This window comes from Planctomycetia bacterium (assembly GCA_016795155.1).
Taxonomy (GTDB): Bacteria; Planctomycetota; Planctomycetia; order Gemmatales; family HRBIN36; genus JAEUIE01.
Window position 1 is genome coordinate 1 of sequence record JAEUIE010000010.1, and the last position, 104,041, is coordinate 104,041.

At 52.6% G+C, this 104,041-nt stretch carries 87 protein-coding genes and 1 pseudogene; 45 read left to right on the forward strand and 43 right to left on the reverse strand.

Translation table 11 applies throughout. From position 1 onward, the window contains the following. A partial coding sequence (locus JNJ77_04635) for a hypothetical protein (GenBank protein MBL8821853.1) occupies positions 1-470 on the reverse strand: 470 nt, incomplete at its 3' end. Between the two features lie 684 nt (positions 471-1,154). Here JNJ77_04635 and JNJ77_04640 point away from each other — a divergent pair. The 5 genes from JNJ77_04640 (at position 1,155) to JNJ77_04660 (ending at position 6,106) form a co-directional block, all read left to right on the forward strand. Beyond that, positions 1,155-1,676 carry a hypothetical protein gene (locus JNJ77_04640; protein ID MBL8821854.1) on the forward strand — a complete coding sequence of 174 codons (522 nt, stop codon included), beginning with the start codon at positions 1,155-1,157 and terminating at the stop codon, positions 1,674-1,676. Positions 1,677-1,807: 131 nt separating this feature from the next. Then, positions 1,808-1,987, forward strand: a complete 180-nt coding sequence (locus tag JNJ77_04645; GenBank protein ID MBL8821855.1) for a hypothetical protein — start codon at positions 1,808-1,810, stop codon at positions 1,985-1,987. A 786-nt stretch (positions 1,988-2,773) separates the two neighbouring features. Beyond that, on the forward strand, positions 2,774-3,613 hold the full coding sequence (locus tag JNJ77_04650; protein ID MBL8821856.1) for a helix-turn-helix domain-containing protein: 840 nt from the start codon (positions 2,774-2,776) through the stop codon (positions 3,611-3,613). A gap of 403 nt (positions 3,614-4,016) precedes the next feature. After that, complete coding sequence (locus tag JNJ77_04655; GenBank protein MBL8821857.1) at positions 4,017-5,528, forward strand: arylsulfatase; 1,512 nt, start codon at positions 4,017-4,019, stop codon at positions 5,526-5,528. 143 nt (positions 5,529-5,671) lie between these two features. Beyond that, positions 5,672-6,106 carry a hypothetical protein gene (locus JNJ77_04660; protein ID MBL8821858.1) on the forward strand — a complete coding sequence of 145 codons (435 nt, stop codon included), beginning with the start codon at positions 5,672-5,674 and terminating at the stop codon, positions 6,104-6,106. Positions 6,107-6,341: 235 nt separating this feature from the next. Here the strand turns inward: JNJ77_04660 and JNJ77_04665 are convergent, their stop codons facing one another. Beyond that, the gene (locus JNJ77_04665) at positions 6,342-6,953 is read right to left on the reverse strand and encodes a PEP-CTERM sorting domain-containing protein (protein ID MBL8821859.1); all 612 of its coding nucleotides are present in this window, start codon (positions 6,951-6,953) and stop codon (positions 6,342-6,344) included. Between the two features lie 387 nt (positions 6,954-7,340). On the opposite strand from JNJ77_04665, the gene JNJ77_04670 reads away from it, so the two are divergent. After that, positions 7,341-9,320, forward strand: a complete 1,980-nt coding sequence (locus tag JNJ77_04670) for a YXWGXW repeat-containing protein (GenBank protein ID MBL8821860.1) — start codon at positions 7,341-7,343, stop codon at positions 9,318-9,320. Between the two features lie 25 nt (positions 9,321-9,345). Here the strand turns inward: JNJ77_04670 and JNJ77_04675 are convergent, their stop codons facing one another. From JNJ77_04675 to lpxD, 3 genes are all read right to left on the reverse strand, one after another. Further along, entirely contained in the window at positions 9,346-11,523 is a 2,178-nt protein-coding gene (locus tag JNJ77_04675) for a hypothetical protein (GenBank protein MBL8821861.1), read from the reverse strand. A 113-nt stretch (positions 11,524-11,636) separates the two neighbouring features. After that, a complete protein-coding gene (gene lpxI, locus JNJ77_04680) occupies positions 11,637-12,506 on the reverse strand; it encodes a UDP-2,3-diacylglucosamine diphosphatase LpxI (protein ID MBL8821862.1) in 870 nt (289 codons plus the stop codon). Between the two features lie 3 nt (positions 12,507-12,509). Beyond that, positions 12,510-13,544, reverse strand: a complete 1,035-nt coding sequence (gene lpxD, locus JNJ77_04685) for a UDP-3-O-(3-hydroxymyristoyl)glucosamine N-acyltransferase (GenBank protein MBL8821863.1) — start codon at positions 13,542-13,544, stop codon at positions 12,510-12,512. 222 nt (positions 13,545-13,766) lie between these two features. On the opposite strand from lpxD, the pseudogene JNJ77_04690 reads away from it, so the two are divergent. After that, positions 13,767-14,072: pseudogene (locus JNJ77_04690) on the forward strand (transcriptional regulator). Positions 14,073-14,166: 94 nt separating this feature from the next. Here the strand turns inward: JNJ77_04690 and JNJ77_04695 are convergent. After that, positions 14,167-17,694: a hypothetical protein gene (locus tag JNJ77_04695; protein MBL8821864.1), complete on the reverse strand. Its 3,528-nt coding sequence runs from the start codon at positions 17,692-17,694 to the stop codon at positions 14,167-14,169. Positions 17,695-17,929: 235 nt separating this feature from the next. Here JNJ77_04695 and JNJ77_04700 point away from each other — a divergent pair, with 235 nt between their 5' ends. The 3 genes from JNJ77_04700 to JNJ77_04710 are packed head-to-tail and all read left to right on the forward strand — an operon-like array spanning position 17,930 to position 19,944. Further along, positions 17,930-19,111, forward strand: coding sequence for a terpene cyclase/mutase family protein (locus tag JNJ77_04700; GenBank protein ID MBL8821865.1), 1,182 nt, complete (start codon positions 17,930-17,932; stop codon positions 19,109-19,111). Positions 19,112-19,139: 28 nt separating this feature from the next. Beyond that, positions 19,140-19,370 carry a hypothetical protein gene (locus JNJ77_04705; protein ID MBL8821866.1) on the forward strand — a complete coding sequence of 77 codons (231 nt, stop codon included), beginning with the start codon at positions 19,140-19,142 and terminating at the stop codon, positions 19,368-19,370. Further along, positions 19,351-19,944 (forward strand): hypothetical protein, encoded by a 594-nt coding sequence (locus JNJ77_04710; protein ID MBL8821867.1) that lies wholly within the window; start codon positions 19,351-19,353, stop codon positions 19,942-19,944. Before JNJ77_04705 ends, JNJ77_04710 begins: the two co-directional genes overlap by 20 nt. A gap of 197 nt (positions 19,945-20,141) precedes the next feature. On the opposite strand, the gene JNJ77_04715 is transcribed toward JNJ77_04710, so the two are convergent. The 3 genes from JNJ77_04715 to JNJ77_04725 all read right to left on the reverse strand — a co-directional run bounded on the left by JNJ77_04715 (position 20,142) and on the right by JNJ77_04725 (position 23,461). Beyond that, positions 20,142-20,936, reverse strand: coding sequence for a ThuA domain-containing protein (locus JNJ77_04715; protein ID MBL8821868.1), 795 nt, complete (start codon positions 20,934-20,936; stop codon positions 20,142-20,144). Positions 20,937-21,014: 78 nt separating this feature from the next. Further along, positions 21,015-22,553, reverse strand: coding sequence for a serine/threonine-protein kinase (locus tag JNJ77_04720; GenBank protein ID MBL8821869.1), 1,539 nt, complete (start codon positions 22,551-22,553; stop codon positions 21,015-21,017). A gap of 137 nt (positions 22,554-22,690) precedes the next feature. Beyond that, positions 22,691-23,461, reverse strand: coding sequence for a class I SAM-dependent methyltransferase (locus tag JNJ77_04725; protein MBL8821870.1), 771 nt, complete (start codon positions 23,459-23,461; stop codon positions 22,691-22,693). A 310-nt stretch (positions 23,462-23,771) separates the two neighbouring features. Here JNJ77_04725 and glnA point away from each other — a divergent pair, with 310 nt between their 5' ends. Together glnA and JNJ77_04735 are read left to right on the forward strand one after the other, a co-directional pair. Beyond that, positions 23,772-25,196 (forward strand): type I glutamate--ammonia ligase, encoded by a 1,425-nt coding sequence (glnA, locus tag JNJ77_04730; protein MBL8821871.1) that lies wholly within the window; start codon positions 23,772-23,774, stop codon positions 25,194-25,196. Between the two features lie 228 nt (positions 25,197-25,424). After that, positions 25,425-26,765: a hypothetical protein gene (locus JNJ77_04735; GenBank protein ID MBL8821872.1), complete on the forward strand. Its 1,341-nt coding sequence runs from the start codon at positions 25,425-25,427 to the stop codon at positions 26,763-26,765. Between the two features lie 36 nt (positions 26,766-26,801). Here the strand turns inward: JNJ77_04735 and JNJ77_04740 are convergent, their stop codons facing one another. The 3 genes from JNJ77_04740 to dnaN all read right to left on the reverse strand — a co-directional run bounded on the left by JNJ77_04740 (position 26,802) and on the right by dnaN (position 30,623). After that, positions 26,802-29,048, reverse strand: coding sequence for a serine/threonine protein kinase (locus JNJ77_04740; protein MBL8821873.1), 2,247 nt, complete (start codon positions 29,046-29,048; stop codon positions 26,802-26,804). A gap of 49 nt (positions 29,049-29,097) precedes the next feature. Continuing rightward, entirely contained in the window at positions 29,098-29,412 is a 315-nt protein-coding gene (locus tag JNJ77_04745; protein MBL8821874.1) for a DUF721 domain-containing protein, read from the reverse strand. An 89-nt stretch (positions 29,413-29,501) separates the two neighbouring features. Next, on the reverse strand, positions 29,502-30,623 hold the full coding sequence (dnaN, locus tag JNJ77_04750; protein ID MBL8821875.1) for a DNA polymerase III subunit beta: 1,122 nt from the start codon (positions 30,621-30,623) through the stop codon (positions 29,502-29,504). Between the two features lie 498 nt (positions 30,624-31,121). On the opposite strand from dnaN, the gene JNJ77_04755 reads away from it, so the two are divergent. Beyond that, entirely contained in the window at positions 31,122-32,003 is an 882-nt protein-coding gene (locus tag JNJ77_04755) for a sugar phosphate isomerase/epimerase (protein ID MBL8821876.1), read from the forward strand. Here the strand turns inward: JNJ77_04755 and JNJ77_04760 are convergent. Then, positions 31,960-32,529, reverse strand: coding sequence for a GNAT family N-acetyltransferase (locus tag JNJ77_04760; protein ID MBL8821877.1), 570 nt, complete (start codon positions 32,527-32,529; stop codon positions 31,960-31,962). The genes JNJ77_04755 and JNJ77_04760 overlap by 44 nt on opposite strands. A 275-nt stretch (positions 32,530-32,804) precedes the next feature. Between JNJ77_04760 and JNJ77_04765 the strand changes: the two genes are divergently transcribed. The 8 genes from JNJ77_04765 (at position 32,805) to JNJ77_04800 (ending at position 38,552) form a co-directional block, all read left to right on the forward strand. Continuing rightward, positions 32,805-34,244: an HlyD family efflux transporter periplasmic adaptor subunit gene (locus JNJ77_04765; protein ID MBL8821878.1), complete on the forward strand. Its 1,440-nt coding sequence runs from the start codon at positions 32,805-32,807 to the stop codon at positions 34,242-34,244. 62 nt (positions 34,245-34,306) lie between these two features. Next, positions 34,307-35,107, forward strand: coding sequence for an ABC transporter ATP-binding protein (locus JNJ77_04770; protein MBL8821879.1), 801 nt, complete (start codon positions 34,307-34,309; stop codon positions 35,105-35,107). A 16-nt stretch (positions 35,108-35,123) separates the two neighbouring features. Then, complete coding sequence (locus tag JNJ77_04775; protein MBL8821880.1) at positions 35,124-35,357, forward strand: hypothetical protein; 234 nt, start codon at positions 35,124-35,126, stop codon at positions 35,355-35,357. A gap of 6 nt (positions 35,358-35,363) precedes the next feature. Next, positions 35,364-36,590, forward strand: a complete 1,227-nt coding sequence (locus JNJ77_04780; GenBank protein MBL8821881.1) for an ABC transporter permease — start codon at positions 35,364-35,366, stop codon at positions 36,588-36,590. Continuing rightward, on the forward strand, positions 36,583-36,990 hold the full coding sequence (locus JNJ77_04785) for a hypothetical protein (GenBank protein MBL8821882.1): 408 nt from the start codon (positions 36,583-36,585) through the stop codon (positions 36,988-36,990). Before JNJ77_04780 ends, JNJ77_04785 begins: the two co-directional genes overlap by 8 nt. 201 nt (positions 36,991-37,191) lie before the next feature. Continuing rightward, positions 37,192-37,410, forward strand: a complete 219-nt coding sequence (locus JNJ77_04790) for a hypothetical protein (GenBank protein MBL8821883.1) — start codon at positions 37,192-37,194, stop codon at positions 37,408-37,410. 35 nt (positions 37,411-37,445) lie between these two features. Continuing rightward, positions 37,446-37,925, forward strand: coding sequence for a hypothetical protein (locus tag JNJ77_04795; GenBank protein MBL8821884.1), 480 nt, complete (start codon positions 37,446-37,448; stop codon positions 37,923-37,925). Between the two features lie 54 nt (positions 37,926-37,979). Next, entirely contained in the window at positions 37,980-38,552 is a 573-nt protein-coding gene (locus JNJ77_04800) for a hypothetical protein (GenBank protein ID MBL8821885.1), read from the forward strand. 38 nt (positions 38,553-38,590) lie between these two features. On the opposite strand, the gene JNJ77_04805 is transcribed toward JNJ77_04800, so the two are convergent. Continuing rightward, positions 38,591-39,127 (reverse strand): dihydrofolate reductase, encoded by a 537-nt coding sequence (locus JNJ77_04805; GenBank protein MBL8821886.1) that lies wholly within the window; start codon positions 39,125-39,127, stop codon positions 38,591-38,593. Positions 39,128-39,278: 151 nt separating this feature from the next. Here JNJ77_04805 and JNJ77_04810 point away from each other — a divergent pair, with 151 nt between their 5' ends. Then, positions 39,279-40,664, forward strand: a complete 1,386-nt coding sequence (locus JNJ77_04810; protein MBL8821887.1) for an MmgE/PrpD family protein — start codon at positions 39,279-39,281, stop codon at positions 40,662-40,664. A gap of 316 nt (positions 40,665-40,980) precedes the next feature. On the opposite strand, the gene JNJ77_04815 is transcribed toward JNJ77_04810, so the two are convergent. After that, on the reverse strand, positions 40,981-42,012 hold the full coding sequence (locus JNJ77_04815; protein MBL8821888.1) for a hypothetical protein: 1,032 nt from the start codon (positions 42,010-42,012) through the stop codon (positions 40,981-40,983). Between the two features lie 117 nt (positions 42,013-42,129). Here JNJ77_04815 and ybaK point away from each other — a divergent pair, with 117 nt between their 5' ends. Beyond that, positions 42,130-42,609 (forward strand): Cys-tRNA(Pro) deacylase, encoded by a 480-nt coding sequence (gene ybaK, locus JNJ77_04820; GenBank protein ID MBL8821889.1) that lies wholly within the window; start codon positions 42,130-42,132, stop codon positions 42,607-42,609. Here the strand turns inward: ybaK and JNJ77_04825 are convergent. Continuing rightward, positions 42,532-43,968 carry a PAS domain-containing protein gene (locus JNJ77_04825; protein ID MBL8821890.1) on the reverse strand — a complete coding sequence of 479 codons (1,437 nt, stop codon included), beginning with the start codon at positions 43,966-43,968 and terminating at the stop codon, positions 42,532-42,534. The two genes, ybaK and JNJ77_04825, sit on opposite strands and share 78 nt — an antisense overlap. Before the next feature lie 118 nt (positions 43,969-44,086). Between JNJ77_04825 and JNJ77_04830 the strand changes: the two genes are divergently transcribed. From JNJ77_04830 to JNJ77_04840, 3 genes are all read left to right on the forward strand, one after another. Beyond that, positions 44,087-44,455 (forward strand): hypothetical protein, encoded by a 369-nt coding sequence (locus JNJ77_04830; protein MBL8821891.1) that lies wholly within the window; start codon positions 44,087-44,089, stop codon positions 44,453-44,455. A 112-nt stretch (positions 44,456-44,567) separates the two neighbouring features. Further along, positions 44,568-45,275, forward strand: coding sequence for a 1-(5-phosphoribosyl)-5-[(5-phosphoribosylamino)methylideneamino]imidazole-4-carboxamide isomerase (gene hisA, locus JNJ77_04835; GenBank protein ID MBL8821892.1), 708 nt, complete (start codon positions 44,568-44,570; stop codon positions 45,273-45,275). A 5-nt stretch (positions 45,276-45,280) separates the two neighbouring features. Continuing rightward, positions 45,281-47,446, forward strand: a complete 2,166-nt coding sequence (locus tag JNJ77_04840; GenBank protein ID MBL8821893.1) for an elongation factor G — start codon at positions 45,281-45,283, stop codon at positions 47,444-47,446. A 91-nt stretch (positions 47,447-47,537) separates the two neighbouring features. On the opposite strand, the gene JNJ77_04845 is transcribed toward JNJ77_04840, so the two are convergent. Beyond that, a complete protein-coding gene (locus JNJ77_04845) occupies positions 47,538-48,149 on the reverse strand; it encodes a hypothetical protein (GenBank protein ID MBL8821894.1) in 612 nt (203 codons plus the stop codon). A gap of 359 nt (positions 48,150-48,508) precedes the next feature. Between JNJ77_04845 and JNJ77_04850 the strand changes: the two genes are divergently transcribed. Beyond that, a complete protein-coding gene (locus tag JNJ77_04850; GenBank protein MBL8821895.1) occupies positions 48,509-48,964 on the forward strand; it encodes a hypothetical protein in 456 nt (151 codons plus the stop codon). A gap of 6 nt (positions 48,965-48,970) precedes the next feature. Here the strand turns inward: JNJ77_04850 and JNJ77_04855 are convergent, their stop codons facing one another. After that, positions 48,971-49,540 carry a hypothetical protein gene (locus JNJ77_04855; protein MBL8821896.1) on the reverse strand — a complete coding sequence of 190 codons (570 nt, stop codon included), beginning with the start codon at positions 49,538-49,540 and terminating at the stop codon, positions 48,971-48,973. Beyond that, complete coding sequence (locus JNJ77_04860; protein ID MBL8821897.1) at positions 49,533-50,270, reverse strand: helix-turn-helix transcriptional regulator; 738 nt, start codon at positions 50,268-50,270, stop codon at positions 49,533-49,535. The genes JNJ77_04855 and JNJ77_04860 overlap by 8 nt, the downstream gene beginning before the upstream one ends. Before the next feature lie 190 nt (positions 50,271-50,460). Here JNJ77_04860 and tmk point away from each other — a divergent pair, with 190 nt between their 5' ends. Together tmk and JNJ77_04870 are read left to right on the forward strand one after the other, a co-directional pair. After that, entirely contained in the window at positions 50,461-51,111 is a 651-nt protein-coding gene (gene tmk / locus JNJ77_04865) for a dTMP kinase (protein MBL8821898.1), read from the forward strand. Next, positions 51,083-52,126: a DNA polymerase III subunit gene (locus tag JNJ77_04870; protein MBL8821899.1), complete on the forward strand. Its 1,044-nt coding sequence runs from the start codon at positions 51,083-51,085 to the stop codon at positions 52,124-52,126. The genes tmk and JNJ77_04870 overlap by 29 nt, the downstream gene beginning before the upstream one ends. A gap of 40 nt (positions 52,127-52,166) precedes the next feature. Here the strand turns inward: JNJ77_04870 and JNJ77_04875 are convergent, their stop codons facing one another. The 3 genes from JNJ77_04875 to JNJ77_04885 all read right to left on the reverse strand — a co-directional run bounded on the left by JNJ77_04875 (position 52,167) and on the right by JNJ77_04885 (position 56,925). After that, entirely contained in the window at positions 52,167-55,598 is a 3,432-nt protein-coding gene (locus JNJ77_04875; GenBank protein ID MBL8821900.1) for a protein kinase, read from the reverse strand. Positions 55,599-55,824: 226 nt separating this feature from the next. After that, positions 55,825-56,043 carry a hypothetical protein gene (locus tag JNJ77_04880; protein ID MBL8821901.1) on the reverse strand — a complete coding sequence of 73 codons (219 nt, stop codon included), beginning with the start codon at positions 56,041-56,043 and terminating at the stop codon, positions 55,825-55,827. Between the two features lie 156 nt (positions 56,044-56,199). Then, positions 56,200-56,925 carry a hypothetical protein gene (locus tag JNJ77_04885; GenBank protein MBL8821902.1) on the reverse strand — a complete coding sequence of 242 codons (726 nt, stop codon included), beginning with the start codon at positions 56,923-56,925 and terminating at the stop codon, positions 56,200-56,202. A gap of 116 nt (positions 56,926-57,041) precedes the next feature. Here JNJ77_04885 and JNJ77_04890 point away from each other — a divergent pair, with 116 nt between their 5' ends. Then, entirely contained in the window at positions 57,042-57,269 is a 228-nt protein-coding gene (locus JNJ77_04890) for a hypothetical protein (protein MBL8821903.1), read from the forward strand. 158 nt (positions 57,270-57,427) lie between these two features. On the opposite strand, the gene JNJ77_04895 is transcribed toward JNJ77_04890, so the two are convergent. After that, on the reverse strand, positions 57,428-58,024 hold the full coding sequence (locus JNJ77_04895) for a hypothetical protein (GenBank protein ID MBL8821904.1): 597 nt from the start codon (positions 58,022-58,024) through the stop codon (positions 57,428-57,430). Positions 58,025-58,116: 92 nt separating this feature from the next. Continuing rightward, positions 58,117-58,749 carry a hypothetical protein gene (locus JNJ77_04900; protein MBL8821905.1) on the reverse strand — a complete coding sequence of 211 codons (633 nt, stop codon included), beginning with the start codon at positions 58,747-58,749 and terminating at the stop codon, positions 58,117-58,119. Positions 58,750-59,168: 419 nt separating this feature from the next. On the opposite strand from JNJ77_04900, the gene JNJ77_04905 reads away from it, so the two are divergent. From JNJ77_04905 to JNJ77_04930, 6 genes are all read left to right on the forward strand, one after another. Further along, a complete protein-coding gene (locus tag JNJ77_04905) occupies positions 59,169-59,375 on the forward strand; it encodes a hypothetical protein (GenBank protein MBL8821906.1) in 207 nt (68 codons plus the stop codon). Positions 59,376-59,460: 85 nt separating this feature from the next. After that, complete coding sequence (locus tag JNJ77_04910; GenBank protein MBL8821907.1) at positions 59,461-59,790, forward strand: HU family DNA-binding protein; 330 nt, start codon at positions 59,461-59,463, stop codon at positions 59,788-59,790. Positions 59,791-59,857: 67 nt separating this feature from the next. Beyond that, positions 59,858-60,793: an SDR family oxidoreductase gene (locus tag JNJ77_04915; GenBank protein ID MBL8821908.1), complete on the forward strand. Its 936-nt coding sequence runs from the start codon at positions 59,858-59,860 to the stop codon at positions 60,791-60,793. 42 nt (positions 60,794-60,835) lie between these two features. Then, positions 60,836-61,669 carry an esterase gene (locus tag JNJ77_04920; GenBank protein MBL8821909.1) on the forward strand — a complete coding sequence of 278 codons (834 nt, stop codon included), beginning with the start codon at positions 60,836-60,838 and terminating at the stop codon, positions 61,667-61,669. A gap of 110 nt (positions 61,670-61,779) precedes the next feature. Continuing rightward, entirely contained in the window at positions 61,780-62,526 is a 747-nt protein-coding gene (locus JNJ77_04925) for a hypothetical protein (GenBank protein ID MBL8821910.1), read from the forward strand. Continuing rightward, a complete protein-coding gene (locus JNJ77_04930) occupies positions 62,513-63,277 on the forward strand; it encodes a methyltransferase domain-containing protein (protein ID MBL8821911.1) in 765 nt (254 codons plus the stop codon). The genes JNJ77_04925 and JNJ77_04930 overlap by 14 nt, the downstream gene beginning before the upstream one ends. Here JNJ77_04930 and JNJ77_04935 read toward each other — a convergent pair. The 3 genes from JNJ77_04935 to JNJ77_04945 all read right to left on the reverse strand — a co-directional run bounded on the left by JNJ77_04935 (position 63,256) and on the right by JNJ77_04945 (position 66,307). After that, entirely contained in the window at positions 63,256-64,605 is a 1,350-nt protein-coding gene (locus JNJ77_04935) for a DUF58 domain-containing protein (protein MBL8821912.1), read from the reverse strand. The genes JNJ77_04930 and JNJ77_04935 overlap by 22 nt on opposite strands. A gap of 28 nt (positions 64,606-64,633) precedes the next feature. Then, the gene (locus tag JNJ77_04940; GenBank protein ID MBL8821913.1) at positions 64,634-65,566 is read right to left on the reverse strand and encodes a MoxR family ATPase; all 933 of its coding nucleotides are present in this window, start codon (positions 65,564-65,566) and stop codon (positions 64,634-64,636) included. A 117-nt stretch (positions 65,567-65,683) separates the two neighbouring features. Further along, positions 65,684-66,307, reverse strand: coding sequence for a hypothetical protein (locus JNJ77_04945; GenBank protein ID MBL8821914.1), 624 nt, complete (start codon positions 66,305-66,307; stop codon positions 65,684-65,686). A 291-nt stretch (positions 66,308-66,598) separates the two neighbouring features. On the opposite strand from JNJ77_04945, the gene JNJ77_04950 reads away from it, so the two are divergent. The 5 genes from JNJ77_04950 (at position 66,599) to JNJ77_04970 (ending at position 72,133) form a co-directional block, all read left to right on the forward strand. Continuing rightward, positions 66,599-67,933: a metallophosphoesterase family protein gene (locus JNJ77_04950; protein MBL8821915.1), complete on the forward strand. Its 1,335-nt coding sequence runs from the start codon at positions 66,599-66,601 to the stop codon at positions 67,931-67,933. A 194-nt stretch (positions 67,934-68,127) separates the two neighbouring features. Continuing rightward, positions 68,128-68,559 (forward strand): YciI family protein, encoded by a 432-nt coding sequence (locus JNJ77_04955; protein MBL8821916.1) that lies wholly within the window; start codon positions 68,128-68,130, stop codon positions 68,557-68,559. An 84-nt stretch (positions 68,560-68,643) separates the two neighbouring features. After that, the gene (locus JNJ77_04960) at positions 68,644-69,927 is read left to right on the forward strand and encodes an RNA polymerase sigma factor (protein ID MBL8821917.1); all 1,284 of its coding nucleotides are present in this window, start codon (positions 68,644-68,646) and stop codon (positions 69,925-69,927) included. A 63-nt stretch (positions 69,928-69,990) separates the two neighbouring features. Continuing rightward, a complete protein-coding gene (locus JNJ77_04965; GenBank protein MBL8821918.1) occupies positions 69,991-70,587 on the forward strand; it encodes a helix-turn-helix transcriptional regulator in 597 nt (198 codons plus the stop codon). Position 70,588: 1 nt separating this feature from the next. Next, complete coding sequence (locus tag JNJ77_04970) at positions 70,589-72,133, forward strand: retropepsin-like domain-containing protein (protein ID MBL8821919.1); 1,545 nt, start codon at positions 70,589-70,591, stop codon at positions 72,131-72,133. Between the two features lie 131 nt (positions 72,134-72,264). On the opposite strand, the gene JNJ77_04975 is transcribed toward JNJ77_04970, so the two are convergent. Together JNJ77_04975 and JNJ77_04980 are read right to left on the reverse strand one after the other, a co-directional pair. Beyond that, complete coding sequence (locus JNJ77_04975; protein MBL8821920.1) at positions 72,265-73,440, reverse strand: hypothetical protein; 1,176 nt, start codon at positions 73,438-73,440, stop codon at positions 72,265-72,267. 118 nt (positions 73,441-73,558) lie between these two features. Further along, positions 73,559-74,236, reverse strand: a complete 678-nt coding sequence (locus tag JNJ77_04980; GenBank protein MBL8821921.1) for a hypothetical protein — start codon at positions 74,234-74,236, stop codon at positions 73,559-73,561. A gap of 487 nt (positions 74,237-74,723) precedes the next feature. On the opposite strand from JNJ77_04980, the gene JNJ77_04985 reads away from it, so the two are divergent. Together JNJ77_04985 and JNJ77_04990 are read left to right on the forward strand one after the other, a co-directional pair. After that, entirely contained in the window at positions 74,724-76,298 is a 1,575-nt protein-coding gene (locus tag JNJ77_04985) for a transglutaminase domain-containing protein (protein ID MBL8821922.1), read from the forward strand. A 23-nt stretch (positions 76,299-76,321) separates the two neighbouring features. Then, the gene (locus JNJ77_04990) at positions 76,322-78,274 is read left to right on the forward strand and encodes an ABC transporter ATP-binding protein (GenBank protein MBL8821923.1); all 1,953 of its coding nucleotides are present in this window, start codon (positions 76,322-76,324) and stop codon (positions 78,272-78,274) included. A 388-nt stretch (positions 78,275-78,662) separates the two neighbouring features. Here the strand turns inward: JNJ77_04990 and JNJ77_04995 are convergent, their stop codons facing one another. The 12 genes from JNJ77_04995 to JNJ77_05050 form a co-directional block, all read right to left on the reverse strand. Continuing rightward, entirely contained in the window at positions 78,663-78,965 is a 303-nt protein-coding gene (locus JNJ77_04995; protein ID MBL8821924.1) for a hypothetical protein, read from the reverse strand. A 482-nt stretch (positions 78,966-79,447) separates the two neighbouring features. Beyond that, positions 79,448-81,058 carry a hypothetical protein gene (locus JNJ77_05000; GenBank protein ID MBL8821925.1) on the reverse strand — a complete coding sequence of 537 codons (1,611 nt, stop codon included), beginning with the start codon at positions 81,056-81,058 and terminating at the stop codon, positions 79,448-79,450. Positions 81,059-81,106: 48 nt separating this feature from the next. Further along, on the reverse strand, positions 81,107-81,790 hold the full coding sequence (locus JNJ77_05005) for a DotU family type IV/VI secretion system protein (GenBank protein ID MBL8821926.1): 684 nt from the start codon (positions 81,788-81,790) through the stop codon (positions 81,107-81,109). 58 nt (positions 81,791-81,848) lie between these two features. After that, positions 81,849-83,294 carry a type VI secretion system baseplate subunit TssK gene (gene tssK / locus JNJ77_05010; protein MBL8821927.1) on the reverse strand — a complete coding sequence of 482 codons (1,446 nt, stop codon included), beginning with the start codon at positions 83,292-83,294 and terminating at the stop codon, positions 81,849-81,851. Positions 83,295-83,625: 331 nt separating this feature from the next. Further along, a complete protein-coding gene (locus JNJ77_05015) occupies positions 83,626-85,776 on the reverse strand; it encodes a S8 family serine peptidase (GenBank protein MBL8821928.1) in 2,151 nt (716 codons plus the stop codon). A 369-nt stretch (positions 85,777-86,145) separates the two neighbouring features. Further along, positions 86,146-86,616, reverse strand: coding sequence for a type VI secretion system tube protein Hcp (locus tag JNJ77_05020; GenBank protein ID MBL8821929.1), 471 nt, complete (start codon positions 86,614-86,616; stop codon positions 86,146-86,148). Positions 86,617-87,021: 405 nt separating this feature from the next. Then, positions 87,022-87,330 carry a hypothetical protein gene (locus JNJ77_05025; protein ID MBL8821930.1) on the reverse strand — a complete coding sequence of 103 codons (309 nt, stop codon included), beginning with the start codon at positions 87,328-87,330 and terminating at the stop codon, positions 87,022-87,024. After that, positions 87,323-87,607, reverse strand: a complete 285-nt coding sequence (locus JNJ77_05030; GenBank protein ID MBL8821931.1) for a hypothetical protein — start codon at positions 87,605-87,607, stop codon at positions 87,323-87,325. Before JNJ77_05030 ends, JNJ77_05025 begins: the two co-directional genes overlap by 8 nt. A gap of 119 nt (positions 87,608-87,726) precedes the next feature. Further along, on the reverse strand, positions 87,727-90,015 hold the full coding sequence (locus JNJ77_05035) for a serine/threonine protein kinase (GenBank protein ID MBL8821932.1): 2,289 nt from the start codon (positions 90,013-90,015) through the stop codon (positions 87,727-87,729). A gap of 87 nt (positions 90,016-90,102) precedes the next feature. After that, positions 90,103-90,687, reverse strand: a complete 585-nt coding sequence (locus JNJ77_05040; protein ID MBL8821933.1) for a sigma-70 family RNA polymerase sigma factor — start codon at positions 90,685-90,687, stop codon at positions 90,103-90,105. Between the two features lie 83 nt (positions 90,688-90,770). After that, on the reverse strand, positions 90,771-90,944 hold the full coding sequence (locus tag JNJ77_05045) for a hypothetical protein (GenBank protein MBL8821934.1): 174 nt from the start codon (positions 90,942-90,944) through the stop codon (positions 90,771-90,773). Positions 90,945-90,954: 10 nt separating this feature from the next. Then, a complete protein-coding gene (locus JNJ77_05050) occupies positions 90,955-91,572 on the reverse strand; it encodes a DUF1990 domain-containing protein (protein MBL8821935.1) in 618 nt (205 codons plus the stop codon). Positions 91,573-91,683: 111 nt separating this feature from the next. Between JNJ77_05050 and JNJ77_05055 the strand changes: the two genes are divergently transcribed. After that, positions 91,684-92,652 carry an NAD(P)H-binding protein gene (locus JNJ77_05055; protein MBL8821936.1) on the forward strand — a complete coding sequence of 323 codons (969 nt, stop codon included), beginning with the start codon at positions 91,684-91,686 and terminating at the stop codon, positions 92,650-92,652. Between the two features lie 138 nt (positions 92,653-92,790). On the opposite strand, the gene JNJ77_05060 is transcribed toward JNJ77_05055, so the two are convergent. Beyond that, the gene (locus JNJ77_05060) at positions 92,791-95,307 is read right to left on the reverse strand and encodes a TonB-dependent receptor (protein MBL8821937.1); all 2,517 of its coding nucleotides are present in this window, start codon (positions 95,305-95,307) and stop codon (positions 92,791-92,793) included. A 150-nt stretch (positions 95,308-95,457) separates the two neighbouring features. Continuing rightward, complete coding sequence (locus JNJ77_05065; GenBank protein MBL8821938.1) at positions 95,458-100,917, reverse strand: protein kinase; 5,460 nt, start codon at positions 100,915-100,917, stop codon at positions 95,458-95,460. 200 nt (positions 100,918-101,117) lie between these two features. Here JNJ77_05065 and tssH point away from each other — a divergent pair, with 200 nt between their 5' ends. Next, positions 101,118-103,772, forward strand: coding sequence for a type VI secretion system ATPase TssH (gene tssH, locus JNJ77_05070; protein ID MBL8821939.1), 2,655 nt, complete (start codon positions 101,118-101,120; stop codon positions 103,770-103,772). Positions 103,773-104,041: the final 269 nt, after the last annotated feature.

Here is a 104,041-nt window from a genome sequence, read left to right on the forward strand (position 1 = left end):
CCCCACCAGTGCTGCAGACCAATCAGCAATTTTCCCTGGGGCATACCGCCAAATTTTTCCAGGTCCACGAGCGCTTGATACTCTCCACGACCCGTGTAGGCGAAGGCGTCTCCTTGTGCAAAGGGTGGCGGAACCGGTCGATTGATTCCCCCACCAACACCGAAACCAAACTGAGTGATATTACCACCAATGGTGATTCCCTGCTCCTGCAGACGCGGACGCAATCCGTTCCAGTCACCGGTCAATGTCGGGCGATTCCACAGCGAATCGAACCGAGACTGGCAGAAGGAATCACCAACGTTGCTGTTTGCAGGGGTTGGTGCAGCGTCCGAGTTGGGTGCAATCACAATCGATTCAGGTTGAACCGGGATAGAGCTGGCTGAGGCGTTATCCAGCACGCCCTGTGCCTGGGCTGCGGAGAAGCCGGCGGCGATGCAGCTTGAAGCGAGTAACCAACGAAAGGCATGCATTTTCGGGATCCATCCATGGAATCGAAAAAAGTGGGGAAGTTAGCTAATTCATCGTCTGCCCCACGGGATCAACCCTTGCCGTTTTAGGATAAACAGGACGTTACCGTACATTAAGGGACTTTGAACAGTCGATGGAACCGGCACAATTGTTATGCACGGAGGGTACGATGTACTCGCGTAAATCGTTTATTTCCGCATTGGCGATAATGCTAGGATGTGGAGTTCAGGCAGCACCCGCTCTGATAATGTCTTTCCCCTGCTGCCTGGGTGCCATGCTCACCCCCTAGGTGAGCATGGTAAGTGTGGTTGGACACCGTATCCAAATTCACCATGCCCGCCTTGAGGGCGGGCATGGCACTTTAGCGCCTCCGCAGCAGTTACGTTGCGTTCGTCTTCCTGACCGACATCTGATCGGATCATGTCCGCCCTTTTCCAACACGCTCACGACCGATCTCCTGCCTAGCCGCTGTTGGTGATTTGATACCAAGTCCTGCAACCCGATACCGAGGGGCCCACCCTCATCCAAAGGACAGTTACAGACCTACAAAGTGCTGACACACCATGTCGTCTTCGTGAAGCACAGTACTGGCAAACGATGGCGTCCGAGCTTATAATTTACAAATCACGCTGATACATCGTGAGATGACACCGACCTTTTTAAAAGCTTCCTCTTCAGAGCATGTCATGCGGTTTACTCTGTCGTCCTTGGTTTTGATTCTGAGCATAACGGTAGCAACGGCTGACGTATCAGCGGCTGACGAAAAGGTGAATTGTCAAAAGGGCCGGTGTTCGGTCCTTTTCCCTGCCAAACCCAAATTGGAATCATCGAAGAATAACGAGCAGTATGTACTGAGCGAGGACAACGGCAAGAAAGGCTATGTACTGAATGTCAGCATGTTCAATTCCAAGATCAATCTCCAAGACGAAGAAAAAGTGAAGAAGGCTCTCGACACGGCCTATCTGGGAACCAAGGCTTCTCTCGGAGGAACAAAAGCGAGCAAGATGCTCAAGAGTACCATTGGCACAGATAAGCTGCCCACCCGTTATTATGAGTTCACCCTTGATGATGGTGGCATCTACTACACCCGACATGTGCTTCGAGAAGATTGTCTCATTCAGATCACCATCTCGGGTCCGCTCGTTTGGGCCAAGGGGGAACAGGCGCAGGCGTTCATGAAGTCGCTCAGGGTGGAGGCGGGTAAGTAACGAGCAGAAACGGTGTGAGTTCAGGTAGCATGAAACTATGAAAGGAGGTCGATCGGGTACTGAGAGTTCCTGGAGACCGTGGTAGCATCGAGGTAGTTCAAGCCCTCAACCCTCCACACCAGGAGCAACTCATGAAGTACGTCGGCATCGACCTCCACAAGAAGACTAGCGTTATTTGCATCGTCAATAAAGAGCGAAAGGTGCTGCAGCGACACAAATTTCACAACAGCGACATGGCCAGGATCGCCCAGTTCTTCCGCGAGTTGGGGCTGTTCAAGTTCGCTGTCGAAGCGTCGGGCAGTTACGAGTGACTGGTGAAACTACGCGCCGGGTGCCCTGGTTTGGTCGTACTCGACCTGACTAGGACAAAGCCATCATGTTCCCCGGCATCGTTAGTTGCAGTTCCTGCAAACGATGGCACCCGAGCTCCTGCCATCATTCAGCACACCTTGACTGTGGGGACGACGCTCGTCCTGACGGAAAACATCTCGACTTCGATCGGATACGCCTATGGTTTCCCCAATTCGATCTCGGGGTCAGTGGAACAACTCCCCAACGCCCGCGTGGGGATCGATATGGAGAGCCATGCACTGCTCTTCAACCTGCAGATCAAGTTTGGTTGTCCCTGGGCTATGAAGCAGGCCGCTTGTTCGACCTGCACTCCATAAGCCAGTTGCGTATTTGAGGTAAGGTGTGTTTATTCCCATCAAGCGACTCCGTCAGGAGTCGCTTTTTCGGTTATACGCCCAGCAAGATGACGTACCTGTCGGATAGCGCTGAGAGCACCAGGTGTACTGGCTCCTTTGAAGCCAGGTTGAAACCAGACCACCTGCGGAAACGAATATGTTACCCATGTTTCAATTGAAACAGCATACAGCTGAAATAATTTGAGTTCGCAAGAATGCATAGTCTCAACAGAGTTTATTCGAAAGCGCCTGGTCCCTGATGAATCACAATGCATTTTCTCCTTCTGCGTCCTCTGGGGCAATCCATGGCTACCAGGTTATTCCGCTGACTGATTTCGATAAGGCTTACCAGTTTTTCCCCATTTCCATGGTCGATTGGAACAGATCTCCCGTGGTACATTCCAGGGGAGAATGCAATTCGTCCTGGGCAAGACTTCTCGAGTTGTGTTTGCGGATAGCAATCAGCAGGTATTGATGCGGGGAGACGAAGCTTCCGGGTTGATGGCGATTTATCCGGTGCTGGCCCAGAACGCTACCAGCCTCTGGCGCGGGATTAGACTCGTTCCGGGCCAGGTGGTGGTACACGGCCCCGGGACTCATGTCAATCACCTTACGGGCAAGCAATCCAGTAGTTATGGCATCTATTTGCATCCTCAGGAATTGCAGGATATTGCGTGCAAACTCCTCCATACCGAACAGCTTATCTTTCCCCGGGGTTGGTCCGTAGCCTCGGTGAATCCGGCCCATTTCGACAGATTCAACCAGGTCATCAAGCATTGGGTTACCAACGTTGCAGCTTACCCGGGTATCGTTCAGACTATCGAAGGTATGCGTCTCGAAAAAGAACTACTGCGCTCACTCATCAACATGCTTTTTCCAGAAGTTAACTACAGGAAAGATCTCTCTTATTCCAGCAGGATGCAACTTGTCTCCAAGGCGGAAGAGTTCATGAGGGCCAACCTCGGCAAAGCCATCGGCAGCGTTGATCTCTGCAAGGAACTGTCAGTGAGTGGTCGAACTCTGCGACTGGCGTTCCATGAACGCTATGGTCATGGGCATATGGCCTTTTTTAAGGTGTTGCGTCTGAACAAGGTGCGCGACTTGCTTAAACAGGAAGAAACTGCTTCTGTCAGGGATGCTGCGAACACTTTGGGCTTTGTCCATCTTGGTAACTTCGCTGCTGATTACTTCCGTCACTTTGGAGAGTTGCCGAGAAATACCTGGAAACGTAACGACCAGGGTAGCCGCTGACTTTGGTGAAGATGAAGCTATCGTTGAGATTTTGCCAATTTTGGATATTCGGGTATTTAATGATTTACAAGCATCAGTGAGACTATTACGTTAAACTCGTGTCCACATCGTTTTTTGAAGCGTTCGATCTATTAATCGACGGTTGAACTCACTTCGCCATTACACAGTGGGCAAACACTTACAGTTGCACTACGTGGAGGGCTTTATGCTCAGTCGATCGAAGTTTGCGACCTTCGTGCTTTTGGCCGTGGGAGCAGTCCTGGGTTGGGCTGCCGGGGCCGGGCATCTCAGTTTCAATAATCGCGTTCAGGCGGCGTCGGACAACCGCTCCACTATTCCGGCAGTATCACCGTCGGATGACGTTTCATGCTGCAGCCAGGGAACCAGCCCGGCACTCGCGATCATGGCCCACAACAACAAAGTGATGGCCAGGAGCGCTCAGGATGGCAAGAAGCCCAACATCTGCATCATCTGGGGTGACGATATCGGCTGGAACAACCCCAGCGCGTACCACCGTGGAATGATGGGCTACCAGACTCCCAACATTGATCGCGTCGGCAAGGAAGGTGGATTTTTCACTGATTGGTACGGTCAGCAATCCTGCACGGCAGGTCGAGCTGCCTTCATTACCGGCCAAAGCCCCTTCCGCACCGGCTTGCTCAAAGTGGGCCTGCCCGGAGCCAAGGAAGGTCTTTCCGACAAGGACCCCACCATCCCAGCCCTGCTGAAGAATCACGGCTACATGACCGCCCAGTATGGCAAGAATCACCTGGGCGACCGCGATGAGCACCTCCCTACCAACCACGGCTTCGACGAGTTCTACGGCAATCTGTATCACCTCAATGCTGAGCAGGAACCCGAACATCCCGATTACTACAAGAATCCACAACTCAAGAAGATGTTCGGACCACGTGGCGTCATCAAGTCCTTCGCGAATGGGCAGATCACCGACACTGGTCCTCTGACCATCGAACGCATGAAGACCGTTGATGAAGAAGTCACCAAAGGTGCCCTGGATTTCATCGACCGCGCTGTGAAGGCCGAGAAGCCCTTCTTCCTCTGGTGGAATTCCACCCGGATGCACATCTGGACCCACCTGAAGAAAGAGTCTCAGAATGTGACTGGATTGGGTGTTTATCCGGACGGCATGGTCGAACATGATGGACACGTCGGACAGTTGCTTGACAAGCTCGACAAGCTGGGTATCGCCGACAACACGATTGTGATGTACTCCACCGATAACGGTGCCGAATGCTTCTCCTGGCCCGATGGCGGCAGCACCCCATTCCGCAATGAAAAGAACTCCAACTGGGAAGGTGGCTACCGCGTGCCCTGCATGATCCGCTGGCCGGGCGTTATCAAGCCTGGCACGGTGTTTAATGGCATCTGCTCGCACGAAGACATGCTCGTGACCCTGCTGGCGGCAGCTGGTGAACCGGATGTCAAGGAAAAGCTGCTCAAGGGCCACAAGGCGATCGGCCGTGATTACAAGGTCCATCTCGATGGCTACAATCTGATTCCCTACTTCAAAGGCGAAGTCAAGGAATCTCCACGCCGCGAGTTCTTCTACTGGACCGACGACGGCAGCCTGTGCAACCTGCGCTACGACCGCTGGAAGATCGTCTTCATGGAACAGCGGGGCCACGGCCTGGAAGTCTGGCAGGAACCTCTGGTGACCCTCCGATTCCCGAAACTGTTCTGTCTCCGCACTGATCCGTTTGAACGGGCCGACCACGAAGCTGGCGACTACAACCGCTGGCGCGTCGATCACGCCTTCGTACTGCTGCCGGCCGCTGCCTTCGTCAGCCAGCACCTGGAGTCGTTTAAAGCGTTCCCACCACGCCAGAAGCCAGGCAGCTTCAACGTGGATGCCATCCTCAAGAAGTTGCAAGAAGGTGGCGGTGCGGGACATTAAGCGAATCGGAGCGACCGCTCTGTTCCTCTACTGCCTTGGAAGTGAGCGAATAACCATTACGTGGCCCGGTTGCCAACCGGGCCACGTTTGCCATCTATGTCGTACTTCGCAAGTTAGTCCGGTTAAGAGATATGAGGTTGCCAATGAATCCTACCACTCAGCCTCTTCAGTCATTCTTCACGAAGACGGTCAAGCCGTTTTTCCTGTTCACCGGTGCGGGAACCGCTCTGGTGGGGCTCTATGCGTTCGCGCCGGCCTGGACGATGCCCAACATCGGCAAACTCCCCTACCTGCAGGATTACACCATCATCATCCAGCATTGGGGCATCATGGTTTGCCTCATGGGCGTAGCCATGATGGCGGCGGCTGTGGTACCCGCCTGGCGACTGCCCATTTTCTTGTACAGTGCAATCGAGAAGGCGTTCATGGTGTGGCTCGTGGCATCCAACGCATCCGAGCCGTTCGTGAACGGGTTCTGGGTCCCGTTCGCACTCGACTCGACCGTAGTACTTTACACCATCGGCTACTTTGCTGTCTGTGGAATTCGTCCTGCCGAAAGCTCCACACAGAAGAATTGATCTCTCAGACTGGCTCGGGTGCCATTGTCTGCCGGTATGTCCGGCTGACTATGCTGCGGGCATGGAATGACTCAACAGAACAATTGCCTATTGCATTAGCCAAGCACAGATTGGCACTCAGTACCGTTGAGCATGCGACTATCGAGCTACCCCCACCGTGGGACGGGTTCCGATTGATTGGAAGATGCTACCCAACAATCCACGCTGGTAGTACAACTAGACCGCTTTCGCGTGGTCACAGCATAGTCAGGTAGCGGCGATTCTTACTTTTCCAACTCAGTGCCGTCATTCCAGATATGCCTAAGACTATCATTGCCCAGCTAGCGGGTTCCGGTACGACGGCGACCACGCTGATGTTGTCAATCATGTAAGAATGATCGGAGCCGTTTCGTTCAGCCTCAAACGCTATCAGATGACTGGAACTAGTTGCAACGAAATTGACGGTGAAGGGAGTCCAGGTCGCTCCAGGATTACCGAGTTGAAGGAGGGTATTCGAATCGAGCAGAACGCCAAAAGAATTGGCTGGATTGCCGAGAGCAACGTGAATCTGATAGTCACCGGTTACGGTGTACGATTGCCCGATAGACAATCCAGTAATGGTTTGTTCAATCCTGGGATCCGGAAAAAATCCATTCTCATTGAGAGTAAAGCAACCGCCAGGGTTGCCACCCGTGGCAGCCCAGCCACCACTTCCGATGGTCGAACTTGTCCAACTGCCACCCGTACCATTACTGGGCACGCTGTCATTGAACGTCCCATTGACGACAAAGTTTTGAGCAAAGGCGGTAGTCGAAAGCCAACAGGAGAAGAGTAATGTTGGCATGGTAGCTCGGATCAGTCTGAGCATCGTTATCTCCTGCATTTGGTGGTTTGGATTTTTCCCTATGAGAAAGTAAGCGAGGTTTAGCGAAGTTTCCCCCGGAACCGCTTGGAGTTTTTTCAAATCACTGATCCACGATCTGTTCGAGTTTAGACTGCTCGACCATCCTTGTAACTCGGCTCGGGTGGCTCTGTTTTACACCATGGTTGCCGTGTCACGGCTTCACGTACTCGTGAAGCAATGCCACCCATCCGCTCGCGACGGACGCTGGTACAGCAAAAACCACACATTTCCTCTATGCAAACGTAATATTCCGCGTACAGATCAGCGTAGAATACCAATATTCGGCGCAAGTCTTTGGCATCACAACGTCTTCGAGTTAGACTGTAGTAATGCGTGCAGTGGGGGGCATTCATGAAACTTCATCGTAGACTTCTCGTCTTATGCCTGTTCACAGGGGCATCGGTATTACTGGCAGCCAGTGGGCAGGAACCTGCTCCACCGGTGCCACCGGCTAAACCTCCGGTCGATGCCCCGGCGGAATTGCCTAAGGGAATGCAGGTAGAAAACCGTGGGCCGGTGCATGAAGCTTTTGCCAACCCCGGTGCCAGCGTGCGCGGGGCAGCAGATACATCTTTTGCACCGAAAGCACCGCCTCCACCCGTTCCTGAATTGCCGCCTGAGGAAAAACCTTCAGGCGATAATGTTTCCTGGATTGGTGGTTACTGGCAATGGGATGTCGAGAAGAAAGACTTCATCTGGGTCTCCGGTTTCTGGCGTAACACCCCTCCAGGCCGAGTCTGGTCACCGGGTGAATGGAAAGTGGAGAATGGCCAGCACCGCTATATCCCCGGCTACTGGAAACCGAGCAACGAAAACAGTTGGCGAGTTGATTTGCCTGAACCACCCAAGTCGGTGGAAGAAGGTCCGAATGTTCCAGCACCACACGGTGATGCCATCTGGATTCCGGGGCACTGGGTCTTCCGCGATGAAAAGTATGTCTGGCAGCCTGGCTACTGGGGTGAAGTCGAAAACAACATGCTCTGGAACCCCGGGCAGTACAACTACACCGGCAACGGTTATCGCTATGTGCCGGGCTACTGGGATTATTGTTTCGAAGACCGTGGCTTGCTCTATGCTCCTGTTTATTTCACTGAACCACTATGGTTGACACCTGGCTGGCGATTCTGCCCGACCTTCGGCATCAACATTGGCTTCGGCGGCGGATGGGGCTGTGGCTACGGTGGATTCTACAACAACCTCTTCATCGGACCGGGGTATGGCAGTTTCTGGTTTGGCAACTTCGGTGGACCACTCTGGTGGGGCGTCGGCTATCGGCCCTGGTGCTGGACTGGCGGTCGTGGGTATTACAACAACTGTTTCCGGCAATACTGCTGGCTTAACCGAGGTAATCCAGGCTGGCGAAACAATATTCAGCAGAATTTTGCTGCCCGCAGCCTGGGGGTAATTCCCGGCCCAGGCCGACAACTCAACCAGACAGCACTGGGACGCAATGTTGCAGGCAGAACCGGAGTCAACCAAACGACTGTGAATAATGCCACGAATCTGGTTAGCCGGATTGGCGGCGAACGTGCCGGGCAGCAATTCAACGACCGGCTGCAGCGTGGCCGGGCCATTCAGGATGTCAACCAGGCCTTGAAGCAGACCAGCAGCAATACTGTGGTGCAGCCTGCGAAAAATGTGTTGCGGAATCAGGAAGTTGCCCGCAATCTGCCTTCGCCGGATAGTGTTCGGAAAACTCCTGGGGCAGCTTCTGCAAATCGAGCCAACACCACTGGAGATTTAAGCTCCGCCATTCGTTCAGCAGCGCTCAATCGCAATGCAGGCGATATCGCCAGGAACCCGACTACTACTGCACGGCTTCCTTCGAGTCGACCCAGCCTGGCGGGCAATTCTGAATCGGTTTTGCGAAGCCAGATTAACAGTGCTATTCGCAATGCCCCTGCAGATCAACTAAGCCGAGGCAGCGTGAGCCGATCTTCAGATGGTTTACGCTCTACGGGCGATGCGGGCCGTGGTGTGGGAGATACCATCCGACGCTCTTCGTCCAGCTTTGATGGTATTCGTGATTCAGCACGTTCGCTTGACAGCTCCATGTCCCGTTCCTCACGCTCGGTTCCCGATACAGGCCGCTCGATGTTGCCACCAAGTGGAGGCAGCTCCAGCACACGTAACATGCTTCCCTCCACGGGCAGCAGTCGGGGCAGTTTTAATCCCGGATCATCCGGCAGTATTGGCCGCGGCAGCATGGGCGGCAGCAGCATGGGAGGTTCTCGCGGTGGCTTCGGTGGGGGCAGCATGGGTGGCTCGCGAGGCGGCTTCGGCGGCGGTGGTGGCGGCGGAGCACGTGGAGGCGGGGGCGGCAAACGATAACCATTTCCTTTAACCCTCCCGGCATTCAACTACGGGAGGGTTCTTTGTTTCCCTCCAGACTGTCATTCAGGTGCAGGCCAATTTCTGCCAGCTTCATGCGCAGTGCGTTGACTTGCGAAGCATGCACCAGCAAAACACTTGGCCCCAGTCGTTCCAGAATCAGGTTGCGTATCTCGGGCCATTGCATCATACCATCGGCCTGCTGTTCACTTTCCGTTCGAAGAATGAGTACCTGTTCCAGTGGCACCTGATTCGTGCTGCGGTCTGACCAAAGCAGTCGAGCCGAGTGGGGCAGGGGCTGTCCGGTTCGCTGCCCAAACCAGTCGCTCAGAAAACGGAGGCTCAGCCCCTGTGTGCGAGCCTGATCGAGTGTCTGATAGGTAATGCGATAGAGCCTCTGATCATTGACTACTGAAGGCTGGGTGAAGCGAAGCAGTTCGGTTTCGAGCAACAGATCGGCCCGTGCCGGGTCCACCGTCAGCGTCACACCATCTTCTGCAACATTGACACACTGCGTGGGGGGCAGGGTGTAATCGCGTGTGCCCAGTGTGCGAAAATGGCGGTAATCGAGATCATCTTCCTGCTCGATGAGCAGATAACGATCCGCCAGCACCACACCTTGGAAGCCGCGTGCCAGCGCTTCATCGAGATCAGCCTTGGTGAGAAATTCGAGCAGGTTGACACCCTGGTACACGGTCAACCTGTCGCGCTTGGCGGCCCAGGTACGCAATGCCTCCACCACATTTCCCGGCGGTGGATGCACACTATGCTGGTCCAGCAGCGAGCTGATTGATTCAAAGCTGTCGCCTACCTCCATGCCCCGGTGGACACTGTGCTGATCGAGTGTCAGCATGCAGGCGGTGCCCTGCGTTTTCCAGGTAGCAGCCTGGCTGAGCAGGGCAATCATCTTTGGATTCAGACCTTGCCTGTAGGCTACCATCTCCATGTTGGGTTGAATGAGCAACGTCTTGGGGAACTCTTGAACAGCAAGTGGTTCCTTCGTGCTGAGTACTGCTCGCCCTGCCTGTGACAGGCGGACGGCATGTTTGCCTGGTTCCAACTCGCAGCTTTGCACCAGCCGCAGCGGGTAGAGAATGCCCAGCAGTAACGTCTGCACGGCATCAGCCAGTTCAGGCGGATGTTCCAAAGGCGACCAGTAGCAATGATGCTTCACCAGCCAAGCTGCAAGATCAGCCGGAGTTGTCCATTGGCCCGGCTCCAGCCGCTGCAGTAAGCCGAGCACGACGATGAACGCAGACGACCAGGGATGGGCACCCGCAGAGACGCCGCACCAGCCATCTGTCACAGACCAGGAATGCAATTCGCTCCACACGCTTACCATGTGGGTTAATGCGGGTTTCCAGCCCTGCAGCCAACTAACAGGATAACGGGATCGCTTGACCTGAAGATCATCCAGTTCGAGCAGGCCCAGTCCCAGCCCCAGAGCAACCACGGCATGCCCCTGCTGGGGTAAAGTCACTGCTAGATCGGCAACAGACTGATTGAGAAGGGCATCTTCCATCAGGCGATCATGGTCACGTTTGAAGAATGCTCCCTGTTGCGTGAGCCGGGCGGGTGCATCATGCAGACTTTGCCAGGCTGCACCCAGTCGAAGAAACCAGTCCAGCCCATCGGCTTCCCGTGGAGTCCCGGGTGGTGTTGTTGAAAGTGTTGACAGTTCTGGCAGCGATTTCCAATACCCTGCTGCTCGAGACAGAATCTCGGGATCGATCAGGATGCGAAACTGGTGTTTTTCTCCCTGACCGAGCCATTCTTCAAAACTGCTGATGCGGCTACGCTCTGCAGAAGGGGCTGCAATCACCATGCCTTGCAGGAACAGTTCCTCGACAACTTTCAACCCATCGCTGGTTGCCTGTGCTCCATCATCCTTGAGGCAACTGACCAGTTCGAGAAGAGTCCCCATTCGCCAGGTATGACGTTTGCCGAGGTGTAACAGGGACAAAAGGGTACGAGCGCTTTCCGACAGTTCACGTAGGCGACGATCCACCTGAGGCGGATTCTGTGGCCAGGCAATCAGCTTCTGCCTGAGTTCAACGAGTGGCAGTTTCTGGCGCGGCTTGATGGCCTCCGACGCCACCTTGCGGAGCAACGCTTCAGAATAGCCTTCCCAGGCCAGGGCCACTGCAGCAGTGTCCCAGCCTGTGTCACTGGTCAGCAGATCGTTCAGAGGATGACTCCCCAAAAGCTATCAGCTGTCAGCTATCTGCTGTCAGCTATTTGGTAATCAGTTAATGTATGTCCGCAACAGTTGATTTTCTCTACATCCATCAGCTTTATTACCGATAGCTCCCTTTTCTACCCCGCCAGCCGCAGTGCCTGGGCTTCGCGCCAGGCGACAATGCTCACACCATAACGATCTGCCATATCGATGACTGCTTCCCGATCCAGCACAATGGTCTTGCCTGCTTCGATAGCCAGCGTGGTTGCACCGGCTTGAATCACCTGATCAATGGTATAGAGGCCAATGGTGGGAACATCAAAACGCATATCCTGCTGAGGCTTGGCAACTTTCACCACGGTGAAACCACCTGCCGGGCACAAGTCTCCAGCACGTTTGATGCAGGCATCGGTGCCTTCGATGGCTTCAATCGCCAGTACTGCTTTTTCCTTGACACACACGCTTTGACCGATATCCAGGCGGCCCATTTCCTTGGCCATTTCCCAGCCGAAGGAAATGTCTGCCATTTCACGTGCCGTGGGCTGTCGGCGAGTCAACACACCTTCGGGTGCCAGCAGATCGGGATAGAAATCGAGGGCGGAGCCGAACTCCATGCCATCCCGTTTGAATTCAGCGATCATGGCGAGTAACAAGGTATCGTCCTTTCTGTCTCGCAGCGAACGGTTGTACCAGAAACGGATGCAGCGCAGGTCAGGCACCAGGCTGAGTATTCGCCACGGGGCAAAGAGCACCTTGTGCTTGTGAATCTTGCCGCACATGACAATCTTCTTGCACCCGGCCTGCTTGAACAGGCGGATGATGCGGCCCAGCTTGGCTACACCAGCCCAGGCAAAGTCATCGACCTGCTGAGCCAACTGTGGATCTGCTTCATGCTTGATGCCGACGCAGAATACTGGTGTACCCAGGGAGCGTGCCTTTTCCGCCACCACCAGCGGAAAGCGTCCCCAGCCTGCCAGTAATCCTAATGGTGCATTACTGCGTTGCATGACTTACCCCGTCATGCCCAAATGCTGTTTGATTTTGCGGACATCCTGCCGGAGTTCGGGCAGCTTATCCAGGCTGAGCAGAATGACCTTGGCATCTCGCTCGGGCCTTGCTGGTGCACCGAGCACTCGTGTCTTGGCAGGAATATCGCTGGGCACACCGGCCTGGGCGCCGAGAACCGCCTGATCGCCAATGTGAACATGATCCGCCACGCCGACCTGGCCAGCGATCACCACATAGTCGCCGGTAGTGCTGGAGCCGCCGATACCCACCTGGCTGACGAGCAGGTTATGCTTGCCGATGCGACAGTTGTGGCCGATCTGCACCAGGTTATCGATCTTGGTGCCTTGTCCCACACGGGTTGGTTCAAAGGTGCCTCGATCAATCATGCTGCCTGCACCTACTTCCACATCGTCGGCCAGTTCCACACCGGCGAGTTGCGGAATCTTGACATGTTTGCCTTTATCGAGACGGTAGCCAAACCCATCCGCACCAATGACAGCATGCGAGTGAAGGATAACGCGATGCCCCAGTGTGCAGCCATCATACACCACAGCCTGTGGATAGAGGATGCAGTCATCACCCACTTTGCACTGCCTGCCGATGGTGACACCCGGATGGAGTTTGCATCGGTCGCCGATGATGCTCCCTGCACCCACGACGGCATACGGCCCGATGTAACAGCCTTCACCAATCTGGGCAGTGGGATCGATGACCGCACGCGGATCGATGCTGCATTCCAAGGCAGGCAACTCAGGATGGAAGTGCTGGTAGATTTTCAGAAAGGCAGAAAAGGGATCAGCCACTTCGATGACAGGCAGATCGTTGTGCCTGACGCCCGGCTTGGCCAGCAAGGCTGCAGCGCGCGTCTGGGCCAGGTTGCGCTGTTGGCGGTCATCGGCAACAAAAGAGATATCGTGTTCACCAGCATCGAGCAGTGCCCGAGCACCGGTGATAGGCGTTTCCGCCGGGCCGATGAGTGTGCCGCCAACCATCTCGGCAATCTGGCTGATGCGCAGTAAAGGGAGTATCGTCGCCATGGGCACATCCTTTCGCCCTGGTGTGGAAGAAAATGTCGATGAATCGTGCCTTAGCCTAAACCAAGGAGAGAAAAGGGGCAAGGGGAACTGGCTGTACCCTCAACAAAGTGCCCAATAGGTTATGCTTTAAGAGGTGTGTTAGCCCGGATGCACAAACGATCTGAGGGTACACAGCCATGAAACCAAAAAGTGATCAAGACCCAAGCGGAGTACGAAGCTGCGATGGCGCGCGTCGAAGAAATTTTCGATGCCAAGCCAGGCACACCGAAAGGTGATGAACTTGAACTGCTCTTGCTACTGGTGGATAGTTACGAAGAGAAAGCTTTTCCCATCAACCTACCCGATCCTGTTACAGCCATCCGCTTTCGCATGAATCAGCAGAATCTGAAAGCGAAAGATCTCGTTCCGTTTCTGGGCAGCAAGTGCAAGGTCTCGGAAGTGCTGCATGGCCAGCGTGATCTGAGCCTGACTATGATCCGTAAACTGGTAAACGGTCTGGGAATACCGGCTGAAGTGCTGTTGCAGGAAACAGCCGGGAAACTTGAATCAAGGAAGCAAGTGAAGTCAAGCAAATGCCGAGCAACTACGACTGCTCGGCGATGAAGACTTTGCCTTTCAGTGATCACCGCTTCGGCTGATTCCGCTTCTCCGTGAACCGCTGATAGGATGAGGAAAGCTCATCGGGTACATCGGTTGCGGGGTCGATGATCTGCTCGGTGGTGCGACGGCCGCTGGTCAGTGTTTTGCCCGGTCCCTGATCGGATTGCTTGCCAGTACCTCGCACGCGCTGCAGTTGCTGGTTCTGCACCATCTTGAGCGCTTCTTCTTTCGTGAGATTCAGTTCCTTCATCTTGTCCGCCAGTTTGCGGTCGATGTCGCCTCGCTTGAGTTTCTCTGCCAGGCTATCGAGCGCCAGTTCTCGCTTGCGGGCAGCTTCCTGGTCGACTTCCTGCCCTTTCTGATCATCCTTGGCCGCAGCAGGCTTGGCATTGAAGTTCGATTTCTCGGGTGCACGGTTATCCTTGGAAACCTGTTCGAGAATCTTGCTCAGATCACCTTTGTCCTGCGGATCGGTGCCTTGGCCACTGCCAGGCATGCCTTTATCTTTGCTGGTTTTCTCGCTGGGTTTGTCTCCCTGTTTATCGCCCTGTTTTTCGCCAGGCTGTTCAGCGGATTTATCACCTTGCTTTTCGTTCATATCTCCCTTGTCGCCCTTTTCGCTGCCTTGCTTATCGCCAGCCTGTTTATCACCCTTCTCGTTGGCTTGCTTATCTCCCTTTTCACTACCCTGCTTGTCACCCTTTTCGTTCTTGTCCCGAGACTCTTTGTCACCTTTTTCGTTCTTGTCTCCAGACTGTTTCTCTGATGCTTGTTCGCCGGTCTGCTTATCGCCCTTCTCGTTGGCTTGCTTATCTTCCTTTTCATTACCCTGCTTGTCACTCTTTTCGTTCTTGTCCCGAGACTCTTTGTCACCTTTCTCGTTCTTGTCACCAGACTGTTTCTCGGACGATTGTTCGCCGGTCTGCTTGTCACCCTTCTCGTTGGCCTGTTTATCGCCTTTTTCACTGCCTTGCTTGTCACCTTTTTCGTTCTTATCACCAGACTGTTTCTCGGATGATTGTTCGCCACTCTGCTTATCGCCCTTCTCGTTAGCCTGCTTGTCACCCTTTTCACTGCCTTGCTTCTCGCTGGCTTGCTTGTCACCTTTTTCGTTCTTGTTACCGGATTGCTTATCTCCCTTGTCACCCTGCTTTTCGTTCATATCGCCCTTATCACCTGACTGTTTGTCACCTTTTTCGCTCTTGTCGCCAGACTGCTTCTCGGATGACTGTTCGCCACTCTGCTTATCGCCCTTCTCGTTAGCCTGCTTGTCACCCTTTTCACTGCCTTGCTTCTCGCTGGCTTGCTTGTCACCTTTTTCGTTCTTGTTACCGGATTGCTTATCTCCCTTTTCTCCCTGCTTTTCGTTCGAATCACCTTTATCGCCTGACTGCTTGTCAGACTTATCACCGGACTGCTTGTCACCTTTTTCGTTTTTGTTGCCGGATTGCTTATCTCCCTTTTCTCCCTGCTTTTCGTTCGAATCACCCTTATCACCTGACTGTTTGTCACCCTTTTCGCCAGTTTGCTTTTCCGACTTCTCGCCTGATTGCTTCTCGCCCTTCTCGCCAGACTGCTGGTTGCCTTTCTCTCCCGACTGTTTCTCGGATTTCTCACCCTGCTGTTTGTCACCCTTATCACCCTGCTGATCTTCATTCTTCTCCTGCTGATTATTCTCCGGCTGCTGCTGTTCTCTTTCCTTCTTCTGCTGTTCGTGCTGCTGCTTCTGTTTATCAGCCTGCTTCTGCTGCTCGTTGCGTTGTTCCTGGTTGGCTTCACCCTTGAGCTTCAGTCGAATCAACTGCGATACCCCTACCTGGGCCACAGGCTCGGAGGTGTCAGCAGCTTCCACTACCATTTCCACGATGGTGCCCGGCTTGAGCTGGATCGGCTTGGCATTTTCTGACTGGTTGTCGTACGTCAGCTTGCTGAGATCAAGCGTTAACAGGAAAGGAACCGGCGGCGAGGTAAAGCCATTAGCTTTCTGCAGGTTCTTTTCCATGGGAGCCTTTCCCACGAAGTACAGATCGCGGCCATCCGATGTTTTCAATTTGAACGAGACCTGCCCGACAGCTATATCATCATGGGCAATGCCCGAGACAGGCAGCACCGCATTGGCTTCCACTTCAAGCTCGTTCTGATCCTTGGCCAGCGTGGTGTCCTTGATCTTCTGGATTTCCACGCGCGGCGCCAGGTTGCTGGTCACTTCGAGAGGATACTTGGGAGACAATCCCGTCAAATTCTCCGGACTGACCAGTGCAAGCTGGTAAAAGAATTTTTGCTTCTTATCGTCCTTACTGACATAGCCGGGAATCAGTCGCAATGGCTCAGCCAGTGCCAGCCGGTTGTCATCCGATTTGTTAACCGGCCGAACCAGCTTGATCGTCTGTCTGCGGTTGGCAATGATGCGGCCATCATCTGCCATCTGTTCTTCAATCACTTCGAGTTCGCCGGAAGCAGCAGGGCGATCTGCGGTAACTTCCAGGTCGACTACGGTATCCTGAATGGCACGAATAGGACCCATGCCCTGAATCGTTGGCCGTCGTTTGGTGTACGCAGGATAATTCAGCTTCACTTCCAGGTCGCTGACCGATGGTGGCACGCGTGAGACCACCACGAGCTTGAACTTACGAGTCATGCCATCGTTGGCACGGAACCAGAATTCAAAACCATCAACAGGGATATCGCTGCTGGAAAGGGCCACGCGCCACGGCTGGGAACTGTCGCCACTCTTATCCTGTCGAAGCGGCTTGACCATAGGCAGTCTGTCGCCTGCAGCCTGCGATTCCATCACCACTTCTTCGGGTATCTTGCCGTGGGTCAGCACGCGGAATTCTACCGGCTGGCCTCGTTCCACCATTACTTCCCGGATGGGCATGGTGCTGACATCTTCTTCGGGCACCGGTTCCTCTACCGGCTTGAGTACTTCCAAGCGGGTATGGGTGGGGATAATCGTCGATTTGAACGGGAACAGCGCCCGCTTGAACAGGCTGCCGATCTGATCGGGCAGTACGAATGCAACGAAAATGATTGCCAGCAGAATCACGCCCAGAATAATGCCCGTGCGAATCGGCTTACGGGTGGGGATCGCTTCTTCCATATTGGCAGAATCGAGTTCATGTACGGCACGTCGGCTGAGAGAGTCGCGCACGATGGGATTGATCTTTTCATTACGCAGATCAAGCCAGTTGATAATGCCATTTTTGCTGCCCGGCGTCGCTTTTTCGATCATGCGGGCCGTGTAATACGGATTGATATGCTGAAGCAGCGGATAGGCAATCTTCCAGCCGATGAAGGCCAGAGCGCCGATACCTGCCACTGCCCACAAAGCTTGCCTGACGCCATCCTTTAAGTGGAGCCAGTAATCGAGGCCGATAATGATGAGCAGATAAGTGAGCACGCCACCTGCGAGCAGACAGATGGAATAGATGGTGTCTACCGTACGCAGGCGTAGTTGGGCACGTTCCAGTTCACGTTCCACCAGTTGTGGCCGCTGACTGGCAGGCCGGGCTTTGCTGCGGATGCGAGGTAACTGTGCAGACTTGCTCATAACCACCTCAAACGACGGGCATATGGATTATACCTGAATGCTGACGTTTCGTACCGCAAATAGTGTCTTTCATCCCTCTTTTATTGGCTCATTTCACTGCAATGGATGTTCATCCGTACAGAATAGAAGTGAAAAACCGGGGAGAGCCTCCCTCATTATTAGTGTAGCTGGTTACCCTTGTGGCATGGCATCATAGAATCTAATCACACCTTTTTTCTGCGAAAGGACTGTTTGCATGTCCTTATTCATATGGTTTACGACTGCCTGCCTTTTTCTTCCGGTTCAGGATGCTGCACCGGCCAAAGAGGATAAGGAAGACGTTCTCCCCAAGCCCAAGAAAGTGGAAAACCCCGCTTCCTCCGGCGAAATAGACAATGCCATCAAACGCGGCATTGCCTACCTGGTCGATCATCAGAATAAAGATGGCTCCTGGGGCGATGCCCGCAATACCAAAGACCTGAATATCTACGCACCGACGGCAGCTTCGCATCTGGCTTACCGGGGTGGCTGCACGGCTCTCGTAGTCTGTGCCATGTGTGAAACAGCCACCGGCGACCCTGCTGCTGTCAAAGCACTCGAAAAGGGGGAACAGTGGATTTTTGAAAAGCTGCCTCATCTTCGTCGTGATACCCCCGATGTCATCTACAACATCTGGGGCCATGCCTATGGCATCAAGGCATTGGTGCGCATGCACAAGCGATTGCCTAACGACAAGGAACGGCAAAAGAAAATCGAAGCCGCCATCGCTCACCAGATTGATCTGCTGGGACGGTTTGAATCGGTCGATGGAGGCTGGGGGTATTACGACTTCAAGGCAGGTACACAAAAGCCTGCTACCGATGCCACCAGTTTCATCACTGCCACGGTGCTGATTGCTCTCAAGGAAGCGGATGAGCTGGGTGTCAAAACTCCCGAAAAGCTGATTAAGCGTGCCGTTGCTTCGATTGAACGACAACGCAAGAAGGACAACAGCTATCTGTACGGCGAATATTTGAAGTATAAGCCCATGATGCCGATCAATCGACCGGCAGGCAGCCTGGGCCGCTCACAGGCCTGCAACCTGGCATTGAAACTCTGGGGCGATAAAACTATCGACGACACCGTCTTCAAGACTTGGCTCGATCGACTTTATGCTCGCAACCTCTGGCTCGACATTGGCCGCAAGCGACCGGTGCCTCATGAAGCCTACTTCCAGATCGCAGGCTACTTCTTCTACTATGGCCACTACTATGGCGCACTCTGTATAGAAGCCCTGCCCGAAAAAGACCGGCCTTTCTATCAGGAACATCTCGCCAAAGTGATGCTGCCATTGCAGGAAAAGGATGGATCGTGGTGGGATTACCCGCTTTACAATTATCATCAATCGTACGGCACCGCTTACGTTCTGATGTCACTCAAGCGGGCACAGAAGAAGTAGCTTCGAAGAACTGGATGTCGAACCTGTTATGAACCAACAGCAAAAGGACCTTTGGAAAAAGAAACTGCACGGCTGGGAGATGCTGGCCCGTCGCGAGCGGGCCATAGCAGTTGCTCAAACCGCTCATGAGAAGCTGGAAGAAATCTGTTCGCTTCAGGAGTTTGCAAAGGCTTTACCTGTTTCAAGGCAGGAAGAGCGCGAACTAAAGGAAGTTCGACAACGATGGATCAAGATCAAACGTGGCAAAAAAAAGAACTGATGAATCACTGTACGATGCTGTTGCTGCCTTGATTCGCTGGCTGCGATCAGAACATGTTTCCTTCATGATTATTGGTGGATTTGCAGTCAGCTTGCTGAGTCGTCCCCGAGCAACACGAGATGTTGATGCCGTGATGACCATTCCTCATGATCGATGGAAAGCCTTGCTCAAAAGTGGAAAACCTTTCGGCATTGAGCCACGTATGCGTGATTGCCTGGCATTTGCCCAGGAATCCATGGTTTTTCTTCTCAAACACTTACCCTCCAGTACTCCAATTGACCTCTCGATTGGATCATCCGAGTTCGAACAACAGGCACTGGCGCATCGTCACTCAAAACGATTGAAGAGGCTGACTGTACCTTTGCCACGTGTTGAAGATATCATCATCATGAAAGCTGTTGCACGAAGACCTGTAGACTTTGCTGATATCAGCACCATGCTGATGCATCACCATAAGGTGGATAAGCAACACATTCTGCACTGGCTGGATACATTCAGCGAATTGCTTCAGGATGATTCTCTGATTCGTGACTTTGAACAGTGCATGAAGAATGTGATGCGAAAAGGGAGGTAGCAGGTCGCTCATTGATTACAGGCATAATACCTGTCTCATGGAATTTGACATCTGCATGCCTTGTATAGGATCGCGCCAGTACTTAAGGCTGAGAACGAGCAGGGCAGCGGTAAACGTGAAGCCAAAGTCCAAGAAATATCATGACTGCCAACAGCAGGCCGAGACGTATTCCCGGCTGTTGCAGTGGATTAGGCATATTACTTTTTCAGCTCTCCCGGCACCGCGCTTTGCACTTCACCCGTGGCGGCCCATTCGATGCCACGGAGCAGCAAGGCCTGGAATCCCGAGCTGCTCTTCATTGCAGCGACATCATGGCCGAGCACATTCTCACACACCCGACCCTTGCCATACATCGCCACCCAGACCACCGGTTCTTCACGGCCGGAGTTTTTCGGGTCAATCTTCTTGTCTGAGAATGCGGTAGCCAACGTGGTGCTGTCGGGGAACATCTTCGAGTTCTGATACAGTTCATCGTTGCTGTGGGCAAACTCACTGGGCATGCCCCTGGTAATGGGGTGGTCATTCTTGCGGATGGTGACATTGAACTCATGTCGTTTGCCGTGGTTGCCCTGTTTTCTCCATCCGCCAGAGATCATCTTTTCAAACTCGGCATCAAATGCTGCATTGCCCACAAATGCCGAGGAGGCGTGGTGATAAACCACCAGTCCCTTGCCTGATTTGACAGCATCCGTAAAAGCTTGTTTGTTCGCATCGGTCCAGCGCGAAGCGGGTGTGCCATTGCGGGTATCCTTGTAGTTGAGCAGCAGTACATCGAAGCGAGCCAGGTTCTTCTCGGTAAGATCGGTGCTCGGTGTTTCGGTCACTTCCACCTTCATGCCAGCCCCGCTGAGCAAGTCGCGAAGATACGGGGTAGTTTCTTTCCAGGCATGTCCATGATCGCCGGTAATGATAAGCACATGGATGGGCTTGCGGTCTTGTGCATTCAGTGTCAATGGACAAACGACGCACAGCAGTGATAACAATCGCAACATGATCGCTCCAGATGGGAATGCAGAGCAGGTGGGCAGTTCAACATGTAAAGTGTATCAATCTCGATCACGATAGATACCTCAATGGCGCAAGGATGGCACTTCTGGATAGAGCACAATCCTCACTTCCTCCACGCCAGTCAGCCCGCAATAGAGAACCTTTGCCAACTGGTAGAAAATCGTATCCAGGCAGACACCTTGCGGGTAACCACCAGCACCGGTGCCGAGCAGGGGTATTGCCAGCGTAGTAATGCGGTAAGTATCAGCCTGCATGATGATGTGATGAATCAATTCCGTAATCAGGTCTTTACTGAGTTCCCGGTCACTCAAGCCACTGCGATCAAGCACTGCAGCATGGAAGACCAGGCGGGCGGGAAGTTTGCCTGCGGTAGAGACAGCCACCCGCCCGTGACGAATCGGGCTGAGCCGATCCACCATCAGTGCATACTCCGGTCCAGCGGCGCGCTTGATGGCTGCTGACGTGCCACCACCCATTGTCAGGTAATTATCATCGGAACTGACGATGGCCCCTACCTGCTGGTCGATGATATTTCCCGAAACCACCATCAATGCTTTGCCATCGGGAAATTCGTAGCGATCTGGAGTTTGTGCCAGGCTGGCATGATCGCCACTCAGGTAAAACGCCCGGCGAGCCTGGTATGCCTTCATGATCTCCTGCAGCTCAGGTTCATCCTGTTCCCAGGCATTCTGAGTGTTGGATGACTGAAGCTGTGACAGCAGATCCTTAAACGATGCAAATCGCTGATCAGGCGACTTGGCCATGCACCGCTCGATGATTTCATTCATCCGTGCCGAGATTTTCGGATTCAGCGACCGGGGCGAAACGAGCGGATCAAACTTGTGCTTGCACAGAATGGAGAAGACCGATTCACCATCAAAAGGAAACTTGCCGGTGAGTGCTTTGTAAAGGGTGGCGCCGAAGCTGTAGATATCGGCACGGGTATCGACGTGTTTAGGATTCTCCGCCTGCTCCGGCGCCATGAAGTGGGGCGTGCCCATGATGTCACCCGTCATGGACAGGTGGCTGAGATCCATGGTGCCTCGAGCCAGTCCAAAGTCTGCCACCCGTGCGTTGCCCAGCCGGTCGATCAGAATGTTAGCCGGTTTCAGATCACGATGGATGATGCCCAGGTCAGCCGCTTCCGCCATGCCTTGCGCCACCTGACGCATGATGGGCAGCAGTTCCGATTCCTCCATGCCGCCGGGTTTTTCTTTAATTCTTTTGGAGAGATCAGTTCCCTCGATCCAATCCATGACCAGCATGGGGGAACCATCGGCCAGGACATCGAAATCATGAATAGCAACCACATGGGCAGATTTGATTTTGGCCAGCATGCGGGCTTCGCGGAGAAAGCGTTCTGCGGAGTGCCTGCCCTGCGTGATTTTGATGGCTACCAGCTTATCCAGATGCCGATGCCTGGCTTGGTAGACCACACCCATGCCGCCGCGTGCCACCAGTTCAATGACTTCATACCGCTGGTGATTGGGCATATCGACAACGGTGAAAGCCGTGTTCTGCTGATCGAGAGTATCCCCTTGAGAAACCGTCTGTGGTTCTGCAGCAGATGCCGGTATTTTGTTGGCGTTCTCAGGGTGCATCTATTTCTACTCAATAACCACTGACACTATCATGACGTCTGCTGGGGTTTAGTTCAACAAACTAAACGAACTCTGTTCTGGAATATCCTGACTGGTAAGCTTTCGATCAATACACTCGCATGCTCGATTACAACCCGTTAAACCCGTTGATAGATTCCTAACAGGCAGTTTTCAGGGTATCGAAGACAAACCAATCGAAAGCATCTCCAGAATAGTAATTCAAGGTAATTCATCATTCGGAACTTGCTGAACACGGAGAGATCATCCAGCTTGTTGAAGGCAATTTCCTGGAAGCCGTTCATTTCGAACAATTTCTTTAATTGATGCCTGGTATTCATCCGGTACTGAACCGGGAAGGTATCTTCTTCTTCGCCACCCCAGAACATTTTCTTGATGGGGTGATGTAATCTGAAAGGGATCACTCTGGAAAGAAGTGTCAACGGCGACCATTTGTTCACGGTAAAGACTACTGCAATACCTTCGGGCTTAAGCAGCCGGGCCAGGTTTTTTACAAATGCGTCTGGTGTGCTCACATGTTCAACCACCATTCTCATGGTGGCCAGGTTAAACTGCTTTTCCGGCTGATAGTCTTCCAGAAGACTTTGCACTTTTTCATGTACCAATTCGTTCTTGAGAACATTCTCGCTGGGATCGAGTGCCGTTACATGCTGAGCACGCGTGACTAACTCCTTTGACAACCGTGGGTTTTCGGGAAAGATGGCATGTCCCCCTCCTACATCAAGCCAGACTATTCCCTGCGTTACCGCCTGACGGACCGTAGCTTCATAATAATCGGCTGGTGAGTAATGCCCAAATCGGTATCGACGTCGGGGTGCTGGGCCTGTGGTCGCCGGATCGCCATATTTTTGACGAAACAACTCTTCCATTTGCTGAGGTGTTGGCAACATTGTCAATCCTAGTCATCCGGACGATGGATGATCATGGCAGAGAATTTCACTGAAGCCAATAGTTTATTGGAAAACCATACACGGATTCTATCGTAATTCCAGCTTCTTTGTTGCACGTCATACCATCTTCAACATTCCATCACAAAAATCTTGCCGAGCTGACGTTTCTCCCTTAAATTGCTCCAGTCTAGTCAGAACCGTGCTGTCTTTATTCCCTCCCTTCTTGGCAGCAGCGGTCCTCGATCAAACTACCGTTTTTCTTGTCCCTGTTATCCCAGGTCGTGTTCTACGTTTTCAGGAGCTGTCCCCTATGAAACCGAAAGAAGTACTGGCGCTGATTAAAGAAAAGGAGATCAGGGCCGTTGATCTCCGCTTCATGGATTTCCCCGGCATCTGGCAACACTTCACCATCCCTAGTGAAGAAATGGAAGAGAGCATCTTCGAAGAAGGCCTCGGCTTCGATGGGTCGTCCATCCGCGGCTGGCAGGCGATCAATGAATCTGACATGCTCGTTATCCCCCAGGCGGAAACGGCATTTGTCGATCCCTTCTGTGCCACGCCAACGCTCACCATTATCTGTAACATTCAGGACCCGCTCACCCGCGAAGATTACACTCGCGACCCTCGCAACATTGCCCGTAAAGCTGTCAACTACATGAAGAGCCTGGGGCTCGCAGATGTCGCCTACTTCGGCCCTGAGCCGGAGTTTTTTGTTTTTGATACCGTGCGTTTCGATCAGAACCAGCACAGTGGCTACTACTTCCTCGATTCCGAAGAAGGCGCCTGGAACACCGGACGCGAGTTCGAAATCGATGGCCGGCCCAACCTTGGCTACAAGCTCCGGTACAAGGAAGGTTACTTCCCCTGTCCCCCCGCTGACTCTCAGGACGATATGCGTTCTGAAATGATGCTGATCATGAACGCCTGCGGCATGCAGGTGGAACGCCAGCACCACGAAGTCGCCACCGGCGGACAAGCCGAAATCGACATTCGCTTCAACGACCTTGTTACGATGGCAGACAATGTGCTCAAGCTGAAGTACATCGTCAAGAATGTTGCCAAGAAGCATGGCAAGACAGCCACCTTCATGCCCAAGCCACTCTTCGGCGATAATGGTTCCGGCATGCATGTCCACGCCAGCTTGTGGAAGGGTGGCCAGAACCTCTTCGCTGGATCCGGCTACGCAGGCATGTCTGACATTGCGATGTTCGCTATCGGCGGTTTGCTGAAACATGCACCGGCTCTCTGTGGTTTCTGTAACCCGACCACCAACAGCTACAAGCGACTGGTGCCTGGCTACGAAGCTCCGGTCAACCTGGCTTATAGCCGACGTAACCGCTCTGCATCCATCCGCATTCCGGTCTACAGCCCATCACCGAAGCAGAAGCGACTGGAGTTCCGCTGTCCTGATCCTTCATGCAATCCTTACCTCGCCTTTGCAGCGATGTTGATGGCCATGATCGACGGCATCCAGAACAAGATTCACCCCGGCGAGCCGCTGGATAAGGACATTTACGATCTGGAACCGGAAGAGCTCGCCAAGGTACCCAAGGCACCCGGCTCACTCGATGAAGCACTGGCCGCCCTGCGCAGCAACCACCAGTTCCTGCTCAAGGGCGATGTCTTCACTCCCGATGTCATCGACACCTGGATCTGGTACAAGACCGAGAAGGAAGCCGATGCCGTCCGCCTGCGTCCTCATCCGTATGAGTTCATGATGTACTACGATATTTAAGCTGTCAGCCGTCAGCTTTTAGCTATCAGCCAAACGAGAGGCGGAAGCGGTTGCTTCCGCCTTTCTTCATTGATTCCAACTGAGCAACTTCGCTACCTGTATTCCTTGGCGCTCCTTGGCTTCTTGGCGGTTTATCCTTAATTAAACGCCGAGACAATCACATGAATTCAGCAAGACGCAACTGACGCCTGTACTTGTGTGATGCTGTCGGTTATGCTGAACTGCGTAATGAAGAAATGGTTCTTGTTGCTCCAACTGCTGTTGCTGGCCGTCGTTGTCAGCGTCATCTACTGGTGGCCTGCTTCGCCAGTGTGGGAACGGGCGATTGGTCATGGTCGTATTCTCGGTTTTGATGCAACCAGCCAGCGGGTTATGACGATCAGCAGCAGTAACCCCAGCACCCGACTCAGTGATCTCACCATCCATAGATTTGATGTTACCACTGGTAGTGAAGTGGACCGCAAGACGTTTGCAGGCGAGAACAACTGGTGGGTGTGCGACTGCCATCTGATTAACAATCAAACGCAAATCTTTCTCGCGAGAGAGTTCATTGACCCGTCGAAGTATAATCCGGAGCAGGAAGCTGCAGGCAACTGGCCCATCAGGCCAAAGACCTATGAACTACTCGATGCCGCGACGTTTCAACGGATAGCGGGTCCCTTTCCATTCGAGGGTCAACGTTGGCCTGCTTTTTCACCCAATGGTAAATGGATATGGAGTATCTTGTACGGGCGGGGAGATATCACTCCCACAGCGCTGATCGAAGCAGACACTGGCAGGATTGTAAGGGAGTTTCGCCCTTCTTCCGGCTGTAGACCCAGCCATGCCGCCGGCTTCTCGCCCGATGGCAGTGCGATGGCCATACAGTGGATTGACCATACCAACAAACAGTGGAGCATCGAAATCGTCAACCTGCCTGATGGGAAGACCCGGTTTGTCCACACTTTGCCGAATGGTCCTTGGAGCGTGATCAATCACTGGGCAGACAACCGACTGTATCTGGAAACTAATACCTCGGTGGCCCCACAATGTTATCGTATTGGCTGCAGCTCTCTGGAAGTGCAGGCAGGGCGATTGGGCGAGCCTCGAGAAGAACCATCCTTGACAGGTTTCGTGGATTATCGTGTTAACCACCTACCCATTATGAGCAACTGGAAGTTTGTTGGCGACATGCAGATTCAGCTACAACATGGTTCACTGGACAACAAGCCTGACTGGTTCAACGCCACGCTGGAGTGGTTCGACGAGAAGGCTGGCACATCGTTACGGCACCCCAAAAGAGTACCAACGATGGTAAGGCTCAGTGAAAGAAACACCGGAAGACAGATCGCAGAACTACGATCCACTCGTCTGGGTTATCCGTGGATGATTGCGGTCAGCCCCGATTGCAACTATGTCGCGAGTATTCAGCAAGGGTATGAGCCTACGGGCATGGGGCTGCTGCTGTGGAATGCCCAACCAGGATCACGCTGGCCCTGGGCATGGGGGGCGGGCATTGGGTCTGTCATTGTCCTGCGGTTAATTGTAAAACGGCTAATTCGTTCACGTGGTATTGCCGTGAAGGTATAACTGTCTTTTGTCACGATACAATCGTGACCCACGGTTTTACAACTGCGTTCTTTCCATCGTGGCGTTTGCTTCACTTCTCGCTGTCGTCATAGCAGCTTCATGCAACTCGGCAGTGAATACTTGCGTTTCCTGCTGTCGTTGATCCTGTCTATTTTTCCACCAGATGGCTGCGTCGCTTTCTGTCCATGTGCCTTGGAACGCGCACTGGTTCAGCTCTTTCAGTACATCGTTGGCGTTGGCTGGTCTATCAGCCTGCGACTTGGCCAGGCAGCGTAGGATCAGTGATTCTACTTGTGGGGAAATGGATTTGCTGGATCGTTCTGACGGCGTTTCTGGCTTTTCCCGTACATGCTTCATGCAGATTTCGACAACCGATTGGCCGGAGAATACGGTGCTGCCTGTCAGCAGAAAGTACATCACCGCACCCAGTGCATAGACATCCGAGCGGACATCTACCTGGTCAGGCTGGGAAATGCCTTCCGGCGAAAGATAATGAGGCGTGCCGGTTACCGCATTGGTTGAGGTCAGGTGAGCCTGTTCGCTATCGGATACGGTTTTCACCAGTCCGAAGTCAAGCACTTTGACAAAGTCCTGTACGCCACCCCGCTGCGTCAGGAAGATGTTTGCTGGTTTGATGTCGCGATGCACCAGCCCGGCAGCGTGTGCTTCACCCAATGAGCCACATACCTGCCGCAGAATGTATACCAAGCGGGCTTCGGGCAGGGGACCATGTCGCGTCACCAGGTCGTCGAGGTTGATGCCTTCGAGATACTCCATGGCATAGTAGAAGATGCCTTCGGGTGTGCGGCCATAATCGAAGATGGAAACCGTATTGGGATGGGTGAGTGTCGCAGTGATCTGCACTTCACGCTCGAAGCGGGCAATGCTGCTTCCTGAGATTTTGTCGACATCGAGGAGTTTCAGCGCCGTAGGCCGACGGAGCATGGCGTGTCGGGCTTTGTAGACTGTGCCCATGCCGCCTGAACCCAGTTTTTCTTCCAGGGCATACTGGCCCAGTTGTTTAGCCTGGAGCACTGCGGCCTGCAACATTTTCTGCTGCTTGGCCATCAGGAACATGGCAACATAAATCGCCACCGAGGCAATACCCAGCAGAATCATCAAGCCCCAGAACGCCCGGCGAAGGATATAGACCGGAGCGTAGGCTTCTTCCACATCTATTTCCGTGCAGACACCAAAATCATAATCGGTAAGCCAGGTCCAGGCGCCCACCACTGGCACGCCTCGATAATCGCGGTATTCCCACGGCTCGCATCCCGATTTTCCCTGGATGGCATCAGCTACATTGAAGGGCAATGGTTGATCGTTGCGAAGTTGCTCCGGCCTTTCCCCTTTCATCATGTTCACGCCAGGGTTGCGTAACTTCAACGTCAGAATGGATTGCGATTCAGGCAGGTCAGCGAGCAGACCGATGCGCTTCAGATCGTTGTCAAATCGGCTGTTGGAAAGGAGCAGGCCGTCTTTGTCGAAGGCATAGGTCTCGCCCGTCTGCCCAGCTTGAGCCACACGCAGAATCTGGGAAAACTGCATGTCAGGGCGAATACGCAAACCGAGAACGGCATGAACCTTTCCATCCGATTGCTTGAGCGGGGCTGCAGCAAACATGGTTGGCAGATTGGCACGGTACTCGCCTGATTCGTCCTGCAGCAACAGCGGACTTCGGTACGGCTTGGATACTGAGGGTCCAGATTGGAACACGCGATCAAAAAACTCTTTGCGATAGCCACCCATTTGCTTGCCTACCGGGGCATCCTGTTCAGCAGCGATGGTGACACCATTCTCTGCGACGATGAAATAACCCATGTAACCCAGCGATGAGAGGATGGGCTTCAAACGAGTTCTGATTTCTGTTTGGGTTTTGGAGTAAATCAGGGACCGTTCACCCTCCACACCTCCGGTATTACTCTGCAGGAGTTGAGCGATCATGTCCTGTAGTTTTTCATCCCGTGCCACCAGTTCTGCTGTCTGTCCCTGATCTTCCATCCATATTTTCAGTGCTTCCACATCTGCATTGAGGATGGTGTTCAACTCGGCTTCACGTTGCCGGCTCATGGCTTTGTCGACCGACTGCTCCACGAGTAGACCCGTGACACCAAGGATGATGGCAGCCAGGATCGGCCATATCCAGAGTTGTTGCCGGAGGAATTTCCCCGTGGCTTGAACACTCGAACGGCTGGCCAGTCGGCGCATCGCCGGGCCTACCGCTGAGAGTGCAGTGAAGCTGGCACGAGCAAGAGATTTGGAGATGGAATTCTTCGCTGTCACTCAAGCGGTCCTTGTATTTCTGCAATAATCCATTCTGCAAACGTCTTCGTTATCCGACACGCATCCTGATGGTCTGAATCGTGGTACCCAATTGCTTCTGCATATCCTTCATCAGTCTGGACTGCATCATGACCAGGTGTTGATGGGTCAATGCGTCAGTTACTCTGACCTCGAGCATTCCCCTTTTGAACGCAACTACCTGGCTCAAGCCATTCCAGGGCTCACCGACAACTTTGTTCCAGGCAGATTCGAGCCTTGCCTGAGCACTGACCTTGCCCCAGCCCCGATGCAGCATAACCCGTGACAGAACCTCCTTCAATGGTTCCACGCCACGGTCTTCAGGAAATGGGACAAAGGTGGACATACCTTACGAGTGTAAGGGAAATGTCCAGTGAGAAAAAGAGGATTTGAGTGAGACTTCGGGTCAAGGGAGATCCAAGGCTTGTATATCCCTTACTTTCCTTCCCCACGTGTCAACGGTACCACGATGTAGCTGTAATTGCCTGGAGCGGTAAACAGGGCTACTGTGTTGTTCTCGACGAGTTCCAGAGTGATTTCGGTGTCTGGTTCCAGCACGCGGAGCATATCCAGCACCAGCTTTGGATCGAACGTGGTGCTCATCGATTTGCTGTCATATGCCACCGGCAATTGGATTTTGGCCCGGCCTTTTTCTGCAACACGGGCCTGCAACGTCAGTGTTCCTTTCGCAAAGCTGAAATCAACGCCGCGAGTATCTTCATCCGTAAGAATCGCAGCCTGCCTGACGACGGAACTAAGCGGACCAACCATCAGCGGTATTTTGACTGCTGTTTTCTTGGGAAACACTTCGCGGTACGTTGGGTAACGCCCTTCCACCAGTCGGCCATAGATTTCCGATTTGCCTACTTTGAAGAGCACATCGTTGGGGCTGAAGCGCACCAGCACGGGGTCTTCAGTATCAGCCAGGTTCTTATCGAGCAATTGCATCACTTTGGTCGGCACCACTGGAGTCTGGTTGCCGGTGGTATGTCCGCCATGTGCTTCGCCGTTGCCATCCACCACGGCCATGCGTTTGCCATCAGTCGCTACCAGGCGAACCTTGTCTTCGTTCAGTTCCCACATCACACCGGTAAGGGCATAGCGGGCCGATTCGGTAGCTGCTGCAAAAATGGTCCGGTGAATCATTTCCTTAAGTTGTTTCGACGGGATACTGTGATATTTGTCTCCCTCAAAACCCGCTACCGTGGGGTACTGATCTGCATCTTCGCCAGGCAGTTCGAATTCACTGTACTGGCCGCGAAGACAAACGCCTTCACCATCGCCTTCTATTTTCAGTTCCTGATCACTGCATTCGCGCAGGATGGAATTCACCCGACCTGTTGGAAGGAGGATATCGCCCGGTTCCTCAACCTGCACGCCCCGCACTTCCATGCTGATGCCTACCGATTCCAGATCCGTAGCTTTGAGCGTTGCATGTTTCTTGGTGACACTCAATTTGACGTTCTGCAGGATCACCTTGGGCGTGCGTGCCGGAACGACACTGCTGGTGAGTTGAAATGCCTGGGCCAGAGCTTCCCGGTCAAAGACCGCTTTCATGCGTGATGCCTCTTGTTGTTCTGTTATGGAAGATAGCAGGTTTACCCGCGTTGGGTAGCATAGAAATGATTCCCCCAGCGTTCTTTTTTCAGACAGGCTGGCTGGGTCGGTTCAGACTACTCTGTCTTTTCTTTTTAAGAATAAAAGAAGAACAGCAGAAGATACAGTAGGGAGCAGTTGAACTGTTCATAACTATCTGGAATAGGTTCTAAGCATCAGTCCCCCAGATAGATGGAGCAATAAGTAGGCTGTCGATAACCTGTCAATGGTTTGTCGGGATAATTGTTGTCTGTGTGTGATTAAAGTAGAGTTCATGAACAGTCAGAGTTTGTCAAAATTGATGAACAAGTTATGAACAGGCTCATTGACGGAGTTATTGTCACTGGTTACACAATCAACCAACATACTTATGCACTGCCAGTTGTCAGGAAAAATTCTGACAAAGTTTGTATCTGAAGATTGAAGCGGTAGACTCGAAGCCAACCCGAGGAGTTCCACATGCAACATCAGATGTCTCGACGCAGTATTCTAGGGACTAGCCTGGCATCCATGGTGACTTTGCCGATGATGAGCCAGGCAGAAGAGACGAAGCCAAGCGCAGGCAAGCCATTGTTTCAATTAGGTTTGGTGACCTACAACCTGGCAGCGGAATGGGATGTTCCCACCATCTTGAAGAACTGCAAGGAAACGGGAGTGGCAGCGGTAGAACTCAGAACCACGCATAAACATGGAGTAGAGCCTGATATTTCTGTGGAACGTCGCAGGGAAATAAAGCAACAATTTGCCGATGCAGGCATAGTGCTCTGGGGTTTGGGCAGTACCTGCGAGTTTCACAGCCCGGACGCCAGCGTGGTGAAGAATCAGATAGAAACCTGCAAACAGTTTCTTGAACTGGCCCATGACTTGGATGCCCGTGGCGTAAAGGTACGACCCAATGGCTTACCCAAGAATGTGCCGGAAGAAAAGACACTGGAACAGATAGGAAAAGCTCTGACGCAGTGTGGGCAGGAAGCATCCAACCTGGGTTGTGAAATATGGGTTGAAGTACATGGTGGAGGAACGAGCCATCCGCCACGGATGAAAACGATTCTGGAACATGCCAATCATCCCCAGGTGGGAATCACCTGGAACTCCAACCAGAGCGATATCAAGGATGGCTCAGTGAAGTCTTACTTTGAACTGCTCAAACCCTGGCTGAAGTCGTGTCATATCAACGCCCTGTATGGCAGCTATCCCTATCGGGAATTGTTTACCTGCTTGAAAGAAGCCAACTATGATCGCAACACTCTGATCGAGATAGGCGAGAAACTGGACCCTGTCAGTGGTGCACTCTTCCTCAAGTATTACAAGGCGCTGTGGCGGGAACTGGCTGGCGCTTAAGCCGGTACAGCACATGTCGGCAGAGCGGATGCTCTTTCGCCAGCAACGGATGATCAAAATCATCCTCCGGGTTACGCTGCATTCCCAGCGTCTCCATCACCCGGCGGGAACCGATATTTCCCACTGCAGTGAAAGAAACGATTTCTTCAAGGCCCAGTTGATCGAATCCAAACTGCAAAGCCCGGCGTGCTCCTTCGGTGGCGTAGCCTTTGCCCCAATAGAGTGGAGCGAGCCGCCAGCCTATTTCGACACAGGGCGTGAAGTGTGTTTGATAACTAGGATGAGCCAGGCCAATGAACCCTGCAAAGGGGGTGTGCCCTTTGACTTCCACGGCCCACATGCCGAAGCCGTGGCGTACAAAGTGATCTTCAATGCGATCAGCCTGGGCATCACTTTCCTGTCGGGTGAGTACCGAAGGGAAGAACTCCATGACCTTGGGGTCGGCATTGAGAGCTGCAAACGGAACACGATCAGAATCGCGCCACGGCCTGAGAATCAAACGCTCGGTATCGAGAGTCAGCTTCATGAATTCACCACCCCACATCTAACGTCCCAAGTTGCCCAGACTACCCATTCCTCTTTCACGTAAGATTTGAGGTATAAGCTATAAAAAAACCCATGCTTTTAAGACATCCTAGTAGAGAAGGGTTGTAAAATTCTCTAGAATATCAGTCGTCAGATTGAGGCATTGCGCGACACGGATGGTCGTGCCTTTTCATTCAATCAGGAAGATACCAGTTCACCCTGCCCCTGGCCCATTGCCAGACTACTGGATTTCATTGTCCTGCTGAGGATTCCATTGTGAAAAGTCTGTTGTTATTCATACTGCTGGTAGCAGGCGGTGTAGTAGGGTACTTTTACTGGCAGCAAACACGTTATGTGACGTCCACTGAAGAACCAAAGGTGGAAGCGATCCGCAAAGGGAACCTCGAAGAAAAGATCACCGGCAGTGGCAAGCTGGAACTCAAAGGCGGTGTTTACTACGTTGTTGCAGAAACTGCTGGCAAGATTGAAAAAGTAACACCTGAGTTGTCTGTTGGCAAGCACGTCAAAAAAGGTGATGTGCTCATCAATCTCGACAGTTCCATTGCACAGAATAGGGTTTCTGAAGCGGAAGCAGCGGTGAAAACGGCTCAGGCCGATTTGAAACGGGCCGAAGCTAACAAAGTCGAAAAGATAGCTCAGATTAACGCCATTGAAAAGGAACTGGAGTTTGTTCGCGCCGGCGTGAAGCGCATGGAAGAGTTGAAAGATAGTGTCGAAGGTGGCAAACTCAATTTAGCCAAAAAAGAACTTGAAAAAGCTGAAGCATCAGCTCAAGCCAGTTATGCACTCAGAGATGTTGCGGAAGCCAATATCACTCTGGCACTGGCCAATCTTCAGCGTGCCGAAGCGGGATTAACTCTTGCTCGCCGTGGCCTCGAAGCCATGACCATCAACTCCCCTTGTGATGGCATCATTCTCGAAATGAACAAGCTGGTGAAAGATGGCCAGCCGATCAATGCCGGTCCTGTGAACGGATCGGCATTGTTTATAGTTGCACCAGGCATGGATGAGTGGGAAATCAAAGCCCAGATCAGTGAGCAGGATATTGGCAAGTTGCACAGCAAACTGAAAACGTTTACTCCAGAACAATTAAAAGCTGGACAGGGTGTGCCTGTACGTTTCAATGTCGAAGCCTACTCGGCGGAACGCATCAAGTTTACCGGCAAGGTGTTGCGAGTTGATCCGCTGCCTGCAGTCGCTCAACGAACGGGCATGGCAGGTCTGGAAGCCCTGATGGCGATGAGTGGCGGAGGAGTTGCCAATAATTCCGGCCCTGCTTCCTACAACGTGATCATCAGTGTTGATCCACTCGATGCAGCGATGCGGAAAACCCATCCGCTGTTTGTGGGGTATACCGCTTCCGACCTTCAGATCATTGTGGAGAACTTCAGCAACATCGTCACAGTGCCCTCTGCAGCGCTTTCGTTCACGCCGGAAGGGATGAATGAGGCTCAGCAGAAAGAATTGAAGAAGAATGAAGAAGAGGGCTGGAGTGTTGTCTGGTTCTGGAACAAAGGCACTTATGAGCCGAAGTATGTGAAAGCCGGCGCCAGTGAAGAAGGGCAGACCCACATCAAGGAAGTGCTCGGTGGTAAACCGGAAGATCTGCTGGGCAAACAGGCGGTCACTGAAGCTCCCAAGAAACCAGAACCCAGTGGTTTGTTTGGCGGCAAGACATTCCGCATGCCGGGCTAAGGTTCGCCATCAAACATTTCACCACGAGCAATACCCACACTAAAGAATCCTGCATGGCCGCCATCATCCAAATCCAGAACGTTCGCAAGGTCTACGACACCGGTGAGGTGAAAGTAGTGGCGCTGCGTGGTGTCAGTTTCGACATCAATCCGGGTGAATTCGTGGCCATCATGGGCACCAGCGGTTCGGGTAAATCGACGCTGATGAATATCCTCGGCTGCCTGGATCGCCCTACCGAAGGACTCTATCGTCTGGGTGGCCAGGACGTCGGCAAGATGAACCGCTTTCAGCTTGCCAAGCTACGCAATGAAAAGCTCGGCTTTGTGTTCCAGGGTTTCAATCTCCTGAAGAGGTATACCGCACTGGAAAATGTGGAACTGCCGCTGCTCTATGCCGGTCTGGGGCCACGAGAACGACGAAGAAGATCGCAGGCCAAGCTTGAACTGGTGGGCCTGGGGCAGCGCAGCGGACACATGCCCAATCAACTTTCCGGCGGACAGCAACAACGTGTTGCCATTGCCCGGGCATTGGTCAACGATCCGCAGCTACTGCTGGCCGATGAACCGACCGGCAATCTTGACAGCAAAACCTCGGTCGAAATTCTCGCTGAGTTCCAGAGGCTGAACCGCGATCTGGGTCAGACGATCATCATCGTGACTCATGAACCCGATATTGCTCATCATGCCAAGCGCTGCCTGATCGTGAAAGACGGTCTGATTGCAGAAGATTATTACAACGACAGGCCTATTGATGCACGCGATTCGCTGGCAGCCATCAATAATGGTGAGAATGGCAACGGCTCCATGACACGTGGCGTCACCTTGCCTTTGCCCCAGGCACAGCCCCATGCGGCTTCGGCCTGAAGAGAGGAGGCACACGATGAATCATCAGAAGCTTCCCGATTATCCGGAGCACCCCGAACCCACTGAAGCCATCAGCAACTCGGAGTTCGAAAGGGAAACCAGGCCCCGTACTTCGCCTGGCAGTATGGTCTGGATGGGCATCGGTCTTCTGGTCTGCCTGTACGTGCTGGATCGAACGGTGAATTACCTGCAGGAATGGAACAAGGGTAACAACGTGGTTAAGTCTGTCCCTGCGAAACAAGGAAACTAACGGACGATGGGTTTCTTTTCGGCATTACGTGTAGCCCTGGCAGCCTTGTTTGTGAACAAGGGCCGTTCCACGCTGACCAGTCTGGGCATTGTCATCGGCATTGCAGCTGTCATCGCGATGGTGGCAGCAGGTAATGGCGCCAAGGAAAAGCTCGATGACCGGCTCGAAAGCGTCGGCAAGAACATTGTCCTGGTTCGCCCCGGCGGCCGTACCAGCACCGGCATCACCGTGCATAGTACCCCCATCACCAGCGAAGATGCTGCAGCCATCCGGGCTGATGCAGCACTCAAGAAAATGACAATCGGCGTGGCGGAATCGCAGGCTACGCAGGATCAAGTCACCAACGCTACTGGCACATTTCTGACGACTATCTCCGGCATCTGGCCTGACATGTTCCTGGTCCGCAAGTGGACCGTTTCAGCCGGCAGATTGTTTGGCCATGCCGAAAATCGCAGTGCCAGTGCGGTGGGGGTAATTGGTGAATCACTGGCCAAGAAGCTGTTTCCCGGCCGCCGACCTGCCGACATGATTGGCCAGCGTTTGAAACTCTATGGGCAGTCTCTTGAAATTATTGGCGTACTGGCTCCCAAGGGCAAGAATCCTATCGGCCAGGATCAGGACGATCAGGTTTTTGTACCTATCAACACCATTCAGCAGCGTCTGGGACGTGAACCACGCGTTTCCGTCATCACGTGCACCACGCGAAGCAATGAGGACATCGGCCCGACGCAGGAACGCATCACCAAGATACTTCGCGAACGACGCAATCTGAGGGGCAACATGCCCAACGATTTCGATGTTACGAGTGTCGAGGAAATGGCAGCGATCGGTCTGCTGCTCACCAATACGCTGAACATTCTGGTCATTGTCATTGCCAGCATCTCACTCATCGTCGGTGGCATCGGCATCATGAACATCATGCTGGTCTCGGTGACGGAACGTACCCGCGAGATTGGCATCCGCATGGCGGTGGGCGCCACACCCAACGATGTGCGCAACCAGTTCCTGATTGAATCGGTGGTGCTATCATTGGGCGGAGGCTTGATCGGCGTGCTACTGGGGTTGAGCTTTGCCTACATCATCACCGATCTGCTCGAATGGCCACTCAGGCTGTCCCCCATTTATCCAACGGTAGCTTTCGGCGTGGCTGCCAGCGTGGGCGTGTTCTTCGGCTATTACCCTGCCATGAAAGCTTCGCAGCTCGATCCCATTGAAGCGTTGCGATATGAATAACCTTCCCAATTCCTGGCGTGATTCGCTGACAGCGCTGCGAACGGCGCTGCTGCACCTGCATAAATCGCTGCTCGATGCGGAACGGCAAAGTTATGAAACCGAGCATGGCCCCATTCGCAGCAATGGCGAATATCTGCAACTGCTGATCAACCACGAGCGGTTCCAGTGGCTGCAGCCTTACACCAGCCTCGTGGTAGTGTGTGATGAAACCCTGGAATCGAAGGAAGCTATTGCTGCAGAAGCTGTTGAGGCACTCTGGACCAAAGCCCGGGAACTGACCGAAACCATGAAAGCGGATACGAATTCCCGCTATGCGTTGATTCTGAAATCATCGCCCGTGGTTCAGATGACCGATGCCGAAGTCAGCCAGTTGCTCGAAATGCATGGCAGCAAGTCGTAGTCTGGTAAGGTCCGGAAAATCTAACAGGAAAACCATCTAAATCGGCTGTTCTTGTCGTAACAGGTGGATGAATGCTGCCGGAACCTGGCAGAAAATCTGTCGAAAGCTATGGACTTTTCCTTACCCGATGCGTCACAATATGGCATGGTTGGGTAGGACCATGATTCCGCCTCTGTGGTGGAATGACTCAGGGGGCCTGCCATGCGACCACCACGATATCTGCTGATCAGTGCGGGATTGCTGTGTTCAGTCATCGTCGGGTGTCAGTCGCTGAAGGCGCCTTCCTGGTCTTCTGCCCCGCCTCGTCGGTCGGACGATCCGCTGTTGTGCACGGATGCGGAACGGAAGCGCCCGCGTGATCTGTATGCGACCACGTCTGATTCCCGTTACCTCGAGCCTGTCGCTGCTGCAGTCAAGTAATGCAACCAGTGCCGGGCTGATGCAAGGCACTGATCATGGTTCGCACCCGCCATTCTTCCCGCGTTGTCACATTGTTCATTCTCTGCCTGGCTGGCTGCCAGTCTGCGGAGAAAGCCTCACTCACCCCGCTGGCTCCCGATGTGGTTCCCACGTTTGCCGAGCTGATGCAGCGAGGCAAATCGCAGATCAATGCTGCTCACGAATTCTATTACAGTGACCGCTGGAAAGATGTTGAGATGGCTGCAATCGCCATCAAGGAAACGGGTACGTACCTGACCAAGCTTCCATTGCCCAATGCGACCGAAGAACAGAAGGTGAAACTCGCCTCGCTGACCAAAGAGTTCAATGAAGCGGCAGACCAGTTGAAGGTGGCAGGTACCGAGCAGAATGCGACCAAGACCAACCAGATTTTCCAGAAGCTCAATGAAGTCTATCGTCAGCTTCGCGTGCAGCAGGCCGTTGTCGGCCAGATCAGCGAACCGGAAGTGAAGCCGCCAGTACCGCCGGTGAAGTAGTAAAGAGTGAAGAAGTGTTATCTTGCGGAATAGAAGACGTTCGAAAGCCAGACAATGTCATTCGACGAACTGAGTGAGTCGGTCTACGAAGACTTGGATGGGCACATCGTTACAGTCAGCAACGATGGCAAGACATACCGCATCATCTTTGAATGTGACGACTGGTGCGGCCAAGAGCGTCGCCGACGATTCGAGTTAATCTTTCAGGATGTTGCGGAAGCTAACGCTACGCCCTCGACGTGTGAATACTTGCACATCGTTGACGAGCACCCGTTGCTCTGGCAACATAATGACGAGAGCGTCTCGATGTTCTTTTCCTCCGCGTTATCCGAACCACAATCGCTGCTCGGACAGCTTTACGAGGCGCATGAAGCGTTGTTTGGTGGTTGGCGTAAATTGTCGGATTATTGGTACGCCAGTTCAGGCTTGCTTCGGACGGGCTATGGGCTTTTAGCTGAAGGACCGCGCCGAGTCATCGAAGAGTACGCACGAGTTGTTGGAGATAGCTTGCGTTACTCAATTATTCATCGACACAGTCCTCGCGGTAAGTATCGCGTCGTATTACTAAATGACTGCTATGTTGTTTGCAGCAGTGTGTCAGTCAATGAGCAGGAATTGTCCGTGTAACGTGTCACTGCACCCGTGGCGGCGCATCACGGTTTGGGTTATTTGTTAAGTTTCGGTTTCACCTGGTACTGCACGTACACGCAGCCATTCTTGAATGGCTTGCATTTCATGAGTTCCAGTTTAGTCTCGCAATTCATGATGTGATACACGGGGATGCCACTGCCCAGCAGAACGGGATGGATGTTGAAGCCGATCTCATCGATGAGATTGGCTTCAAACAGAGTTTTCGCCAGCGAGCCGCCACCCATCAGGCAAATGTCTTTGCCCTTGCCCGACTTCATCTCCCGCACTACCTCAGCGGCATTCTCACGCACCAGCACCGCATTCTTGTCGGGGAGTGATGTCAGTGTCCGCGAGAAGACGTAACCTGTGATGCCTGGCATGCTGCCTTGCGGCCCTTTACGCAGAGCCACTTCATACGTCTTGCGGCCCATGAGCACGGTATCGATGGTGGACCAGTAATCGCCCATGATCTCCGCAGCTTCATCGCTCCACTGCAGCCAGTCCACGCCATCGTCGAGCCGAGCGAGGTAGTTATCAAGACTGATAGCCCCGCCAAAGGTGATTTTGCGCATGGTACATCCTTCAATTGACAGTGACATCCTAATCGTCGCACTGCGACATCACAAACAGAAAGTAATCTAGACAGATCTTACGCTGGCAGCAGAGCGGCATCGTCCGTATCCTTTCTTCGTCAGCCGCATTTAATTCCAAGGATCATTCTCCATGTCATCGTTACCCCTGGCGCGTCGGTTTGCTCAGTATGCCTGCAAGCTTCAGTATGATCACATCCCTGCTGGCGTACTGCATGAAGCCAAGCGTCGTTTTCTTGACAGTTTTGCTACCGCAGTGGGTGCCATGCCTGCTGATGCATATCACATCGCTAAAAAAGTTGCAGGGCACATGAGCAGTACACCCGGTGCCAGCCTGCTCGGCGGTGGCACCAGCAGCATTGAATGGGCCACCTTCGTCAACGGACTGCTCATTCGTTACCTCGATTTCAACGATACCTACCTGAGCAAGGAACCGGCACACCCCAGCGATAACCTGGCTGCGGTGCTCAGCGTCGGTGAAATGGTCAACGCGACCGGCAAGGAGATGCTGGTTGCAGCAGTGCTGGCGTATGAAATCCAGTGCCGATTGTGCGATGCCAGCAGCTTGCGGAAGTATGGGATCGATCATGTCACGTATGGCGCTATTTCATCGTGCCTGGCTGCCTGCAAACTGCTTAAGCTGGATGAAACCAAGACCACGCATGCGGTAGGTATCGCAGGAGTGTGTAATGCCGCCTTGCGACAAACTCGCGCCGGTGAAATGAGCATGTGGAAAGGCTGTGCCTTTGCCAATGCCGCCAAGCAGGGAGTGTTTGCAGCACTTCTGGCCAACGAAGGCATGACTGGCCCCGCTCCCATCTTTGAAGGCGAACTAGGGTTCATGAAACTGCTGACCCGCGAGACTTTTGAAGTTGCTCCGATGGGCGCAGAAAACGGCCCATCCAAGAACGATGACGACTTCATGATCAGCCACACGTACATCAAGTACTGGCCGGTGGAATATCATGCCCAGTCAGCGGTCGATGCGATCTTGCAACTGCGTCCGCAGGTGGGCGACTGGAAGAACGTCGAAAAGATTGACATTCACACGTTCGATGCTGCGGTCGATATCATCGGCAAAGATCCGGAGAAGTATCGTCCCACCACACGCGAGACGGCAGATCATTCCATGCCTTACTGTGTCGCAGTGGCGTTGATTGAAGGCGATGTGGGTCTGGACAGCTTCGATGATGCTCACCTAAAGAATGCTCCACTGATTGAACTGACCAACAAGGTGAAACTGCATCGCGATGCCTCTGCCAACGCACGTTATCCCAAGAGTATTCCCAACAAGTTGACCGTGACGATGCGCGATGGCAAGACACATGTGCTGGAAGTGGTGAATCCACCCGGACATGCCTTGAACAAAATGACCGATGCCCAGGTGGAAAAGAAGTTCCGAGCCTGTGCACTGGCCAAGTTTGGTGAAACGAAAGTTGCAGCGATCGTGAAGAACACGCTGGCAATGGATACGCTTGGCGCCGGCGCTGCGAAAACGATGATCGGTTGGTTTGCGTAACTCGAGCATAGATATGCCCTTTTGCTCTGAAAGAGCCTTCGGTTTTAGCCAGGCCCGGAAGGGCCTGGTTTCAAGAACGCGATATGGAAAGCTCCAACGGAGCGTTCGAGCCTTGGAGTACTTCTCTTCTCGATACGAGCGCTCCGTTGGAGCTTGAGATAATTTCTCAACTCGCCACCAGGCCCTTCCGGGCCTGGCTAACATCGGTGGCTCCTTTGGAGCCGGGCAGCATGCATGCTTATCCGAGAGCGTCTAAGAAAAGGAAACACTCTCTCACCAGAGGAAAGGAGAGAAAACGAGAATCATTTCCATTTGCTCACACCCCTATGGCATCCGCCAACTTGAGCAGCAATTCATCATGCACGATGACTTGTTCAATCAAGGCTGCGCCCCGTTCGGTGGCTTTCTCCGGTTCCAGGTAATGATCCCCCATTAATTCGGGCAAGGATCGGCTTGGCTTCTCACCCGTCAGATGCAGCAGGTGCCTGACCGTTTCGGTCCACTGAGCGCTGTCTTTGATGATGCCCAGTTGTTCAATGAGGTAGCTCAATGCATAGAGCAGCGGTGCTGGGATAATGATGGGCACATCATCCGCTTCCGGTTCAGGCAACTGATTAAAGGGATTGTTGATGATGGCAGGCGTGAGGTAGCGTTCCCAATCATCCGGCGGGGCAGCTTCCTTATCGAGAACGAAGGCTCCTTCCATCGCACCGAAATAAATGCTGATCCAGCGTACTTCCCGCCGGGCTTCATGCAACCCATCTTCAATATGGGTCAGGTCGAGTTCCAGAATGGTATGATGCAGCGACTTCAAATCCTTCATGAGCCATTTGCGCAGTGCTTTAGCTTCCTTGGCGGGTGAAAGCCAATCAACGGCTTTGAGTTTTTTGGCGAATTTGACAGGCAGCAGATCGTTGCCATCGTGATATCGGCAGGCAATCCAATCCTGCGATTGAATCCAGGCCCAGGCCCGGCCGGTGGCATCAATGGTCCGCTCCCGTGCCAGTTGGGCTACTCCTGCAGGCAATGACCATGCTTGGTACTGTTTGGTCAATGCAGTCCAGAAATCAATAAGCCCCAGGGCGTCTTCTACAATCTTCGATTCGAGTCTGATGCGGGCAAACAGTTTGTCATCCAGATCGAGCTTGCCGTATACTCGAGCCAACCCCTGCAGCATGAACATGGGAGCACGAGTGTTGCTCTGAAAGAGAATCTGAGCAGGGGAAACATCCTGATTCAGGGCATCGGCTTCCTGCAGCAGTTGTTGAAACTGAGCCAGGTGTTTAAGAAACCGGCGGCGGGCATGCGGGCCTTTAATGGCTAAGGTAGTATTTTCGGTACTAGTCATGATGGTACTCACGGATGTAGTGTGTACAGACTACAACAGCAGAATGCCGGTCACAAGATGCTAAATGGAACAGACAGCTACGTTTCCCGGTGGTGCAGCCTCACGATTGGAATCACCATGACCCCTGCGATCAAGTTGCTGGAACAAGCAGGTGTGCCTTTCCAGGTGCTGACCTACGAACATGATGATGCATGCATGGAGTACGGTCTGGAAGCAGCAGGCAAATTGCAGGTTGATCCAGCAAGCATGTTCAAAACGCTGGTCGTCAAAAGCGACACTGGCACCTTGGCGATAGCTTTGCTGAGTGTTCAGGACAAAGTCGATCTGAAAAAGCTGGCCCATGCGTTTGGCACACGGAAAGCTGACTTGGCCGATTCCACGCTGGCGGAGAAGACAACCGGCTATGTCATCGGTGGTATCAGTCCGCTCGGTGGTCGCAAGAAACTGATGACGTTCATCGACGAAGCGGTGATCCTGGTAGAAACAATTTATGTGAGTGCCGGGAAGCGAGGCATGCAGTTAAAACTGGCTGCCGACGATCTGATACGTCTTACTGCCGCCAGCGTGGTTCCGCTCGCGGTCGTCAGCCAGGGGTAACGACACCAGGAAGCTGCTGCCTTGCCCCAACTGGCTCTGCACTTCGATGGTGCCACCCTGGGCTTGCACCAGGTGTTTGACAATGCTGAGCCCTAGTCCGGTGCCGGGGTCTTGGCGGTCGCGGGCACGATCCGCACGGAAGAAACGTTCAAAAATGCGAGGCAGGTCTTTCTCGGCAATGCCGAACCCGTTGTCCTTGATCTCAAACCGGGCGTAGCCTGGCACCTTGGAGGCTTTTAAGGTGATGGTGCCTTCTTCCGGCGTGTACTTGATGGCGTTGTCAACCAGGTTATCGAGAATCTGATCGAGCGCGAGATCATCTGCCAGGGCTTCGACAGGCTGGCTGCCTTCAGCGAGGATGAGTTGCTGGCGACGGGCTTGCGTGCGATGTTCAAACCGCTGGATGCAGGCTTCGAGTGCGGGGATGAGCGGAGTCGCAGTCAATTCAATGCTCTGCTGACCAGTTTCAATGCGGGACAGTTCCAGTAGATCGTTTACCAGTCGATTGAGACGATCTACATTCTCGTTAATACGTGCCAGGAAGTTCACATTGTGCTTGGGGTCATGCAAGGCGCCATCAAGCAGCGTCTCCACGGTGGCCTGCATGGCAGCGAGTGGTGTTTTCAGTTCGTGTGAAACGTTGGAGAAAAAGTCCTGCCGCATCCGTTCCAGGCGGTGCATATCGGTGACATCGTGCAGCACCAGCACCGCGCCGCTGCGCTGATTGCGGGTCAATTTCATCGCCTGCATACGCACCTTGCGGTCGGAAGGCAGATCGAAAACCTGTCCCTGGTTGGGGTCCGGTTCATCTTTCAGGATAGCTTCCGCCGTTTCCACGATGTTTCGTTGTCTGATGACTTCCCACAGTTTGCGTCCGACGACAGCATTGGGTTGCAGCTTAAACAGTTTGCAGGCAGCTTCGTTGATGAACTGCACTTTTTCATCCGGGTTGATGACGATGACGCTTTCGATCATCGAGCGAAGCACGGTGCGTGAGAGGTCACGTTCCTGACCATGCCGGGTCAGGTGTTGTTGCAGTTCATCCTGCAGAGTATCGATCACCTGGGCGAGAGTGCGGATTTCATCGCGGGTGGAAGAGTTGGCAGGCTCCTGAATCTTGGTAAGTGCCTTGGCAGCGGCAGCCAGGCGTACCAGCGGAGCCATCATCATGCGGGCAATGAGATAACTGACCACCAGGGCAATGGCGATAAGGATGCCTGCGAGGAACCAGGGCGATTGCAGCAGAGGCGATTCAGCTTCTGCCAGGGCCTGCTTGAGCGCCGCCGAGGCGAGCAGCAGTGCTGAGAGGAGCAGGCCGTACGACAGGAAGATCTTCAGAAACAGTCGGGAACGGAGCATGAGGGTATTCTAAGTGACGTGTTTTTATCTGCCAGTAAACTTCATGCCTCTTTTAGACAAGTAGAGGTGATATGTTAATATGTGTTTGGAGAGCAGATTACCAGATAGGCATCTAGCCATGCTTCGATATTTGTTTTTGTCGATAATCATAGCAGCAGGCTGTTCCTCTGAAGATCTGACTAAACCTGTCAAGGTACCACCAAAGACCAGGGCGTGGTCTACCCGCCATGCCCCACTTATCCTCAGTAGTATACCAGTCACTCCGTATCTACGTTCGGATTTAGAATCCATGCTAATAGGAAAAACCCCAGAAGAAGTAACAATAAAAATCGGTGAACCACATATCCGAATTGATGATACGTGGGAATACAAACTACCATCAGTTGACAAAGCAAAACAAAAAACGAGTTATTCGTTTACCATTCACTGGATACACGATAGTGAAAACTGGAACTTAGTGAAAGTCGAGAAGCTCAGCTTTGAATAGCAGAGAAGTGGGTACTTCTTCTCCCCAAATCTTCAACTACCTGCTTCACAAGACCATCACAATCGGGTACAAGAGACTTTGCACCATGGAATGACGCAACAGGATTATCCCCTTGATTATCTACCCTGCTATCGATCTCCGTGCAGGCCAGTGTGTTCGGCTCAGGCAAGGCGATTTTCAGCAGGAAACCGTTTACGGCAACGACCCCGGCCAGATGGCCCTGCATTGGCAAAGCCAGGGTGCCAAGGCATTGCACCTGGTTGATCTCGATGGCGCCAAGGCGGGCAAGCCAGCAAATCTGCAGGCACTAGAGTCTATTCGCAAAGCAGTCACAATCCCCTTGCAAGTGGGGGGTGGTTTGCGAACAGAAAATGATCTGAACACCATCTTTGAACTAGGCATCGAACGTGCCATCCTGGGTTCTCAAGCCTGCAAAGACCCGGCCTGGCTGGCACAGATGGCCCGGCGGTATCCTCAGCGCATTCTTCTCGGTATCGATGCCAAAAACGGACTGGTCGCTACCGAAGGCTGGCTCGAAGTTTCCTCGATCAAAGCCATCGAACTGGCGATGGACGTCGCATCATTACCATTGGCTGGCATCATCTACACCGACATCGCCAAAGACGGCATGATGGCCGGCCCCAATATTGAAGCGCTTGCCGAGATGTCGCACGCCACGCCACTGCCGCTGATTGCATCGGGTGGCGTGACGACGGCAGACGATGTCTACCGCCTGCGCAATATGAACCTGGCGGGCTGCATCATCGGCCGGGCACTTTACGAAAAATCCATTACTCTCCCTCAAATCCTCTCGGAGTAATCATCATGGCCAGACATCATATGGAAGACGTTCGCAACATTGCGCTGGTGGGGCATGCCGGTGCGGGAAAGACCACGCTGGCCGACGGCTTGCTCCATCAGGCAAAGGCAGTGGATCGACGTGGTTCGGTAGACGAAGGCACCAGTTTCTCCGATTACGATGAAGAAGCCAAACGCCGCAAGTTCTCCATCGACAGTACCGTGCTCCATTTTGAAGACCTGGGCAAGTTCATCAACATGATCGATACGCCAGGCTACCCCGATTTTGTCGGCCAGGCTTTGTGCGGCCTGCACGCTGTCGAAAACGCCTTGATCGTCATCAATGCCACCCGTGGCGTGGAGCCTAACACCCGCAAGCTCTTCCATGAAGCAGGCAAGCTCGATCTGTGCCGGTTCATTGTCATCAACAAGCTCGATGTGGAAAATGTCGATTTCCAGTCGCTGGTGGATAACATTCGCGAATCGTTCGGCAAAGGGTGCGTGCTGTTCAATGCACCCATCGAAATGGGACCGGCATTCCGTGGTGTAGTGGAAATCCTCGATCCGCATGGCAACAAGGTGGAAGGGTGCCCGATTGATCTCAATAAGGCCCGCACGCAGATTGTTGAAGCCATCATCGATGCTGATGAAGGACTGATGGAAAAGTATCTTGCCGAGGGCGATCTGAAGAATGAAGATGTGCTGCCTGCGTTGCCTAAGGCCATGCATGCCGGCACCATTGTCCCCATGTTCTGCGTGTCTGCCAAGAAGGACATTGGCATGCACGACCTGATGGATGACATTGCCAAGTATGGTGTGAACCCGGCTCAGGGGCCGCATCATCAGATTGAAGATGACGAGGATGAAGAGAAGCCCAAGGCCGGTGTTCATGAGCATGAACTCAAAATTAAGGAAGAAGGCCCGGCTATCGGCCAAATCTTCAAAGTCATCAATGACAAGTATGTTGGTTCACTCAGCTTCATGCGGCTGTTTGCTGGAAAAATAACGACGGATACGCATTTCTACAATGCCCGCACCGGCAAGCAGGTGCGAGGCGGCGGCATGTTTCTCGTCCAGGGCAAAACCACCAAGCCCATGACCGAAGCGGTAGCAGGTGACATTGTCGCTCTGGCCAAAATGGAAGACCTGCATGTGGGTGATACGCTCGGCACCAGTTCCCATGTAGGCAAGATGCCTCATCCACATTTCCCCACGCCCATGTTCAGCCTCGCCGTGGAACCCAAGAACCGGGGCGACGAGCAGAAGATTTCCCAATCGCTGGCCAAGATGACCGAGGAAGACCCGACGTTCAAATCGCATCGCGATCCTGCCACGCATGAACTGGTGGTCAGTGGCATGAGTCCGCTGCATCTGGATGTGATTCAGCATCGGCTCAAGTCTCGGTTCAATCTCGAAATCATCACGCATGAGCCGAAGGTGGCCTACCGCGAAACCGTCACCCGCAATGGCGAGGGCAACCACAAGCACAAGAAACAATCTGGCGGACGCGGCCAGTTTGGCGAAGTGCACCTGCGCGTTTATCCCTTGCCACGAGAAATCACCTCGGAAGAGCAGTGCAAGAAGGAGTTCATGAACAAGGCTAAGTTTCCCCATTACCGGGAAGATCATAGCCGCTACGATCCTGCTCATAACTTTGCCTTCATCGATTCGATTGTGGGTGGCACCATTCCCAACCAGTTCTTGCCGGCTATCTACAAAGGCTGCCAGGAAGTGCTGGAACGTGGCGCCCTGGCAGGGAACCGCATGCAGGATATCGCGGTGGAAATCCATTTCGGCAAAGATCATCCGGTGGACAGTTCCGAAGCTGCCTTCAAGACAGCTGGCCGTATTGCCTTCAAGAATGGCATCCTGAATGCCCATGCGGTGTTGCTCGAACCGATTGTGAGCCTGGAAGTCACGGCGCCGAGCCGGTTTGTCGGCGCTATCCTGGGCGATCTGAACACCAAGCGAGCCCGTGTGGAAGATCAGGATACCTTACCTGGCGACCTGCAGGTCATTCGGGCGAAAGCACCGCTGGCGGAAGTGATGCGTTACGCTGCCCAACTGGGAAGTATCACACAGGGGCAGGGGTCGTACTCGATGGAGTTCAGCCATTACGACCAGGTGCCCGGCAACGTGCAGCAACAGATCGTCGCCAAGGCCGGCAAGATTCATCATGAGGATGATGAATAAAAATCATGCGGGTCGGGTGCCACGGTTTGCGTGTACTCACGCTAACCGTGCCAATTCACCGCACAGTTGCTTTTGCGGGCTTACTTTGATGTCACATCGCCTCCGACATCCGCGGATAGTCTTCACGAGCCCTATAGAGTGCTTGCCGGGCCATCACAAACCGGGGCATGCGGTAAAGGCTGGAGCGGATGCAACCTGCCAGCTCGGCAATCTGTTCATCTGACCAGTCGGGGTGATCTGCCAATGCAGCCAGGACCATCGCTTCCTTGCTGAGTCGTTGACGCTTACTGACTCGTTGCCGGGTGGGAAAAATCACGAGCGCTGGTTTGTTCTTCTCATCAGCCGGTTCTTCCAGCCAGTACATACCCTTGTCATCGGTACGCAGAATGCCATCCTGGCGGATGGCATGGCTGGCAAACGCATCGAGTTCCAGCGGCACCATGCGACTGCCTTGCCGATATTGTTCCACCAGATGCCTGATATGATGCGATTCATCATCAGAGAAAAGGTAATCGCGACCCCACGCTCGCAGATGCCTGCCACAGGGGCTTAAGCGCAAAGGCTGCAAGCGTTCGAGAATGCGCTGAATGTCGTTTTGCAAAAACGGATAATGACAGGCACAAAGCTTGGCGAGTTCAGTAGCCAATTGGTAGGCCCGGGCCTTATCGAGCATGGCGCCAGACCAGCGGCGAACTGCGGACATGGTAAACCTCGTGAGCAATGCCAGCCCCTTATATCCAAATCGATTGGACCTGGCGTGGGAAAGAAGACGCATCGTGCATATCCGGGAGTGTAGCAGATAGGTGTATACTTATATAGTGTACAGGGGAACATTTTCTTGGACGAACAGTAGGATTGAGTTGGATTGCATAAAGCCAGAATCAACTTACGACTTGCATGCTTGTCACGAAGGCTTGGTTTGTCGGAACCAGGGTGGATACCTTGAGATATTGAGCATCTTTTCTCAAAACGATTACAATGACTGCATCTTCTCCAGAGGGTTATCAAACTTCATTCACCCCAGAAGATATTTCGACCTTTGAAGAATAGTGAGGCAAGAACATGCATCATCTACTATTGATGTTCACGCTCATTTCTTTCATTGGACTGGTCATGAGCCTGACAAAGTATTGCTTTTTGCTGGTTGGTTGGGCCGATCCACTTGGTCCATTTTCACGCTGGTTATTTCCCTGGATGCTCGTTGGTGTCTGGATACCAGCAATATTAGCGATGGGATGGTTGACTAAAGAACAAAAAGGGAATTGGCAAGTTGCTCTACGCGGATGCCCAAGTTGGATGCGTTTGCTAATGTACCTGTTCTTTGGATATGCCATATTCAGTTATTTCTTCGTTAAGCCAATAGCGCCACAGCAAGGCCTGCCCCCCGGCGGGAGGCCGCCAGAAGCAGTGTTGGGGCATACGGGCATGATCATGGCATTTTTTGCAATTGCGACTTGCATTCATTACTCGGCATACCGGGTAATTTCAGTTTCAAGAAAAGAGATAGGTTCCGAGTAGTATTCTCTACATCTCTTTCATTACTCGTTCGAGGTTTTCCATCGCATCGTCGCGATACGAATCGCCTTCCGTGTACCAGAGAAACGCACTTTCAAATCGTTCTCGCAACAGGACAGGGTTCAAAGGTTGGCCGCGTATTTCCAGTTCATTCAACAGGTGCCTGATGTCTGCTTGATCCCACGTTCGGAATACTCTTATTTTGGAGATGATCAGATCATATGGATCAAGTCTCCATAGCCGGATAACTTTCCAGTTCCCCTTTATCTCTTCGCTTCTTCCCTGGTATCCGCTCGGAAGTGGTGGAAGGCTGGGGTTTACTGCGTCCAGGTACAATCCCAGTTCCCTGGCATTTCGGGTTTCCTTCCCAAATGCTGCCAGTGCGTTTTGCATCAACGGTGACTTCGGCAAGTCAACGACATCGAAATCCTTAGTGACGCGAAGAGACTCGTAGTGCATTACCAACACAGCCCCACCCAACTGGTATAGATCAAGATGATCACCTGGTTGAATCTGGCCTGCCAGATGATCATCGAGAGCCTGTAGAAAGTCACTGATTACTGCTTTCATTTCAGCCATATCGTCCTGCCTCTCCCAGTGCTTTTGCCCGCTCGATGAAACCTGACAGGGTTGTGGCGTAACTGATTTTCCAGCGCCGATGTACGGCAGGCAATGATGCCGGTTTCTCAGTCGGAAATCCCATGCCGTCCGTGTGCTTGCTGCGTTTGTCCCATGCCTGCTTCCTGATCCATTCAAGTACACTGTCGGATACAGGATCGACTTGATGAGGCAACTTCTCTCGGATGATGAACGCGATATCTATCAACCAGCCAAGACGCACTAGCGCACGCGCATCATACTTCCGGGCATATGCATAGAGCAACCACCGATCCCATTTCCGGTTTACCAGGATAAATGGAACAGCCTCCAGCACTCGTGGATCAACCTCATCGCCACGCAGGGACAAGATCAGAACTTCTTCTGGCGTGCGAAAGGCTCCCGGTACTTTCACTTTACTCGCCAGCAGATCAGATATACCCAACGCACGTAGTTCGAGAGCAATATCCTCTGGAGCATACCCTGGTTGTACTTTCCCGTTGATGAACCACTGTAAGGGAACATCGAGTCGTTCAGCGAAAGCTGCCAATTGATCCAGCGTTGGCTTTCGCTTGCCCAGTTCGATATGCGAAAGATAACTCTGCTTGATCCCACAGGCTTGAGCCAACGCACCTTGGCTTAATCCAAGCGCAATGCGTCGATTCTTGAGATGAACGCTCAGACTCTTCCATTCCACGCGAGTTCTTTGAATTGCAGCGAAAGCGAATCCTCCCCGATGATTATTACCAATGATAATAATATATTACTATTAGTATTACAATATTACTTATAGATATTTTACGTTGGATCTGAAACAAAAGCCTTTTGATCGGTAGGCTTATCAGAAGGGTTAATAATCGCCACATTGCTCCACCCCGCCTGCACCTGTAGAGTGAGGGAACATGGCAACGGAAGTGCATTCCAAGTCTGGTTTCTTCCTCTCCTTCGATGGTGTCGATGGTGCAGGCAAAAGTACGCAGATACAGTTGGTGACGCAATGGCTCCGTGAGCAGAATCATCGGGTGACGAACTGCCGCGATCCGGGGGGAACGCCGGGGGGTGATCGCATTCGGCATCTGCTACTGGATCGGAGCACCGGGCACCTGTCGCCTCTGACTGAAACGTTTCTCTACATGGCCAGCCGGTGCCAACTCGTGTCGGAAATCATCCGGCCTGCACTGGATCGTGGTGACATCGTGGTGTGTGATCGCTTTGTTCTCTCCACGGTGGTGTATCAGGGCTATGCGGGTGAACTCGATCCGGCTTTGTGTTGGGAACTGGGTCGTACAGCTACCAGTAACACGCTGCCTGATCTGACATTGATTTTCGACATGCCAGTGGATGCAGCCCTGGCTCGCAAGTCTGGCCCCGATGACAGGATGGAAGACAAGGGCAGGGCGTATCTCGAAAAAGTGCGTGCCGGGTTTCTCGAAGAAGCCCGTCTCGATCCGGAGCATCATCGCATCATCCAAGCGGATGCCAGTGTGGAAGCAGTACAGCAACAGATACGAAAGGAGATCAGCCATGCCCTGGGCCGGCATCTACGGACATGATGCACAGCGCGACGCTTTGCTGCGCGCTTATCAGCGCGATCGGCTCGGGCACAGCTACCTGTTCACCGGTCCGGAAGGCATTGGCAAGAAACGGTTTGCCCTCACCCTGGCTCAATCGCTGCTGTGCGAAAACCTGGCAAACAGGTTGCGAAATCCAGATGATCAGAACTACGCAACCATGGAACCGTGTGGCGAGTGCCCGGCATGTGTTCAGATTAAGGCAGACACCTATCCCGATCTGCATGTAACCGGCCTGCCGGAAGACAAGCAGGAATTCCCCATTGCGGTGATGCTGGAACTGATCCAGTCGCTGAGCTTGAAGCCCACGCGCGAAGGGAGCAGGCGTATTGCCATCATTGATGATGCGGATGTGTTCAACGAAGAGTCTGCCAACAGTTTTCTGAAGACACTGGAGGAGCCGCCGCCGGAGTCGTTGCTCATTCTGCTGGGCACCGCTCCTGAAAGGCAATTGCCTACGATTCTGTCGCGTTGCCAGGTGATCAGCTTTCAGCCACTTTCCGAGGCTGATTTCCAGGCAGCGGCTCAAGCTGCAGGGATTGTGGAGAAGCCAGCCGAGGCTCAGACACTTTATCGCTTGTCGCAGGGTTCCTTATCGAAAGCTCAACTGCTGAAAGATCCGGAGATGCAGGCGATCACGGGCGAGATTGCCAAGGCATTTCAGTCGCCCAAGTTTGCCAGCGTGGCCCTCGGAATCATGCTGGTGAAGTTTGCCGAGGGTTCCAAGGAAGGCGCTATTAAGAGGCAACGGGCCCACTTTGCCATCGAGTTCATTGTTCAACTGCTGCAAGCAGCATTGCTGCAGGCGGAAACCGGACAAGCCCAGACCGGCCCGCACCAGGCTGCGGTGCAACGTCTGGCGACACTCACCAACATCGAAGCGGTTCCGCAACTTATCGAAGCGTGTCTGGAAGCGGAATACCACATCGATCGCCGATTTCAGTTGGCGTTGCTGCTAGAAGCGTTCGCGGACAAGTTGGGGCGGTATATGCGGTAGGGATTGCATCTACACTTCGTCGGCTGATGATCAACTTCCATTATTTCTTCTGTTTTGATGCTTCAAGTACTGCTTCCGCGAGAAGCCAGTTCTGATGAAAGAGAGCCGCGGGAAGGTTGCCTTCTTTCAAGCACTGACGTATTTGGTTCTCACGCCAATGACGAGCAGCAGAAGAAGAAATCCCGAACAATTCAGGATATTTCTTTGTGAGACGACCATAAAGTGTTTGATATTCGACGCTTGTCAGAGTTTTTTTTCCACCAAGTCTATCAAGGCTATAACCAGAATAAAGAGTTGAAATGTCTATTGCATCAATCGGTAACACATACCAATGGGAAATATCCCAAACTCGTGCATGTAAAGTATAACTTGAAGTTACTAACGACTTTCCATCCGGACTAAAATCTGCATTCATTACTGCACCGGGGTGTTGGAGTGGTGGCGTTCGAGGGAAGCCAGTAGCCACATCCCAAACTCTAGCTGTCTTATCACTGCTTGCAGTAACAACAGACCGACCATCTGCACTAAAGTTAACATGATTTACATCATTTTCGTGTACCATGGGTGGAGTAAGTGGTAGACCTGTGGCATAATCCCATATTCGAGCAGTATGATCATCGCTTGCAGTAACAATAGACTTACCATCTGGACTAAACGCTACGACATTAACAGACTGTGCATGGAAAATTGGGGAATAAACAGGCTGACCCGTCGTTGCATCCCATACCTTCACACTTTTATCCGCGCTAGCGGTGGCAACAAATCGTCCATTCGGACTAAATACCGCATGCCGCACTTGACTGTCGTGTTTCAAAGGTGGTGTACTTGGTTTGCCAGTAGACGAATCCCAAATCTGCGCAGTCCAATCATCACTGCAAGAAATAATGCTACGGCTATCCGGACTTATTGATACGTGATTAACATAACCAGTACTAGCAAACTTCTTACCATGTTTTAATGGTTCGAAACGTGGCTGACCTGTGTAAGCGTCCCAGACTTGAACAGTTTCATCGCGGCTAGCAGTGACTACGAATCTACCATCTGGACTAAATGCTACGCTCCAAACCTCAAGTTTATGTTGTAACACCGGGGTACGCTGCTTTCCCGTAGCGGTATCCCATACTCGTCCTGTTTTATCAAGGCAAGCTGTAGCTATTGCACTTCCATCAGGGCTAAATGCAATTCGATAAACGCTACTATCATGCTGCAGAGGTGGGGTTAGTGCCTCACCAGAAATGGAATCCCATATCCGTGCTGTTTTATCATCACTTGCAGTAGCAATTTTCCGACCATCAGGGCTGAATATTGCATAGTGCACGTTATGATTGTGTCGCAAAAGCTTTGAACTTGACTGAAATGCACCGATGTCCCATGCTCGTACAACCATATCTTTGGTGGTGATGTCTGTGCGGAAACCATCATCATAATAATTCTTGTCGTCACTAATGGTGGTGATGGTTCGACCATTTGGACTGAATGTCGCACGTCGTACTGCACCTTCATGTCGTAATGGAGGGGAACGCAATTGCCCAGTTAATGCATCCCATACTCTAACAGTCTTGTCGCCACTTGAAGTGATCACGAGACGGCTATCAGGACTGATCGAAGCGTGTAAAACCTCTCTTTCGTGGCGTAGTGGTGGAGTTCGTGGTAGTCCTGTCGTTGCATCCCATATTCTAGCAGTCATATCATTACATGCAGTGACAAGTATGTTACAGTCAGGACTGAATGTTGCGCATTTTAACGGACCTCCATGTTTAAGTGGAGGAAAACGTGGCTGACCAGTTTTTGCATTCCATATCCGTGAAGTTTTATCATGGCTGGAAGTTACGATGGATTTGCCGTCTGCGCTGAATTCCGCATGAATTACCACACCATCATGTTGCATAGGAGGGGTACAAGGATCACCGTTGTTAATATCCCATATCCTTGCTGTATTATCATAGCTGGCTGTTACGACGGTTTTGTTGTCGGGACTGAAGGCTGCATGATAAACATCTCTTTCGTGGCGTAGTGGTGGAGTTCGTGGTAGTCCTGTCGTTGCATCCCAGACCTGTGCCGTATTATTTGAACTGGCGGTTACAAGCAATTTACCGTCAGGGCTGAATGCTGCATACCACACATGCCTATCTTCTTTGATTGGCTTAAAGCGTAATTTACCAGTGTCTGCATCTACAATGCGGACCTCTGAGTCTTTCCGAATTAATCGCCAACGACCATCTGGACTGAGTTCGTTCAGGGCAGGCAACTGTTCAATAGCAGCATTTGATAAATGCAATCGCATCCCAGAATGCCGTAAATAGTCTCCCAATCTTTGTAAGTATGGAGCTGCACGGTCTGCTGTCAGTCCTCGTTCTTGTATTAAGGGGCGTGTAAACCAGGGTAGGGCTGCTCCAGGATCTCCGCCATCAGCAATGCGTATGCCCTCTTGGATCGACATGCGGTCAAGGTGACTAAGAGCCTCTTCTGCTTTTTCATTAGCACGTTGAGCCTGCCAGAGTGCCAGTCCCGTGCCCACCAACAAAGCTGCTGCTATTGACATAGAAGAAATCGTGAGAATGCGATGTCGTTTGATCCATTTAATCGCCCGTTCTACACTACTAACCGGTCGAGCGGCAATCGGCTCCCCACGTAAATACCTCCCCAAGTCATCCGCCAACTCTTTCGCACTCCCATACCTCTTCCCCGGCTCTTTCTGCAAACACTTGTGGCAAATCGTTTCCAGATCGATGGGAGTCTTGGCTTGCAGTTGTCGGATGCTGACAGGTTCATCACTGAGCACCTGCAAAATGGTATCCAGCGGGGTGGCGGCTTTGAAGGGTGGGCGGCCTACCAGGCATTCATACAGAATCGCACCGAGAGCATAGATGTCGGTTGCCGGGCCAACGTCTTTTTTGCCTTCAGCTTGCTCAGGCGACATGTAGCTGGGTGTGCCCATGACCTTGCCGGTGGCGGTCAGGTTGCTGCCGCCTGTTTTCGCCAGGCCAAAATCGGTGATCTTCGGTTCGCCCGCCGGAGTAAGCAGAATGTTAGCGGGTTTCAAATCGCGGTGGACGATGCCCAGGTCGTGGGCAGCTTGCAAAGCCTCGGCCAGCTTTTTGACAAGTGCTGCTGCTTCGTTCGGCGGTAAGGGCGATCCAGCCAGTTTCTTATCCAGAGTGCCATCCGGCAGATACTCCATGGCGAAGTAGGGATGTTCGCCATGCGTGCCAAAATCGTAAATCTGCACGATGCCCGGATGATGCAATTTTGCAATGGTCTCAGCTTCGGCAAGGAACCGCAATCGTTCATCGGAACTGGCATGTTCGCCGGAGAGTATCATCTTGAGGGCAACAGGCCTGTTGAGAAGCACCTGCACAGCACGGTACACCACTCCCATGCCACCGCGACCCAGCACAGCTTCTGTTCGATAGTTGGGGATGTTGGGTAATGCGATGGGTTCGTCTGCATCGTTGCCATAGAGGGTCATCACGGAAGTGGGATTCTTCGTAAATGACCTCGTAACGTCTGTATTCTGGATGGTCTTGCGCCTGGCGAGTTGCGTTTTGACTTCCTCCAGCAACTCGGGATGGTCCTGGCAAAGTACTTCGGGGGTGATGTGATTGCCACGTTCCAACTCTGTTTCCCAAAGAGCAATGAGGGAGAGAACTTGAGAGTGGTGATTCGACGACATGAAGACTGCTCACTGCTGAAGGAGTTTATTGAGGCTTTTGTTCCACATCTTTTACAGCACGACGGATAATAGTGCTTTTCAGGTTTTCCCAGAAGCGCCTGGGAAGGCTGTCAGGAGGTGCTTCTTTTCGAGTGATGACAAAACGATTTTTGCAGTAAGCGCATTTCACGGTGACGCCGACAGGAACGGAATCAGGCACGTTGAGAACTTTCATGCATTGGGTACAGCAAACCGTTGATTTCATGGCTTGTTCCTGATGTAACTGTTTGCGAGCGATATCCATTTTTTGATGGTGCTACACACTGGTAAGCACTAATTGGTAAATACTAAACCAGAAAATACGTAAAGTCACGCATTAAAGACAAAGTGCTAATTCAACATATCCAACGTGATCAAGCAGCTACTTGCTACGTTGTATTGCCACGTAAATACGTCCATCATCGATCAATGCATACTCAGGTTCCAGCAGTGGGCCAGTGTGCTGGCTTTCTGCGATGAGTTCAACCGCACCACGGTCGCGTAAGAGCAATAGCCCGTGCTGAAAATCAGGTATGGTGAGTTCGCGGAAGCCTGCCGTTTCCAGTGCATGAAATACTGCAGGCAACTCGATGGGTTCGGCTTGCTTTTCCAATAACAACAGCACTTCGACCTGCCAAGGTTCCAGGGCCTCGGTGAGCGTGGGCAGTTTGCCTTGCTCCAGTCGTCTGAGCACGGCTTCGGTGCGGGTGATCAATGCGGTGAGAGTGGCTCCCTGCTGCTCCAGGAAATTCAATGAGCGTAGTCGAAAGGAGGCAAACTGAGCATCGATCTCAGCAAGCCAGCGAGGCATTGATTGCTGATGATTCCGCAGGAGAGACAACAATTCTTCCAGAGTAGGGCGTGGGTCGAGATGTTCACGGAGAAACGCTTCGCCTCGCGAAGTGAGCCTGACGGTTTCAGCTTTGTTTTCGGTGCGGAGCAGTTCCAGGTAGCCTGCCTGCAGGGCGTATTGTGCCGCCTCACCAGCAGGGCCAGTGCGAGCGCTGAACAGCCCGGGATTCTTGCCCACCTTGTAGAGGGCAATGCCTTCAGGATGTTGCGATGCTTCCTTGCAGGCTGCAATCAGTAGTTCGATCCATCGTTCCATGCACACATCATGCCCCAGACCGCCAGTCCGTCAAGAGGAATACGCGTAGCAGATACAGGCACGGGTGCCCTAGTCTGGTCGTACTCGACCTGACTAGGACGGAACTTTGAAGGTTCATGCTATCCTTTGCTGATCTCCCGGCAAACGAAGCGTCACAGGAAATCCCATGGCAACTCTCTACCGCGTTTAACCTGTGGACAGATGCCAAGATCTGGGACAAGATAGACTATTGCCACGAGAATCCCATTCGCCGCAAGCTCGTCATTCGACCGGAAGATTGGGAATGGTCTAGCTATCGGGATTACCGTGCAGCACAGTCTGTGGGAAGAGAGGCAATCGATTGAAAGACGCTTCCCGATGATATCCGCAGGGAGTACCACTAGACAGACTTCACAAGGTCACACCCTAGTCAGGTCGAATACGACCAGACTAGGGCACCCAATCTCGGCAGACAATGGCACCCGTGCTACATCCTCGAAGACCGGTGGCATTGCAATTGGGGTCAGACTGCACTAAACATCACTCTGGAAACATTTGAAGATTCCAAGGCTTGCTTAATGACATCGGATACTATAACCGCAACTACCCAACCTTTGGGACGAAAAATATGATGCCCCGATACGCGATCCGGGTCGATTATTATTTTGGTAATCATTTCAGGAGAGCCAGCCAGGTCGGGACGAACTTCATTGCCTTCTTCATACCATTGAATCTCAGATTTTTGCGTATCAATGCAGTCAATACACGAAATTGCGTTAATGATCTCGAATTCGTCAGTCTGCGATTCAATTTGAGTCGGAATTCTCTGAACATCAGCATCCGCTATCGATGCTAATAGAGTTGCAGTTTTGATTGTAGCAACCGGCATGTCAAACGCAGCAAAGGTCAAATCCAATGGTTTCCCGACTCTACTTAGGGTTACCTTCAGTGGTTGGCTGACTTCGATAGTCCGGTATTCATGTGCTAACGAGACCCTAAGGGGTGGTCCAATTTCAATGGGTCTTCCATAACTAAAGTATCGAGAATCCAATTCGATACCCGCACCATCATAGAGCCCGTTCAGGTACCATCTACCCTTTACGAAAACATCGTCTTCCATTCTGAAGTATCTACTCATTGTTTTTCTCTTCGCATATTCCTCATCCACCAGTTGCCAAACCAGTATCCCCATAACTCACGATTAGATTTGCCTCAATTTTGAACTCCGACGTTTTCTTTAATCGGGATCAGATCTAACCCCTTCAGGTTTGCATTTGACAGAGCCTTCGCCGCCACTTCACCACAGATCAAAATTGGGTGTTTTTGGTCGCCACTGCCGAATTCCAGATCAGTACGAACAAACTCACGCCCATCAATTTCAGTTCCTGCCTTGAGAAAGACAGGCGTTGCCCCAACAACCGATTCATAGCGTCCGCATTGATTGCAGGGTTGAATAAATCGGGTCTTTCGTCGCTCAGCGTCGAATTCCACGGTCTTCGAAGCTTGAACGGCAAAAAAATCAGCATCATTTGACAGTTGCCGGAATACCAGACCCGAGAGATTATTATCGCTGCAGGCCGATTTGAACTTTTGAGAGATTATTAACACTCCGTCATAGGTAATGGAGATGTCGTATTTGCGTTTCTTAATGACGAGACCCAAAAGAGGTTCTTCCCATTTCGAGGTAAGCTCTCCACATATTTCACAGCGATGAATTCCAGGATGGCTTGCTCCCGAAACGTCAGGGACCAGTTCTTGATGAGTTCGCTGATTCTCTGTCAAGGGTGGATAGTCACGGAAAGCGTAAGTGTCGTTATACTGTAGCGAAGTACGGAAAATTCCCAATGCTGATACTCCTATTTCAAGTGCGGGTGCTGTTTGAAGAAATCACGTGCAGCATCAGGGTACTTACCCATAAACTTTTTGTAGAATTCTGCTAGTGCGTTTAGCAGTTCTTGGCGAGTAAAATTCTGTTGAATATCGGCACGGGTGCCCTAGTCTGGTCGTACTCGACCTGACTAGGACGGAACTTGGAAGGTTCATGCTATCCTTTGCTGATCTCCCGGCAAACGAAGCGTCACAGGAAATCCCATGGCAACTCTCTACCGCGTTTAACCTGTGGACAGATGCCAAGATCTGGGACAAGATAGACTATTGCACGGGTGCCCTAGTCTGGTCGTACTCGACCTGACTAGGACGGAACTTTGAAGGTTCATGCTATCCTTTGCTGATCTCCCGGCAAACGAAACGTCACAGGAAATCCCATGGCAACTCCGCATCGTCGTCGGCTCAAACACTACAACGACGATGGGCACCCAATTTCGGCAGATAATGGCACCCGTGCGATGGTGACGGGCATGGGGAGGTCGTTGCGGAGATCACTGGCGGATTGCTTCTGCCCGATCTCAAATCAACCCGATTTTCGCCGTTCCGAAGCCCAAAAACACCTGTTTTTGGCTGTTTTTTTATGAATATTGTTGACAACACGCTTTCGGAGTCCTAGCGTGTTGACTGTCGAAAGGATTTTTCTGTCTGTAACACCTGAGAGGATTAGAGATGGCCGCAGCAAAAGTGAAAGCAACCTCCAAGTCGAACATGATCAAGAACCTGGCTGAGACCACGGGCGTCAGCAAGAAGGATGTCACCGCAGTGCTCGACGCACTGGGCAACCACATCCGTGAAGACCTCGCCAAGAAGGGCGTAGGCGTTTTCACGCTCCCCGGTCTGGTCAAGTTCAAACTCGATATCAAGAAGGCTGTTCCTGCTGGTGAACGCAAGGACCCGTTCTCAGGTCAGATGAAGTTCTATCCTGCCAAGCCTGCCAAGAAAGTGGTCAAGGCACGCCCTGTCAAGGCACTCAAGGATTTCGCAGCCAGCGTGAAGTAAGGCTCTCTGCGTTCATGTCATCAGCACCGGGAACACGTTCTCGGTGCTGTTTTGTTAAAGGTGTGCCGTGCGAAAAGTGCTAGTTACCGGCGGAGCTGGATTTATCGGTTCCCATCTGACAGAAGGCCTGCTCCAGGCAGGCAATGATGTTGTCGTGCTGGATGATCTTAGCACCGGCAGGGAATCCAACCTGGCTGCTGTCCGTGACCGGATTACGCTGGTCAAGGGTAGCATTACTGACCGGCAGACTGTAGATCAGGCAGTGCGTGGTGTGGAAGTTGTCTTTCACCTGGCTGCTTTGCCTTCCGTGCAGCGGAGCGTGGAAGCCCCACTGTTGTCTCACGAAGCCTGTGCAAGCGGCACACTGAATGTGCTGGAAGCAGCTCGTTTAGCTGGAGCCCGTCGCGTGGTGTATGCTGCCAGCAGCAGTGCCTATGGCGATACTCCCGGTGCCTTGCGTCATGAGACGGATGCCATTGCTCCACTATCCCCCTATGCAGCAGCCAAGCTGGCGGGGGAACACTACTGCAAGGCATTCACTGCCAGTTATGGATTTGAAACAGTCCGACTTCGCTTCTTCAACATCTTTGGCCCCAGGCAGGATCCCAAGAATCCCTACACCGGCGTGATTGCGTTATTCATCGATGCCATGAGCCAGGGCAAGCAGCCCATCATCTTTGGTGATGGTTTGCAATCAAGGGATTTTACTTACGTACTGAATGCCACGCAGGCGGTCATGAAGGCGGCTGATGCTCCACGAGCTGTAGGCAAAGTCTACAACATCGGTGTGGGTGGTAACGTCACGTTGTTGGATTTGATAGCAGGGCTCAATGAACTTCTGGGCAAGAAGCTGGAACCTGTCTTCAAGGAAGCACGTGCCGGCGATGTGCGTCACTCACAGGCCGATATTACTGCAGCACGAGCTGACCTGGGATATGAGCCGACCTATTCCTTTATGCAGGGGTTGAAAGCGACATTGGAGGCTTATCAGGCAGGGATATAATGTGATACTTCGCTCTTGTGCAGATTGTGTGGGAAGCCGGACTTGAGTATTGATTCCAGTCGATTGATCCATCATCGCCACTTTCGTTCGGAACACCTGGGGAACGAGCGTCAGGTTTCGGTCTATTTGCCTCCTGATTATCATCTACAGCATGCAACGCGTTATCCGGTCGTTTATCTGCATGATGGGCAGAATGTTTTTGAACATCATACCTCGGCATTCGGCATAGCCTGGGATGCCGCCAGCACCGCTGATCACCTGACCGAACAGGGGAGACTCCAGCCGATTATTCAGGTTGCGGTGCACAATACCTCGGATCGTCTGCTGGAATACGCTCCGTTTCCCGATCCTAATGTCAATGTGAACGAAGGCCGCAATCACGCTTATGGCCAGTTCTTGCTGGATGAAGTAAAACCGTTTATTGATCTGCATTACCGGACGCATAGTGGTCGAGAGCATACTGCCATTGTCGGTTCCTCCATGGGGGCACTGTCCACCTTGTCCCTGGCCTGGAAAAGGCACCGGGATTTCAGCCTGTGTGGCATTCTGTCTCCATCGCTGTGGTGGGCTCGCAACCGCATTTTGCGAGAGCTGGAAACGGTAGAATCATATCCCTGGCTGCGCACCATGAAATTCTGGCTCGATATGGGCAACAAGGAAGGTGGAGCGCGGGCAGTGGTGCCTCCGGCCTTGCAGCGTACCCGGCGGCTGGTGGAACTTTTTGACCAGGCAGGGCTTCTTCCCGGCTTCGACTATTACTACTGGGAAGTGGCAGGGGGTGAGCATAATGAAGCTCACTGGGCAGCACGATACGACAAAGTTCTACTGTTTTTCTTCGGTAAGCATAGTTATGAGAATGGTGCAATAACTCTGTAGAAAAGAGTCAGTCTCATCTTCGTGAAAACTTCTTTTATTGCGTTGCAATCTCAAGTTGGGTTTTTTATCATTGCCCACTCACATTTCTTTCACCCTGTCAGGAACTCCTCATGTTGCAGTTGGTTAGTCTCTGTTTTCTGCTATGTCTGATGCCTCAAACTGGACATGCCGATCCTCGCGATGATCGCATTAAAGAATTTCTCAAACGATCCAACGTAGAAGCCTGGGAACAATATCTGTGGAACAATCCTCAGCGTAATGTGACGTTAAACGATATCATGCTGATCTACAAGAAACAGTATGGTCTGGATGTTGCCATCAATTACCGTGCATTTGGTAACGAAAAGAAACATGTGCTTCTTGATCGATCGGTGAAGAAAATTGCCAGCCGCGACGAGTTTATTCCCCGTGGGCTGGCGCTGCAGTTTTATCTGGATAGTTTGAACAACGGTGATCTGACTTACCATGTTCAGAATGGAACCATCTGGATCGTGCCAGGCAAAGGCACTCTTTCCGATGAATCGAAGAACAGTGAACTGAGTGAGACGCTCCGCAAGACGAAGCCATCCTACGATGACAAGTTGAACCTGGAAGCATCCAATCGTTCCCGCGTGCCGCCCACGGACCTACTGAAGGCCATCCAATTTTTTGCTGATGAAAGTCAGGGCAACTTCCGCTTTTTCGTTCGCGAACGCGGAATGCCCCGCAACCTGATGCATACCCAGATCAAAGTGCCAGCCTTTGCTGATCTTTCTTACGATGCCATCCTGAAAAATATCCTCGATCAGGTAAATGCGAGCTATATTATTCATGACAATGCAGTGATCATTGTGCCCGGCAAGAATGGTTCACGATAAGACTGATGCCAAAGCCGTATTGACCTTACCAGCCCATCATGAGGCCAGCCTTTCAGGCTGGCCTCGTTTTACACCTGCCGAAGCGCTGGGCCCTCTGGTGCAGGAACAGGTGATTCTGGGTGAACACACTTTTTCGATGTGGAGACCTGCTGAGCCTGACCGCTTGCTGGAACACCCGGCAACAGTTGCAGCGTTTGCCCAGGACGAATACATGCCCTACTGGTGCGATCTGTGGCCAGCCTCACGCATGCTGGCCAAGGCATTGTTACAGCAGGTATTGCCCGCCCATCAGAGCGTACTGGAACTCGGCTGCGGTCTGGGCATGGCGGGGATTGCAGCCCTCGCACGAGGCTGTCACGTTGTCTTCAGCGATTACGATGCCACGGCGTTACGTTTTGCAGCGGCCAATGCACTGCATCATCAGTTCGACCAGTTTGAGTTACTGCCTTTGAACTGGTGTCAGCCGCCTCAACGTACTTTCGATTGGATTATTGCTGCTGATCTGCTCTATGAAGTGCGCAGTGTCGTTCCCGTGGCAGAGTGCCTGGCGAAAATGCTGGCGCCACACGGCGTGGTATGGATTACCGATCAGGATCGCAGCCCGGCACCCGTCTGGAAACAGGCCTTGCAGGAACGGGGCTGGAGCTATCAGATGATACCGATGCATGCTGGCCAGCCGGCTGGGCCAGGGCAGGTAGCACGACGGGTGAAAGGCACACTCTATCAGATTCAGCGGACGGCACAGGCCTGACTGGCGAAGAACCGCTGTAGAGACAATTTGTTGGAGACATCCAGCAATTGCACGGTGCGAGCCAGATTATGCTGCAGGGTTTGAGCCAGTGGGCTGGCATACGGAGCGATCAGGATGATGGTGCCAGGGTCTTGCGACTGATTCTGCAACAATCGCATCAGCGGGGCAGCGTCGGGTGATGGAACAGCAGTAACCTGGGCCAGTCTCTCCATGACGGGAGTCAGTTGCTTGAGTGTTGGCCCGCTTTCCAGCAGGACGGGAAGCGAACTTGCTCCATCTACAATTCCGAGAGATATTGTTGATCCCAGCTTGCGTGTCCAGGTGTGGCACAAGGTGCAAGCCAGACTGACGGCTTGTTCGATATGGTTCAGAGGATCAACGCATGCCTTGAGTTTCTCTTCCCGTTTCAGTTCCGAGGGCAATGGATTTTTTGACTGGAGTTGTGCCTGCCGCAGGGGTAATTCCAGTACCAGCTCATTCCAGTTTTTGCGTAAGGTTTCTTCGGTATCAGGCAGCCAGGCTTCAAGGATAATGGTGATATGTTGTTCGGGTGGTTCTTCAAATTCCCGAACCATGGGTGTGCCCACGCGAGCAGTGGTACGCCAGTGAATCCAGCGGGCACTGTCTCCTGGACGATAGGAACGTATGCCGTAGAAATCAGCAGGCGCTGCGGTGCGGCGGGAGCGGGCACGGGTCTGCAGTGCTGCTGCACGCCGGCTGGCCCGCAGCCATTTCTGGAACTGCTGATGATCCAGCTGTCCCAGGAGCGGAAGAACGAGTGTTTCGCGTTCAACGGTGGGGCAAATGATAGATCGTCGGCAAAGACCAAAGGGATAACCCGTTGCAACTCGAAGCGGTTTCCACTCGTACCAGCCTCGTCGCAAGGGCACGATCTGCCTGGTTAATTCCAGGGTTTGATGGGGATCGAGATGGCTTAAGCCAATAACATTCTGGTGCCCGCTGCCTTCATCGAGCAGATGCAGGCCTGAAACGCGGGATAGTCCGTGGTTTTCAATTTCCAGACTGGAAACAACAGGTGTTCCGACATGTGCGGTGCCGACAAAGCGTCTGCGGGCTTTCAACTGCTTCAACCGGCGCTTGCTGAAGACCGTTACCAGCATGTTCAGCAGCCACATGGAGAGCAAAAACGTAGCAACGAATGTGACGAGATTGAAGCCACGTACCAGACCCTGCACCATGATGATAAAGCTGAGGACAAACCAGAGCGATCCCTCGGCCGAAGGGGCCCAGGCATGGCCAAGAAGCCAGTTGTCCCAGTTCTTCCAGGCGATACCGAGCTTATCTATCTGTGACGTGCGTTGAGACACAGGTTACCGTGGTTGGATGGTGGTTTCACTAAATAGGGACAGGAATTTTCTGCAGAATGCCAGCAATGGCTTCATCGCCTGCATCCACCAGGCCTGAGGATGCCACCTTGGGAACAATGCGATGTCCGAGGACACAGACTGCTGTCTTCTTGACATCGTCGGGAGTGACAAAGTCGCGGCCTTCCATCAAAGCGTGAGCCTGGGAAATGCGATAATGTGTCAAAGCACCGCGTGTGCTTACTCCCAGATGAATATCATCGCGGGCACGGGTGGCTTCGGTAATGGCGAGCAGATAATCGGCAATGGCGTCATCGACGCGGACTTCCCGCACCTTTTTCTGCAGTGCAATTACATCGGTCTTTTCCAGGACCGGCCCGACTCGATCAGCAGGATCGCCTTCGCGGTGCTGAGTCAGAATGGCACGTTCAATTTCTCGTGGCGGATAACCCAGCCTGATGCGGACAGCGAAACGATCCAACTGGTTTTCAGGCAGGGCATAGGTACCCTCAAACTCGTAAGGATTCTGCGTGGCAATCACAATAAATGGCATATCGAGTTGACGGGTTTCGCCATCCACACTGACCGCACCATCGCCCATGGCTTCCAGCAAGGCACTCTGGGTTCTAGGCGTGGCACGGTTGATTTCATCTGCCAGCACCATATTGGCAAAGATAGGCCCGGGGCGGAACTGGAATTCACCCGTAGGCTGGTGAAAGACGCCGGCGCCGGTCAAGTCGCTGGGCAGTAGATCGGGTGTGAACTGCACCCGATGGAAACTGCAGCGTAAGCTCTTGGCGAGCACACGGGCCAGCAGCGTTTTGCCGATGCCCGGCACATCCTCAACCAGGATGTGGCCTTCGGCCAAGATGCTCACCAGCGCCATGCGCACGGAATCGGTTTTGCCCAGAAAAAACGTACCAATATGCTGGGCAAGTTTGTTCAACTGCGAAATATCAGGCATACTACTACTCGTAACAGATGGGACGGAAAAGATATGAATGAAGGATCATTGTAATCAGACTTGCCCCAGTTGCCAGCAGTAAATTGCAGACATAGTCATATACAACTTATTAAGCATTCAAACACGTCCTTCACCACCCGTTGCGGAGAAGTCAGCAGGTTTCACTTGGTCCTGTTCTCGCTTCGATTTTAACCGTAAACTGTGTTTCCATATCAGTGATCGCAAGGTAACGTAGATTAAAACAGCAAAGGCAGAAACCAGAAAACCAAGTATCGTCCATAATGCTGGAGATAATGAGACTCCTTGTTCTTTTAGATTACTTGCATCGCGACATAGACATATTGCACACACCACTCCACAGACAAAAGCATATAGTCGACTGATGTTGGCCCAGTTCTCCAGAAAGGCAATGAGAATTCCTCCAATCATGATGATTGCGACAAGGGATAGCAACGATGCCGTTGAAAGAAGGAATTCTGATTTGTTTTCACTTCCGTTACTAGTTGAAGCACCATTATCATGTCCTCCCATAGGCTGAATAAGCCTATCCATTGCCGATAGACTCAGTTCCTTACCGCAATCACAAAAGCAATTAGTTCCAGCCTGAGTTTCATCGAAAGTTTGAGTTCGACCACAGGGACATGAAACCTGAAAGATAAGTTTTTTTGATTCATCGGAAATTGGCGAAGCTGCGTTACTTAAATTACCCTGCTTCTTTTTCATATGTTCTGGGAGTTTCATCTGAATTGTCCTTTAGCATTGAAGACAAGTCACTTTGCATAAAACCATAATTTTTTCGAAATGCAAGAATTAATCATGATTTTAGATTACTGTCTGTGGTTGTTCGAACTGTTTTCTATGACAGAGACTTGGCACCTTGCTTTCCTGCCTGGGCTAAGCAGGCGACATGCAATGTAGTTTGAACAAAAAGTCAGATTGATTCGGGCGTAGCTAATGAAATGATGAAATCATCTGGCAATGGATTGGCAATTCTCCGAAGATATCTCTCCCGCCGATGGTTGGAGTGTGCTGATGTCTCTCTCGTCCCGCCGTTCGTTTCTGACTGCCTCGCTGGCTGGTGTTGCTGCCTCAGCTTGGGCACAAGGCCGCCGGGTGTATCCCGAAGATCCCCCTTTTCAGCCTGCTACGATCTTCCTCACCTGGCATCGCGACCCTACCACCACCATGGTGGTTCAGTGGATAGGCACCCAGGGGGAAACCAGCGATTATCGCATTTTCTACCGTCCGGTACTCACCCACGGCGCGGTGGCCCAGTGGACTTCTTCCGCAGGCACACCCGGCGGGTTTGGCAGCCTGATCAGTTCTCTGACCGATTGGCGAATTCAGATGCCAGTCAGCAAACCGTACCCGAAAACTGATTTCAAAGTCTTTCGCGCGGAGCTGACTGGCTTGCACCCAGGCACCAATTACGAATTCCGGCTGGGCAAATCGTCGCCCATGTATCGCTTCCGCACCATGCCACGCAAGGCAACCGATGGCTTCATGTTTGTTTCCGGTGGCGACTGTGGCGTCAATCAGCATGCCGTCGAAAACAACCAGCAGGCAGCCCGTCTTTCACCCCAGTTTGTCATCATTGGTGGCGATCTGGGGTACGACAATGGCCGATCGGTTGAAGTCAGCCTGGCGTTTATCCGTAACTACAGCAAACACATGATTGATACAGAAGGCAGACTGATTCCCCTGGTGCCTTGCATCGGCAACCATGAGGTGGATGGCGGGTACGGCAAGCCACGCACCAAGGCTCCATTCTTCTTTGCCCTCTTCGATGGCCTGTTCCCCGAGACCAGTTACAACACACTCGACTTTGGTGATTACCTCAGCCTGGTTTTGCTCGATACCGGACACGTTTCCCCCATCGGTGGTGAACAGGCAGATTGGCTGGAGAAAACACTCAAGGCACGCAAAGACCATCCCAACGTGCTGGCAGTCAATCATGTGCCGGCTTACCCCTCGTTCCGCAACCCCACGAGTACCGTGCCAGGCAAAGCAGGTACTGGTGAAGAGAACCGCAAGTACTGGGTGCCTCTTTTTGATAAGTACCGCGTGCCAGTGGTGCTGGAGCATCACGACCATACTTTCAAACGCACCAAACCTTTGCTCGATCATCGGGCTGATGACAATGGCGTACTCTACCTGGGCGATGGTTCCTGGGGCCGCTTGCGTGCCGCCAAGTCTCCTGATGAACTCAGCTACCTGGCGAAGTCGAGCAGTGATTTTCATCTATCCCTGCATCGCCTGCAGGGGGAGGAACGGTTCCACCTGGCGATGGATTCCCAGGGCCGAGTCATGGATGTTTGCCGAAGTGCTCAGCGAAAAACAGGGATTATCCGTACGACGGAAGGATGAGAAGCATACTAGGTCTCCCCCTTCACAAGGGGGAACTGGAGGGGGTTAGATTTTCGTGACCTTGAACCCCACACGACCTCCCCTTGGTAAGGGAAGGAGAAAAATCAAAAATAAATTTTGCGGATGTTGTCGAAATCACTCCACCTCATTCGATGCGTTGGTAGAAACAGCAATTCCTTACCCGGAGCATACCCATGCGAGTTATGGTGATAGTCAAAGCGACCCCCGAATCGGAAGCAGGCATCATGCCCGGCGAACAGCTACTTACCGATATGGGCAAGTTCAATGAAGAGCTTGTCAAAGCAGGCATCATGTTGGCAGGTGATGGGCTGCATCCCACATCGAAAGCCAAGCGAGTGCATTTCAAGGGTAAAGATCGTACCGTCACCGATGGTCCTTTCGCTGAAACCCGTGAACTCATTGCCGGCTACTGGATCTGGCAAGTCAAGTCGATGGAAGAGGCAGTGGAATGGGTGAAACGTTGCCCCAACCCCATGATGTCAGAATCGGACATCGATATTCGCCCGATCTTCGAGATGGAAGATTTTGCGGATGTGATGACACCGGAACTGATGGAAAAGGAACGTAAACTGGCAGCAGAAATCGAAGCTCGCCAGAAAAAGTAAGAGTGAATGAACCGGGCGGACCGATCTGCCTGTTCCTGAACTTGGCGACAAGTGGTTCCGACATGGCTACTCTAAACAGTAGTCATGTTACCAACACCAACCCATCGCACGATTGATGCTCTCTGGCGAATGGAATCAGGTCGCATCATTGCCGGGGTCGCCCGGCTGGTGCGTGACGTTGGCCTCGCCGAAGAGCTTGCCCACGACGCCCTGGTAGCGGCACTGGAACAATGGCCAACACAAGGTGTGCCTGAACAGCCTGGCGCCTGGCTGATGACCACTGCAAGACGTCGTGCCATTGACTGGCTACGCCGCCGGAAATTGCAACAACGCAAACACGAAGAACTGAGCTATCACTGGGATGAAGCAGATGCTGATACAGAAAACATCTCAGATGAGACGATTGAAGACAGTTTGCTCAGGCTTATTTTCACCACTTGCCATCCGGCACTGCCAACCGATAGCCGGGTGGCATTAACGCTGAAACTGCTGGCAGGTTTGACCACTGGAGAAATTGCCCGGGCTTTTCTCAGCACCGAACCAACCATTGCTCAACGCATCGTTCGGGCCAAGCGGACCCTTGCTGATGAGAACATTCCCTTTGAAGTGCCTCAAGGCGAAGAGCAGCACGAACGGTTGGCTTCCGTGCTGGAAGTCATTTATCTGCTGTTCAATGAAGGCTATGCAGCAACCACGGGAGACGATCTGATCCGTCCCGCGTTGTGCGAGGAAGCACAGAGACTGGGGCGCATCCTGGCGGAACTCATGCCCCGTGAAGCGGAAGTGCAAGGGCTGATCGCTCTTCTGGAACTGCAGGCATCGCGATTGAAGACACGCACCAATGCACAAGGCGAGCCGGTACTACTGATGGATCAGAACCGTGCCCGGTGGGATCAGTTGCTCATTCGTCGTGGCCTGGAGGCTTTGGCGAGAGGGAAAGCATTGCAGCAGTCGCCAGGTATCTATCTGCTGCAAGCCGAGATCGCTGCCTGCCATGCCCGTGCCCGCACACCGGGGGAGACGGACTGGAAACAGATCGCAGCATATTACGACATATTGCTGGAAGTGTATCCATCGCCCATCGTTGCCCTCAATCGAGCAGTGGCCATCGGTATGGCATACGGCCCGCAGGTGGCGTTGCCTCTGGTAGAGGAGTTAGAGAAAGAACCGTTGCTGGCTGGTTTTCATTTAGTGGCCAGCGTCCGAGGCGACCTGCTCGAAAAGCTGCATCGCTTTCCGGAAGCGTCGCTAGCCTATGAGCAGGCGGCCAGCCAGACCCGCAATGAAAAAGAGAGGCAACAACTCCTGCAACGAGCCAAAACCTGTACAAACCGTTTTAATGCTAGTACCGATCAGAAAATATCCTAAAATGATTGACAGAACGTCATCATCGCCTACAATTGAAATTATTAACTTTATTTCAATCGTCATATGAACCACGACGTTGACCTCTACTGGATCAAAGAACCGGCACAGATCAAGGCGCTGACGTCGCCCATGCGCCAGGAAATTGTCGACGCTGTAGCAGCCCTCGGGCCTTGTTCCATGACCGAACTGGCTGAACATCTCGGCCGGGCAGCTGATTCCCTCTACTTCCATGTCCGCAAGCTCGTCAAAGTCAAGCTGCTTCGTGAAGTGGAAAAGCGGAAAGAAGGCCGACACGTCTGGGCCATCTATGCCTTGCCAGCCAGGCAGGTGCGTATGGTCTATTCGCCAGCCATGCTCAAAACCATTCGCAAAGTGGTGGCAGGTGCCATGCGGCTGAGCCTGCGCGAATTCAACCAGGCCCTGCTGCAGAAAAACGGCTCCTTCACCGGGCCTCATCGCAATCTCTGGGGAGGCCGCATGAAAGGCTGGCTCACCCCGGAAGACCTCGTGGAGGTCAACCAGATCATCGAGAGGCTGCTCTTCCTTATGCAGAAACAAGGCCCCGGGCCAGGCCGTACCATCCATTCGCTCGGCTGGGTGCTTTCCCCGGCACGCGTTCGCCAGCGCAATTCTCGCTCTTCCTCTGCCAACGGAGTGTAACATGCTCACGTTTATCACCCTTTGCCTGCTGACCAGCCAGTCATCTGCTGCCACCATCACTGCAGACGAGATCATGCACCAGGTTCGAAAAGCTACAGGCTTCTCGGTGAACAAGTTGCCTGCCACCGGTCTGCAGCTTCTGGGCAAGGGCACCTATGCCGGCATGCCTGCCAAACATGAAGTGCTGTTCAACCGTGATGGGCACTTCATGCAGAGCGTCACTTCCAAAATCAACACGGGCATGGGTTACGATGGCAGCCAAGCCTGGGTGCGCGACCTGGCAGGGGAGCAACGCATTCAGGAACTGACCGACCGGCGCAATACGCTCTTCAATGGCCTGCTCATGACGAACCTCTGGATCGATGCAGTTTCCGGCATGCAGTACACCCTGCCTGCTGATTCGCTCAAAGAAGGCGTGTACTCCCTTTCATTCATACACCAGCCAACCGAGATGAAGGGAACCGTGCGCATTGATGCGAAAACCTGGTTGCCTGTCGATTGCACGGTCACGGTCGAAGGCCGCAAGATGACTACCAAATGGAGCGGCAGTGTCGAATTTCAGGGCATGAAATTCCCACAGCAGATACAGGCATTTTCTTCCAATGAAGGTGTTGAAGCGTTAACGATAGAAACCATCCAGGCTGCACCCACTTTCGTTCGTAACCCCTATGCTGCACTGGATGTGGTGCCCAGCGATACGGTTTTCGATAACACCGTTCCTGCGGAACTTGAAGTCAAACGAGCCAAGACGGGACACCTGCTGGTGAAGCCCAAGGTCAACGGCAAGCACGTAGGCTGGTTCATTTTCGACAGCGGAGCAGGGGCCAATGTGCTGGCCAACAGTGTCATTAAGGAACTGCAACTGGAACAATTCGGTGAACTGCCTGCGGTGGGTATTGGCGGAACGGTCAAAACACATTTCAGCAGGCCGGACTCATTGACCATTGGCCGTGCAACTCTCAAGCAGCCTCTGGTCATCGGCCTTGACATGGCTTTTCTGGATATTCCCATGGGGGAGTACATTTCAGGTATCGTTGGGTACGGCACCTTTCACCGTTGCGTGGTCGAAATGGATATGGACAAGAACATCATTGCCCTGTTTGATCCCAAAGATTACGACCAGAGCCGCGTGAATAACCGCTGGCAGAAACTTTACCAGACCGCACGGGTTTCCTGCGTGGAAGCCGAGTTCGAAGGGCATAAAGGCATCTTTAAGCTCGATACCGGAGCTGCAGGTAGCACCGTGGCTCTGCATGCTCCCATCGTCGAGAAACTGAAATTGCTGGAAAACCGTGAAACGAGTGACTCATATGCAGGCGGCGTTGGTGGCATGGTGAAAGCGAAAAAAGGGAAGCTCAAATACTTCCAGATCGCTGATGAAAAGTTTGAAAATGTGGAAGTGACCTTTGCCACCGCCAGCAAAGGGGCGTTCAACTCTGCCGACACCATGGGCAACATTGGTGGCGAGCTGGTGAAGCCGTTCAAGCTGGTATTCGATTATCAGAACAAGCGGATTGCGTTTGTCAGACGTGCGGGTTCAGAATAATGGAAGCCGTGGGACACGTTTTCAACGTGTCATCGGAAACAGTACGCAGAGATCACGCTCGACGTTGTCACGATACAATCGTGACCCACAAAACTGTGGGACACACGTTTCCAACCAGCAATTCACACAGGTTAGCGCAGCCACTTTCCCAATTCCAGCACCCGGTATTCCTGGCTTGTTGAAGGCTCCTTGCCGGTGCCTGATGCCAGGTGTACTCGCAAGGCTGCTGGCTCAAAGATCATGCTCTGCAGCGTCATATCTTTTTGATTCACCTTGTGCAGGTAAGTCTTCAGTTCACCAACACCGATAGAGTGCTGCCCGGCACAAGATGCATCGAGACTTGCCAGGCGGTCGATGGTGGTGAACATATTCTTCGGCTTCTCCAGTTTCAGATCGCTCGAAATGAAGTGATTGGTACAGCGGCAGGTGCCATGCTCTGCAGTTCGTTTGATGACGTGAGTAGGCGTGTATTCGAGAATGGCTCCGCCATTCTTGTCGCAGACTGCCAGGTGTTGCGAGGTGGTGCGTTTCAGCTTCGAGAGCATCTGGTATGCTTCCTCCACGGTACTGCATTCTTCCAGAATCCTGCGATAGTTGAGCAGAAACGGTACCCCTTCGGGGTCGAAGGCCGGGCCTTTTTCTTTCGGTGAGCCGGTGGTTTCCAGCGATGCAATGGCTAGGCCATCGGCATTGATGCCACTGATGACCCCCAGCGTGCCAGGGTAGCCGATGGAAGCAATCGATTTTTTGCCAGGCTGATGCACAATGGTCACCAGGGTATATTGCTGCAGATAGCCCAGCCCCATGTAATCCATGTTGCGGGCGAAGATGGTTTGCCCGGTGCTGCTGCGTTCCTTCTCCACGATGACTGCAGAACAGCCAAACAGCGACATCAGCAGGTGTTTCTGGTCGAATACGGTGTTGCCAAAGATAAAAGTATTGCGGTCGATGCTACTGTGTTTCAGCAGAGATTCCGCTTCGGCCCGGTAGTCAGCGGGGAAGTTGTCGTAGAGCTTAAGACTGGTTTTCATCAGGCTGGGCATCAGCAATTTGGTACCCGTCGGTGTGGCAAGTTTGTTGAGTAGTTCTTCGGGAAACTTGAGAAGCCTGGCCGATGGGCCAGCCATCAGCTTGGCAGCTTGTTCGCCTAGTTGCTCTGGAGTGCCGGAAAGCGTCAGTACCGGTATACCGTTGTGATATTTCAGACTGCCCGCCTGATAGGTGGCTTCCGGGAAGCGGAACGTATCCTGAGCGTGCAGACTTGAGAGCAGACACAACGAGCATAGTATCGTAAAGCGAGACAGCATGGAGGACTCCAAGGAGATGCCAACAGCATAGCATGAAGCAGTGCAAGTACAACAGGGTGGTGAAATGAAAAAGCCCTGGATTCTCCAGGGCTACGATAGATAACTTGTTCGAAGATTGTTACCACGAAGGGCTTTCTACTTCGTCTTCCACACCTACCATCTGTCTGAGTTCATTCATCTGCTCATAGAACTCATCGCTGGTGCTGTGGATGTGTTCATCTTCGGTGATGATGATCAGATCGTCATTACGCTGAACGCCATGCCGTTGCAGAATGGTTTCAAAAGATTTCAGTTGCGGACCATAGAGATAGAGGAGCTTGTGCTCATCAAAATGGACTTCATAATCCCGGTCAGCATTGAGAACTGCCATGCCGGTGCATCCATCGTTCAGCAGCAGGTTCTCGTAATCGCAGAGAATGCTGGTGAGTACAGGCAGGTCGATATCGGTGCGTTCCCAGGTGGCTGCAATCGGTGGACCGTCTGCTACCTGCTCGAGTTCATGGCTTGATTCCAGGATGAAATCAACCACTTCTCCCAGCGGAGTGAACAGTTCGAAAAGTAAGGGGAACAGCTTATCTGCAGATACTGCCGCGGTGAGAACCGGCATGCGCAGACCCAGTTCGGGGTCTTTGTAGATTTCGATGCGGTACCCTTCGCGGAAGGGAAACAGGGGTTTTCGAGCTGGGCGAATGGCTTGAGTCAGCGTTAAGCGCTGGCCACGCGCAGACGGTTGTCCCTGTGGAAAGGCGACATCCTGCGCCGAGAGTTTCCTCCCTGCCGAGCGCTTCTGATTCACGGCATATTCCTCGTCGGGAAGCCATGCCAGCGGCAGTGAGACCGTCTCACCTGCCGATCAATCGAAGTTTTTCAGGCAACCTGAAAAGCTCCTAAAGTATACGCTGTAACCACAAATAAAGCCAATCACCGGCCCGCAAATCTTAACTCATCGCCACCATCGGAGTGCCTGTTGTGTGGGATGTGAGGGGGAAGGGTACGTAGCAGCAAGGAGTTAGTAGATAGTAGACAGAAACGAATTGTCGCGGAGGCTCTCCATGGCAGCCCGCAGCGCAAGCAAGGGGCGATGTGCAATGATTCTCAGTTATTGCAGGTTTCCCCTCGCTCGCGCGTCGGGCTGCCATACACCGCACATCCGGCACTCTTGGCGTACCCGGTGTAGTTCGACCACCTGACCAGGCTTTACCAGAACATCGGGCTGTTATTGTCTGTCTGTTTTCCCTTATCATAATCAGGGTGTGTCTGGTTGCTTACCAGGAGGGTGTGTGATGCAACGACAGGGAAACTTGGTCGCCTGGCTGCTGCTGGGCCTGATGGCATGTTGGTGTATTCCATCTGATTTACCTGCTCATGCACCGCAGGAAGCGGTACCACCACCTAAATCTACTGCTGAACCCCTGCATGAGTTTTGGGAAGCCATTCATCTGCAAGGTACTCATGTTGGCTATGCCCATGGTGTCTATCGCCCTGTGCCAGGAAATCTGGTGTCCAGTTCTGAAGAACTGCATTTGTCCCTGACACGCTTTGGTCAATTGCTCAAGATGAACTTCAGCTTCAGTATGATCGAGACGAAAGCCGGCCAGGTGCAGCAGTTCACTATCAGGCAATCGCTGGGTCGAGATGAAGAACTAGTCAGGAAAGGCATGGTTGAAAAAGGGCAGGTTCGTATCATCAAAAACCAGGGCAACCAGCCTGCAGTCACCAAGATGGAGCCTTGGAACAATGATGCACTGGGCCTCTATGCCATGGAACAGATTTATGCAGGCAAAGAGCTGAAACCCGGCATGCAGTTTGATTTCAATAGTTTCTCCTCTGATTTCAACACGGTTTTGAGCCATCATGTCACAGTCCATGAAAAGAAGATGACCGAATTGATGGATGGCAGACATCTTCCTTTCTGGCGGGTAACTGTCAAACTACAGAAGATCGGCGACATTCAACTCTTACCCATGGTCTGCTGGGTGAACGACAATGGTGAAGTGTATAAAAGGGAACAGAACATCCCCGGACTGGGTGATTTAACCTTCTTCCGTACCCGCAAGGAAAAAGCCAAGCCAGCAGGCAATGCGGTCATTGCTCAGAACGATTCAGACATCGGCTTTTCCCAACTCATTCGGTTGAACCGTTCGTTCAATAACTTCAACGACACACGAAGCGTTGTTTACCGGGTTCAACTGAAAGACTTCGAGGGCATTGAAACGGCATTTGCCAACGAACCCCGGCAGACGGTGAAAATCAAGAATCCGGGGGAAATGGAGATTACTGCCAGACAGATGAATTCACCCCCTCAGGGTGCAAGCACAGCGAAGCTGCCACCGGAATACCTTCGAAGCAGCCACTTCATCAACAGCGACCATCCGCAGGTAAAACAGCATGCCCGTGAAGCGACAGCCAATGCCCAGACCCCCTGGACGAAGGCGCTGGCTATTGAAGACTGGGTTCACCGCCGCATGACCAACAAGGATTATGGAAAAGCGTTCGCAACTGCGACTGAAACAGCCCGCACGCTCGATGGCGATTGCACCGAACATGCCGTACTGGCGACAGCCATGTGCCGGGCTGCAGGCATACCCAGCCGGACTGCCATCGGCCTGATCCATGTTCCTTCCGAACGAGCCATGTGTTTCCACATGTGGTTTGAAGTCTGGATCAACGGCCAGTGGTATTCGCTGGATGGCACATTGGGGCAGGGGCATATTGCCGGCGGGCACGTCAAAGTGCTCGATGCCCACTGGAACGATACCGATTCGTATCTGCCCTTATTACCGGTTACTCGACTGTTAGGCAAACTCAAGATGGATGTATTGAGTGTGGAGTATGAAGCGGGCGTGCCGCCACGGTAGAGGCACGCTTGTTGAGGTAGGTTATGCCACAACGTTCAGCGTTTGATCGTGCCCGACAATATGTGTGGTATAGGCCATGGTCTCCCACTCTGTCGATTCTACTGGCTCCGCTGAGTGGATTGTTGCTGGTGTTGCTGTTGTGCCTGCTGGCTCTTCTGCTCGACCTGGCGATCACACGCGGACTGGTGCGCGATGCCAACGTGCTTCAGGGATGGGTAGCCACCCAGGGCAGTTCGTCTGAAGCTCTTGCACTGAGCAAATTGGCGCTGACCGGGCAGGGGCTGGGCCTGCAGTCACTTGCCATCCGCACTCATCAGATCATGCTGGGCGATCTGCTGCAGCATCTGGTCAATACGTTTCCTGACTTGCGAAACAATTATGTCTACCTGCTGACGCTCATCCTTGGTATTCTGCTGTCGGCCATTCTGTTCAGCGTGGTGAGTTATTTCCAGAAAAGCACCGCAGCCTCGGCTGCGATTGATGGCATCACCCGGCTTCGCCGGGCGGTGCATACGCATGCCTATCGTCTCAGTTCCCTGACACTGACCCAGTTGAGCCAGGGGCCGGTGATTGGTTCCACCATGCGGGCACTGGACACTTTGCAGGATGGGCTGTTTGGATGGTTCGTCCGCAATATTCATGAACCCTGCAACATGCTCTGGCTTCTGGTATTCCTCTTCTGCATCGATTCAATGCACGGCAAACCCTGGACATCACTGATGCTCCTGGCCGCTGCCGGGCTTTACTGGCTGTTCAGTTCATGGATTACTGCATCGGCCCGTTACCAGGAAAGGAAAAGCGCCCTCAAAGCGGCGGAGGGGCAGGCCTTGCTCCTGGAAAGTCTTGGAATGCATCGACTCGTCAAGATGTTTTCGATGGAACAGTATGCGAAATACAGACTCGAAAGGTTGCTGCATCGACAAGGCCAGGCAGTGCAATCCCGCTGGTACTGGCAGTTCTTCAGCCGACATGGCCGATGGATTCTGCTCGCCATTCTGAGCACCGCCCTTGCCTTGGCACTCGTAGGCAACCTGCTCAGCGGCGATCTCCGGTTCATTCCCATCATCATGATGCTGATGACTATTGGCTGTCTGTTGATCGTCCTCAAGCGCTGGCAACACGCGTGGCTGCTGGTGCGAAAGGCCAAGGCTGCAGCTCGCGGGCTCTTCCAACTGCTCGATCAGGAAACGGATGTGAAGCAGGTGGTAGGGGCAGAACTGCTGTCCCCATTGACCCAGCAGATTGCTTTGAACAAGGTCACCGTGCTCGCCCCAGACACCGATGAAGTGCTGCTCGATGAAGTATCCCTTGCCATACAGGCTGGTGAACATGTGGCACTCGTGGGAGATGAACAGGCCAGGCTGACCATTGCCTACCTCATTCCCCGGCTGATTGATCCCAACCAGGGCGAGGTCCGTGTCGATGACAAGGCTTTGCCCTGGGTGACGCTGGAAAGCATCCGCAAGCAGGTAGGCACGGTGCTGCAGAATGATCTGATCTTCAACGATACCGTGGCCAACAACATCAGTTGTGGCCACGAGGAATATACGTTGCCTCGCATCATTGAAGCAGCCAAGCTGGCCCATGCCCATCAGTTCATCATGAATTTGCCTGATGCATACGAAACCCGCATTGGTGATCTGGGAGACAGCCTGACCGTCAGTGAACGATTCCGCATTGCCCTGGCGAGAGCCATTCTGCGCGATCCCACCATCATGGTCATTGAAGAGCCATCCAATGGTCTGGCAGACGAAGACAAAGTCTGGTTTGATGATACCCTGAGCCGATTTCTACATGGCAGGACGGCGATTCTCTTGCCCCATCGGCTATCGACCATTCGCAAGGCCGACCGTGTGGTACTGTTGCACAAGGGAGTGATTCTCGATCAGGGCGCCGATGCTGACATGATTCGCAGAAACGAACGGTACAAGCACTGGCAGTACCTGCGGTTCCATTCATTTCAGGATGACGCATAACCGTGGGTTCCGTGGATCACGATTATATCGTGATAGCGTCGAGCGATGTCTTAGCGTACCACCACCGATGACACGTTAAAAACTTGTCCCACGTTTCTGTGGGTCAAGATTCCAATCTTGACAGGGTCACGCGGAAGCAGCGTATCGTTATCGAGAACAGGATTGGAATCCTATTCCACAGGAAAACTACTCCTTTTGGCCAGGTTTCTTCCGTGTCGATTTTCCTTCCATGTGAAAGAGTTGTTTCCCTGTGCGATCTTTTGTTACTACATTCCAAACCATGTGGTCCTTATCAGTAAAGCGCTGTTGGTTGGTTGTGACTGCATCGGGGTTACCTGTTGAAACCCATGTCATGGTCTTTTGGTCATTATCCCAAGTGCCTGTTGATTCACTGGTCATCCCAGTGGAAGATAACCACCAGGCACGATAACTTGTAATAGCGCGAGACTTTGCCTTTTATCTGATCAAAGCTGGTGATGGTATTATGAGTGGGGAATTCCATCAGTCTGAACTTCGTACTGTCTTGCACACGTTGATATGGTTCAATGTCAACCATCGGCACCAGAACCTTTACTTTCGGCTCGTCGCGGGGAGTTTGAGCCAGCAGCGGTGGATGTAATCGCGGATTACCTAGGCACCAGCATAGAACAATGATGCAACCTGATGCCAAGAGCCTGTACCAATTGGACATGGAAAGTTCTCCATGAAGAGCGAGTTTCTTCAAGCATAAATGATGCTGACAAAGAGGGCAAAGAGAACTGTGTCAGAAAGATTGCAGAAATGATATTCGTTACGATGAGCAGCCCAGGAATCTTTGCAATTTATCATCATCTCGGGCAAGACGCCAAACTGAGTTATAGAAACATCGAACGGTGGTTATCTCCAGGCTGAATCAGGCCCAAGGGGCCGAGATATGATAGCCCAGGGCATCGCCCTGGGTTCAGAATGATTCAGAACGCCAAGCCCCAACGGGGTGAGACAAGATCTGGATATTCAGGGTTATCACGCCCCTTCAGGGCTGGGTATGCATTGAGGATGTCCCAGGGCGATGCCCTGGGCTAAGCTGTCAAGCCCCTTTGGGGCAGGCTTCAGCTTGTCCTGCTCCGCCGACCATTGCATTTCTGTATCTTGCGCGCAACTTCAAAACTGGCGCAGCGGGCTGCCAGTTGCAACTTACTTCACCATCAAAACGATCATGCCAATGGTGGCAGCCAGCAGCACGAGCGTGATGACATACCCGACGATGGTCCACCAGCCATAGCTGCTTTCATCAGAAAAGGCACGCGGTGTCCAGGAGACGTAGTTCTGGTTCTCTGTCAAGCGGGAAAAGACACCAGAGACAAACGCAGTCTGATTGTCGGCTTTGCCGGTGGCAGCGAGGTAACAGCCGCCAAAGAGTGGTAGTGTTTCATCGCCTCCCGCGTCGGCCAGGTTGACACAGCGGGCGAGCAGGCGACCCAGCCGGGGGCTGCGAACGTACATTTCCCGAACCAGCATATAGAGGTGGGCATTGTAGGGTGGTGCAACTCCTGGTGTTTTCCGCATGTCAGCAGAGGAATCGACCTTGAGAATCTGCATCACCCAGCGGGGCAGCACATTCTGGCCAATCCACAGCGCTGCGTTCTCGTAGAGTTTGGGTATCTCGGCAATAGGCAACTCGGGAATCATCGGGATGCGCTGACCTACGCGCTGCGAGAGATGTTCACTCTGGAAGCAGTTGCGGAACTCGTTGAAGCCGACAGCCGTTTCCAGATCGCAGACCATGCTGATCATCGGCATGCGCAGGTTCATCGTTTCGCGAACCAGCCCCAGTTCCGTCTGCAGAATGGGCAGGCCTTCCTTGTTGGTGTTTTCAGATTCGAGTGATTGCCAGGGGATGAGCACGAGAATGCCGTTGAGCGGGCACCAGGGACGTCGATCGCGCTGGATCAGTTTGCACAGGTACATCAGGCGGGCCTGATCATTCTGCAGAACTGCCTTGGGAATAGGCTCCATCTTCACTTCGGTTTTCTGGGGAGCCTTGGACAGATCGCTGAGTTCCTGCAGCCTGGCCTGTTCTTCGGGTGTCAGCCCCCGCTCGGTTCGCAGGCTCACGAGACGGTTCAGTTCGTCGAAGAGTTCCTTGTCCATACCCATATGGGCAGCAGCGGTTTCCGGGTTCAACGTCTTGTTCATATCGACTTTGTTCATGGCTTCGGCGACGTTGAAGTTCATGCCTTCACCCGCGAGGATGCTGCAATAGCGACCCCAGGCGGTGGCGCCCGAACAGACCAGGTAGATGGCATCGCGATGCACATAGAAGCGAAGGGGGGATCGTTCCTTGCCCGGGGCAATCAGCATGTCTTTGAGGCCGGATGCTTTCATCAATGCCTCATCCCCCGCCTGATTGCGACCCAGAATGAGGAACAGGGGATACTCGGCGAGATTCACGCCTGCATCATCGAGTTGTTCCAGTCCACGCACCCAGGCATCTTCAATGTCGGGAAACTCGATGATGGTATCGTCTTCGTTCAGCGTCAGAATCAGGTAGTAGAGCAGCCATGAAAACATGTACCCAAACAAAAACATGACAGGCAGATAGACCCATTTGAGTTTCGGATGATTAGCAAGGGCTCTATGAAGGCCGAGGTACTCGCTGGAATTCACTTCGTAAAGTACGTAAAGAATCACGCCTAGTATGATGACACGAACCAGGATGCGTACCCATCGCGGCCAGGTGCGGAAATCGGAGGCTGACATGAAGATCGGAACGATCAATCCGAGCCAGGTTCGGATGAAGGTCATGATCCCAATGATAAAATTGTAAAGTGCCTGCATGAACGCCTCGAAGTGTCAATTGGACCAGCGCTGGAGGAAAAGAAAAACTGCTGTGCCAAGGCAAATAAGGATAATCGTGAACAAGATGCGGAGCATCATGCCATACCGTTCACGGTTGCGCAGGGCTGGAACGTTACTGTGCGGTTCTCTTTCTGTCGGCAGTGGAAATTCCCTTGGCATGCCGGTAAGTACTCCCGTTCTCACCGTATTGATGAATCGATGTACATCGGTTATTCCAGCTTCGCCAGGCTCTCCACGGAATCCCAGCAGCACACACCAGAGATGAACCTCCAGGGCATCGGAGCCTGATCGTGCTTGAGCCTTGATCATATTGTTCCAGAATCGCCAGGCCCGCTGATGTGCTCCTCCATAAAGAATCATTTCCAACGTCGATTCGGTCCACGCCGAAGTCCAGGTTGAATCCGAGGCGATGAAAATTTCGTCGAGCCAGCAGGCTAGTGCATAGCGTATTCCCAGGAATGGCTCCATCGCCTTGTTCGAAGTATTGGTGATGCGGTTGTTGATGCCATCGCCTATGTATTGCGGATCCTGATTCAATTCGCCGTGCCCGGTGAGCATCTGGATGAACCGCTGCTGTTCCACCTGCATGGAAGGGTTTTCCCCTTTCTGCAGGCGTGACTTTAAATCGAGCGCATGCCCCATCACTTCATGGACCACTCGTGCGTATTTATCCTGCATAACTTTCCTATCGTTCTTGAACCGTCAACACCCTGCTTCCAGCAAGAGGTTTCCGGCATCACTCATTCCTAACTGCTGCGTGTGTTTCCGGCGGCACCACATACAGAGTGAACTGCATCTTGGTAATGACACCATCGGCACGGATGGAGATTTCCGATTGCCCATCGATGCTGCCAGCAATCAGTTTTTCATTCAGGCGGATGGCAATGCTCAGTGTGCGCTGCACGGCGGCCCATTCATCAGGCGAAAGGGTACGGTTAATCTGGAAATACGACAATGTGTGCGAATCAGGCAAAACTCGTGGCTGATTTCGAATATGCGTAAACGCCAGACCACGAAGTCCCCGTTGGAAAATGTCATCGACATTATCCAGCGAACCGATCTTCATATTCAAGATACGTTCCAGCAGCCTGACTACCTGGTCCGTTGACAACGGACATTCCACACCGACGAACATCTGGTAGCCCTGAGCAAGCCAGCGTGGCTCCATATTCACCTTCATACGCAGACCCGAACCGATGAACTGTGCATCCTCGTAGCCTTCTTGATCGCCACGGCCCAGCAATTCATTGATGTAGTTGGCTACGGTATAGAAACAGTGACCCAGATTGTCGTGTTCATACATAGGTAGATCATCAGGCGGCTCCATATTTGGTCCGAGGATGGCCAACTTGCCCACCAGCCTGCACAGTTCCATGTACGCTGTCAGCGGATGCACGCCCTGGGCATGGGCCATGATCCGCAAGTGAGATGAAACTTCATTGAGCAGACGCAGCCCTTCAAAGATTTTGCGGTCACCAGGTGATTGACTGTCAAAGGTAATTCGACGAGAGCGTACCTGCTGGGCACGCTGCTTGACGAGTTTACTCGCCCGGTGATAAATCTGCTGCAGAATGCCGACCTGCAACGGTTCCCAACCATGACAACTGAGCAGCGGCGGAATAAACGGCTCATGCAACTGTGGCACCGCTTCCGCCTTGGCGGACCGTTCCACCCGTGCCAGCGGAATCACTTCATAACCAGCAAAATCATCCAGGCTGGTCAGCAGTCGGACGTTGAGTTGCTTGAATTGTATCTGCCAGGCGTTTTGCCCGCTGTTTTCATCGACGATACCTTCACGGGGTATTTCCGCACGGTAGCGAATGGTGATATCTTCGGGACCACCCAGGTTGCTGCGGGTTGGCTGCAGTGCGGGTACGGCCAGCACCATTTCCAGCGGGTTCTGCCGGGCCAGAGCATCGCGAAAATCGATCGAGGAGATAATGCCATCCTGCGGCACTCGCACCAGCGTGCCATCCCTCAACCGGGCTTGCAGCCGACGTACTTCAAACCGGTAGTTCTGCAGGGCATCGAGATTGATCTCGATACTCTGCACCCCCCAGTTGTAATTGACATCCCACTGGGAGGACAAATGCATCTGCTCATGCCAGTACCTGTCCGAGGCCTGAAAATGATGAGGCCGCAGAAACATACCCTGATGCCAGAGTACCGCATGAGAACTCATGAACGTTACCTGTTGGAGAACTGTCGAAAAGCGTCCCTATCTTAACAGATGTATTTTCTTTTGGTAACAGAAACAAGCAGAAATGGCCGAGGACTTCGGTTTCTGGCTATCGGATGGTAGGGATTGGTGAGAGTTTTCGAGGGTTTCAAGAAGGAAAGGAACAGAATCACACCCCGTAAGTTAAATTGTATTGATCAAATACTCAGGCAAGTCAGTAAGAAACTCCGCCTGGTGAGACGTGGTTGGCGCTACCGGTCATTTGCAAAGATGATGCAGAGTATGTGAGGCCATGGTTATAAAGCATGGCCTCAAGGATTTTCAATGGAGAAACTTAATCGTCGTTCAGGATCGTGCCAATGCCACGGTTTCTGACAATCACCGAATTGCTGCTGTTGCCGAACAAGTCCAGATAGAACAACTCATCGGCTTCTCGTTTGTTGTCCCCCTTTACCGAGATCGTTATGGATTTGCTGGTTTCGTTTGGTGCAAACGTCAATGAACCAGATCGGGCGGTATAATCACTACCCTGGGAAGCAGTGCCGTTCGCTGTGCGGAATGATACAGTTACTGGCTGGTCGTACGCAGCCGAAAGGGTCACGACGAACGTAAAGACCGTTGTTTGTTTATTTCCACCTTCATTCAGCGATACATCGGAAATGCTGATCCGTGGTTCATTATCCACTATGGTCCCAACGCCCAGACCGTCTGCAATACCTGCGTTGGTAGCCTGACTCAGAGTAACCAACAGTGTTTCGTTTTGTTCAGCAATACGATCACCATTTACATGAACAGTGATGAACTTACTCATCTCGCCTGGAGCAAAGGTAAGTGTACCGCTTTGAGTTTGATAATCGCTGCCTGCCAAGGCTGTGCCATTGCTGGTTGAGTAGTTGACCGTAATGACATCGTTACTGGGTGTTGTCAGTGTTACTTCGAATACTAACTCATTTGTCCCGGTATTTCCTTCGAGTACAGACGAATCCGCTATGCGAAGGCGAGAAGAAACTGTTCCGGTAACTGCAGAATTGGCATTAAGGCGCCCACCTGAGACAGTATTGCCATTCAGACTGAATAATGAGTCTGTCGTCAACAGCAACTGATCCTTAATCTGTAGTGGAGACCAGTCCGGATGAAGGTCACGCAGCAGTGATGCGACTCCCGCAACATGCGGCGTGGCCATGGATGTACCGCTGATTGCACCATATTCGGTTTCCAATCCGTAATCCCACATGGCATCTGTCAAATAAGTCGGGAAGGTGCTGTAGATATTCACTCCCGGGGCGCCTAAATCCACGCTGTTGGCACCATAGTTGGAGAAGTAGGCAAGCTGGTCGTTGTGATCGGTAGCAGCAACAGAAATGATGTTGTCCAGATCGTATGCAGCGGGGTACATGGGCGATTCGTCAGCATCCTCGCCGTAGTTACCGGCTGCAGCAATGAAGAGGTGCCCTTGGAGACCGGCGCTTTGAATCGCATCATACAAACCCTGATCGTATGGTCCGCCTCCCCAACTGTTATTGGAGATCATCGCCCCCATGCTGACTGCATAGTTCAAGGCGTCGATGGCATCCGATGTATAACCATATCCCCAGTAGTCGAGAAACTTGACAGCCATAATTTTGACATTCCAACTCACTCCAGCCACACCTATACCGTTATTACCGACAGCTCCAATCGTGCCGGCAACATGGGTACCGTGGAAATGATCATCGAGCGGATCACCGGTCGGATTGTAGAACTCGTCGCGGTAGACAAAGTTTGCACCATAATAGTCGTCAATGATGCCGTTGCTATCGTTGTCCAGCCCATCATCGGGTATTTCACCGGTGTTCGTCCACATATTATCAACCAGGTCGGGATGCGTGTAATCAACGCCAGTATCGATGACAGCAACGATGGTGCTGCCATTGCCCGTCCAATGGTTCCATACTTCCGGCGCATCAATATCCGCTCCAGGTGTGCCACCTGTCTGACCAGTATTATTCATACCCCACAAGCTGCTGAAACTCGGATCGTTTGGAGTTACCTGTGCCTGAATCCTGAAATTCGGCTGAGCATATTGAACCAGGGGGTTGTTCCTGAATGTTGCCAGCGCATCCTCAACCTCTACTCCTGGAGCAAGGCGTACTTCATGCAGTCCAGATACCATTGGCAACTCGCGACCAATGGTAGCTCCATCGAAGAAATTCATGCCTGTTAGCACTGAAACATCGGGGCGAAACCGAACCAGGATACGTGACGTATCATATTCGTACGACTTTTCTTCATGTACAAACATCTCGGTTCTTGAAGCGCCTGGCTGAAGCGGCCCTTCAGGAAGGATCATCACCGGGCTGATGCTGGGCAGACTACGATCTTCCAGGCATTCGACGCCCGGCCGAAGTTTTACTACCATCCGCGAGCCCCGCCTGACATGATCGCGCCGGCCCCGGTGCGGTGCCATTGGGGATCGGAAGTTTCGCAGCCAATTGTGGAGTGACATGGTTCTTTCTCCCATTCGAAGTTGGTCTGCAGTACATTGAAAGGAATACTCCTCAGCGCGCAGACCATGCGCCGGGGCAGTACCGGGCCGGGGGGAGCTTGCTTGGCAGTGAGGACCCCGCCGGCCGGTTCTTCATGCTCTCAGAGACTGAGACACTTCGTCATCGCTCGTTGAGGCGTGGTTCCCGAGGATCGCGGGCATCACATTGAAGTCGAACATCTCCTGGTTGTAGACCCCGTCGCCTACCCCTCGCCGGGTGGTTCGCCAAGCATTGCCGGGCGCCAGAGCAAGACAGGGTGCATGGCACCCGCCGCGGACGGATGGAAAACCCCGTGGCGTACTGTGGTTCAGCCAATGTGGCCACAGTTGTCACCGGGCCGCATGGGGTCGCTCGTGTTCGACCGCCATCTGCAAGGCGGAACCGACCTCGAATCGATACTCTTCTGGCGCCAGAAAGACGTGCACTAGGGGCTTCACCAAACCGGGATCGTCTTGGATCTGGTATGAAATCACCTGCACATCCCTCATGCGAATTCGGTGCTTCACCACGCTTTTGCCTCTGACGTGTTTCATAACTTCAAGCACCACGGACGCAAACTTTTTCCCCGAAGCCCGCGCTAAAAGCAGATTGAAGGTGTGCGGGCCAGCTTCCATCAAAGCGTTCACGTGAAGTGGCTTGGGTCCATGAGGGCTCCAATTTGGCCCGCCGACTCTAACCAAGGGAGGCCGCCTGCTCATTAAGGCCGTTTCCACCTTGATTTGGGTGAGTTCGATCCATCCGGGGTGGGCTGGGTCAGTGCTATTCCCGGGCACGCTCAACACTAGTAAGTAGGCATGCATGACGTTAGTTCCTCATAGGACTGGCTTCAGATTGACAGATTCGGCGTTGACATGGTCGGTATTCACTTTCCAAATTGGTCTGCGGTACAGTGGTTGGAACATCGCTGCCGGCGCGCAGACCGTACGCCGAAGCGGTGCCAGCTGGGTGAGGAACTTACTTGACGGTAAGGACCCAACCGGCCGCATTCTGTCACGATCTGCATCACAAGCTCTGTCTCGCCGTAACTTGGTGGCAAACTCCGGTAGCACGTACGAATCCAGGAATATTCAAGCCGAACAGCGAAAGTCCCCACCGGAATAAACTTGTCCGGTAGAACTTCCATGACCTGCCGGAACTGCCAGCCGACCTTCTCCAGCACCGCCGACGCAATCTCTTTTCCCGAATTCTGCGCCACTTGCAGGCTATTAAAGGTTTGGGTGCCCATACGTTCCAATGCTCCGCTTTGCGAAAGTGAAGCCAGCGAGCACTCCGATATTCAATTCGCGTTCTATCCAGCCGGGAATCTCTTTGGCTAGATCCGGGTCGGACTGCGCAAGTATCGCCACACATTTCCACAGGTCCTGTACGATCGAATTGAGGTCGTAAATCAAACTGTCTACCTGATAGCTATTCGATGTAAATTCCTTGTCCTTGAGTCCCCGCAACCGGCGCAGTTCGATTCCGACAAACTCAATTGCTTTGTGAAAAGCAAATCGCGTCTGCTTGTCAGCCATTGGAATCTCCTTTTGACACGTTACCCCGTTCTTCTCCCACCCTTCTGCCATCGAAACGAGGGACAAGGTTGAAGAACAGAATCAGTGTCATGAGGGTGACGGCGAAGCCCGCTCCGGCGGTCATCAACCGAATCACGTCAAGCGTGTGAATCGACTCGAAGCGAGGATTGCTGACCACGCCGAAGAAGGCAAACAATCCCCAGAACGCGGCGAACCCGGCCATCCAGGGGAGGAACCGTTTTCGGTTCGCCATTTTGCTTTCATTGGGTCCAGACATTTCGATTTACTCCTGGTCTTGGGGAGATCGAAGGCATCAAAACTCCACTGGTTCGATTCGCCTTCACTATTCATTCGTATTCCGCGAAAGCGACAGGTCGCTTCCGTAGCGGTTCGAAGTCATTTTCTTTCTGCATCGGCCAACTCCTGACTAAACTCGGGCCTGTTGGGAAATTCGGCGACGAGTTCCCTGAAGATGGCCAAGGCTTCGGCGTGCGCTGCCGCTGCCTCCTTCGGTCGTTCGGTGGCGCGGAGTACGTTGGCGAGGTTGTGGTAGCTCTGGCCCAGATCCTTGCGGAACTCGGGCCGGAAGGGAAAGTGGGGAATGATCTGCTTGTAATTAGCTATGGCCTCGGTATAAGCCAACTCCGCTTCCTTGAGTCGTCCGCTGCTTTGGAGGACCCAACCCAGGTTATTGTGGCTCATAGCTAAAGCCCTATGGAGGATGCGCTCTTTAGGAAACTCGCTGACGAGTTGCTTTCGGATCGCCAGGGCTTCGAGGTGGGCCGCCTCCGCTTCCTTGGGCCGACCGGTGCCATGCAGCAAGTTGCCCAGGTTGCTTTGGATTCCCGACAGGGCCTGCCGAAACTCGGGCCGCTTGGGGAAGCCGTCGGCAAGCTGTTTATAGATTTCCATCGCCTTGACGTAAGCCGACTCCGCTTCTGGCTGATTATTCTTGCTGAGCACGACGCCAAGATTGCCGTAGCTTCCGGCCAAGAGCTTCCGGTGCTCAGGATTGTTGGGAAATTCGTCAGCGAGTTGCTTGAAAAGTCCCGCTGCGCGGCGATAAGCGGTTTCACTGTCCTGATCGCGGCCCAGAACCTGGTTCAAGCGACCCATCCGAAAATAAGCCAGCGCCTGCCGCGTCCGTTCCTGCTCGGTGGGGGCCGCTTCCCTGGCAAACTCGGTGTAATACTGGAGTATTTTGTCCAGGAAGTCCTTTTGCTCCGTGCGTAGCTCTCTTTCACGCGTGAGTTGATCGATGGCGGTCTCAGATGAGACCGTTTCGATGGCCTGCCGGGCGCGCTCGTTGAGGATGCGTTCGCGTTCGTGAGCCGCCTGTAGTGCCTTGTTGCGCGCTTCGAGATCATTGCGTTGTCGTTCGACCACGAAGCGTTGCTCTTCCGTCCGAATCAGGCCCCACGTCGTGCCGATCACGCCCGCAAGCAAGGCCATCAGCACCAAACTCGAGGCGAACACCGGCCCCTTGTTTCGCCCCACGAATTTCCGCATTTGGTAACTGAGTGATGGCGGACACGCCAGCACCGGCTCGTTGGCCAGATACCGCTGCAAATCCATCGCAAAACTGTTGGCCGTCTCGTAGCGGCGGTTGCGATCCTTCTCCAGAGCCTTCATCACAATCCAGTCGAGTTCGCCATGAACCTGGCTGCTGAGCTTTCTGGGCTCTATGCCTCGGTTAGCAGCGATGGAAGGCAACTCTTCAGTAGACGATAATCGGGTGCTCGGTTTGGGTGGATCTTCTTCGCGAACGATTCGTAGCATTTCATCCCACGCTACTTTTTTGAGGCGCTTTCTATCGATGGGTGTAGTACTTGTGAGCAGTTCGTACATCAGTACACCGAGCGAATAAATATCGCTGCGGGTGTCGATATCGAGCTGGTTGACCTGGGCCTGTTCCGGGCTCATGTATTCCAGTGTGCCGACGATGTTGCCGAAGCCGGTGAACATGGTCTTGTCGGTCAGTGGTTGATGAATCGCCTTGGCCACGCCGAAGTCGATGACCTTTGGGACTGGCTTGCTGTCATACTCAGCCACCAGAATGTTCGACGGCTTGATGTCACGATGGATAATGCCCTTTTGATGGGCATGCTGAATGGCCTGGCAAACGGGAAGCAGTAACTCGAGTCGTTGCCTAGGTGTCATGTGATGTTCGTCGCAGTACTTGGTGATAGGCTGGCCTTTCACCAGTTCCATCACGAAGTAAGGCCGACCAGTACTGGTGGTACCCGCGTCGAGCACCTTGGCGATATTGGGGTGATCCATCAAAGACAGTGCTTGCCGTTCCGCTTCAAAGCGGGCGATGACCTGCCGACTATCCATGCCAGGCTTGATGATCTTCAGCGCCACTCGCCGCTTCACCGGCTGCGACTGCTCCGCCATGAAGACAACACCCATACCACCGTGGCCGATTTCCTGCAGCAGCTTGTAAGGGCCGATAACGGTGCCGGGATCTTCAGTGGGGGCTTGATCGATCGTGGGGCTGAGGTCAACGATCGGTGATTGGAGAAAAGATCCCAACTTCTCATGATGAACGAGCATTTCTTCCACTTCAAGACGAAGGGCCTGATCGTCAGCACAGGCTGAATCCAGGTACGCCTGTTTCTCAGCTGGCGATTTCACGTCCAAAGCTGCCAGGAAGATGTCTTTGGCTTTGGGAGATGCGTTCATGACCTCACCTTGTCCACCCAATCGGGCTAATAGACAATGCGACGCCGAGAGATGGAACCCGCCAAAAAATATGAAACTCAGTCAGGATCAGGTCGCTTCAGCGTCTTCCGAATCAAGTTGGATCAATTCCCGATGCAACCAGGTTCGGGCGTAAGCATCGTTGCGTTCAGTCGTTCGCAGGGAAAATCCCAGAGCATCCGCTGTCTGTTGCATGGTCAAACCGGCGAAATAGCGCAGTTTAATGACCTGTGCCGCGTCTGCATCAATATCCTCCAATTTCCTGAGAGCTTCATCCAGATCGATCAGGTCGTCGGCGGGCTCTTCGGTGATCTGGGCTACATCCTTGATGTCGATTTGCTTGCGGTCGCCCCCATGCTTGATGCGGCGCTTGCGTCGAACATTTTCGATAAGGATGCGTCGAATGGCCTCGGCTGCGGCAGCAAAGAAATGACCACGGTTCTCCCAGTGTTTATCCTCGGGTGAAGGGCCAAGAAGACGCAGGTAGGCTTCATGCACCAGGGCCGTTGCCTGCAGGGTCTGCCCGGGCTTTTCCTGGGCCAGCCGGGCGGATGCCAGTTTGCGCAGTTCATCATACACCAGCGGCAGCAGTTGTTCTGCAGCGGCAGGGTTCCCCTGCTCAATAGCATTGAGTATTTCCGTAACAGCGGTCATGTTACGAAGGTAACATCCTTCAACCGGAACTCAAGCCGCAAGCTGGATTTTGTTCCCTGGGAAGTGCTGCGGAATCCCGGGCATCATGATGCCTTGCGCTCGATACGCTGTCGGCACTCCGGGCAGGTATGGAAATGGGTGCCGGTGCAGCAGACGATATGTTCATGGCAGAGTCGCATCTGGCCGCATTCCCAGCAGGTAGCCAGCACCATGTCAGGTTGTTCCTGAGGTGGGCTGGCGTTTTCAAACGTATCCATGCTGGCTCCTTTATCCTGTGCTTTGAATGATGGCTGGCAGAGCTGATGTTGGATGAACGGCTCTGAACATAGACGCTGCAGAGTCTCTCCCGAAACGTTTCTGGTTGCGGCGAACCAGCGGGTAACCCAGACGAATCAGCCAGTGGTTGGGACGCGAAAAGGCCAGGATGTCGTAATGCACCTGGTCGGTCTCCCGGTTCCATTCGAGAAGGAACCGTTCTTCTCCGCTGCCGACATGACAGGGCAGGGTGCCGTAAGCGAAACCAAATCGATGCATCAAACCAGATTCATTGACAACGTAAACAATCCGGCAGGCATTGAGCCACCAGAAACCTACTGCCCAACCCAGGACCGCCACGGAAGCGTTACATTGCAGGGGCGTATCAGCAGGCCAGGCTACTACCCAACCGAGTTGAAATTGTTGCCAGCGCTGCAACGCCTGACAGGCAGACTCATAAACCAATTCGCCTGAACCTAGAAGGATGCGCGTGCGATCTACCACATATCCCGCTGGTAATTCACCCGCGGTGGCCCGGGCCGGTTGATAGTTGAAATCTTCAGACGCCTGTTCCTCTAGGAACCGGCGCAGCATGATCGCCGACGGTTTACGCCAAGAAAGTTTCACCATTGCAGTAAGTTGTTCGATGTCAGACAGGTTGACCGATTCGAGAATCAGAAAAATACCTGTTGAATCCGGGATGATATCCGCAGAGTATATTCACGAGCAGGTACGACAACCATGATGGCACCACATCCCGAATCAGGTAACAGCGAAAAGCCTCTGGTCTTGTTGACAGGGGCCACGGGTTATATCGGTGGCAGGCTCATGGCGGAACTCGAAAAGCAACCGGTGTCACTCCGTTGCCTGGTGCGCCAGCCTGAGAAGCTGCGATCTTCCGTGAAGCACACTACCCAGGTGGTGAAAGGAGATGTACTCGACATGCCTTCGCTGCAGGCAGCCATGCAGGGGGTTCACACGGCATATTATCTCGTGCACCTGATGTCGGGATCGAACGATTTCGAGAAGCAGGATCGCCAGGCTGCCATCAACTTCGCCGAAGCAGCCAGGCAGGCGGGAGTGCAACGTATCATCTACCTGGGGGGCCTGGGGGATGATACCGATCCGGGGCTATCCCCACATCTGCGCAGTCGACATGAAGTAGGCCAGATCCTGCGGGAATCAGGCATTGAAACCATCGAGTTCCGTGCCGGCATGGTGATTGGTGCAGGCAGCCTGTCTTTTCAACTGATGAAAACGCTGACGGATCGTCTGCCCGTGATGATCTGCCCGCGCTGGCTGGCCACGCCAACGCAACCGATTGCTATCGACGATGTGCTGGCTTACCTGCTGGCGGCAAGAGAGTTGCCGCGAGGCGAAAGCCGCATCTTCGAGATCGGCAGCCCGGATGTCGTCACCTACGCTGATCTGATTCGTGAATATGCCCGTCTGCGCGGGCTAAAACGCTGGCTCATCTTTGTCCCCGTGCTCACTCCCTATCTGTCAGGCCTCTGGCTGGCACTCGTTACGCCGGCTACCTATGAAGTAGGCCGACACTTGATCGAAGGATTGAAGAACCCGACGGTGTTGCACGATCAACGTGCTCTTGGATTGTTTCCCATCAGGCCACGAAGTGTAAGGCAGGCATTGCAGGAGGCCATCGCAAATTCAGGCTCAGATTCCAGTTTATCCTCGGGACCTACTCGGTAATCCTGCAACACTTTCAGTTAAGTACCGAGATAATCTCTTCGGTATCGTGAGTGGAATTCTCCTCCCCTCTCCCTGGGAGCAGGGAGAACGCAAAAAAGCACGGACGGATGCCCGTGCGTTTTGCCTGTATCTATCTGGTTAGTACGTCACCTGGGTGCCAAAGTAGAAATTGGAACCGGGGCGGTAGAATGGCCCGACGCCAATGAGGTTGCCGGAAATCGGGTCGAGGTGTTCACGATAGAGTATGTTGCCGATGTTTTCCACACCCGCGGTCAGCAGCACCGCATCGCTGACCTGCCAATAGGTGCGGATGTCGTAGGTAGTGAATCCGGAAGTCGGTTTTTCATTCAAACTATATGCCACGTTGTACTGCGAGTAGACTTTGCGGGCACCAAGCTCGACAGCCCAGCGCGGTGCCTTGTTATTATCCACTGCTTCATGTAATCGCATGCCGAAGAACACTTCCAGCGGCGGAATCTGAGGCAATGCTTCGGTGGCAACAGCATATTGTGCTGTAGCAGGATCATTTCGACGCGAGCTGGCGATATCTTCCGGACGACGATTATCGCGATGTGAACGATCAGTACCCTGCACGAAACTGCCACCACTGAAGAGCGTGAGCGAGCGGCTGGCTTCCACCTGGCCATACATTTCAAAACCAGCGAGTGTTGCCAGATTGGTATTGGTTACCACGATCTGGTTGATTCCATCACCACCTTTGTTCTCATCATAGGTGATGTAATTATCCACGAAAGCATAGAATCCAGTGATGCTTCCCTTGAACCAGCCAAAATCACTGCGCAGACCCAGATCAAACTGGTTCAGAGTTTCAGGATCCAGGTGTGGGTCGCCAATCAATCGGCTGGTGCCCTGCTGTAGCACGCCCAGGAAAGGCCCTGCTGCATAGAGTTCCGTCAAGGTGGGAGCTCGCATGGCATGGGCATAACCAGCTGAAAGGGTGTTGTATTCGTCGATGCGGAAATCACCTGTCAGAAAGCCGGAGAACAACTGGAAGTTACGTGTCAGATTGTTATTGGTGGGGTCGGTAGAATATTCAATAGGGTCTAATGTGGTAATGGGATCAGGAAGCGTCTGGGGCGGTCCAAAGATATTGATGTTACCCGTAATCAATCGGGATCCGCTAGTGGTATTGACAATGTCGAATCGCCCGCCTGCCCGTACCTTCAACTGTTCGCCGAAGGGCAGAGTCAGTTCGGTAAACAACCCGGGATTCACCAGGCTGGTATTCGGAATGGTCTGGGTCTGAGTGAATACGTTGTTGTCTGATTGCGAAACGGGTACGCCGGTATTGATGTTATCACCACTAACCTGAGTAAACCTAATGTTTTCAACAAGGTTCTGCCCCAGGATGCTGATGTCAGCACCGGCAATCAGTGTCGGGCCGCCCTTGCTGCCACCCCACAGGAACGACACGCGCGAGCCCAGAGACTTGTTGCTCATGTGCGAGGTAGATTGATCGGTGAAAGAGTTGAAGTATGGTGGATCAGGATCTTCATTGAAAGAAACATTCAGCAGTCTCCGAACAAAGCTCTGCTTGGCGGCAGGTGCGGTAAAGCCGTCTGCCACCGTGGTGTTGTACCAGGCATCCAAGTACATGCGATCAAACATGCGTTGATCGCGTAACGTATAGCGAACGCTGTAAGCTTCGGTATCCAGTTGCTTGATATCGAAATAGAGACCAGGGAATTCGAGATTCTCCTGATGGACGCGGAGAATTTTGAACTCGATGCTGCTCTTGTCAGACAGATCAAACCCCAAAGCCATGTTCACATTGTGCGACAGGTAACTGTTGGCGACCTGTATGCCCTCGCCTGCCAGGTAATCATTACCTTGAAGGAAATTGTAGGTCAGCCTCAGACCCCAATCCCGATCACCCATGCTGACCGACTGAATGCCATCCCACTGCTTGCCATTGGTCTGGTAGCGTCCACCGGTGCGGCCATGCGTTTCAAAGCCACACTCAAAACGAGGCGAATCAAGCGTTGCAATATCCAGGAAGGAAAAGCCTGGGCCATAGAGACTGGTGTAGGGGCCACGATACACGATAATATCACGAACCGAAGACGGATCAAATTTGGAGATGGCAGTATCCAGATCCTGGCGGACCGGGAAGTAGAAAGCACCGTCACCCATGGTAACGAGCTGCCCGACACGGTACCCACGCACGCGTGGATCAGCTGAGACACCATTACGCTGCTGAATATCAACGCCGACGGAGTTGGAAGACTTGCTGAGGAACTCGCCGACATCGCCCGCGTTGACGGCGGAAGCCGCTTGTCCACCGGAAGCATTAACTGAGGTTGCACCAGCACCTGATGAATTGCTGGTATCGGAGGCACGGGAGTTGGTATCAGAACCAGTATTACCGGGTGCAGGGATTGATTGTCCGGGTTCAACTACCCCACCCCGCCTTGATGCCCCAGCACCGCTGTCAGATGAAGGCGAGTCTGTTAGTGACGGAGGTTGATCTTGTACTTGAATAATATCAGGCTTGACGTTGCCTGAAGAATTTCTTGCTGCAGGAACTACATTCAGGTGTGCAGTTTTAGTATCACTTCCAGTCACGATACCGGCTAGCAACAAAGAACTACAAGCAGAAAATGTTATAAGTTGCTTAACTTTAGGACGACGCATAGCGATTGCCCCCAGCACATCAATGCAATCATGCATTAAGAACAAGAACAGACTTGTAGTCATAATCGGACAAGTCGTTACTCAAAGTTCAATTGGAAAACTTAGAAAAGAAGGAAGTACCTCGTAATTGTGGCAACTTAGGTAAGCAGACTACTTCAATTGCGCTGCCGATGCCTTTATTTTGTCATGGAAACCGTTCAATTTCGGCTTAACACTCTGATCAGCATTCTGGGCAATAATCCTCAATTGTTCAAGTGTTTCACTAACGTGTTTCTCAGCAGAATTTGCAGGCACATTGCGGAAAAGATTTTGGAAAAATGTCAAATAATCGTTCTCATCTCTGACTAGTACAAGGTGAGCATAGTGCTTCAATGCGTTACATGCATGATCTCTAGCTGCAACCCAATATCGCTCCCCCTTGTTACCTTTGGTGTATGCATAAAAGGAAAACTGACGTGCGCGGAAGGTGTAACGGTACTGGAGCGTTGGTTTGAGATTGAATTTCACTGAAGTGATGTAAGCCTTATTGACATCATCGTATGCATCTGAGAATAACTCATCTTCAAACAATTTATCAGCTCGCGAATCAAGCGCCATAGAAAGCAACACAGGATCTGGATGGTCTTGCTTGCTAAATTCCTGAATAGACTTGTCGAAGAAAGCCTTGGCAAGCTTAGCTCCATTATCTGCATTTTCATCCTGCATATCAACAATTCGACCTGCGATGTAATTTCCAAACGGATCATTCGGATCATTTTCCTGCAATGAGTTTTTCACATTCTCCAAGTTTCTGATCATTTCCTTGTAATTCGGATCAATCGAGTACTTTGAATATTTAGGTGGTTTATCTAATTGAATGATGCTTCTGGCAATAGCGAGTGACTTATCGACTATTCTGAAATTGATTTTTCGCTTCCATAGTGAAACGCCTTTGCTATCTCCCAGCTCCTTAGCAACCTTCAAGTAGCGAATGCCTTCATTATTCTCTTTGTACCACTCAGGTCTGTGGGATGTTATTTTCTCTGCCTTAGCAAAGTGAAGAAGGGCAAGAAAATAATTCGCCTCAATTTGATACCTGACGGGTTCACTGCCTCTTAGAAAACTCTTCAAATTCTGTTCTGCAAAGTCATAGTAAACTGGATTTCCACTGGCTTCTCCCCAGCGTAAATAACATCGGCCTCTATGAAGCAGGGGTTTGTTGCGCAAAAATTTCCCGGGGTTATCCACAGCTTCATTATATTCCTTAATGGCCTTCTCATATTCACCGGTTAGCCCAAGAAGCATTCCTCTATCTTCCAGGATGACTCCAAGATTATCGCATGTATCGGGGTCTTTCTTACCCAGTTTCCTATCGAGACTTTTGGAATCCTCTGCGAGTTGCAGAGCGTCCTTCAAATATTTCTCTTGATCATTTCGGGCATAGTGTAAATTGGCCAATTGCAATGCAATGCTGCTTCGATCCAGCGTGATAAGCAACTGATAGTGTTCAAAGTACCGTTTTTTCTTATCGAGCAGTTTCAGTGCTTTCGTGTAATCAGCATCCGCCTGCTTTAGTTCCTGAATTCTGGTAGGAACTTTGTCTGCATCGTTTTCTGAATGGATAGCTTGCATGTATGAGCTGATGCCACCCAGCAGATAACTGCCAAAGTAGTCAGGCGATTCTTTCTTGGCAGTGGTAGCGTAGGCCTCCCACTCTTTGATAAGGGCATCATTGCTTTTCACATATTGAGACAAAATGTAACGAAGTCTAAATTCATGGTTAGAAGGAAACTGCTGCGTAGCGATGCGATGCAGGTTCTTTGTGGTGTCGGGCGATAGCCCTTTAGCTTCAATCAGTTCGTTCCATTTCTCCTTCTCAAAAATCATATCCTCACCTAGGTCGGAGAGCACACTCGCAAGCTGTTTCTTCTCATTGTCAGGCAGTTTATTGATTTCTTCGAGTTGCTTTGGATCAGTCAGGGGGATGATAATGGCATCCAGCAATTGTGCCGGGGTGACATTGACATCGCCTTCATCCAGATACTTATTGAGCAATTCACGAGCTGGAGCTATGCGCCGCGCTAATGGAGTAGGGAGCTTGCTGGTACCGAGGTTCAACTTCTCGATAATGGCTTCGGCAAGTTTCTGATCCTCCAACTTCTCGAATTCTTTTCCCTTCTGGTAGTCTGCCAGTGCCTTTTTCCCAGCTTCGCTTTCTGTGTTTAGTAACAATGCCAGTGCTTTGTATCTGGACTTATCTTCCGGCGGCAGATCGGGCCACTCATTCAGGATTCTCAGTGCTGTCTGTACTTCGGGCAACTTGCCTTGTTTTGAAATGTATTTTTGATCGATGCCGTTTGTGATTATGTTGTCCAGTTCTTTGACAATCCAATCCCGTCGCCACTTTTGAGCTAATGCTACGTTTTTCATGTTTAATTTAGATTTGATACCTTCATCCAATACGGTTAATGCCGCGATGGGATCGGTTTTCACATGCCAACGAGCATAGGCATATCTGGCGTACATACTTTGAGAGTCTTTTGTTTCTTTAATCCAATTGCTGACAGAAGAATCTAATTTAGAGTTTGATATAGATGCAATTTCAAGAAGTCCTCCGTAGACGGAGCCAGATGGTGTGGGATCAACCTGCTCCGTTAGAAGAAGCACTTTCTTGTTCTCCTTCATAACATCAGGATCACCAGCGTTATTCACCAATGCTGGAATTTTGTTGAGAATTTTTTTGCGTATTTCCTTGAAAAAAGGACTTTCTTTTAACGCGCTACGTTTCGTTGAACCATGAAATTTTTCCAGAAAATCCTCCAAGCCGGCGCGATCAGCTTCAATGTTCTTTTCATTCAAGGCTTTCAGTGTTTCCAGAGATTTAATCAGAGCATCGACGTCTTGTTTTTTCTCATTCGGGGCATCAATCTTGGCTGCTTTAGCTTTGTCGATTAAATCTGAAACTGATTTCTCGGTGACAGTATTCAATTCACCTTCGATATTACTCCACGACGTGCTCCATAATGAGGTGATACTCGTTTTACGATCGCCGATTTTCCCGTTCCATTTGTCGATCCAATCCTGGCTTATTATGATCTTGTATTTGTGCGTGAGTGTTTGGAGTTCATCCTCTGCGAGCTTGATAGTGCCTTTGTTCTTCTCAGTCATCTGAATGTCGAGCCAGGAATGAAGTTTATCGCGAATCCTTTTTGTTTCGTCGTCTTTCCAGGTTTTATCCGTCTGCTCATTCACGATATCGAGCGCCTCTATGAATTCATTCTTTTCCAGCGCCTTGTCCACTTTCTCCCTGGCTTGCGCCAATTGTTGTGTATGCTGTTCCGGTTTGGTTTCAACGAGACCTGATGGCGAGATGAATTTGTACGCCACCAACCCAACGGTCACTGCCACCACCAACAGCCCAACCAGGCTGGTGATTATCGCCACGCGTTGGCGTTTCTTGCGACGCAATCTCGCTTCTTCGAAAAAGGAGCGTGGTTCATTACTTACATGACTGTCGACAGGGCGGGTGTAAGGTGGGGGGGCCGGTTCCTGTGGTGTCGCTGGTCGGACAACAGGCTGCAACACCTTGGGTCCGCCTGAGCGTGGTCCAGTCAGGCCAGCTCCGTAAATCCGTTCAAAATCAAGTTTATCCCATTCGAGCGTTCCAGCAGCCTGGGGCATATTTTGGGGTGTGGTGCGGCCTGGACCAGTAGAGGGCGTTGGCCTCTCAGGCAGGGATTGCTGAGGTTCATCAGGTTCAGGTTGTGGCGTCTGGCGATCAATACCGTGATCAGATCCTGGATGTCTGGCCGATACTCCCGCAGGTATCGAATACCCCACCGCAATGCTTAGCGCTTCCACGAAGGCATCGCACGATTCGAAACGGTGGTTGGGGTCCTGCACGGTGGCGTTGTACAGAATGGTCTGTTCACGCTCGGAGACGGCACTAAAGTCCAGTTGTCCGTGCAGGTGATATTCGCGTATTTGTTTGGGCGACGAGTTGGCTGGAAACGGAAGTTGACCCCGGCTGCGCAACCAGTAATAGGTCAGAGCCAGTGAATATTGATTGGAGTTCCAGTGCTTGCCTATGGCGAAATCAAAGAGTTCGGGAGGAGCAAAGGCGTTGACCAGCCGATCGGTTGTCAGCGTGGTGGAACCAGCCATCAGTCGCTTGGCTAGCCCAGTGATGCCGATCTTCACCGACTTGTTCTTGGTGAGCAGAATGGTCTGTGGCTTGAGATCAAGAAACTCGGCATAGCCTACCTGGGTAAGATAATCGACCCCGCGAGCGGTTTGCGACATGAACTGCATCAGTTCATGATCGGGAATACCCGGATGCTTCTTCTTTAGACACTCGTTGTAATAATCTTCCAGCGTGCATTCGACATTATCGAGCAGAGTAACCAGGGCAACGGTGTCGTCGCCCAGGCTGCTGGGATCAACGTACGGGACGGCACGGCCATTGGTATGCAGTGTCCAGCAGTTGCGCAGGTTGATGAGATTATCGTGCTCATCCATCTGTCGAAGGGTTTCCAGAGCCTGCACCAGTTGATTGCCCAGTGAACCTTTGAATTCGCGGATGACATGGATGATAAACTGTTTGGAAGCGGGTGTGACCGCCTTCCAGAATTCATCCCGCTCACTGAAATTGAGGCGATGGAGAAGCTTGTACCCGGATACGATCTCACTGTCTGGCTGAAGTATTTCTTCCAGGGTTCGAGGCTTGTAACCGGAATCGCGGATATTGCCTTGCGTGGAACGCAAAGCATTCACAAAATCAATGCACTTGGGAAAACGCTGATGCGGTACCGGATCAGTGGCCTTCTGCAATACTTCCTGTTCCAGGCGAGGCAGCAGGGTGAAATCGAGTTTGCCCAGCACCGCTTCGATGCCGGCGTTCATGGCGTCTTCTTCGTTGAAGGGCAGTTTACCCGTCCGCAGTTCATAGTAACTGATGGCGAGCGAGAACTGATCGCTCCAGTTGCTGGGTTTGTTATTGTTGGCTTCAGGGGAACAATATGCTGGACTGAAGAGAGCAACAGAAGTTCGAGGACCTTTAGTAATAGCCTTGGCCAAACCATAATCGCAGACCTGAACGCTGTTTCCTTTGATAAGAATATTGCCCGGCTTGATATCGCCGTGCTGTACGCAAACGGGTTCTTTCAAACCCAGATCATGAGGTGAATTGAGAAAGTCGATGGCCTTGGCGGTATCCGTCATCAACTCGATGAGTTCGGGATAGGGAATTCCCGGCTTGCCCTGCTTACGATACTGGTTGAGTAAATCCAGCAGGCTCATGCGCCCCAGGCTCATGAGGATGATGAGTTCCAGCGCCTGCTTCTCGGCATTGATGGAATCATCTGAATCGAAGTTGATCAGCTTACCCTGCATGTCCCGCAACCAGTAGGAATCGATTTCCACCAGATTGGGATGACTGATTTTCTTGATAAGGCGGAGGGCATTAAACTCCTTGATGCCCTGCGTACCCTGCAAGTTGATAATTTTGAGGGCCTTTTCAACACCGCCAGAAACACTGACTTTATAGACCATGCCGAAGCCGCCCGCACCAATGGGCGCAATGATCTTCACTCCCGCCACGACTTCGTCGCCTGGTTTATACTGCCTCATCATCACACATCAACTCCGCTATGAAATTCCATCCTATCCGAGGCTTTGGATAGATGCAATGATTTGTGAGGCATTTCACATCTTCTACCCATATTTTCAGATGTGAAACTGGGCTATTTGCCTTTTGCTTGTTGCATTAACCCGCTGATACGCTAAAAGAGAAGTGCTGTTCTCAATTGAAGTTTCACTGAAGGTCTGCATCCATGGCGAGTATCAACCCCCGTTCTTTATTCGATAAGCTGAATCCCCTCTGTCGCCGTGCTCTGGAAGGCGCCGCTGGGCTATGTCTTTCACGTACCCATTATCATGTGGAAATAGAACACCTGCTGGTCAAGATCATGGAGCAGGATAACTGCGACATCACACAACTGCTCAGGCATTATGGCCTCGATGCTGGGCGTGTCAAACGGGAACTCAACAGTTCGCTCGATCAGTTCAAGACCGGCAACGGACGGGCACCAGACCTGTCTCTGGAAATACTTGATCTCATCAAGGAAGCATGGACACTTGCCTCGCTCAGCTACAACTCGGCTAATGTCCGCAGTGGCTACCTGCTGACGGCCTTGCTGAACGATCGCAATCTCTCGCGCCGTGTGCAGTACAGCAGTGCGGAGCTTTCCAAGCTGAATGCGGAACAGTTGCAGAAAGAAGTGCGAGATGTGCTGGAGAAGTCGTCCAGCGATGAGAATGCCATGTCAGGCCCGACATTGCTGGGCCCGGGTGCTTCGGCGGGTAGTGGAACTGCAGCTGGTACACCTGGTACTCAGTCACTTGACCAGTTCACCACCAACCTGACCGAACGCGCTGCCAAGGGAGAAATTGATCCCGTCGTCGGGCGCGACAATGAAATCCGTCAGGTGATCAATATCCTCATGGGTCGTCGTCAGAACAATCCCATCCTCACTGGTGAAGCGGGTGTCGGCAAAACCGCTGTGGTGGAAGGGCTGGCACTTCGCATTGCCACCGGCGATGTTCCCGAACCACTCAAGAATGTCACGTTGCGTGTACTCGATCTCGCATTGCTGCAAGCTGGTGCTGGCGTGAAAGGGGAATTTGAAAACAGGCTGAAGTCGGTAATCTCGGAAGTAAAGTCGTCGCCTCGTCCCATCATTCTCTTTATTGATGAAGCACATACTCTCATCGGAGCAGGGGGGAAAGAAGGTTCAGGCGATGCAGCCAATCTGCTCAAGCCTGCCCTGGCACGTGGCGAACTTCGAACCATCGCAGCGACTACCTTTGCGGAGTACAAGAAATACTTTGCCACCGATGCTGCACTGAGTCGCCGATTTCAGGTAGTGAAAGTCGAAGAGCCTGATACCGTGAAAGCTGTGCGCATGCTGCGTGGCCTGATGCCCATGCTCGAAAAGCATCACAAGGTGCGCATTCTGGAAGAAGCGCTTAACGATGCAGTGCGACTCACCACCCGGTATATTCCAGATCGACAGTTGCCTGACAAAGCGGTCAGCCTGCTTGACAAGGTTTGTGCTCGCGTAGCATTATCGCAATCGACCACACCTCCGACCGTTGATGATGCCCGACGTGAACGAGATCATCTCGATGCAGAAATAACATTCCTGGAACGGGAAACAGTTACCGGTTCCGATCACAACGAACGGCTGACCGAACTCTGCAACCGTAAACAGGTGGTGGAGGAGAATCTGGTCAAGCTCGACAAGCAGTTTGAAGAAGAACGGCAGATCGTTGCCAAGGTCGCAGATATTCGCAGCCAGTTGGAAAAACTCTCTGCGGAAAAAAGCAATGCGGACCCGGCTCCCTTGCTGGCGGAACTCAAGCAGCACCAGGAACAACTTGCCAAGCTGCAGGGCGAAACGCCATTGGTCTATCCTGTAGTTGATGGCGCTGCGGTGGCGGAACTCGTTTCCAGCTTGACAGGCATTCCGCTGGGCAAGATGGTTCGCAACGAGCTGGATACCGTACTGAACCTCAAACACAAACTGGCGGAACGTGTGGTAGGGCAGGATCATGGCTTGCAGGCGATTGCCCAACGAATTGCCACCGCGAGAGCTGACTTGGTCGATCCCCGTCGGCCATTCGGCGTATTCCTCTTGGTTGGCCCCTCCGGGGTTGGTAAAACCGAAACTGCCATGGCCCTCGCAGATATTCTCTATGGCGGCGACCAGAGCATGGTCGTCATCAACATGTCGGAATACAAGGAATCATCCAAGGTTTCCCGACTGACTGGTACTGCCAAGGGATATGTAGGCTACGGCGAAGGTGGCGTGCTCACCAATGCAGTCAAGAACAGGCCTTACTGCGTGGTGCTGCTCGATGAAATAGAAAAAGCCGATGAATCGGTCCAGGAAATTTTCTACCAGGTGTTTGATAAAGGTACCCTGCAGAATGATGATGGCGAGGATATCAACTTCAAGAACACACTGGTGTTGCTCACTTCCAATGTGGGTACCGATGTTATCATGAAGATATCGGAGCGAGGCAAGAAACTGCCTCCATTGGAAGAAATGACCGAAGCCATGCGTCCTGCACTGTTGAAATCTTTCAAGCCAGCTCTATTGGGCCGCATGACGATTGTGCCTTACTATCCGCTGGCTGAAGGTGTCATCCGCAAGATTATCGAGTTGCAACTGGGCAAGATTAAAGACCGTCTGCAGCAGAACCATAAAGTGGTGCTGACATACGATCCCCAGGTAGTCGATACCATTCTCAGCCGGTGTACCGATGTGGATAGTGGCGCCCGCAATGTCGATCACATCATCACGGGTTCGCTGCTGCCTACCGTTTCTACGGAGTTGCTGACTCGCATGGTCGAAGGCAAAACGACAAAGGCCATCAAGCTCAGCGTCAAAGAGAACGGCGAATTCGGGTTTGAGTTTGAGTAACCGTCATTGACAATAAATCACAAGCGCACGGACAGCAGTTCGTTGGGCTTTACAACTAACGCTAGACAGGTTGTCAGGTATGGACCAGAACAATACCTATGCAGCGGGAATTGCTGGCGGAGCAATGGGATTAGAGCATTTTCAGTTCCATTCTTGCGGCGCATATCCTGCATGTCGGAGGTAGTTGGCGCATTCATTAGGCGAGAACCAGTCGAGGCACTGGCCGCAGAGTTGATCACATGCTTCCTTGGTGCGTGGCTTGCGTTTGC

What these genes read in the sequence shown, in the direction of transcription:
- JNJ77_05050 (MBL8821935.1), bottom strand. Translation starts at nt 91,572, where the DNA reads ATGGTGAAACTTTCTTGGCGTAAACCGTCGGCGATCATGCTGCGCCGG.
- JNJ77_04705 (MBL8821866.1), top strand. Translation starts at nt 19,140, where the DNA reads ATGAACCAACAGCAAAAGGACCTTTGGAAAAAGAAACTGCACGGCTGG.
- tssK (MBL8821927.1), bottom strand. Translation starts at nt 83,294, where the DNA reads ATGAGTTCTCATGCGGTACTCTGGCATCAGGGTATGTTTCTGCGGCCT.
- JNJ77_04880 (MBL8821901.1), bottom strand. Translation starts at nt 56,043, where the DNA reads ATGAAATCAACGGTTTGCTGTACCCAATGCATGAAAGTTCTCAACGTG.
- lpxD (MBL8821863.1), bottom strand. Translation starts at nt 13,544, where the DNA reads ATGGCGACGATACTCCCTTTACTGCGCATCAGCCAGATTGCCGAGATG.
- lpxI (MBL8821862.1), bottom strand. Translation starts at nt 12,506, where the DNA reads ATGCAACGCAGTAATGCACCATTAGGATTACTGGCAGGCTGGGGACGC.
- JNJ77_04790 (MBL8821883.1), top strand. Translation starts at nt 37,192, where the DNA reads ATGCGACCACCACGATATCTGCTGATCAGTGCGGGATTGCTGTGTTCA.
- JNJ77_04905 (MBL8821906.1), top strand. Translation starts at nt 59,169, where the DNA reads ATGGCAACTCCGCATCGTCGTCGGCTCAAACACTACAACGACGATGGG.
- JNJ77_05040 (MBL8821933.1), bottom strand. Translation starts at nt 90,687, where the DNA reads ATGACCGCTGTTACGGAAATACTCAATGCTATTGAGCAGGGGAACCCT.
- JNJ77_04805 (MBL8821886.1), bottom strand. Translation starts at nt 39,127, where the DNA reads ATGCGCAAAATCACCTTTGGCGGGGCTATCAGTCTTGATAACTACCTC.
- JNJ77_04755 (MBL8821876.1), top strand. Translation starts at nt 31,122, where the DNA reads ATGCAACATCAGATGTCTCGACGCAGTATTCTAGGGACTAGCCTGGCA.
- JNJ77_04940 (MBL8821913.1), bottom strand. Translation starts at nt 65,566, where the DNA reads ATGCCTGATATTTCGCAGTTGAACAAACTTGCCCAGCATATTGGTACG.
- JNJ77_04870 (MBL8821899.1), top strand. Translation starts at nt 51,083, where the DNA reads ATGCCCTGGGCCGGCATCTACGGACATGATGCACAGCGCGACGCTTTG.
- JNJ77_04725 (MBL8821870.1), bottom strand. Translation starts at nt 23,461, where the DNA reads ATGTTGCCAACACCTCAGCAAATGGAAGAGTTGTTTCGTCAAAAATAT.
- JNJ77_04785 (MBL8821882.1), top strand. Translation starts at nt 36,583, where the DNA reads ATGAATAACCTTCCCAATTCCTGGCGTGATTCGCTGACAGCGCTGCGA.
- JNJ77_05005 (MBL8821926.1), bottom strand. Translation starts at nt 81,790, where the DNA reads ATGCAGGATAAATACGCACGAGTGGTCCATGAAGTGATGGGGCATGCG.
- JNJ77_04825 (MBL8821890.1), bottom strand. Translation starts at nt 43,968, where the DNA reads ATGCTCCGTTCCCGACTGTTTCTGAAGATCTTCCTGTCGTACGGCCTG.
- JNJ77_04810 (MBL8821887.1), top strand. Translation starts at nt 39,279, where the DNA reads ATGTCATCGTTACCCCTGGCGCGTCGGTTTGCTCAGTATGCCTGCAAG.
- JNJ77_05025 (MBL8821930.1), bottom strand. Translation starts at nt 87,330, where the DNA reads ATGGCTGACAAGCAGACGCGATTTGCTTTTCACAAAGCAATTGAGTTT.
- JNJ77_04780 (MBL8821881.1), top strand. Translation starts at nt 35,364, where the DNA reads ATGGGTTTCTTTTCGGCATTACGTGTAGCCCTGGCAGCCTTGTTTGTG.
- tmk (MBL8821898.1), top strand. Translation starts at nt 50,461, where the DNA reads ATGGCAACGGAAGTGCATTCCAAGTCTGGTTTCTTCCTCTCCTTCGAT.
- JNJ77_04660 (MBL8821858.1), top strand. Translation starts at nt 5,672, where the DNA reads ATGAATCCTACCACTCAGCCTCTTCAGTCATTCTTCACGAAGACGGTC.
- dnaN (MBL8821875.1), bottom strand. Translation starts at nt 30,623, where the DNA reads ATGAAAGCGGTCTTTGACCGGGAAGCTCTGGCCCAGGCATTTCAACTC.
- JNJ77_04955 (MBL8821916.1), top strand. Translation starts at nt 68,128, where the DNA reads ATGCGAGTTATGGTGATAGTCAAAGCGACCCCCGAATCGGAAGCAGGC.
- JNJ77_04965 (MBL8821918.1), top strand. Translation starts at nt 69,991, where the DNA reads ATGAACCACGACGTTGACCTCTACTGGATCAAAGAACCGGCACAGATC.
- JNJ77_05035 (MBL8821932.1), bottom strand. Translation starts at nt 90,015, where the DNA reads ATGAACGCATCTCCCAAAGCCAAAGACATCTTCCTGGCAGCTTTGGAC.
- JNJ77_05020 (MBL8821929.1), bottom strand. Translation starts at nt 86,616, where the DNA reads ATGCATGCCTACTTACTAGTGTTGAGCGTGCCCGGGAATAGCACTGAC.
- JNJ77_05055 (MBL8821936.1), top strand. Translation starts at nt 91,684, where the DNA reads ATGATGGCACCACATCCCGAATCAGGTAACAGCGAAAAGCCTCTGGTC.
- JNJ77_04970 (MBL8821919.1), top strand. Translation starts at nt 70,589, where the DNA reads ATGCTCACGTTTATCACCCTTTGCCTGCTGACCAGCCAGTCATCTGCT.
- ybaK (MBL8821889.1), top strand. Translation starts at nt 42,130, where the DNA reads ATGACCCCTGCGATCAAGTTGCTGGAACAAGCAGGTGTGCCTTTCCAG.
- JNJ77_04885 (MBL8821902.1), bottom strand. Translation starts at nt 56,925, where the DNA reads ATGGAACGATGGATCGAACTACTGATTGCAGCCTGCAAGGAAGCATCG.
- JNJ77_04640 (MBL8821854.1), top strand. Translation starts at nt 1,155, where the DNA reads ATGCGGTTTACTCTGTCGTCCTTGGTTTTGATTCTGAGCATAACGGTA.
- JNJ77_05030 (MBL8821931.1), bottom strand. Translation starts at nt 87,607, where the DNA reads ATGTCTGGACCCAATGAAAGCAAAATGGCGAACCGAAAACGGTTCCTC.
- JNJ77_04945 (MBL8821914.1), bottom strand. Translation starts at nt 66,307, where the DNA reads ATGAAACTCCCAGAACATATGAAAAAGAAGCAGGGTAATTTAAGTAAC.
- JNJ77_04830 (MBL8821891.1), top strand. Translation starts at nt 44,087, where the DNA reads ATGCTTCGATATTTGTTTTTGTCGATAATCATAGCAGCAGGCTGTTCC.
- JNJ77_04700 (MBL8821865.1), top strand. Translation starts at nt 17,930, where the DNA reads ATGTCCTTATTCATATGGTTTACGACTGCCTGCCTTTTTCTTCCGGTT.
- JNJ77_04960 (MBL8821917.1), top strand. Translation starts at nt 68,644, where the DNA reads ATGTTACCAACACCAACCCATCGCACGATTGATGCTCTCTGGCGAATG.
- JNJ77_04925 (MBL8821910.1), top strand. Translation starts at nt 61,780, where the DNA reads ATGTTGCAGTTGGTTAGTCTCTGTTTTCTGCTATGTCTGATGCCTCAA.
- JNJ77_04910 (MBL8821907.1), top strand. Translation starts at nt 59,461, where the DNA reads ATGGCCGCAGCAAAAGTGAAAGCAACCTCCAAGTCGAACATGATCAAG.
- JNJ77_04950 (MBL8821915.1), top strand. Translation starts at nt 66,599, where the DNA reads ATGTCTCTCTCGTCCCGCCGTTCGTTTCTGACTGCCTCGCTGGCTGGT.
- tssH (MBL8821939.1), top strand. Translation starts at nt 101,118, where the DNA reads ATGGCGAGTATCAACCCCCGTTCTTTATTCGATAAGCTGAATCCCCTC.
- JNJ77_04800 (MBL8821885.1), top strand. Translation starts at nt 37,980, where the DNA reads ATGTCATTCGACGAACTGAGTGAGTCGGTCTACGAAGACTTGGATGGG.
- JNJ77_04930 (MBL8821911.1), top strand. Translation starts at nt 62,513, where the DNA reads ATGGTTCACGATAAGACTGATGCCAAAGCCGTATTGACCTTACCAGCC.
- JNJ77_04665 (MBL8821859.1), bottom strand. Translation starts at nt 6,953, where the DNA reads ATGCTCAGACTGATCCGAGCTACCATGCCAACATTACTCTTCTCCTGT.
- JNJ77_04735 (MBL8821872.1), top strand. Translation starts at nt 25,425, where the DNA reads ATGAAGAAATGGTTCTTGTTGCTCCAACTGCTGTTGCTGGCCGTCGTT.
- JNJ77_04845 (MBL8821894.1), bottom strand. Translation starts at nt 48,149, where the DNA reads ATGTCCGCAGTTCGCCGCTGGTCTGGCGCCATGCTCGATAAGGCCCGG.
- JNJ77_04655 (MBL8821857.1), top strand. Translation starts at nt 4,017, where the DNA reads ATGGCCCACAACAACAAAGTGATGGCCAGGAGCGCTCAGGATGGCAAG.
- JNJ77_04895 (MBL8821904.1), bottom strand. Translation starts at nt 58,024, where the DNA reads ATGGAAGACGATGTTTTCGTAAAGGGTAGATGGTACCTGAACGGGCTC.
- JNJ77_05065 (MBL8821938.1), bottom strand. Translation starts at nt 100,917, where the DNA reads ATGATGAGGCAGTATAAACCAGGCGACGAAGTCGTGGCGGGAGTGAAG.
- glnA (MBL8821871.1), top strand. Translation starts at nt 23,772, where the DNA reads ATGAAACCGAAAGAAGTACTGGCGCTGATTAAAGAAAAGGAGATCAGG.
- JNJ77_04855 (MBL8821896.1), bottom strand. Translation starts at nt 49,540, where the DNA reads ATGGCTGAAATGAAAGCAGTAATCAGTGACTTTCTACAGGCTCTCGAT.
- JNJ77_04650 (MBL8821856.1), top strand. Translation starts at nt 2,774, where the DNA reads ATGCAATTCGTCCTGGGCAAGACTTCTCGAGTTGTGTTTGCGGATAGC.
- JNJ77_04840 (MBL8821893.1), top strand. Translation starts at nt 45,281, where the DNA reads ATGGCCAGACATCATATGGAAGACGTTCGCAACATTGCGCTGGTGGGG.
- JNJ77_05000 (MBL8821925.1), bottom strand. Translation starts at nt 81,058, where the DNA reads ATGACCTTCATCCGAACCTGGCTCGGATTGATCGTTCCGATCTTCATG.
- JNJ77_04975 (MBL8821920.1), bottom strand. Translation starts at nt 73,440, where the DNA reads ATGCTGTCTCGCTTTACGATACTATGCTCGTTGTGTCTGCTCTCAAGT.
- JNJ77_04695 (MBL8821864.1), bottom strand. Translation starts at nt 17,694, where the DNA reads ATGAGCAAGTCTGCACAGTTACCTCGCATCCGCAGCAAAGCCCGGCCT.
- JNJ77_04775 (MBL8821880.1), top strand. Translation starts at nt 35,124, where the DNA reads ATGAATCATCAGAAGCTTCCCGATTATCCGGAGCACCCCGAACCCACT.
- JNJ77_04760 (MBL8821877.1), bottom strand. Translation starts at nt 32,529, where the DNA reads ATGAAGCTGACTCTCGATACCGAGCGTTTGATTCTCAGGCCGTGGCGC.
- JNJ77_05015 (MBL8821928.1), bottom strand. Translation starts at nt 85,776, where the DNA reads ATGTCACTCCACAATTGGCTGCGAAACTTCCGATCCCCAATGGCACCG.
- JNJ77_04715 (MBL8821868.1), bottom strand. Translation starts at nt 20,936, where the DNA reads ATGTTGCGATTGTTATCACTGCTGTGCGTCGTTTGTCCATTGACACTG.
- JNJ77_04720 (MBL8821869.1), bottom strand. Translation starts at nt 22,553, where the DNA reads ATGCACCCTGAGAACGCCAACAAAATACCGGCATCTGCTGCAGAACCA.
- JNJ77_04815 (MBL8821888.1), bottom strand. Translation starts at nt 42,012, where the DNA reads ATGACTAGTACCGAAAATACTACCTTAGCCATTAAAGGCCCGCATGCC.
- JNJ77_04985 (MBL8821922.1), top strand. Translation starts at nt 74,724, where the DNA reads ATGCAACGACAGGGAAACTTGGTCGCCTGGCTGCTGCTGGGCCTGATG.
- JNJ77_04850 (MBL8821895.1), top strand. Translation starts at nt 48,509, where the DNA reads ATGCATCATCTACTATTGATGTTCACGCTCATTTCTTTCATTGGACTG.
- JNJ77_04795 (MBL8821884.1), top strand. Translation starts at nt 37,446, where the DNA reads ATGGTTCGCACCCGCCATTCTTCCCGCGTTGTCACATTGTTCATTCTC.
- JNJ77_04990 (MBL8821923.1), top strand. Translation starts at nt 76,322, where the DNA reads ATGCCACAACGTTCAGCGTTTGATCGTGCCCGACAATATGTGTGGTAT.
- JNJ77_04670 (MBL8821860.1), top strand. Translation starts at nt 7,341, where the DNA reads ATGAAACTTCATCGTAGACTTCTCGTCTTATGCCTGTTCACAGGGGCA.
- JNJ77_04890 (MBL8821903.1), top strand. Translation starts at nt 57,042, where the DNA reads ATGCTATCCTTTGCTGATCTCCCGGCAAACGAAGCGTCACAGGAAATC.
- JNJ77_05060 (MBL8821937.1), bottom strand. Translation starts at nt 95,307, where the DNA reads ATGCGTCGTCCTAAAGTTAAGCAACTTATAACATTTTCTGCTTGTAGT.
- JNJ77_04645 (MBL8821855.1), top strand. Translation starts at nt 1,808, where the DNA reads ATGAAGTACGTCGGCATCGACCTCCACAAGAAGACTAGCGTTATTTGC.
- JNJ77_04745 (MBL8821874.1), bottom strand. Translation starts at nt 29,412, where the DNA reads ATGTCCACCTTTGTCCCATTTCCTGAAGACCGTGGCGTGGAACCATTG.
- JNJ77_05045 (MBL8821934.1), bottom strand. Translation starts at nt 90,944, where the DNA reads ATGGATACGTTTGAAAACGCCAGCCCACCTCAGGAACAACCTGACATG.
- JNJ77_04995 (MBL8821924.1), bottom strand. Translation starts at nt 78,965, where the DNA reads ATGTCCAATTGGTACAGGCTCTTGGCATCAGGTTGCATCATTGTTCTA.